General features: G+C 75.0%; 106 protein-coding genes and 1 tRNA gene (2 of these 107 only partly in view). 53 read left to right on the top strand and 54 right to left on the bottom strand.

Translation table 11 applies throughout. The features are described from left to right. The 7 genes from JOF54_RS05260 to JOF54_RS05230 all read left to right on the top strand — a co-directional run. Nucleotides 1-7,876 carry the 3' portion of a malectin domain-containing carbohydrate-binding protein gene (locus JOF54_RS05260; RefSeq protein ID WP_210053641.1) on the top strand. Its footprint begins 7,184 nt before the window's first position, so only the last 7,876 of its 15,060 coding nucleotides appear in the window; the start codon falls outside the window, past its left edge; the stop codon is at nt 7,874-7,876. Between the two features lie 291 nt (nt 7,877-8,167). After that, a complete protein-coding gene (locus JOF54_RS05255) occupies nt 8,168-9,844 on the top strand; it encodes an ABC transporter substrate-binding protein (protein WP_245357976.1) in 1,677 nt (558 codons plus the stop codon). A 66-nt stretch (nt 9,845-9,910) separates the two neighbouring features. Continuing rightward, entirely contained in the window at nt 9,911-10,936 is a 1,026-nt protein-coding gene (locus tag JOF54_RS05250; protein ID WP_210053638.1) for an ABC transporter permease, read from the top strand. A gap of 10 nt (nt 10,937-10,946) precedes the next feature. Beyond that, nucleotides 10,947-11,888 (top strand): ABC transporter permease, encoded by a 942-nt coding sequence (locus tag JOF54_RS05245; RefSeq protein ID WP_307803854.1) that lies wholly within the window; start codon nt 10,947-10,949, stop codon nt 11,886-11,888. Between the two features lies 1 nt (nt 11,889). Further along, nucleotides 11,890-13,035 carry an ABC transporter ATP-binding protein gene (locus JOF54_RS05240; protein ID WP_210053636.1) on the top strand — a complete coding sequence of 382 codons (1,146 nt, stop codon included), beginning with the start codon at nt 11,890-11,892 and terminating at the stop codon, nt 13,033-13,035. Continuing rightward, nucleotides 13,032-14,129, top strand: coding sequence for an ABC transporter ATP-binding protein (locus JOF54_RS05235; RefSeq protein WP_210053634.1), 1,098 nt, complete (start codon nt 13,032-13,034; stop codon nt 14,127-14,129). The genes JOF54_RS05240 and JOF54_RS05235 overlap by 4 nt, the downstream gene beginning before the upstream one ends. A gap of 2 nt (nt 14,130-14,131) precedes the next feature. Beyond that, on the top strand, nt 14,132-14,620 hold the full coding sequence (locus tag JOF54_RS05230; RefSeq protein WP_210053632.1) for a methylated-DNA--[protein]-cysteine S-methyltransferase: 489 nt from the start codon (nt 14,132-14,134) through the stop codon (nt 14,618-14,620). A 52-nt stretch (nt 14,621-14,672) separates the two neighbouring features. Here JOF54_RS05230 and JOF54_RS05225 read toward each other — a convergent pair whose 3' ends face one another. Further along, entirely contained in the window at nt 14,673-16,697 is a 2,025-nt protein-coding gene (locus tag JOF54_RS05225; protein ID WP_210053630.1) for an AAA family ATPase, read from the bottom strand. A 264-nt stretch (nt 16,698-16,961) separates the two neighbouring features. On the opposite strand from JOF54_RS05225, the gene JOF54_RS05220 reads away from it, so the two are divergent. The 7 genes from JOF54_RS05220 (at nt 16,962) to JOF54_RS05195 (ending at nt 20,910) form a co-directional block, all read left to right on the top strand. Beyond that, a complete protein-coding gene (locus tag JOF54_RS05220; RefSeq protein WP_210053628.1) occupies nt 16,962-18,200 on the top strand; it encodes a glutamate-5-semialdehyde dehydrogenase in 1,239 nt (412 codons plus the stop codon). Nucleotides 18,201-18,236: 36 nt separating this feature from the next. Beyond that, nucleotides 18,237-18,371, top strand: coding sequence for a hypothetical protein (locus tag JOF54_RS21390; protein ID WP_281073326.1), 135 nt, complete (start codon nt 18,237-18,239; stop codon nt 18,369-18,371). A 21-nt stretch (nt 18,372-18,392) separates the two neighbouring features. Continuing rightward, on the top strand, nt 18,393-19,037 hold the full coding sequence (nadD, locus tag JOF54_RS05215; protein ID WP_245359046.1) for a nicotinate-nucleotide adenylyltransferase: 645 nt from the start codon (nt 18,393-18,395) through the stop codon (nt 19,035-19,037). 34 nt (nt 19,038-19,071) lie between these two features. Then, nucleotides 19,072-19,440, top strand: coding sequence for a ribosome silencing factor (gene rsfS, locus JOF54_RS05210; protein WP_210053626.1), 369 nt, complete (start codon nt 19,072-19,074; stop codon nt 19,438-19,440). Further along, nucleotides 19,437-20,111, top strand: a complete 675-nt coding sequence (locus JOF54_RS05205) for a histidine phosphatase family protein (protein WP_210053624.1) — start codon at nt 19,437-19,439, stop codon at nt 20,109-20,111. The genes rsfS and JOF54_RS05205 overlap by 4 nt, the downstream gene beginning before the upstream one ends. Before the next feature lie 61 nt (nt 20,112-20,172). Continuing rightward, nucleotides 20,173-20,245, top strand: a tRNA-Ala gene (locus tag JOF54_RS05200). Between the two features lie 338 nt (nt 20,246-20,583). Beyond that, nucleotides 20,584-20,910 (top strand): hypothetical protein, encoded by a 327-nt coding sequence (locus JOF54_RS05195; protein WP_210053623.1) that lies wholly within the window; start codon nt 20,584-20,586, stop codon nt 20,908-20,910. 69 nt (nt 20,911-20,979) lie between these two features. On the opposite strand, the gene JOF54_RS05190 is transcribed toward JOF54_RS05195, so the two are convergent. Then, the gene (locus JOF54_RS05190) at nt 20,980-22,437 is read right to left on the bottom strand and encodes an FG-GAP repeat protein (protein WP_210053621.1); all 1,458 of its coding nucleotides are present in this window, start codon (nt 22,435-22,437) and stop codon (nt 20,980-20,982) included. Between the two features lie 391 nt (nt 22,438-22,828). Here JOF54_RS05190 and JOF54_RS05185 point away from each other — a divergent pair, with 391 nt between their 5' ends. After that, on the top strand, nt 22,829-23,713 hold the full coding sequence (locus JOF54_RS05185; protein WP_210053619.1) for an aldo/keto reductase: 885 nt from the start codon (nt 22,829-22,831) through the stop codon (nt 23,711-23,713). A 133-nt stretch (nt 23,714-23,846) separates the two neighbouring features. Here JOF54_RS05185 and JOF54_RS05180 read toward each other — a convergent pair whose 3' ends face one another. From JOF54_RS05180 to JOF54_RS05170, 3 genes are all read right to left on the bottom strand, one after another. Next, complete coding sequence (locus JOF54_RS05180; protein WP_210053616.1) at nt 23,847-24,050, bottom strand: hypothetical protein; 204 nt, start codon at nt 24,048-24,050, stop codon at nt 23,847-23,849. Continuing rightward, nucleotides 24,040-24,282, bottom strand: a complete 243-nt coding sequence (locus JOF54_RS05175; RefSeq protein ID WP_210053615.1) for a hypothetical protein — start codon at nt 24,280-24,282, stop codon at nt 24,040-24,042. Before JOF54_RS05175 ends, JOF54_RS05180 begins: the two co-directional genes overlap by 11 nt. A gap of 125 nt (nt 24,283-24,407) precedes the next feature. After that, entirely contained in the window at nt 24,408-24,959 is a 552-nt protein-coding gene (locus tag JOF54_RS05170; RefSeq protein ID WP_210053613.1) for a TetR/AcrR family transcriptional regulator, read from the bottom strand. A gap of 82 nt (nt 24,960-25,041) precedes the next feature. Between JOF54_RS05170 and JOF54_RS05165 the strand changes: the two genes are divergently transcribed. Beyond that, nucleotides 25,042-25,812: an SDR family NAD(P)-dependent oxidoreductase gene (locus tag JOF54_RS05165; protein WP_210053611.1), complete on the top strand. Its 771-nt coding sequence runs from the start codon at nt 25,042-25,044 to the stop codon at nt 25,810-25,812. 67 nt (nt 25,813-25,879) lie between these two features. Next, nucleotides 25,880-26,548, top strand: coding sequence for a class I SAM-dependent methyltransferase (locus JOF54_RS05160; RefSeq protein WP_210053609.1), 669 nt, complete (start codon nt 25,880-25,882; stop codon nt 26,546-26,548). 62 nt (nt 26,549-26,610) lie between these two features. Here the strand turns inward: JOF54_RS05160 and JOF54_RS05155 are convergent, their stop codons facing one another. Then, a complete protein-coding gene (locus JOF54_RS05155; RefSeq protein WP_210053607.1) occupies nt 26,611-27,258 on the bottom strand; it encodes a hypothetical protein in 648 nt (215 codons plus the stop codon). Between the two features lie 239 nt (nt 27,259-27,497). Here JOF54_RS05155 and JOF54_RS05150 point away from each other — a divergent pair, with 239 nt between their 5' ends. After that, nucleotides 27,498-28,268 carry a helix-turn-helix domain-containing protein gene (locus tag JOF54_RS05150; RefSeq protein WP_210053605.1) on the top strand — a complete coding sequence of 257 codons (771 nt, stop codon included), beginning with the start codon at nt 27,498-27,500 and terminating at the stop codon, nt 28,266-28,268. On the opposite strand, the gene JOF54_RS05145 is transcribed toward JOF54_RS05150, so the two are convergent. The 4 genes from JOF54_RS05145 to JOF54_RS05130 form a co-directional block, all read right to left on the bottom strand. Further along, nucleotides 28,241-30,061 carry an ABC transporter ATP-binding protein gene (locus JOF54_RS05145; RefSeq protein WP_210053603.1) on the bottom strand — a complete coding sequence of 607 codons (1,821 nt, stop codon included), beginning with the start codon at nt 30,059-30,061 and terminating at the stop codon, nt 28,241-28,243. The genes JOF54_RS05150 and JOF54_RS05145 overlap by 28 nt on opposite strands. Then, nucleotides 30,058-31,659 carry an ABC transporter transmembrane domain-containing protein gene (locus tag JOF54_RS05140; protein ID WP_210053601.1) on the bottom strand — a complete coding sequence of 534 codons (1,602 nt, stop codon included), beginning with the start codon at nt 31,657-31,659 and terminating at the stop codon, nt 30,058-30,060. Before JOF54_RS05140 ends, JOF54_RS05145 begins: the two co-directional genes overlap by 4 nt. Before the next feature lie 184 nt (nt 31,660-31,843). Continuing rightward, entirely contained in the window at nt 31,844-32,305 is a 462-nt protein-coding gene (locus JOF54_RS05135) for a pyridoxamine 5'-phosphate oxidase family protein (protein ID WP_210053599.1), read from the bottom strand. After that, nucleotides 32,293-33,042 carry a cobalamin B12-binding domain-containing protein gene (locus tag JOF54_RS05130; RefSeq protein ID WP_210053597.1) on the bottom strand — a complete coding sequence of 250 codons (750 nt, stop codon included), beginning with the start codon at nt 33,040-33,042 and terminating at the stop codon, nt 32,293-32,295. The genes JOF54_RS05135 and JOF54_RS05130 overlap by 13 nt, the downstream gene beginning before the upstream one ends. Nucleotides 33,043-33,311: 269 nt before the next feature. Between JOF54_RS05130 and JOF54_RS05125 the strand changes: the two genes are divergently transcribed. Beyond that, nucleotides 33,312-33,785 (top strand): MarR family winged helix-turn-helix transcriptional regulator, encoded by a 474-nt coding sequence (locus JOF54_RS05125; RefSeq protein WP_210053595.1) that lies wholly within the window; start codon nt 33,312-33,314, stop codon nt 33,783-33,785. Between the two features lie 19 nt (nt 33,786-33,804). Here JOF54_RS05125 and JOF54_RS05120 read toward each other — a convergent pair whose 3' ends face one another. Then, entirely contained in the window at nt 33,805-34,200 is a 396-nt protein-coding gene (locus tag JOF54_RS05120; protein WP_210053593.1) for a rhodanese-like domain-containing protein, read from the bottom strand. A 94-nt stretch (nt 34,201-34,294) separates the two neighbouring features. Between JOF54_RS05120 and JOF54_RS05115 the strand changes: the two genes are divergently transcribed. From JOF54_RS05115 to JOF54_RS05070, 10 genes are all read left to right on the top strand, one after another. Then, nucleotides 34,295-34,582 (top strand): DUF1330 domain-containing protein, encoded by a 288-nt coding sequence (locus JOF54_RS05115; RefSeq protein ID WP_210053591.1) that lies wholly within the window; start codon nt 34,295-34,297, stop codon nt 34,580-34,582. A 74-nt stretch (nt 34,583-34,656) separates the two neighbouring features. Further along, nucleotides 34,657-35,943, top strand: coding sequence for a multidrug effflux MFS transporter (locus JOF54_RS05110; protein WP_307803848.1), 1,287 nt, complete (start codon nt 34,657-34,659; stop codon nt 35,941-35,943). A 72-nt stretch (nt 35,944-36,015) separates the two neighbouring features. Beyond that, nucleotides 36,016-36,756, top strand: coding sequence for an ANTAR domain-containing protein (locus JOF54_RS05105; protein WP_210053589.1), 741 nt, complete (start codon nt 36,016-36,018; stop codon nt 36,754-36,756). A 453-nt stretch (nt 36,757-37,209) separates the two neighbouring features. Continuing rightward, the gene (locus JOF54_RS05100) at nt 37,210-38,019 is read left to right on the top strand and encodes a GAF and ANTAR domain-containing protein (RefSeq protein ID WP_210053587.1); all 810 of its coding nucleotides are present in this window, start codon (nt 37,210-37,212) and stop codon (nt 38,017-38,019) included. Between the two features lie 90 nt (nt 38,020-38,109). Beyond that, nucleotides 38,110-38,484, top strand: a complete 375-nt coding sequence (locus JOF54_RS05095; protein WP_210053585.1) for an ArsR/SmtB family transcription factor — start codon at nt 38,110-38,112, stop codon at nt 38,482-38,484. Further along, on the top strand, nt 38,481-39,602 hold the full coding sequence (gene arsB, locus JOF54_RS05090; protein WP_307803846.1) for an ACR3 family arsenite efflux transporter: 1,122 nt from the start codon (nt 38,481-38,483) through the stop codon (nt 39,600-39,602). The genes JOF54_RS05095 and arsB overlap by 4 nt, the downstream gene beginning before the upstream one ends. Then, nucleotides 39,599-40,009 (top strand): arsenate reductase ArsC, encoded by a 411-nt coding sequence (locus JOF54_RS05085; protein ID WP_210053583.1) that lies wholly within the window; start codon nt 39,599-39,601, stop codon nt 40,007-40,009. The genes arsB and JOF54_RS05085 overlap by 4 nt, the downstream gene beginning before the upstream one ends. 206 nt (nt 40,010-40,215) lie before the next feature. Then, nucleotides 40,216-40,869 (top strand): TetR/AcrR family transcriptional regulator C-terminal domain-containing protein, encoded by a 654-nt coding sequence (locus tag JOF54_RS05080; protein WP_210053580.1) that lies wholly within the window; start codon nt 40,216-40,218, stop codon nt 40,867-40,869. 126 nt (nt 40,870-40,995) lie between these two features. Next, nucleotides 40,996-42,102, top strand: a complete 1,107-nt coding sequence (locus JOF54_RS05075) for a fatty acid desaturase family protein (RefSeq protein ID WP_307803844.1) — start codon at nt 40,996-40,998, stop codon at nt 42,100-42,102. 52 nt (nt 42,103-42,154) lie between these two features. Then, complete coding sequence (locus JOF54_RS05070; RefSeq protein WP_210053578.1) at nt 42,155-42,643, top strand: RidA family protein; 489 nt, start codon at nt 42,155-42,157, stop codon at nt 42,641-42,643. On the opposite strand, the gene chrA is transcribed toward JOF54_RS05070, so the two are convergent. From chrA to JOF54_RS05050, 4 genes are all read right to left on the bottom strand, one after another. Next, nucleotides 42,578-44,011 (bottom strand): chromate efflux transporter, encoded by a 1,434-nt coding sequence (gene chrA, locus JOF54_RS05065; protein ID WP_210053576.1) that lies wholly within the window; start codon nt 44,009-44,011, stop codon nt 42,578-42,580. The genes JOF54_RS05070 and chrA overlap by 66 nt on opposite strands. Next, nucleotides 44,008-44,442 carry a chromate resistance protein ChrB domain-containing protein gene (locus JOF54_RS05060; RefSeq protein ID WP_210053574.1) on the bottom strand — a complete coding sequence of 145 codons (435 nt, stop codon included), beginning with the start codon at nt 44,440-44,442 and terminating at the stop codon, nt 44,008-44,010. Before JOF54_RS05060 ends, chrA begins: the two co-directional genes overlap by 4 nt. Next, nucleotides 44,439-44,936, bottom strand: a complete 498-nt coding sequence (locus tag JOF54_RS05055; protein WP_210053573.1) for a Chromate resistance protein ChrB — start codon at nt 44,934-44,936, stop codon at nt 44,439-44,441. The genes JOF54_RS05060 and JOF54_RS05055 overlap by 4 nt, the downstream gene beginning before the upstream one ends. Nucleotides 44,937-45,081: 145 nt before the next feature. Further along, nucleotides 45,082-45,378: a Dabb family protein gene (locus JOF54_RS05050; RefSeq protein ID WP_210053571.1), complete on the bottom strand. Its 297-nt coding sequence runs from the start codon at nt 45,376-45,378 to the stop codon at nt 45,082-45,084. A 187-nt stretch (nt 45,379-45,565) separates the two neighbouring features. Here JOF54_RS05050 and JOF54_RS05045 point away from each other — a divergent pair, with 187 nt between their 5' ends. After that, entirely contained in the window at nt 45,566-47,107 is a 1,542-nt protein-coding gene (locus JOF54_RS05045; protein ID WP_210053569.1) for an alkaline phosphatase D family protein, read from the top strand. A 50-nt stretch (nt 47,108-47,157) separates the two neighbouring features. On the opposite strand, the gene JOF54_RS05040 is transcribed toward JOF54_RS05045, so the two are convergent. The 9 genes from JOF54_RS05040 to JOF54_RS05000 form a co-directional block, all read right to left on the bottom strand. Further along, entirely contained in the window at nt 47,158-48,015 is an 858-nt protein-coding gene (locus JOF54_RS05040; RefSeq protein WP_210053566.1) for a class I SAM-dependent methyltransferase, read from the bottom strand. 134 nt (nt 48,016-48,149) lie between these two features. Then, nucleotides 48,150-49,247 carry an alpha/beta fold hydrolase gene (locus JOF54_RS05035; protein ID WP_210053564.1) on the bottom strand — a complete coding sequence of 366 codons (1,098 nt, stop codon included), beginning with the start codon at nt 49,245-49,247 and terminating at the stop codon, nt 48,150-48,152. 82 nt (nt 49,248-49,329) lie between these two features. Further along, on the bottom strand, nt 49,330-50,925 hold the full coding sequence (locus JOF54_RS05030) for a xylulokinase (protein ID WP_210059360.1): 1,596 nt from the start codon (nt 50,923-50,925) through the stop codon (nt 49,330-49,332). Nucleotides 50,926-50,989: 64 nt separating this feature from the next. Then, a complete protein-coding gene (locus JOF54_RS05025) occupies nt 50,990-52,360 on the bottom strand; it encodes an alpha-L-fucosidase (RefSeq protein WP_210053562.1) in 1,371 nt (456 codons plus the stop codon). Between the two features lie 96 nt (nt 52,361-52,456). Continuing rightward, on the bottom strand, nt 52,457-52,996 hold the full coding sequence (locus tag JOF54_RS05020) for a GNAT family N-acetyltransferase (RefSeq protein ID WP_210053561.1): 540 nt from the start codon (nt 52,994-52,996) through the stop codon (nt 52,457-52,459). 39 nt (nt 52,997-53,035) lie between these two features. Further along, nucleotides 53,036-53,479: a helix-turn-helix transcriptional regulator gene (locus tag JOF54_RS21785; RefSeq protein ID WP_210053559.1), complete on the bottom strand. Its 444-nt coding sequence runs from the start codon at nt 53,477-53,479 to the stop codon at nt 53,036-53,038. A 117-nt stretch (nt 53,480-53,596) separates the two neighbouring features. Then, the gene (locus tag JOF54_RS05010) at nt 53,597-54,358 is read right to left on the bottom strand and encodes a vitamin K epoxide reductase family protein (protein WP_210053557.1); all 762 of its coding nucleotides are present in this window, start codon (nt 54,356-54,358) and stop codon (nt 53,597-53,599) included. Continuing rightward, complete coding sequence (locus JOF54_RS05005) at nt 54,351-55,136, bottom strand: DsbA family protein (RefSeq protein ID WP_210053555.1); 786 nt, start codon at nt 55,134-55,136, stop codon at nt 54,351-54,353. The genes JOF54_RS05010 and JOF54_RS05005 overlap by 8 nt, the downstream gene beginning before the upstream one ends. Before the next feature lie 110 nt (nt 55,137-55,246). Then, the gene (locus tag JOF54_RS05000) at nt 55,247-55,888 is read right to left on the bottom strand and encodes a hypothetical protein (RefSeq protein ID WP_210053553.1); all 642 of its coding nucleotides are present in this window, start codon (nt 55,886-55,888) and stop codon (nt 55,247-55,249) included. Between the two features lie 91 nt (nt 55,889-55,979). Here JOF54_RS05000 and JOF54_RS04995 point away from each other — a divergent pair, with 91 nt between their 5' ends. The 4 genes from JOF54_RS04995 (at nt 55,980) to JOF54_RS21780 (ending at nt 59,437) form a co-directional block, all read left to right on the top strand. Continuing rightward, nucleotides 55,980-56,822 (top strand): 50S ribosomal protein L11 methyltransferase, encoded by an 843-nt coding sequence (locus JOF54_RS04995; RefSeq protein WP_210053551.1) that lies wholly within the window; start codon nt 55,980-55,982, stop codon nt 56,820-56,822. A 109-nt stretch (nt 56,823-56,931) separates the two neighbouring features. Then, nucleotides 56,932-57,729, top strand: a complete 798-nt coding sequence (locus JOF54_RS04990; protein ID WP_210053549.1) for a DUF6498-containing protein — start codon at nt 56,932-56,934, stop codon at nt 57,727-57,729. Between the two features lie 65 nt (nt 57,730-57,794). Then, entirely contained in the window at nt 57,795-58,793 is a 999-nt protein-coding gene (locus JOF54_RS04985; RefSeq protein WP_210053548.1) for an SDR family oxidoreductase, read from the top strand. Then, entirely contained in the window at nt 58,790-59,437 is a 648-nt protein-coding gene (locus JOF54_RS21780; RefSeq protein ID WP_210053546.1) for a class I SAM-dependent methyltransferase, read from the top strand. The genes JOF54_RS04985 and JOF54_RS21780 overlap by 4 nt, the downstream gene beginning before the upstream one ends. Before the next feature lie 115 nt (nt 59,438-59,552). Here the strand turns inward: JOF54_RS21780 and JOF54_RS04975 are convergent, their stop codons facing one another. Then, nucleotides 59,553-60,233 (bottom strand): response regulator, encoded by a 681-nt coding sequence (locus JOF54_RS04975; RefSeq protein ID WP_210053544.1) that lies wholly within the window; start codon nt 60,231-60,233, stop codon nt 59,553-59,555. Further along, nucleotides 60,230-62,218 carry a DUF4118 domain-containing protein gene (locus JOF54_RS04970; RefSeq protein WP_210053542.1) on the bottom strand — a complete coding sequence of 663 codons (1,989 nt, stop codon included), beginning with the start codon at nt 62,216-62,218 and terminating at the stop codon, nt 60,230-60,232. The genes JOF54_RS04975 and JOF54_RS04970 overlap by 4 nt, the downstream gene beginning before the upstream one ends. Before the next feature lie 71 nt (nt 62,219-62,289). On the opposite strand from JOF54_RS04970, the gene JOF54_RS04965 reads away from it, so the two are divergent. Next, nucleotides 62,290-63,057, top strand: coding sequence for a putative protein N(5)-glutamine methyltransferase (locus tag JOF54_RS04965; RefSeq protein ID WP_210053541.1), 768 nt, complete (start codon nt 62,290-62,292; stop codon nt 63,055-63,057). A 33-nt stretch (nt 63,058-63,090) separates the two neighbouring features. Here the strand turns inward: JOF54_RS04965 and JOF54_RS04960 are convergent, their stop codons facing one another. Together JOF54_RS04960 and JOF54_RS04955 are read right to left on the bottom strand one after the other, a co-directional pair. After that, complete coding sequence (locus tag JOF54_RS04960) at nt 63,091-64,959, bottom strand: vWA domain-containing protein (RefSeq protein WP_210053537.1); 1,869 nt, start codon at nt 64,957-64,959, stop codon at nt 63,091-63,093. A gap of 62 nt (nt 64,960-65,021) precedes the next feature. Next, nucleotides 65,022-65,429 carry a hypothetical protein gene (locus tag JOF54_RS04955; protein WP_210053535.1) on the bottom strand — a complete coding sequence of 136 codons (408 nt, stop codon included), beginning with the start codon at nt 65,427-65,429 and terminating at the stop codon, nt 65,022-65,024. 218 nt (nt 65,430-65,647) lie between these two features. On the opposite strand from JOF54_RS04955, the gene JOF54_RS04950 reads away from it, so the two are divergent. After that, nucleotides 65,648-67,999 (top strand): esterase-like activity of phytase family protein, encoded by a 2,352-nt coding sequence (locus tag JOF54_RS04950; protein ID WP_210053533.1) that lies wholly within the window; start codon nt 65,648-65,650, stop codon nt 67,997-67,999. Between the two features lie 16 nt (nt 68,000-68,015). Here JOF54_RS04950 and JOF54_RS04945 read toward each other — a convergent pair whose 3' ends face one another. Both JOF54_RS04945 and JOF54_RS04940 read right to left on the bottom strand, forming a co-directional pair. Continuing rightward, entirely contained in the window at nt 68,016-68,417 is a 402-nt protein-coding gene (locus JOF54_RS04945; RefSeq protein ID WP_210053531.1) for a MerR family transcriptional regulator, read from the bottom strand. Continuing rightward, nucleotides 68,404-69,924: a SulP family inorganic anion transporter gene (locus JOF54_RS04940; RefSeq protein WP_210053529.1), complete on the bottom strand. Its 1,521-nt coding sequence runs from the start codon at nt 69,922-69,924 to the stop codon at nt 68,404-68,406. The genes JOF54_RS04945 and JOF54_RS04940 overlap by 14 nt, the downstream gene beginning before the upstream one ends. Before the next feature lie 325 nt (nt 69,925-70,249). Here JOF54_RS04940 and JOF54_RS04935 point away from each other — a divergent pair, with 325 nt between their 5' ends. After that, nucleotides 70,250-71,548 (top strand): cation:proton antiporter, encoded by a 1,299-nt coding sequence (locus JOF54_RS04935; RefSeq protein WP_307804456.1) that lies wholly within the window; start codon nt 70,250-70,252, stop codon nt 71,546-71,548. An 18-nt stretch (nt 71,549-71,566) separates the two neighbouring features. Here JOF54_RS04935 and JOF54_RS04930 read toward each other — a convergent pair whose 3' ends face one another. The 4 genes from JOF54_RS04930 to JOF54_RS04915 form a co-directional block, all read right to left on the bottom strand. Beyond that, nucleotides 71,567-72,994, bottom strand: a complete 1,428-nt coding sequence (locus tag JOF54_RS04930; protein WP_210053524.1) for a glycosyltransferase — start codon at nt 72,992-72,994, stop codon at nt 71,567-71,569. A gap of 64 nt (nt 72,995-73,058) precedes the next feature. Further along, the gene (locus tag JOF54_RS04925; RefSeq protein ID WP_210053522.1) at nt 73,059-73,460 is read right to left on the bottom strand and encodes an HNH endonuclease; all 402 of its coding nucleotides are present in this window, start codon (nt 73,458-73,460) and stop codon (nt 73,059-73,061) included. A 39-nt stretch (nt 73,461-73,499) separates the two neighbouring features. Beyond that, nucleotides 73,500-74,339, bottom strand: a complete 840-nt coding sequence (locus tag JOF54_RS04920; RefSeq protein WP_210053521.1) for a glycosyltransferase family 2 protein — start codon at nt 74,337-74,339, stop codon at nt 73,500-73,502. Nucleotides 74,340-74,343: 4 nt separating this feature from the next. Further along, a complete protein-coding gene (locus tag JOF54_RS04915) occupies nt 74,344-74,859 on the bottom strand; it encodes a MarR family winged helix-turn-helix transcriptional regulator (protein WP_210053519.1) in 516 nt (171 codons plus the stop codon). 173 nt (nt 74,860-75,032) lie between these two features. Between JOF54_RS04915 and purU the strand changes: the two genes are divergently transcribed. Continuing rightward, nucleotides 75,033-75,902 (top strand): formyltetrahydrofolate deformylase, encoded by an 870-nt coding sequence (purU, locus tag JOF54_RS04910; protein ID WP_210053517.1) that lies wholly within the window; start codon nt 75,033-75,035, stop codon nt 75,900-75,902. 2 nt (nt 75,903-75,904) lie between these two features. Here purU and JOF54_RS04905 read toward each other — a convergent pair whose 3' ends face one another. Then, a complete protein-coding gene (locus JOF54_RS04905; protein WP_210053515.1) occupies nt 75,905-76,567 on the bottom strand; it encodes an FMN-dependent NADH-azoreductase in 663 nt (220 codons plus the stop codon). Between the two features lie 99 nt (nt 76,568-76,666). On the opposite strand from JOF54_RS04905, the gene JOF54_RS04900 reads away from it, so the two are divergent. The 5 genes from JOF54_RS04900 (at nt 76,667) to JOF54_RS04880 (ending at nt 81,910) form a co-directional block, all read left to right on the top strand. Then, complete coding sequence (locus tag JOF54_RS04900; RefSeq protein ID WP_210053514.1) at nt 76,667-77,056, top strand: winged helix-turn-helix transcriptional regulator; 390 nt, start codon at nt 76,667-76,669, stop codon at nt 77,054-77,056. 183 nt (nt 77,057-77,239) lie between these two features. Continuing rightward, nucleotides 77,240-78,109, top strand: coding sequence for a C40 family peptidase (locus JOF54_RS04895; RefSeq protein ID WP_210053511.1), 870 nt, complete (start codon nt 77,240-77,242; stop codon nt 78,107-78,109). A 65-nt stretch (nt 78,110-78,174) separates the two neighbouring features. Beyond that, the gene (locus JOF54_RS04890) at nt 78,175-79,278 is read left to right on the top strand and encodes a spore photoproduct lyase family protein (RefSeq protein WP_307803841.1); all 1,104 of its coding nucleotides are present in this window, start codon (nt 78,175-78,177) and stop codon (nt 79,276-79,278) included. Between the two features lie 89 nt (nt 79,279-79,367). Next, on the top strand, nt 79,368-80,318 hold the full coding sequence (locus JOF54_RS04885; RefSeq protein WP_210053509.1) for an SDR family NAD(P)-dependent oxidoreductase: 951 nt from the start codon (nt 79,368-79,370) through the stop codon (nt 80,316-80,318). A gap of 11 nt (nt 80,319-80,329) precedes the next feature. Then, nucleotides 80,330-81,910, top strand: a complete 1,581-nt coding sequence (locus tag JOF54_RS04880) for a phytoene desaturase family protein (protein ID WP_307803840.1) — start codon at nt 80,330-80,332, stop codon at nt 81,908-81,910. Between the two features lie 101 nt (nt 81,911-82,011). Here the strand turns inward: JOF54_RS04880 and JOF54_RS04875 are convergent, their stop codons facing one another. Continuing rightward, nucleotides 82,012-82,452: an SRPBCC family protein gene (locus JOF54_RS04875; protein ID WP_210053506.1), complete on the bottom strand. Its 441-nt coding sequence runs from the start codon at nt 82,450-82,452 to the stop codon at nt 82,012-82,014. A gap of 81 nt (nt 82,453-82,533) precedes the next feature. On the opposite strand from JOF54_RS04875, the gene JOF54_RS04870 reads away from it, so the two are divergent. Next, nucleotides 82,534-82,917, top strand: a complete 384-nt coding sequence (locus JOF54_RS04870; protein WP_210053503.1) for a hypothetical protein — start codon at nt 82,534-82,536, stop codon at nt 82,915-82,917. A gap of 82 nt (nt 82,918-82,999) precedes the next feature. On the opposite strand, the gene JOF54_RS04865 is transcribed toward JOF54_RS04870, so the two are convergent. From JOF54_RS04865 to JOF54_RS04855, 3 genes are all read right to left on the bottom strand, one after another. Then, nucleotides 83,000-83,440, bottom strand: a complete 441-nt coding sequence (locus JOF54_RS04865; RefSeq protein WP_210053501.1) for a DUF779 domain-containing protein — start codon at nt 83,438-83,440, stop codon at nt 83,000-83,002. Then, entirely contained in the window at nt 83,440-84,963 is a 1,524-nt protein-coding gene (gene adh, locus JOF54_RS04860; protein ID WP_210053499.1) for an aldehyde dehydrogenase, read from the bottom strand. Before adh ends, JOF54_RS04865 begins: the two co-directional genes overlap by 1 nt. A gap of 352 nt (nt 84,964-85,315) precedes the next feature. Then, nucleotides 85,316-86,617, bottom strand: a complete 1,302-nt coding sequence (locus JOF54_RS04855) for a GAF domain-containing protein (RefSeq protein ID WP_210053498.1) — start codon at nt 86,615-86,617, stop codon at nt 85,316-85,318. Between the two features lie 225 nt (nt 86,618-86,842). Here JOF54_RS04855 and JOF54_RS04850 point away from each other — a divergent pair, with 225 nt between their 5' ends. Beyond that, nucleotides 86,843-88,558, top strand: coding sequence for a purine-cytosine permease family protein (locus JOF54_RS04850; protein WP_245357970.1), 1,716 nt, complete (start codon nt 86,843-86,845; stop codon nt 88,556-88,558). Between the two features lie 51 nt (nt 88,559-88,609). Here the strand turns inward: JOF54_RS04850 and JOF54_RS04845 are convergent, their stop codons facing one another. Beyond that, nucleotides 88,610-89,590: a peptidoglycan-binding domain-containing protein gene (locus tag JOF54_RS04845; RefSeq protein WP_210053496.1), complete on the bottom strand. Its 981-nt coding sequence runs from the start codon at nt 89,588-89,590 to the stop codon at nt 88,610-88,612. Nucleotides 89,591-89,756: 166 nt separating this feature from the next. On the opposite strand from JOF54_RS04845, the gene JOF54_RS04840 reads away from it, so the two are divergent. Continuing rightward, the gene (locus JOF54_RS04840) at nt 89,757-90,953 is read left to right on the top strand and encodes a PQQ-dependent sugar dehydrogenase (protein WP_210053494.1); all 1,197 of its coding nucleotides are present in this window, start codon (nt 89,757-89,759) and stop codon (nt 90,951-90,953) included. A gap of 263 nt (nt 90,954-91,216) precedes the next feature. On the opposite strand, the gene JOF54_RS04835 is transcribed toward JOF54_RS04840, so the two are convergent. Then, nucleotides 91,217-92,461 carry an ROK family transcriptional regulator gene (locus JOF54_RS04835; RefSeq protein ID WP_210053492.1) on the bottom strand — a complete coding sequence of 415 codons (1,245 nt, stop codon included), beginning with the start codon at nt 92,459-92,461 and terminating at the stop codon, nt 91,217-91,219. A 151-nt stretch (nt 92,462-92,612) separates the two neighbouring features. Between JOF54_RS04835 and JOF54_RS04830 the strand changes: the two genes are divergently transcribed. Further along, nucleotides 92,613-93,908 carry a DUF1479 domain-containing protein gene (locus tag JOF54_RS04830; RefSeq protein ID WP_210053490.1) on the top strand — a complete coding sequence of 432 codons (1,296 nt, stop codon included), beginning with the start codon at nt 92,613-92,615 and terminating at the stop codon, nt 93,906-93,908. Between the two features lie 37 nt (nt 93,909-93,945). On the opposite strand, the gene JOF54_RS04825 is transcribed toward JOF54_RS04830, so the two are convergent. The 3 genes from JOF54_RS04825 to JOF54_RS04815 form a co-directional block, all read right to left on the bottom strand. Then, on the bottom strand, nt 93,946-94,875 hold the full coding sequence (locus JOF54_RS04825; RefSeq protein ID WP_210053488.1) for a ferredoxin family protein: 930 nt from the start codon (nt 94,873-94,875) through the stop codon (nt 93,946-93,948). After that, the gene (locus JOF54_RS04820) at nt 94,872-96,059 is read right to left on the bottom strand and encodes a cupin domain-containing protein (RefSeq protein WP_210053486.1); all 1,188 of its coding nucleotides are present in this window, start codon (nt 96,057-96,059) and stop codon (nt 94,872-94,874) included. Before JOF54_RS04820 ends, JOF54_RS04825 begins: the two co-directional genes overlap by 4 nt. Nucleotides 96,060-96,174: 115 nt before the next feature. After that, nucleotides 96,175-96,663 (bottom strand): BatC protein, encoded by a 489-nt coding sequence (locus JOF54_RS04815; protein WP_210053484.1) that lies wholly within the window; start codon nt 96,661-96,663, stop codon nt 96,175-96,177. 167 nt (nt 96,664-96,830) lie between these two features. Here JOF54_RS04815 and JOF54_RS04810 point away from each other — a divergent pair, with 167 nt between their 5' ends. After that, a complete protein-coding gene (locus JOF54_RS04810) occupies nt 96,831-100,130 on the top strand; it encodes a DEAD/DEAH box helicase (protein WP_307803838.1) in 3,300 nt (1,099 codons plus the stop codon). Nucleotides 100,131-100,407: 277 nt separating this feature from the next. Here JOF54_RS04810 and JOF54_RS04805 read toward each other — a convergent pair whose 3' ends face one another. Together JOF54_RS04805 and JOF54_RS04800 are read right to left on the bottom strand one after the other, a co-directional pair. After that, nucleotides 100,408-101,379: an aldo/keto reductase gene (locus tag JOF54_RS04805; protein ID WP_210053483.1), complete on the bottom strand. Its 972-nt coding sequence runs from the start codon at nt 101,377-101,379 to the stop codon at nt 100,408-100,410. 62 nt (nt 101,380-101,441) lie between these two features. Continuing rightward, on the bottom strand, nt 101,442-102,413 hold the full coding sequence (locus tag JOF54_RS04800; RefSeq protein WP_210053481.1) for an NAD-dependent epimerase/dehydratase family protein: 972 nt from the start codon (nt 102,411-102,413) through the stop codon (nt 101,442-101,444). 515 nt (nt 102,414-102,928) lie between these two features. On the opposite strand from JOF54_RS04800, the gene JOF54_RS04795 reads away from it, so the two are divergent. Continuing rightward, entirely contained in the window at nt 102,929-103,375 is a 447-nt protein-coding gene (locus JOF54_RS04795) for a hypothetical protein (protein ID WP_210053479.1), read from the top strand. A gap of 103 nt (nt 103,376-103,478) precedes the next feature. Here the strand turns inward: JOF54_RS04795 and JOF54_RS04790 are convergent, their stop codons facing one another. The 4 genes from JOF54_RS04790 to JOF54_RS04775 form a co-directional block, all read right to left on the bottom strand. Beyond that, nucleotides 103,479-104,330, bottom strand: a complete 852-nt coding sequence (locus JOF54_RS04790) for a response regulator transcription factor (protein ID WP_210053477.1) — start codon at nt 104,328-104,330, stop codon at nt 103,479-103,481. 106 nt (nt 104,331-104,436) lie between these two features. Beyond that, nucleotides 104,437-105,027 (bottom strand): hypothetical protein, encoded by a 591-nt coding sequence (locus JOF54_RS04785; protein ID WP_210053476.1) that lies wholly within the window; start codon nt 105,025-105,027, stop codon nt 104,437-104,439. After that, nucleotides 105,024-105,602 carry a pyruvoyl-dependent arginine decarboxylase gene (locus JOF54_RS04780; protein ID WP_210053474.1) on the bottom strand — a complete coding sequence of 193 codons (579 nt, stop codon included), beginning with the start codon at nt 105,600-105,602 and terminating at the stop codon, nt 105,024-105,026. The genes JOF54_RS04785 and JOF54_RS04780 overlap by 4 nt, the downstream gene beginning before the upstream one ends. A gap of 89 nt (nt 105,603-105,691) precedes the next feature. Continuing rightward, nucleotides 105,692-107,782, bottom strand: a complete 2,091-nt coding sequence (locus JOF54_RS04775) for a sensor histidine kinase (protein WP_210053473.1) — start codon at nt 107,780-107,782, stop codon at nt 105,692-105,694. A 221-nt stretch (nt 107,783-108,003) separates the two neighbouring features. On the opposite strand from JOF54_RS04775, the gene JOF54_RS04770 reads away from it, so the two are divergent. Continuing rightward, entirely contained in the window at nt 108,004-108,378 is a 375-nt protein-coding gene (locus JOF54_RS04770) for a response regulator (RefSeq protein WP_307803837.1), read from the top strand. Between the two features lie 15 nt (nt 108,379-108,393). Next, nucleotides 108,394-108,759 (top strand): Hpt domain-containing protein, encoded by a 366-nt coding sequence (locus tag JOF54_RS04765; RefSeq protein WP_210053471.1) that lies wholly within the window; start codon nt 108,394-108,396, stop codon nt 108,757-108,759. Here JOF54_RS04765 and JOF54_RS04760 read toward each other — a convergent pair. The 4 genes from JOF54_RS04760 to JOF54_RS04745 form a co-directional block, all read right to left on the bottom strand. Further along, nucleotides 108,741-109,304, bottom strand: coding sequence for a rhomboid family intramembrane serine protease (locus JOF54_RS04760; RefSeq protein ID WP_210059355.1), 564 nt, complete (start codon nt 109,302-109,304; stop codon nt 108,741-108,743). The genes JOF54_RS04765 and JOF54_RS04760 overlap by 19 nt on opposite strands. Before the next feature lie 139 nt (nt 109,305-109,443). Then, nucleotides 109,444-110,223, bottom strand: a complete 780-nt coding sequence (locus JOF54_RS04755) for a VIT1/CCC1 transporter family protein (RefSeq protein ID WP_307803836.1) — start codon at nt 110,221-110,223, stop codon at nt 109,444-109,446. A gap of 109 nt (nt 110,224-110,332) precedes the next feature. Then, nucleotides 110,333-111,307 (bottom strand): aldose epimerase family protein, encoded by a 975-nt coding sequence (locus JOF54_RS04750; protein ID WP_210053469.1) that lies wholly within the window; start codon nt 111,305-111,307, stop codon nt 110,333-110,335. A gap of 14 nt (nt 111,308-111,321) precedes the next feature. After that, nucleotides 111,322-111,960 (bottom strand): hypothetical protein, encoded by a 639-nt coding sequence (locus tag JOF54_RS04745; RefSeq protein WP_210053467.1) that lies wholly within the window; start codon nt 111,958-111,960, stop codon nt 111,322-111,324. 138 nt (nt 111,961-112,098) lie between these two features. On the opposite strand from JOF54_RS04745, the gene JOF54_RS04740 reads away from it, so the two are divergent. Then, nucleotides 112,099-113,148, top strand: a complete 1,050-nt coding sequence (locus JOF54_RS04740; protein WP_210053465.1) for a DUF4192 domain-containing protein — start codon at nt 112,099-112,101, stop codon at nt 113,146-113,148. An 11-nt stretch (nt 113,149-113,159) separates the two neighbouring features. Then, nucleotides 113,160-113,298 carry the beginning of a carbohydrate kinase family protein gene (locus JOF54_RS04735; RefSeq protein ID WP_210053463.1) on the top strand. It continues 803 nt past the right edge of the window, so only the first 139 of its 942 coding nucleotides appear in the window; the start codon lies at nt 113,160-113,162; the stop codon falls past the right edge of the window.

The following is a 113,298-nucleotide window of genomic DNA, read 5'->3' as shown; positions in this document are numbered from 1 at the left end:
CCCGACCGCGGCCGGCCCGCAGGCGGCAGCCCTGGAGCTGACCACCGGCAGCCCGGCGTCGCCGAAGGTGTCGACGGTCCTGCGCGGCCTCGGCACCGACGGACTGGGCGGGGCGGCCGAGCCGTCGCTGCAGTGGATCCTGGACACCCTCCAGATCCCGGTCAACGCCGGTGACCCCGACCCGAGCAACAACACCATGCCCTCGAGCAGCGCCCTGATCGGCGACGAGGTCCGGGTCGAGGCCTTCACCAAGGCCGCGTTCGACCACGTGGTCGAGGTCGAGACCCTCTCGCTCTTCGGCCCCGCCGGCCCCGGCGCCGACGGCAACACCGTGACCATCGGCGCCCACACCGCCGGCAAGCTGTCCGAGCGGACCGCGCTGCTGGAGGGGCCGAACAGCTCCAACCAGCAGGTGCTCCCGGTGGTGCGCGAGATCGGGGAGTACGACCTCGAGACGCCGTTCGGCCTCGACTTCACCTGGCCGGGGCTCAGCAACCGGGTCACCACCAGCGAGGACGCCCTCAACACCTGGGACGCCGCGGCCAACCACAAGGTGCGGGTCTACCCGCTGAAGAACGCCGACGGCTCGCTCGAGCCGAACGCCTACGTCGTGGCGCCGGAGGACGTCGCCCCGCCGTCGGTCGACTACCAGGACGCCGTCGTCATCCTGCGCAACGTCAAGCCCGCGGCGCTCAGCGGCCAGGGCCGCCTGACCACCGACAAGCCCGAGCTGGTCTTCAGCGGTGTCCGCGGCACCAGCTCGACCGAGCAGACGGTCAAGGTCACCAACACCGGCAGCACCCCGCTGGCCATCACCGGTGCGCAGCTGACCGGGACCGACGCGGCCGCCTTCACCCTGACCGGCGGCCCGGTCACCGTGCCGCCGGCGACCACCGTCGAGTACGGCGTCCGGTTCCGGCCGACGTCGGCGAGCTCGCTGGGTGCGCTGTCGGCCGCGGTCCGGTTCACCTCCGACGACGCCAGCCGGCCCACCGTCTCGGTCGGCGTCTTCGGCCTGGCGACGCCGGGTGAGCAGGGGAACAACGAGCCCCCGCTCAAGGCGGTCGTCGACACGCTCGGGTACCCGGTCAACGTCGGCGGGACGGGGCTGATCCTCGGGATCGACCCCCGGCCCATCGGCGACGAGGTGCCGGCCCCGCTGTTCACCAAGCTGGGCACCGGTCCGGTGACCATCAAGCCCGTCGCACGCTACTCGCCCGACGAGCTGCTGCCCTTCGGCTACTACACCGTCGGCACCGGCTCCCCGGAGCTCAAGGGTGTCGGCACGGTGGCCCTGGACAACGAGCAGACCCTCAACCCGGCGGTGACGCCGGACAGCGCGGGCAGCTTCGACCCCGGGACCGAGAACTTCGGCTTCTACGTGGACTCGAAGTCCTTCGGCCGTAAGACGTACACCCAGGACGGGCTGAACACGAACATCCCGCACGGCGTGCGCACCTACCCGGTCAAGGACCGCACCGGCAAGCCCGTCCCCGGCACCTACCTGGTGACCTTCGAGGACGCGCAGAACGGTGACTACCAGGACTACGTCTTCCTGGTGGGCAACGTCCGCCCGGCCGGCGCGGTCACCGGCACCCCGGTGGCGAAGGTCGACTTCACCCCGACGGCCGCGACCGTGGCCGACGGCTACACCGCGGACACGGGTGCGCCCTTCGACGCCACCCGGGGCTTCGGCTGGGTCCGTCCGGGCACCGGCACCCCGCTCGACATGACGGCGCAGACCCGTGAGCGGACCGGCACCCAGGACGTCAAGGTGCGGACCGTGATCCTCATGCAGCCGACCGCCGCCCAGTCGGCGAACGGTCCGGGGGCCTGGGAGCACGTGGTCCCGAACGGCCGCTACACCGTCACCGTCGGCGTCGGCGACACCGCCTTCACCGACTCGGTCCACCAGGTGCAGGTCGAGGGCACGACGGCGGTCGCCTTCACCCCGACCACCGCCTCGCCGGTCCGGACGGCCACGGTCACCGTGGACGTCACCGACGGCGCGCTGACCGTCGACGCCCTCGGCGGCACCAACACCAAGCTGCAGTACGTCGACATCAACGACGCCGCTGTGGTCGCCGACACCACGGCGCCGACCGTGACGGCGGCCGTCACCGGCCTGCAGCAGAGCGCCGGGGTCTACAAGAACGAGGCGAGCATCACCGTCACGGCCACCGACGCCCAGAGCGGCGTGGCCAGCCTCACCTACAGCCTCGACAACGGGCCGTTCGTGCCCTGGACCGCGGCCGTCAAGGTGACCGCCGGCGGGCAGCACACGGTGCGGGCGCGGGCCTCCGACGTCGCCGGCAACGTGGCGACGTCGGCGACCACGACCTTCACGGTCGTGACCGCGGGCTCCAGCACCGCCCAGGTGGTGCTGGAGAACGGCGACGGCGTGCCCTTCGCCGACCGCCTGGTGATGAACCGCATCCAGAACCCGGAGCGGGGAACCACCTGCAAGACGGCGGGCTGCGGCCCGACCGGCCCGTTCATCCCGGCCAACGTGGTGCACGACACGGCCACGCTGGTGGTCCGCAACACCGGCACCGAGGCGCTCAACGTCACCGGGCTGCCCGTCACCGGGCCGTTCCAGCTGGTGAACCCGGCCGTGGCGCCGGCGCTGGTCCCGGTCGGGGGCCAGCTGCAGGTGCCCGTGCGCTTCACCGCCACCAGCGGTGGCGCGGCCAACGGCCTGTGGACCGGCACCCTGACCGTCCAGACCGACGACGCCGACGAGCCCGCCCTGCCCGTGCAGCTGGCCGGCTTCTGGCAGAGCGTGTCCGAGGGCAACCAGGAGCCCGACCTGCGGGAGACCTTCGCCGCCTTCGGCTACACCACGGCGGTCACCGCCGCCGGGGTGCCGCTCAACACCCAGGGCCAGGTCCGGGCCAGCGGTGACGAGGTCCTCAGCCCCTACTGGCTGCGGGCCGACACCACCCGTCCGGTCACCGTCCGCCAGCTCGCCGCGTTCCACACCCAGGGCAACACCGCGACGTTCCGCTGGCACGCCAAGACCTCCGGCTCCGCGACCGGCGTGCTCACCCACGACGGCGTCGAGGGGCAGTCGTTCCTGCCGCACCTGGCGGGCTCGACGGCGGTCGCGCAGGGCGTCTTCAACCCGGCCGGCGCCTTCGGGCTCCAGATCGACGGGGAGTGGAGCGACCCGACGCGCAACAACGCGGCGGTCGACGTGGCCAACGGGTGCCTCGCGCCCTGCGGCCAGCACCTGCGCACCTGGGCGGTCCGCGACCGCTCCGGCACGATCGTGCGGAACACGTGGCTGGTGGCGATGGACTACTCCGGCATCAACTACGACTACCAGGACAACGTCTACCTGGTGACGAACATGAAGCCGGAGACGGCGACGGACCCGGGGGCGCCCGCGTCCCTGCCCGGTGCGGCGTCGCTGCGGCTCGGCTTCGACACCGCGGTGCCCGGCACCCTGGTGGACGGGGACGGCCAGGGCACGGGCTTCCGCTCGACCCAGCCGAACGTGAACGACGGCGTCACCGGCAGCAGCTCCTACGACCCGACGCGGCTCGACCTCGACACCGCGGGCCCGGGGACGCTGGCGGTCACCTCGAGCGGCACCCTCACCAACGGCACCAACGGCTCGAACGACAACACGCTCGTCAACGGCGTGCGGATGCCCTTCGACGCCACCAGCGGCACGTGGACCGTCCGCGGCAAGGTGCTCGGCCCGCTGACGGCGATCAACGCCGGCTTCGAGCAGGAGGGGATCCAGACCGGTCCCGACCAGGACAACTTCGCCAAGATGGTCGTGGTGAACCGGGGCGGCGCGCCGGGCGTGGAGTTCTACGCCGAGCTCGGCGGCGTCGGGCAGAACGCGGTCAACGCGACCGCGGCCCTGCCCGCCGGCGCCACCTCGGTGGAGCTGTTCCTGGTGGGCGACGCCGCGACGGGGACCCTGCGGGGTGCCTACCGGGTGGACGACGGCAGCATCGCGCTGCTGCCGACCACCTGGACGCTGCCGGCGGCGGCGACCGGGCGGTTCTTCTCGACCCAGTCCGAGGCCGGCCTGCTGGTCTCGAACAAGGGTGGTGAGCAGTTCGTCGCCCGCTTCGACTCGTTCGGGGTCGTCGACGGCGACGCCACCACCCCGGCGGCCGAGCGGGACGCGCTGTACCGGCTCGACGTGGCCGGCGCCGGCCGCTACACCGACACCCAGGGTCGCGTCTGGACGCCGGACACCGGGCGCTTCAGCCCGGCCACGGCGGTCGACGAGGGCGCGGCGACCGGTGAGATCGCCGGCACCGAGGACGACGTCCTCTACCGCACCTACCGCGGCAACGTCGGCAACGTGGCGCAGGCCGACCGGGTCCTCCGGTACTCCCTGCCCTCGCGCGGGGTGACCTCGGTCGACCTGCGGCTGCACTTCGCCGAGCGGGCCAGCGGCAACAACGCCGCGGGCCGGCGGGTGTTCGACATCTCGGCGGAGGGCAAGGTCCTGCGCTCCGGGTTCGACGTGTTCGCCGCGGCCGGGGCCCTCAACACGGCCACGGTGCTCACGCTGCCGAACGTCGCCGTCTCCGGCGGCTCGATCGACCTGGCCCTCGCGGCCACGGCCGACTACCCGGCGGTCGCCGCCATCGAGGTGCTCTGCAAGGGCACCTGCCCCGCACCGGACACGACCGCCCCGGCGGCGCCGACCGGTCTCGCGGCGACGGCGACGGGCAGCGGGATCACGCTGGACTGGGCCGACAACGGCGAGGCCGACCTCGCCGGGTACGACGTGCTGCGCTCCACCTCTGCGACCGGGACCTTCACCAAGGTCTCGCCGCTCACGGTGACGGCGTCGGGCTACGTCGACACCGCGGTGCAGCTGGGCTCGACGTACCACTACAAGGTGGTCGCGCTCGACTCCTCCGACAACGTCTCCGCCCCCTCGGAGGCCGCGTCGGCCACCACGCTGACCCCGCAGCCGATCCGGATCAACACCGGTGGCCCCGCCCAGACCGTCGGCGGCGTCACCTGGTCCGGGTGCGCGGCGGTGGGCAGCTGCTCCGGCTGGGTCAGCGGAGGGTTCGCCTACGGCGAGAACGACACCAACACCGGTCTCGCCCCGGGCACCAACAACGCGATCTACCAGACCGAGTGGACGGGCGCGGGCAACCCCGCCTTCCGGTTCGCGGTGCCGGTGCTCAACGGCTCCTACCAGGTGCGCCTGCACTTCGCGGAGCTCAACAAGACGGCGCCGGGCCAGCGGGTCTTCGACGTCCGGCTGGAGAACGCGGCGGCGCTGACCGGGTTCGACCTCTTCGCCCAGGCGGGCGGGGCGAACCGGGCCGTCGTGCGCTCGTTCCCGGCGACGATCACCGACGGCGTCGTGAACCTGGACTTCGTGTCCCGGGTCGAGAACGCCAAGATCTCGGCGATCGAGATCGTGCCGGTCGACACGGCGGCGCCCAGCCAGGTCACCGGCGTCACCGCGTCCGCCTCCCCGGCCGGGGTCAGCCTCGGCTGGGCGGCGCGGACCGAGCCCGACCTGGTCGGCTACCACGTCTACCGGGCCACCTCGGCGACGGGCAGCTACACGAAGCTGACGACCACCCCGCTCACCGCGACGACCTACGTCGACGCGGCGGCGGCCCAGGGTGCAGCCTCGTACTACCAGGTGACCGCGGTGGACGCCTCCGGCAACGAGTCGGCGCGCTCCGCCACGGCGCAGGCCACCCGGCCCGACACCACGCCGCCCGGCGCGGTGACCGGCCTGACGGCGCGGGGGACCGCGACCGGGGTGGACCTGGCCTGGACCGCCCGCACCGAGGGCGACCTCGCCGGGTACCGGGTCTACCGCGCGACCAGCGCGGCCGGTCCGTTCACCGCGGTGGCGGCCGCCCCGCAGACCGGGACGACCTACACCGACACCACGGCGGTGGTCGGCCAGCCGACCTACTACCAGGTGAGCGCGGTCGACCGGTCGGGCAACGAGTCGACCCGGGCCGCCGCCAGCGGCACCCGGACCGACACGACGGCGCCGGCCCAGGTGGCCGGGGTCACCGCCAGCGGTGCTGCCGCCGGGGTCACCGTCGGCTGGACCGCCCGGACCGAGGCCGACCTCGCCGGCTACCACGTGTACCGGGCGACCTCGGCGACGGGCAGCTACACCAGGCTGACCGCCACCGCGGTCACCGCGACCACCTACGTCGACGCGACGGCGCCCTCCGGCGCGGCCTCGTACTACCAGGTGACCGCGGTCGACACCTCGGGCAACGAGTCGGTGCGGTCCGCCACGGCGACCGCGACCCGGCCCGACACGACGGCGCCGGCCCAGGTGACCGGCGTGACCGCCACGGGGTCGACCACCGGCGTCAGCGTCGGCTGGACGGCCCGGACCGAGGCCGACCTGGCCGGGTACTCCGTGTACCGGGCCACCTCGGCGACGGGGACGTACACGAGGCTGACGGCCACCGCGGTGACCGGCACGACCTTCGTGGACACGACCGCCCCGGTGGGCGCGACCTCGTACTACCAGGTCACCGCCACCGACCGGTCCGGCAACGAGTCCGTCCGCTCGGCCACGGCGCAGGCCACCCGGCCGGCGGCGGGCCCGACGACGGTGCGGATCAACACCGGCGGCCCGGCGCAGACGGTGGGCGGGACGACCTGGTCGGCCTGCACCTCCGTGGGCGCCTGCTCCGGCTGGGTGAGCGGCGGCTTCGCCTACAGCGAGGCCGACACGGTCAGCGGTCTCCCGGCGGGCACCAACAACACGGTGTTCCAGTCCGAGTGGACCGGTGGCGCCACGGGCGCCGGCGTCGTGCCGGTCGGGTCGCGGGCCTTCGGGTTCACGGTCCCGGTCGCCAACGGCTCCTACCGGGTGCGGCTGCACTTCGCGGAGCTGAACAAGACGGCGGCGGGCCAGCGGGCGTTCGACGTGCGGCTGGAGGGCACGCAGGTGCTCACCCGGTTCGACGTCTTCGCGGCGGCCGGCGGGATCGACCGGGCGGTCACCCGGCAGTTCTCGACCACCGTCACCGACGGCGCGGTGACCCTGGACTTCATCCGCCAGGTGGAGAACGCGAAGATCTCGGCGATCGAGATCCTGCCGGCCGACACGACCGCCCCGGCGGCCGTGACGGGCCTGACCGCCACGGCGGCCACGACCGGCACCACGCTGCGGTGGACGGCCTCGACGGCGACCGACCTCGCCCGCTACCGCGTCTACCGCGCGGCCTCGGCGACCGGCACCTTCACCGAGCTGACCACCCCGGCGTCGACGGCCACCTCGTTCGTCGACACCACCGCCCCGGCCGGCGTGGCCTCCTTCTACCGCGTCACCGCGGTCGACGACTCCGGCAACCAGTCGGCGGTCTCGGCCACGGTGCAGGCCACCCGGCCGCGTCCGACCATCCGCATCAACGCGGGCGGACCGGCGCAGACGGTGGGCGGGACGACCTGGTCGGCCTGCTCGTCGACCACGGCGTGCTCGGGCTGGGTCACCGGCGGCTTCGCCTACAGCGAGGCCGACACGGTGACCGCCCTCCCGGCGGGCACCAACAACACGGTGTTCCAGTCCGAGTGGACCGGTGGGGCCACCGGGGCGGGCGTCGTGCCCGTCGGCTCGCGGGCCTTCGGGTTCGCGGTGCCGGTGCCCAACGGCTCCTACCGGGTGCGGCTGCACTTCGCGGAGCTGAACAAGACCCGGGCCGGCCAGCGCACCTTCGACGTCCGGCTGGAGGGCACCCAGGTGCTCACCCGGTTCGACGTCTTCGCGGCGGCCGGCGGGATCGACCGGGCGGTCACCCGGGAGTTCACGGCGAACGTCACCGACGGCACGGTCAACCTCGACCTGATCCGCCAGGTGGAGAACGCCAAGATCTCGGCGATCGAGATCATCCCCAGCTGACCCCCGTCAGCCCGCAGGCGCGAGCCCGCCGGACCCGAGCCCCCCTCGGTGCCGGCGGGCTCGTCCGCGTCCCGGCCCCGGATCCGGGACCCGGAGGAACGGACGCCGGAGCCCCCTCTGACGCAACAACCGCTCGTGCAGACGTCCTGTTACCGCCAGGTTGCGCGCCTCGTCGGTGGCCGTCGCACCCCGTCCGCCGTTGTAGGGTCAGACCACTTCCAGTCCGACGCCCCTCCCCGGCACAGCTGACGCTGGTCTCCCGGGGGGGTGGCCGCACCCACGAGGTGGACGTTGACCATCCCCAGCACCTTCAAGAAGACGATGGCGGTGCTCGCCTCCCTGGCCACCGTCACCGCCCTCGCGTCCTGCGCGCAGAGCGAGCGCGACGCCGGCTCCGACACCAGCGCCGACGCGGGCAGCAACGCCACGTTCGTGTTCGCCGCGTCCTCCGACCCGGTCATGCTCGACCCGGCCATGGCCAGCGACGGCGAGACCTTCCGCATCTCCCGGCAGATCTTCGAGGGCCTCGTCGGGGCCAAGCCCGGCACCACCGACGTCGAGCCGCTGCTCGCGACGAAGTGGACCCCCTCGGAGGACGGCAAGACCTACACCTTCGACCTGCGGGAGGGCGTGAAGTTCTCCGACGGCACCGACTTCAACGGCGAGGCCGTCTGCGCCAACTTCGACCGCTGGTACAACTGGACCGGCGTCAACCAGTCCGAGAACATCAGCTACTACTACAACTCGCTGTTCAAGGGCTTCAAGAGCGGCAAGACCGGCGGCATCTACGACAGCTGCGAGGCGCCCAGCGCCACCCAGGCCGTCGTCACGCTGAACAAGCCCTTCGCCGGGTTCGTGCAGGCGATGACCCTGCCCGCGTTCTCGATGCAGAGCCCCGAGGCGCTGACGCAGTACAACGCCGACAAGACCGAGGGCACCGACACCGACCCGCGGTTCTCCGAGTACGCGACGGCGCACCCCACGGGCACCGGCCCCTACCTGTTCGACACCTGGGACCGCGGCCAGCAGGTCACGCTCAAGGCCAACCCCGACTACTGGGGCGAGAAGGCCAAGACGGCGACCGTGATCGTGCGGACGATCAGCGACGCCAAGGCCCGCACCCAGGAGCTGCAGGCCGGCAACATCGACGGCTACGACCTCGTCGGCCCCGCCGACGTGCAGCCGCTGAAGGACGACGGCTTCCAGATCGTCAACCGGCCGGCCTTCAACATCCTGTACCTGGGCATGAACCAGAAGAACAAGGCCCTGCAGGACGTCCGCGTGCGCCAGGCCATCACCTACGCGATCGACCGGGCCGCCGTGGTCAAGTCCTCGCTGCCGGAGGGCTCCGAGCCGGCCATCGAGTTCATCCCGCCGACGGTCGAGGGCTACAACGACCAGGTCGAGGCCTACCCCTACGACCTGGACAAGGCCAAGCAGCTGCTGGCCGATGCCGGGCAGTCCGACCTCGAGCTGAAGTTCGCCTACCCGACCGGGGTCTCCCGGCCCTACATGCCGGCCCCCGAGGACACCTTCGCGGTGATCAAGAGCCAGCTGGAGAAGGCCGGCATCAAGGTCACGCCGGTGGCGGCCAAGTGGAGCCCGGACTACCTCGACATGATCCAGGGCGACGCGGGGGTCGACAAGCACGACATCCACCTGCTCGGCTGGACCGGCGACTACAACGACCCGGACAACTTCCTCGGCGTCTTCTTCGGCCGCAAGTCCTCCGAGTGGGGCTTCGACAACCAGAAGCTGTTCAAGGACCTGGCAGCGGCCCGCGAGCTGCCGACGCGGGAGGAGCAGATCCCGGCGTACTCCGCCATCAACTCCGAGATCGCCGACTACGCCCCGGGCGTCCCGCTGGCCCACCCCGCCCCGTCGCTGGCCTTCGCGCCCGGCGTCCAGGGCTTCGTGGCCAGCCCCGTCCAGGACGAGGTGTGGAACAACGTCACCGTCAGCAAGTGACCGGCGGCCCGCCTCGACCCCGCGCGGGTCGGGGCGGGCCGGCGCGGTGACCGGGGGGTCCGGCCCGTGCTGAGGTTCACGATCCGTCGTCTGCTGCTGCTGGTCCCGGTGCTGTTCGGGCTCAGCGTGCTGCTCTTCGCCTGGGTGCGGGCGCTGCCCGGCGACCCCGCCCGGGCGCTGCTGGCCGAGAAGGCCACCCCGGAGGCCATCGCCGCCGTCAACGCCCAGTACGGCTTCGACAAGCCGCTGGTCACGCAGTACCTGACCTACACGGGCCGGCTGCTGCAGGGCGACTTCGGCAACTCCCCGCGCACCGGCCTGCCGGTGCTGGGCACGTTCTTCGAGCGCTTCCCGGCCACCGTCGAGCTGAGCGTGGCGGCGCTGCTGTTCGCCGTCGTCCTCGGCATCCCGGTCGGCTACCTGGCCGCCACCCGCGCGGGCGGCTGGCTGGACCGCGTCTTCGTGGCCGGCTCGCTGCTGGGCGTGGTGGTGCCGGTGTTCGTGCTGGCCTACCTGCTCAAGATCGTCTTCGCGGTCGGGCTGCCCGGCCCGCTCGGCGTGCTCGCGGTGCTGCCCACGTCAGGCCGCCAGGACCCCCGCATCGACGCCACCCACGTGACGAACTTCTACGTGCTCGACGGCCTGCTGACCCGGGAGTGGGACGCGTCCTGGAACGCCCTCACCCACCTGGTGCTGCCGGGCATCGCGCTGGGCTGCATCCCGCTGGCGATCATCGTCCGGATGACGCGGGCGTCGGTGATCGACGTGCTCAACGAGGACTACGTCCGCACCGCCCGCTCCAAGGGCCTGGCCCGCGGGCTGATCACCCGCCGGCACGTGCTGCGCAACGCCATGCTCCCGGTCACCACGACGATCGGCCTGCAGACCGGGGCGCTGCTGGCCGGGGCGGTGCTGACGGAGTCGGTGTTCGCCTTCAACGGCATCGGCTCGTACCTCTTCGACGCCATCAGCGGGCTGGACTTCGCCGTGCTGCAGGGCTTCATCCTCTTCATCGCCGTCATCTACGCGCTCATCAACCTCGTCGTGGACCTCCTCTACGGCGTCATCGACCCGCGGCTGCGTGCCGCGTGAGGGGGACCCGGTGACCGCGCTCGACACGCTGCAGCCCGAGCGGCCGCAGGCGCTGGCCCAGCTGATGGGCGACGGCGGGGCCGACGACCGCGGCACCAGCCTGTGGCGGGGCGCCTTCCAGCGGCTGCGCCGCAACCCGAGCGCCGTCGTCGGTGCCGTCATCGTGGCCCTGTTCGTCCTGGTGGCGGTGTTCGCCCCGCTGCTCACCCCGTACCGGGCCGCCAGCACCGAGTGGATCGAGCAGGTGACGCCCAGCAGCGTCCCCGGTCGCTCCGCGGAGCACCTGCTGGGGCTGGACCCCTTCGGCTCCGACCTGCTCACCCAGCTGCTCTACGGCGCCCGGGCCTCGCTGGTCATCGGGGTCGTCTCCACCGCCCTCGGGCTGCTGGGCGGGGCGGTGCTCGGCACCCTGGCCGGCGGCCTCGGCGGCTGGGTCGACACCGTCGTCATGCGGGTCGTCGACATCCTGCTGTCCATCCCGTCGCTGCTGCTCGCGGTGAGCATCGCCGCGGTGCTGGGGCAGCGGCCCAGCGCGATCATGATCGCCATCGGCGCCGCGCAGGTGCCGATCTTCGCCCGCCTGCTGCGCGGCTCGATGCTGGCCCAGCGCGGCCAGGACTACGTGCTGGCCTCGGTGTCGCTGGGGCTGAGGAAGCGCACCATCGTCATGAGCCACGTGCTGCCCAACTCCCTCGGCCCGGTCATCGTCCAGGCGACGCTGACGCTGGCCACGGCGATCATCGAGGTCGCCGCCCTGTCCTACCTGGGGCTGGGCGCACCCGATCCGGCCACCGCCGAGTGGGGCCGGATGCTCGTCAAGGCCCAGGACCGGCTGCAGAGCGACCCGCACCTGGCGCTGCTGCCCGGCGTCTGCATCGCGATCACCGCCCTGGGATTCACGCTCTTCGGCGAGGCGCTGCGCGAGGCGCTGGACCCGAAGTCGAGGAGATGAGATGACCACGTCCAGCACGGGCGTCCAGGACCGCACCCTGGTCCGCCGCTCGGCCCGCGGGCCGGTCGACCGCAACGAGGTGCTGCTGCAGGTCGAGGACCTGCGGGTCACCTTCCAGCGCCGCGGCGGCCCGGCCACCCGCGCCGTCGACGGCGTCTCGTTCGCCGTCCGGCCCGGCGAGGTCGTCGGGATCGTGGGGGAGTCCGGCAGCGGCAAGTCCGTCACCTCGATGGCGGTGATGGGACTGCTGCCCACCCGCGGCGTCCAGGTCAGCGGCAAGGCGCTCTACCGCGGCCGCGACCTGCTCACCCTGCCGCCCGCCGAGCTGTCCGACCTGCGCGGCCGCGAGCTGGCGATGGTCTTCCAGGACCCGATGAGCTCGCTCAACCCCGTCGTGCCGGTCGGCACCCAGGTCACCGAGGTGCTGCGGCGGCACCAGGACATCAGCCGGTCCGACGCCCGGGACGAGGCCGAGGACCTGCTCCGGCGCTGCGGCATCCCCGACCCGGGCCGCCGGCTCAAGGAGTACCCGCACCAGCTCTCCGGCGGCATGCGGCAGCGCGCGCTGATCGCCATCGCCCTGGCCTGCAAGCCGGCCCTGCTGATCTGCGACGAGCCGACGACGGCGCTCGACGTCACCATCCAGGCCCAGGTGCTCGAGCTGCTCAAGGAGCTCGTGAACGACCTGGGGACGGCGATGGTGATGATCACCCACGACCTCGGCGTCGTCGCCGGGCTGTGCGACGTCGTCAACGTGATGTACGCCGGCCGGGTCGTGGAGTCCGCGCCGCGGCGGGAGCTGTTCGGGCACCCGCGGCACCGCTACACCGAGGGCCTGCTGAGCTCGATCCCGCGGCTGGACGCGCCTCGCGGCGAGCCGCTGCGGCCGATCCCCGGCACCCCGCGCGACGTGCTGGGCTGGGACCAGGGCTGCGCCTTCGCGCCCCGCTGCCGGCACGCCGCCGACGACTGCGTCGTCCCCGACCTGCCGCTGGAGCCGATGGGCCGGCTGGGCCACCAGGTGCGCTGCGTGCACCCGGCCCCGGAGGACCCGGCGCCCGTGGGGACCGAGCTGTCCGGACCAGCTGGGGCCGGGGCACCGGAGACGTCGGACAGCTCGGCTGCGGACCGGGAGGAGCGACGGTGAACGACCCGCTGCTGCAGGTGTCCGGGCTGAAGGTGCACTTCCCGATCAAGCGCGGGCTGGTCTTCGACCGGACGGTGGGCCACGTCCGCGCCGTCGACGGCGTCGACCTGACGGTCCAGCGCGGCCAGACCTACGGGCTGGTGGGGGAGTCCGGCTGCGGGAAGTCCACGCTCGGCCGGGCGATCCTGCGGCTGGAGGAGCCGACCGAGGGCCAGGTGCTGTTCGACGGGCAGGACCTGCGGGCACTGGGCGCCGAGCCGCTGCGCAAGATGCGCCGCCGGATGCAGATGGTCTTCCAGGACCCGCTGTCCAGCCTCGACCCGCGGGCCTCGGTCGAGAGCCTGCTCACCGAGCCGCTGACCGTGCACGGGCTGTCGGAGGCCGACCGGGAGCAGTTCGGCCGCGACTCCGCCAAGAGCCACGCGGCCAAGGCGTCCTCGATGCTCGACGTCGTCGGCCTGCCCGGCTCGGCGCTGGCCAAGTACCCGCACGAGTTCTCCGGGGGCCAGCGGCAGCGGATCGGCATCGCCCGGGCGATGATCCTCAACCCCGAGCTGGTCATCGCCGACGAGCCCGTCAGCGCCCTCGACGTCTCGGTGCAGGCGCAGGTCATCAACCTGCTGGAGGGCCTGCAGGACCTGCTGGGCCTCACCTACCTGGTGATCGCGCACGACCTGGCCGTCGTCCGGCACATCAGCGACGTCATCGGCGTCATGTACCTCGGCACCGTCGTCGAGCAGGCCGACAGCGACGACCTCTACGCCGAGCCGTTGCACCCGTACACGATCGCGCTGATGTCGGCGATCCCCATCCCCGACCCCGACGTCGAGGACCGGCGCGAGCGCATCCTGCTCCGCGGGGACCTGCCGAGCCCGGCCGACCCGCCCTCGGGCTGCCGGTTCCACACCCGCTGCCCGTTCCGGCAGGCCACCCGGTGCGACACGGAGGTGCCGGCGCTCCGCCCCGTCGAGGGCGCGGCCGGCCGGCTGGTCGCCTGCCACTGGGCCGAGGAGATCCGCAGCGGGGCCGTGCACGTCGCCGACCCGACGCTGCTGGTCGAGCCGGACGTCCCCGCGCCGGCCGCCCGGGCCTGACCGTGCTGTCCGTCGACCGGTACGACTCCCCGGTCGGGGTCCTCGGGGTGCTGGGCGGGCCCGCCGGGCTGCGGGAGCTGGGCTGGGGCTTGGTGACGCGCGGCGCCGCGACCGAGCCGGACGCCTGCGTCCAGCAGGTCGTCGGCCAGCTGCGCGAGTACTTCGCCGGACACCGGCAGCACTTCGACGTGCCCCTGGACCTGCCCCCGCTGGAGCCGGCGACGCGCGCCGTGCTGGCGGCCCTGCAGACGGTCCCGTACGGCACGACCATCACCTACGGCGAGCTCGCGTCCCGCAGCGGCACCGGCCTGCCCGCCCGGGCCATCGGCTCGATCATGGGCGCCAACCCGGTCCCGCTGGTCATCCCGTGCCACCGCGTCGTCGCCGGCGACGGCCTCGGCGGCTACTCCGGCGGCGAGCCCGGCCAGGGCGTGGCCACCAAGCGCTGGCTGCTCGAGCTCGAGGGCGCGCTGCCCCCGACCCTGCTCTGACCGACGGGCGCCGCGAGTCGACCGGGCCGTCGACGTCCGGGCGGTGCCGGCGCTAGAGGTAGAAGCCCTGCAGCTTGGGGTCGTCCGGCGGGGCCTCGGTGGGCAGGTCGGCGGCGACCAGGGTGCGGATGTCCTCGACGGTGGGCTCGACCAGGTCGACGAGGCGCTCGGCCTGGATGGAGACGGCCTCCTCGAAGACGTTGCGGACGAAGCGGCCGTTGCCGAACCCGGGCGGGTGCGGGGCTGGAATCAGCGCGCGGACCCGCTCCTCGACGCCGGGCCCGATCTCGAAGCCGGCCTGGGCGGCCGTCAGCTCGAAGATGGCGTACAGCTCGTCGTCGTCGTAGTCGTCGAAGGTCAGCGTCTTGGGGAACCGCGACGCCAGGCCCGGGTTGGAGGACAGGAAGCGCTGCATCTCCCGCGGGTAGCCGGCGACGATGACGACGACCTCCTCGCGGCGGTCCTCCATCAGCTTGAGCAGCGTCGAGACGGCCTCGACGCCGAAGTCGCGGTGCGAGTCGTGCGGGATCAGGGCGTAGGCCTCGTCGATGAACAGCACGCCGCCGGACGCCTTGTTGAACATCTTGCGGACCTTCGGGGAGGTCTGCCCGATGTACTGGCCGACGAGGTCGACGCGGCTGGCCTCGACCAGGTGCCCGTTGGAGAGCGTCCCCAGCTGGGCGTAGATGCGGGCGAGCAGCCGCGCGACGGTGGTCTTGGCGGTGCCGGGGTTGCCGACGAACACCATGTGCCGGGAGCGGTGCCGGTCGGGCATCCCGGCCTGGGCGCGCAGCTGGTCGGCCTTGGCCTCGGCCACCAGCCGGCGGACCTGCTCCTTGATCGGGGCCAGCCCGACGAGCGCGGCCAGCTCGCCCTGCGGGTCGCCGATCTCGACCTCGGGGACGCCGGTGTCCTCGTCGAGGTCCTCCTCCTCGGCCTCCGACCCCAGCGGTCGCGGGACCCGGGCGACGGGCGCCGGCCGGGCGGGCGGCGGCACGCTGCCGAACGCCTTGACCATCGGGTTGGCCGCCGGCTTGAAGGTGAACAGCTCCTCGACGTCGGTGACGAAGCCGATCGTGTCCGGCGCGGCCGACGGCGTGGGCGGACCGGGCAGCCCGGCCACCACCCGCGAGACCTGCGCGGCCATCGACAGCCAGGCCCGGCACGCGTCGATCTCGCCGGTCAGCAGCGTGCGGGCCAGCCAGCCCCGGTTGGCCTGCAGCCACTCGGCGGAGTCGAAGCCGTGCGATCGGACCTCGAAGGCCTCGCTGATCTCCTCGAAGCGCTGGGAGCCGACGGCGACGGCCAGGCCGGCGGGCAGGGTGTCGACGTTGTCGCAGAGCGCCATCGACGCGACGACCTCGGGCAGCGTCTCGGCCCGGCTGGTGACGCGGCTGAGGTGGTCGTGCGCGGCCTGCAGGCCCTCGTAGGACCAGGACAGGGCGGCGCCCCAGCCGCCGATCTCGGGCAGCACCTCCTGCTCGGCCTCGGTCATCAGCTGGTGGCGCCACATCCGGGCCACCTCGGGGAAGGCGGCGCTGGTGTGGAAGTCGCGGAGCTCGCGGGTGGTCAGGACGCGCTCGTAGATCCCCAGCAGCGCCTCGGCCCGCGGCCGCAGCGGGCCGATCTCGGCCAGGAAGCGCACGCACTCCTGGGACAGCTCCAGCGCCCCGCGCCGGGCGGCCGGGTCGTTGCCCGCGTACTTGTAGAGGAACAGCGGCCACTCGCAGTCGGTCATGTACCAGTTGCGGGCCACCATCGGCTCACGCCGCTGGGTGGGGGAAAGGTACTCGTCGACCAGCTGCTCGGGGAACTGCGCGAACTCCCCGGCGAAGATGGCGACGTAGCCGCCCAGGGACATGGCCAGGTTCTGCAGGAAGGGCGCGACGTCGCGGGTGCTCTCGGGCCAGCTCGTCCAGTTCTGGGTGGCGCCGGCGCGCGGGTCCTCGACGAGCTCGCGGACGCGGCTGCGGGCGTGGTCCCACCAGCCGGCGGGGATGGGCCAGGGCTGGGCGGAGCCGACGACGTCGATGTACTGGCGCCCCGACATCAGCACCGCCAGGTGCTCTGGCAACACCAACCGTGTCAACGTCCCGCTCCTGTCCCCGAAAAACGCCCCCGTCTCCCGACGGCGCCCCCCGCTCCCGGGTAGCACCCATCCTTCCATCCCCGGACCGGCCCGCGGGACAGGATCGGGTCCGGCTGTGGACAGAGCCGGACCGCCGGCTGTGGACCGGGCCGGTGAGCGCCTCCCCGGCCAGCCGCGGCGGGGCGAGCGGGAGGTGTCCGGGCCCTCCGTCGGCCGGGTCCCGGAGGGCCTCGCCGCGCTAGGTTGGGGCCCGTGACCGTGCTCGAGCAGACCACCCGCGCCCGCGCGGCGGCCCTCGCGCTGGCCGGGGCCACGCGGGCCGCGAAGGACGCCGGCCTGCACGCCATGGCCGACGCCCTGAACGAGGCCGGGACGGCCGTCCTCGAGGCCAACGCCGCCGACGTGGCCCGGGCCGAGGCCGCCGGCACCAGCGCCGCGCTCGTCGACCGGCTCCGGCTCACCCCCGACCGCGTCGCCGGGATGGTCGACGGCCTGCGCCAGGTCGCCGCGCTGCCCGACCCGGTCGGCGACGTCGTCCGCGGGTGGACCAACCCGGACGGCGTCCAGGTGCGCCAGCTGCGCGTCCCCTTCGGGGTGGTCGGCATCATCTACGAGGCCCGCCCCAACGTCACCGCCGACGCCGCCGGGCTCTGCCTCAAGTCCGGCAACGCCTCGCTGCTGCGCGGCTCCAGCTCGGCCGCGGAGTCCAACCGCGCCGTCGTCGACGCGCTGCGCGCCGGCCTGGTCGAGGCCGGGCTGCCCGCCGACGCCGTCCAGCTGGTCCCGGGGCCGCGCGCCGTCACCGACGAGCTGATGGCGGCGCGGGGGCAGGTCGACGTCCTCATCCCGCGCGGCGGCGCCGGCCTCATCGAGCACGTCGTGCGGCACGCCCAGGTGCCCGTCATCGAGACCGGGGTCGGCAACTGCCACCTCGTCGTCGACGCGAGCGCCGACCCGGCGATGGCCCTGGAGATCCTGCTCAACGCCAAGGTCCAGCGCCCCTCGGTCTGCAACGCCGTCGAGACGCTGCTGGTGCACGCCGACGCCGCCGCGACCTTCCTGCCGCTCGCCCTGCCGGCGCTGGCCGCGGCCGGGGTCACCGTCCACGGCGACGCGCGGGTGGCCACCTACGGCGACGTGGTGCCGGCGACCGAGGAGGACTGGGGGACCGAGTACCTCTCCCTCGACCTCGCCGCCGCCGTCGTCGACGACCTCGACGCCGCGCTGGCCCACGTCCGCCGCTGGAGCACCGGGCACAGCGAGACGATCGTCACCGGGTCGCAGCGCTCGGCGGCCCGGTTCACCGCCGAGGTCGACGCCGCCGCAGTGCTGGTCAACGCCTCCAGCCGCTTCGTCGACGGCGGCGAGCTGGGCTTCGGCGCCGAGATCGGCATCTCCACCCAGAAGCTGCACGCGCGCGGGCCGATGGGGCTGGCCGAGATGACGTCGACGAAGTACGTCGTCACGGGGTCGGGCCAGACGCGCCGCTGACCACGGGGCACGCCGGCCGACCGGTAGGCTGCGCCCATGACCTTCGGACTCACCCTGATGGAGACCGAGCTGCCGCTCCCGCCCATCGTCTTCGGCCTGATCGCGTTCGGCCTGCTCGTCACCCTGCTGGCGATCACCGTCGTGCTGGGCAACGGGCGTCCGCACAGCTAGGTGAGCTCCTCGCACCCGTCGCTGCCCCGCGCCACCGGGCTCGCCCGCACCCGCGGCGAGGACCCGAACCACCGGCACCGGCTCGGGGTGATGGGTGGCACCTTCGACCCCATCCACCACGGCCACCTGGTCGCCGCCAGCGAGGTGGCCAGCCGTTTCGGCCTGGACGAGGTCGTCTTCGTGCCCACGGGGCAGCCCTGGCAGAAGGCCGACCGCGAGGTGTCCTCGGCCGAGGACCGCTACCTGATGACCGTCATCGCGACGGCGTCCAACCCGCGCTTCACCGTGAGCCGGGTCGACGTCGAGCGGGACGGCCCCACCTACACCGTCGACACCCTGGCCGACCTGCGCGCCGAGCGCGGGGAGGACGTCGACCTCTACTTCATCACCGGTGCCGACGCGCTCACCCAGATCCTCACCTGGCGCAACTCGGACCGGCTGTTCGACCTCGCGCACTTCGTCGGGTGCACCCGGCCCGGGGTCGAGCTCGACACCACCGTCATCGACCAGCTGCCGCGCGACCGCGTCACCGTGATGGAGATCCCGGCCCTGGCCATCTCCTCCACCGCGTGCCGCAAGCGCGTGGCCGAGCAGGAGCCGACGTGGTACCTGGTGCCCGACGGCATCGTGCAGTACATCGCCAAGCGCGGGCTCTACCGCCCGTGAGGACCGATCCCGGTCCACCGACAGGAAGAAGATCGTGACAGCTACCGACCGTGCCCTGGAGCTCACCCGGGCGGCCGCCGAGGCCGCCGTGGACAAGCTCGGCACCGACCTCATCGCCTACGACGTCTCCGACCAGCTCGCCATCACCGACGTGTTCCTCGTCGTGACCGCGACGAACGAGCGCCAGGTCGGCGCCGTCGTCGACGGCGTCGAGGAGGCCCTGCGCGCCCTCGACGCCAAGCCCGTGCGGCGCGAGGGCGACCGCGAGCAGCGCTGGGTGCTGCTGGACTACCTCGACGTCGTGGTGCACGTCCAGCACAGCGACGAGCGCAAGTTCTACGCCCTCGAGCGGCTCTGGAGCGACTGCCCCGTGATCCCGCTCGGGCTCGACGAGCGCCGGTGACCGCCGCCCGCCTCGTCGTCTGGCGGCACGGCCGCACCCCCTGGAACGTCGAGAACCGGTTCCAGGGCCAGGCCGACATCGGGCTCGACGACGTCGGCCGCGGCCAGGCGGCCCGCGCCGCCGTCGCGCTCGCCGCGCTGGAGCCCGCCGTGCTGTGGTCCAGCGACCTCAGCCGCGCCCGCGACACCGCCGGCGAGCTCGCCGACCTCACCGGTCTCCCGGTGACGACCGACCGCCGGCTGCGCGAGATCCACGTCGGCAGCTGGGAGGGCCTGCTGGGCTCCGACGTCGAGCGCGTCGACCCCGAGGCCTCCGCCCGGCTGCGCGCCGGCGAGGACGTCCGCCGCTCGGCGACGGGGGAGAGCCCCCGCGAGGTCGGCGTCCGCGTCGCGGCCGCCCTGCGCGAGCTGGCCGAGGCCGCTCCCGACGGCAGCACCGTCGTCGCGGCCAGCCACGGCCTGGCCGGCCGCGCCGGCGTCGCCGAGCTCGTCGGCCTGCCGCCCGAGCACTGGCGGCTCCTCGGCGGGCTCACCAACTGCGCGTGGGTGAGCGTCGACCGGCACCGCTCGGGCCGCTACTGGCGGATCGAGCAGTACAACGTCACCGCCCCGGACCCGACCGACCCGCTCGAGGAGCGGGCCGATTTCGCGACCAAGGCGACGGCAGGCTAGTATTTCGGGGTCGTCAGGGGCACCGGCCGCAAGGCCCGGAGGCTCCGGGGGACACCCGCGAGGGGCTTTGGCGCAGTTGGTAGCGCGCTTCCATGGCATGGAAGAGGTCAGGGGTTCGAATCCCCTAAGCTCCACCCTCATCACCGCTGGACACAGCGATATCTCCTTCTCCGGGCCCCCTCTGGGCTCACCGGCACCCCGGGTCTCGTCGGGTTCCGGTGGTCGCCTCCCTTGCTAGGGTCACCGCGTGCTCCGGCCCTGGTCACCGCCCTCGACGCTCGTCGTCGGAGTGGCCTTCCTGGTGGCTGGCGGTCTGGGCGGCTGCACGTCACCCGAGGGCCCAGCCGGTGCGCCGGGTGGGGGCGCGCCGCTCCCGACGTCCAGTGCGCGCGGGCCGTGCGACCTGTTCGTCGGTCCCAGCTGTGGCCCGACCCCGACGGCCACGGGTTCTCCCTCACCCGGCAGCCGCGACGTGACGGGTCGGTGGAAGGGCACCTACACCTGTGGTCAGGGCCTGACCGGCTTCGACCTGGACATCTCCGACGAGGGCGGCGGGTCGGTGTCAGCGGTGTTCAGCTTCGGGCCCGTCGCGAGCAACCCCGGGGTCCCGAACGGCAGCTACGCGATGACGGGCCGGCTCGAGCCGCGGTCGCTGACCCTGACCCCGGAGGCCTGGATCGAGAAGCCGTCGGGGTACGTGATGGTCGGGCTGGTGGCCGAGCTGCCGGGTGAGGATCCCGACGTCCTGTCCGGGACCGTGACGAGCCCGGTCTGCACGACGTTCCGCGTCACCCGCTGACACCCGGATCCAGCTCGCCTGACCTCCGCGGCCGGGCTGCGGCCGGGAGGTCAGGTGCACCGGAGGTCCTCAGGGAGCCACGGTGAAGCCGAACCGGTTGCCCACCTGGGTCCCCTTCAGGTAGCTGACCGGTCTGCCGCCGCCGGGGAGCCCGACGAGCACGGCGCCGGTCGAGGCGTCCTCGCCGGGGATGCCGACCGAGGACCGGGTGGCCCCGGTGGCCGGCGAACCGCCCAGCGAGGCGCCCAGCCGGTCACCGGGCTCGACGGTGCCGGGCACGCCCGCGCTGCTCTGCGTCCAGCCCTTGCCGGTGCCGATCGTCTGCACCATCCCGGCATCGCGCACGGTGCCGACGTCCTCCCCGGGGGCGCCCACCAGGTAGACGGTCGAGGAGCCGTACCGCGCGCTGGAGACCGCGGCGCCGAGCTGGTCGCCGGCTTCCACCGACCCGGCCATCCCTGCGGAGTCCTGGTGCACGGTCCGGGCCGCGCCGCTGACCTCCAGGTCGGGGGAGATGCGCGCGACGGTCACGGAGCCGGCGTCGGCGGCCTCGCCGACGTCCTCCCCGGGTGCACCCGCCAGCACGGTCGGCCGCTGACCGGCCGGACCGGGCACGACGTGCACCGACGCCCCGAACCGGTCGCCCTTCTCCGGGGAGCCCGGCACCCCCGCGCTGGCCTGGCTCAGCACCAGGGCGTTGGGGTCGTCAGGGCCGCCGTCCACGAGGTCGACCAGCACGGCGCCGGCCCCGGCCTGACCACGCGTCGGGAAGCCCGGCATGCCCATCGCCACCACGCCGTCGGCCACCGACAGGGACGAGCCCAGAGCGGCTCGCGGGGTGGGCTCGTCGGTCAGGGGCTCGCCGAGCCGGGTGAGCTCCGTCTCGTGGGCGAGGGGGTCGTCCTCGGCGTCGACCCAGAACGACGTCACCTGCCCCGTGTCGGGGAACCCGCCGAGGTCGGTGCCCGGGGCCCCCACGAACAGCCGTGCCGGGCTCGGACCGGTCGTGCCGGCCGGCCGCTGCTCGGCCGCCAGGGCCGCACCGAAACGGGCGCCCGACTGGGCTGTGCCCTGCACGCCCCGGGCCTGGGGTGCGAAGCTCCCGCGCAGCACGAACCGCTGCGCGGCCGCGTCCCAGGCGTACACGTGGACGGCTCCGCTCCGCCGCAGGCCGGCGCGGGTGCTCTCGTCGGGGCTGCCGACGACCAGCTGGCTGCAGAGCTCGTCGTCGCCCGCACCCGCGTACGAGCTCACGGACGTGACCGCCGTACCAAACCCCGGGGCGCCGGTCACCGTGGTGGTGATCGGCTCGCCCTCGTTGCTGAGCCGCACCTGCACCGCGCCGTTGCGACCGGCTCCACCCGGCACCCCCACGGCCACGTCCGGCGTGCCGTCGCGGTCGAAGTCGGAGCTGCTCGTCGAGCACCCGGACGCGGCCGAGGCGGGTGGGGCGGTCCACAGCAGGCTGGTGGCGGCCAACCCCACGGCGGCCACGATCACCCGGTTCGTGCGTCGGACTCTTCGCATGGCTGGTCTCCCTCGGTGTCACGGGTCGGTGGTCCTTCTACGCACCAGGAGGGCGAGAGGTTGCATCCCGGACATCCTCGCGCCGGAATGCGGGGAACTCGTCGACGGGGCAGCACGAGCCGGCGGCCCCGGGGAGGGTGGGCGTGGCCCGCCGTCACCGGGCTCGCGGGGCCGCGCGTTCAGCGGCGAGGACGCGGGAGCGCCCGTCGGGGTGCGGCTCGAGGGAGGTGACGGTCCGCGCGGCCCGGCTCTGGCCGTCGAGGACGGCGAAGGTGTCCCGGGCCAGGCGGCGGATCTCGTCCCGGTCGGTCGACGGGGCGGATCGACTGGATCGGGAACGAGGCGACGACCCGCACCCGGCGGCTCCCAGGAGGGTCCGTAGGGTCGGCTCATGCACACACGCGCACTCGGCAACGACACCGTCGGCCGCGTCGAGGTCGGGGCGGTCGGGCTCGGCCTGATGACGTTCGACCAGACCGGCCACCAGCCCCGCGAGCAGCTGCTCGACACCGTCCGCGCCGCGCTCGACGCCGGCGTCACCCTCTTCGACACCGCCGACGCCTACGGGCCCGGCCAGGAGCTGGGTCCGGACGCCCAGGGCGAGAACGAGAAGCTCATCGCCTCGATCCTCGACGAGCTCGGCGTCCGCGACCGCGTGCTCCTGGCCACGAAGGGCGGTGCCTTCCGCACGGAGGGCGGCGGCTGGGACCACGACGGGCGGCCCGAGCACCTGTACCGGGCGGTCGACGCCAGCCTGTCGCGGCTCGGCGTCGAGCAGATCGCGCTGTGGCAGCATCACCGCCCCGACCCGGAGGTCGACTACGCCGAGACCATCGGCGCGCTGACCGAGATCGCGGCCAGCGGCAAGGTGGCGATGATCGGGCTGTCCAACGCCGACCCCGGCCAGATCCGGGCGGCGCACGAGGCGCTGGGCGACAGCCTGGTCAGCGTGCAGAACCAGTTCAGCCCGAAGTTCCGCAGCAGCCGGCCCGAGATCGACGTCTGCACCGAGCTGGGCCTGGCCTTCCTGCCCTGGAGCCCGCTCGGCGGGCTGTCGGACGCCAAGGAGCTGGCCACCCACCACCCGGCCTTCCAGCAGGTGGCGCAGGCCCGCGGCGTGAGCGCCCAGCAGGTGGCGCTGGCCTGGGAGCTGGCCCAGTCGCCCGTGGTCATCCCGATCCCGGGCGCCAAGCGGCCGCAGTCGATCCTCGACTCCGCCGCGGCCGCTGACCTCGAGCTGACGCCGGAGGAGCTGACCGCGCTCGACCAGGAGTGACCCCGGACGCCCGGGGGGCCTCCGGGTGTCCCGGTCGAGCCCGGGGGGACGAGGGCGGCTCAGCGCGTTCGGAGCCGGCCGGTCGGCGTCCGCGAGCACGCGGTGGGCCCGCTCCGGCGGGAGCTGCCGTCGTTCAGCGCCACCGGTCGTCGGCGACCGGGCTCAGCGCTGTGGAGGGGTACCAGGCGGTGAGCAGCCAGTGCGGTCGGACGACGGCGACCTGGGCCTCCCACCGGCCGTCCTGGCTGCGCCGCCAGTCGAGGACGAGGCCGGGATGCCGCCCGCCGCCGCCGAGGTCGACCCAGACGTGGCGACGTCGCCGGCCCTCAGCCTCCATCGGCGGGTGTGGGGTCGCGGACACCGACGACGCGGTCGCCGCTGACCCACTCCACGAGGAGGGCCGTGCCCTGCGGGCAGGCGGCGACCAGGCAGATCCAGGGAGAGGCGCCGGCGTGGCGGACGGGGGCCGGAGCCCACCCCATGACCACCGCCGGCACCGGGTCACCGAAGCCCGCGGAGCCCTGCACCCAGACGTGCCGGAGGTCCGGCTCCTGCGGCTGGGTGGACACGGTCACACCCTAACCCTCATTCGAACAGGCGTTCGAGTGCTGGGCGTTCTGCTGACCCGTGCCGACCGCTACGGCTGCTCCGGGCTGTCACGGGGATCCCGCGGGCCGGGGAGAGGGTCCCGCCGTCAGTCCCGCCGGGGCGGGCGCAGCCCGTCGAGCACCACGCGCAGGAGGACCCGGCCCGGCGGGCTGTCGGCGGGGACCCCCGCGCTGCGCACGGCGTGCGCCAGCCCGCACACGAGCAGCAGGACCCCGGCGGCGTCGACGTCCGCCCGCAGGTCGCCCCGCTCCCGGGTGCGGGCCATGAGCTCCGCCAGGTCGGTGATCAGGGCGTCGCGCGTCCGGGTCGTCTGCTCCAGCGCCGGTTCGGCGCGCGCCGTCACCCTCTCGAAGAGGGCGTCGTCGGCGAGCAGCCGGAAGTGCGCCGTCAGCACCTGCTCGAGCTGCCCGGGACCGGCGGCGCGGAGGAGGGCGGCGAGCTCGTCGAACCGCTCCGCGACCACGGCCTCCTCCAGCTCGTCCACGCTCGCGAAGTGCCGGTAGACCGTCCCCACCCCCACGTCGGCGGCGCGGGCGACGGCGTTCAGCGCCAGACCCTCTCCGGCGGCCGCTCGTCCGCGGGCCGCCTCGACGATGTGCGCGCGGTTGCGTGCGGCGTCCCTGCGCTGGCCGTCCATCCCCGCACTCTAACCGGATCAGGCATCCGGATCACGCTAGGCTCTTCTCGGATAGATCATCCGCTTCATCGAGAGGACCCGCATGACCCACCCGTCACGTCCCGTCGCCGTCATCACCGGAGCCAGCTCGGGCATCGGCGAGCAGTTCGCCCGCCGCTACGCCCGGGAGGGGTACGACCTCGTGCTCGTCGCCCGGTCGGGCGCCGTCCTGGAGGCCCTCGCGGCCGAGCTGGCCAGGGCGCACCGGGTGGCCGTCGAGGTGCACCCCGCCGACCTCACCCGGGAGGCGGACGTCACCGCCCTGGCTGAGGCGCTGGTGGGCGGGCTGCCGCGGGTCGACCACGTCGTCAACTGCGCCGGCGTCGCGCCGGAGGGCGACCTGCACCGGGCCGAGGAGCAGGCGCTGCGGCAGCTGGTCGACCTCAACGTCACCGCGCTCACCCTGCTGACGCGGGCGGCGGTGGTCCGGATGCGCGCGCAGGGCCACGGGACGATCGTCAACATCGCCAGTGCGGCCGGGTACCAGCCCGTGCCGCACCTCGCGGCCTACGCGGCCTCGAAGTCCTACGTCCGGATGTTCACCGAGGCGCTGTCGGAGGAGAACCGGAGCGCTGGCCTGCGCATCCTCGCCGTCTCCCCGGGGGACACCCTCACGCCGATGAACCCCGGTGCCAGCGGGAGGAAGCGCACGCCGGAGCAGGTCGTCGACACGGCCTGGCGGGGACTGGCGGGCTCGGCGCCCTCCCTCGTCGACGGTCGGGCGAACAGCCTCCTGGCCGCCGCCGCGTCGCGCGTCCTCCCCACGCGCCTCGCGCTGCGGACCGCCGAGCGGATGATGCGTCACAAGGGCTGAGCCGCGCGGCGGGCGCTCGGCGGGGCCGACCGGGGATCCCGCTGGACGGCGCGGCCATGATCGGGGGGTGACCGGCACGCGCGACTACCAGGACTGGCACCGCCGCTACGACGACCCGCGCTCCGGGCTGTCCTGGAGGCTGCGGCGGGTGCGCCGCCACCTGCACGGTGCGCTCGACGAGCGCGCGGGGGACCGCCGGGTGCTCAGCGTCTGCGCCGGGGACGGCCGCGACGTCCTGGGGGTCCTCGCCGAGCGGGCCGACGCCGACCGGGTGTCGGCCGTGCTGCTGGAGCTGCACCCAGAGCTCGCCCAGCGGGCTCGCGACGCGGCGGACGCCGCAGGACTGGCGCACGTCGAGGTCCGTGCCGTCGACGCCGGCACGGTGCAGGCCTACGCGGGGGCGGCGCCGGCCGACGTCGTGGTGCTGGTGGGCATCTTCGGCAACATCGCGGACGCGGACGTCTGGCGGGTGATCGGCGTCGCGCCCCAGCTGTGCCGGCCCGGAGCGGCCGTCCTCTGGTCACGGGGCCGTCGGTTCAGCCGCGAGCTGCCGGGCGTCACGGCCGGCGACCTCAACGACGAGGTGCGCGCCCGCTTCGCCGACGCCGGGTTCGAGGAGCAGGCGTACGAGACGCACGACGGGGGCGGGCGGCCCGCCGTGGGCGTGGTGCGCTACGCCGGGCCCGCGGTCGACCTGCGACCCGCGCCCGCACCGCTGTTCACCTTCGTGCGGTGAGGGGTGCGGCTGCTGGGCCCCCAGGCCGACCGGGTGCCGACCGCCACCGCGAGCCAGCGCGCTCACCAGCCGAGGAGGGCGAGGGCGCCGGTCGCCGCGACCGCCACCGCGCTCGTCCACGAGACGATCGCGACGACCTGCCACAGCAGGACCCAGTGCTTGGGGACCCCCGACCCGACGAAGAACGCGGCGGTCAGCATCGTGGGGAGCGCGAGCGGTGCGAGCAGGCTCGCCCCGGGGACGCCGAAGCGGACCACCCAGCGGTTCAGCCGCGCCCGGCCCTTCGCGCGCCGGGTCGGCTTCGCGCCCGTCCGGTCCTCGTCGCCGGCGGGCTGCTCGAGCACGCCGACCGCCGGTGGGCCAGGGGTGCGGGACACCGCGGCGGACCCGGCGCCGTCGGCCGAGGAGCTCGGCGGAGCGGCGACGACGGAGCTCCCGGCCCGCGACGTCCGGGCTCCCGCGGCGCGACGCGAGACCACCCGGTCGCGGAGACGGGAGCCCAGCAGCACGACGGCGAGGACGCAGGCGATGTTGCCCGTCGCGCCGGCGGCCGCGGCGACGACGGGGTGGAGGCCCGCGAGGATGCCGAAGGCCGCCGCCCCCTCGCCCTCGACGTAGGGGACGGCGCCGGCGAGGGCCACGACCAGCGGTCGGAGGATCTCGGGCACCTGCGCGACGAACTCCTGCAACCACGCGTACGGGTTGTCCATGTCAGCCCTTCCCAGGTTCGGCGGCACGCGTCGGCCGGGTGGCCGTCCGCGGGGACGGGAGACAGTGGAAACCGTGTTCTCGGCACAGGGTCAAGCGACCCTGGTCGGCCCCGACCGACGGTGTTCCCGCGCTGGACCCTGTGGTCGGACCATGGTCTTCACTGGTCGTGACGCCGTCAGCCGGTCGGGACGCCCGAAGCCCGTGGGCGGACCACGGCCCAAGGAGAGGGGAGCGGGCGATGGCCTGGAGCACGCGCGAGGTGGCAGAGCTCGCCGGGACCACGGTGAACGCGGTCCGGCACTACCACCGGGCCGGTCTCCTCGAGGAGCCGGGACGGAGGTCCAACGGCTACAAGGAGTACGGCGCCCGGCACCTCGTGCGGCTGCTGCAGATCCGCCGGCTCCGCGACCTCGGGGTGCCGCTCGCGCAGCTGGAGTCGGTGAGCTCGGCGGGGGAGAGCCCGTCGGCGGCCCTGCTGGCGATCGACGCCGACCTCGCCGCCAGCATCGAGCGGCTGCAGCGGGCCCGCGCCGAGATCCGGGCGATCCTGCACGGGGTCTCCGCCACCGACGTGCCGTCGGGCTTCGAGGACCTCGCCGGCCGGCTGTCCCGCCCGGACCGGTCGCTGGTGCTGGTCTACTCCCAGCTCTACGACGCGTCGGCGATGGCCGACCTGAGGGCGATGGTGGAGGCCGAGCCGGACGACGCGGGGGCCGCGTTCGACGCGCTGCCGCCGGACGCGGACGAGGCCACCCGGCAGCGGCTCTCCGAGACGTTGGCCCCGCAGCTCGCGCAGCACGTCGCCGACCACCCGTGGCTGGTCGACCAGGCCGCGCACCAGCCGCGGGGTCCGCGGGTCACCCAGGAGGCGGTCGTGGCGACCCTCCTCGAGGTCTACAACGAGGCCCAGATCGACGTTCTGGGGCGTGCGGCCGTCCTCGCGGACCTGGCAGCCGGCGGGCCCACCGCGGCCGACCACCCTCAGGACGCGTCGGCGTCGCGCTCCTGACGGCCGACGGACCAGGCCGACCAGAGCCGGTGGTAGGTGCCGCGGAGGGCGAGCAGCTGCTCGTGGGTCCCGCGCTCCACCACCGCGCCGCCGTCCATCACGAGGACGGTGTCGGCGCGGGAGGCCTGGTCGAGCCGGTGCGCCACGACGAGGGCGGACCGGCCGCGGGTCACCTCGTCGGCCGCCGCCTCCAGCGCGCCGGCCCCGGCCGAGCCCGCCTCGGCGGTGGCCTCGTCCATCACGACGACGGCCGGGTCCAGCAGCAGGATGCGGGCTAGCGCCAGCTGCTGCGCGGCGACGGGCTCCAGCTGGAGGCCGCGGGCACCGACCACGGTGTCCAGACCCGACGGCAGCCGGTCGAACCACGCGGCGGCGTGGACGCGGTCCAGCGCGGCGAGGAGCTCGGCGTCGGTGGCCTCGGGCGCGGCCAGCGTCAGGTCCTGGCGCAGGGTCCCGGAGAAGACGTGCACCTCCTGGCTGATGGTGGCGATCCGGGCGATGCGCTCGCGGTCCGAGAGGCGGGACACCGGGTACCCGTCGACGAGCACCTCGCCGGCGTCGGGCACCCGCAGGCCGGCCACCAGCGCGGCCACGGTGGTCTTGCCGGCCCCGGACGCGCCGACGACGGCGACGGTCTCGCCCGGGGCGACGGCGAGGTCGACGTGCCGGACGGCCCAGCCCCCGCCGTAGCTGAAGCTGACGTCGCGCAGCTCGACGTGCCCGCGCGGCGCGTCGGCCCCGCTGTCGGGCACCGGGACCGGCGGGTCGGTGATGACCCCCACCACCCGGGCCAGCGAGGCGTAGCCGGACTGCACGACGTCGAGGACCCGCATGAGCATGTTCAGCGGTCCCCGCATCCGGATGATCATCAGCACCGCGCCGGTCACCGCACCCACCGTGAGCTCGCCGGTGGCCACGAGGTGGTAGCCGACCACGAGGGCCAGGGCGAGCATGAGGAACTCGATCACGAGCATCCAGGTGTTGAGCACCAGCATGGTGGTGCGGGCGCGGATGCCCAGCCGGACGACGCTCCACGACGCGCGCTCGATCTCGGTGTGCATCCGGTCCTCCATCGAGAACGCCCGCACCGTCGCCCGCCCGCGGATGGCCTCGAGCACCCGGCGCGCGCGCTCGGCCATCGCGGCGCGCTCCTCGGCGTAGCGCTGCGGAGCGCGGGCGAGGTAGGTCCGCGCGGCGACGTGGTACACCGGCGCGACGACGACGGGGATGACGAGGAAGCGCCAGTCCAGCGTCGTCAGCGCGACCACCGTGGCGACGACGGAGAACAGCGAGGTCGACAGGGTGGGCAGGGTCTCGGTGACGGCGGCGGAGAGCTCGGCGACGTCGTCGGTGGACCGGCTGACGAGGTCGCCGGTCCCCGCGTCCTCGACCTGGTGCAGGGGGAGCCCGAGGGCGGTCGAGACCATGTCCTGGCGGAGGTTGGCGATCACGCGCTCGGACAGCCGCGACACCAGGTAGAAGCCGCCGGCGCTCATCGCCGCGCCGACGAGGGCGAGCGCCACGAGCTCGGCGCCGATCCGCCCCATCGACCGGGCGGCCGCGCCGTCCGTCACGAGGTCGACGACCTGCCCCATCAGCTGGGGGACCAGCACGGTCGCGTACGCCCCGAGGCCGAGCAGCACCACGGCCAGCAGGAACGACCAGCGCGCCCCGCGGACCAGGAGCACCTGCCGCGCCACCTCGCGCCGCACCTGGCGCAGGGTGGCGAGCGGGAAGCGCGCGCCCGGGCCCGTCCCGGCGCGAGCGGCCGCGCCCGTGGTCGAGCCGCTCACCGGGCGCCCTCCCCGGCCCGCCGGACGTCGCCGTCGAGCAGGTCCGCCAGGCTCCGGTGGTGGTCCGCCACGGCGTGCCAGGCGGGCGCCTCGCTGACCACGAGGGTGGTCCGACCGGCCCGTCGCCGCGCCACCTGCTCGGCGATGTCCTGCTCGGTCACCGAGTCGACCGCGGTGGTCGGGTCCTGCAGGACCAGCACCTCGGGGTCGACGGCGACGGCGCGGGCCAGCGCGACCCGCTGGCGCTGACCGCCCGAGAGCATCCGCCCGCCCTCGCCGACGCGCTTGTCGGGGCCCTCGGGGATGTCGTCGCAGCAGGCGACGGCGAGGGCCCGCTCGGCGACGGCCCGGTCGGGGTGCACGTTGTCGGCGACGCTGCCGTCGAACAGGTCGGCGGCGTGCGGGGCGACCACGACCCGCGTCCGGGGCAGCGCCTCCAGGCGGGAGACCAGGGCGTGGTCCGCCCCCCGGACGACGGTGACCCCGACGGGCAGGGCGTCGACGGTCCGGGCGCTGCGGGCGGCGTCCGGCTCGTCGGTCCGCTCGAAGCCGGCGGCGAGCACCTCTCGGATCCGCTGGCCCGAGGCCTCCGCCGACGCCCAGCGCGACGCGAGGTTGCGGCCCAGCATCGTCATCGGGGTGATGAGGAACTGGGTCAGACCCACGACGGTGATGAGCTGGCCGATGGTGACCCGGCCGTCGAGGGCCAGCACGCCGGCGGCGATGCCGAGGCCGGAGACGAAGAGCGCCCCGGCCGCCTCGGTGGCGCCGTTGAGCCGCGCCTCCGCCGCGTTGGCCGCGACGGTCCTGACGTAGGCGGTCCCCGAGACCGCCTCGTACCGGCCGCGGACGGTCGTGATGGCGCCCAGGCCCTTGAGGATGCGCAGCCCCTGGACCACGTCGACCGCGGTGGCGGCGGCCTGCGCGACGGCCTGCTGCCGCTCGACCGAGCGGACCTGCAGCGGGCGGCCGACCCGCAGCGCCACGAGGACCAGCGCCGGCCCGCCGACCAGCGTGGCGAGGCTGAGCCAGGGGTCGATGGAGTACATGACGGCCGCGCCGTAGGTGATCGAGGCCGCCTCGGCGACCGGCATCACCGTCATCATGACGATCTCGCCGACGCGCGTGGTGTCGGACGAGGCGATCGAGAGCAGGCCGCCGGCGGTGCGCTCCCGGCCCGCGAAGCCCCGCGGGTCCTGGATGCGGTCGGTCACCAGGGTGCGCAGGTCGTGGCTGACCAGCTGCTGGCTGCGGACCAGCATGAAGCGGGCGACCCAGCCGACGCCGACCGCGACGAGGTAGAGCCCCGCCAGCACCAGGACCCAGAACCCCAGCCGGTCCAGCGCCGAGGTGGCGACCGCCTCGTCGACGGCGTGGCCGATGACCACCGGCGTCAGGCCGTTGCACACGAAGGACGCCGCCATGGCGATCGAGGCGACGAAGCTCCACGGACGCTGGGACAGCGCGACCTTCAGCGTCCACGCCCGGGCGTCCGGGGCGGGGATCAGCGACCTCCGGCCGCCGGGTCCGGGCAGCGCGGCGTGGTCGACGACGTCCGTCCGCGCCGGGTCGCGGGGCACGGCGGTGGGGCGGGGCATGGCGGCTCCTGCTCGGGCACGGGGGACGACGTCGCCCCGATGATGCCGCGCGAGCCTGTCGGCCGCCTCGGCGACCACCTGCTGGCGCCGCTCTCCGAGCCCTGCCGCCGGGTCGGGTCGAGGAGGTGGCGCCGAGAACCGGTCGCCGTCGGCGGGCCGGTCGGCTCACCGACCCCCGACCGGCTCAGCAGCCGTCGGCCCCGGGGATGAGCTGGTGGTGGCGGCTCAGCTCGCGGCCGGTCCAGCTGCGGGCGACGAGCTCCAGGTACGGGCTCCCGCCGTCGGCCGACCAGGCGGCGAGCGGGGGGTCGAAGTGCGACGCGTCCACGTCGTCGGCGTCGAGCACGCGGAGCGTCCCCTGCACGACCACGACCCACGACCAGGGCAGACCTTCCTCGTGCTGGTCCACCTCGAAGGTGACGGGGCCGGACGCGGCCGCCAGCTCCTCGAGGCCCGGGGGAGCGCTGAGCACCAGCCGGTCACCGTCGAACCGGTAGTTGACGGGCACGACCGCCAGCCCGTCCGTCGTGGCCGACAGCACGCGTCCGATGCTGTGCCGCCTCAGGAGCGCGAGGCAGCGGTCCTCCGGCAGGCCGTGCTCGGGGGCGGTGGCGTCGGCCCCGGGGTTCCTCCCTAGCGCGGGCACGGGCACAGGTCCGGAGCCGGCCGCGCCGGTGCGGCCTCGCGGTCGGTGCCGGGCCGGGGTACGACCTCGGTCGGGGGCAGCAGCAGGGATGGCCCCGACCGCTGGTGCACGACGGCCCGGGTGATCGCGTCCGCCGCCACCCCCGGGTCGGGGTCGAGGTGGTCGAGCGGGTCGCGGTCGCCCTCCTCCGGTGCGCTGAACCCGGCGCCGTGGGCGAAGGTGCTCACCCCCTGGCTCCGGGCGAGCCGCAGCGCGCCCACCGCGTGGGGACGCGAACGGGGCAGGTGGCACGAGACCACGACGGCTGCGGGCCGGAGCCGTCGGATGGCGGCGAGGAGGTCCGAGGACGGGGTGTTGGCCCCGAGGTCGGTCACCGGGAGACCGCGGTGCCGGAGCAGGAGCTCCAGCGACGCCAGCTCGACGGCGTGGTGCTCGGTCAGCGCGCAGGCGAGCAGCACGGGGGCGGGAACGGTGGGTGGGGGAGCGGCTCGTCGGGCGTGCCGCAGCCAGCGCTGCGCCGCCCCGGTGAACAGCTGCTGGTGGACGGTGGTGAGCTCGGCGGCGGCGACGCAGCGCGCGACCTCGCGCAGCACGGGGACGAGCACCTCGGTCACCGCGGCCTCCGGGCCGGCCTGACGGGAGCACGCGTCGAGGACGGCCTCGACCGCGTGGCCGTCCAGGGCCGAGCACGCCACCAGGGCCCGCTCGGCCGTCGTGCTCAGACCGGTTGCCAGCATCGCGACCACCTCCACCTCGACCCTCGTCCTCGGCCAGGAGGGCTCCGGCCCGGGAGGTCGCGCGCGTCCGACCGGGACGAGGGCTGACGGTCGGGACGTCACGTCCGTCAGCCCTCGTGCCGGCCGGAGTCCGCGCAGGGACCCGAGCAGGCCAAACTCTCCTCTTCGCGCGATCATCGTGTAACGCGATGACTTTGTCGTCAAGTACGAGTGCGCTGCGAGTATCCTGCGGCACCAGACCGGACGACGGAGCAGTGAGGTGAGCACGAGTGGTTCAGGAGCAGGACCGGACGGAAGAGGCGGTCCGCGGGCTGCGCGCGCTGATCCTCGCCGGTGAGCAGTACCGCCAGGTGCTGTCCGAGCACGTCGGGCTGGGGGTGACCGAGACCCAGGCCCTGAGCTACCTGACCGTGCACGGGGACCAGGGTCAGAACGAGCTCGCGGCGGGGCTCGGGCTCAGCAGCGGCGCCTCGACGGGCCTGGTCGACCGGCTCGAGCGGTCGGGGGTCGCCGAGCGCTACCCCCACCCGCACGACCGGCGGCGCACGCTGGTCCGGCTCACGTCCCGCGGGCACGAGGTGATCCGGCTGAGCCACCAGTGGCTGTCCGCCGGTTTCCGCTCGATCGACCCCGTGGACCACCAGGTGCTGGCGGCGAACCTGCGCTCGATCTCCGAGGACCTGTCGACCCGGACGGGAGAGGTCGCCGCCCGGGGTCCGGCCTCCTCCGACGAGCCCGGCTGACACCGGGGTGCCGCCGCGCTCAGCGGCGGACGTCCGCCGACCCCTCGTGCACCGGCAGGCCGGCGGCGAGCCAGGCCTCGACCCCGCCGACGACGTCGGTGGCGCGGTGCAGGCCGATGCCGCGCAGCGAGGCGGCGGCGAGGCTGGAGCTGTAGCCCTGCCGGCAGAGGACCACGACGAGGAGGTCGTGGCCCACCGCCTCCGGGATGCGGCTCTCCGACGCCGGGTCCAGGCGCCACTCCAGCACGGTCCGGTCGATCACCAGGGCACCCGGCAGCTCACCCTGCTCGGCGCGCTGGACGTCGGTGCGCGTGTCGACCAGCAGTGCCCCGGCCTCCGCGGCGTCCCGCGCCTCGACCGGGGTGAGGCGTCGGACCCCCTGCCGCGACGCCGCCAGCGTCTCCTCGATCCCCATGCCGCCAGCATCTCCCGACGCCCGGGCGGCGGTTGCCCGGGCCCGGCCGGACCACCTCGCCCGAGCTGGGGTCCCGGTCCGCCAAGATGGCGGCATGACTGCCTACTGGATCAGCACGTACCGGGAGATCCTCGACCAGGACAAGGTCGACGCCTACGCCCGGCTGGCCCGCCCCGCGCTCGAGGCGGCGGGCGGCACCTTCGTGGCGCGCGGGCTGCCCGAGCAGACCTACGAGGCGGGTGAGGTCACCCGCACGGTGCTCGTCGTGTTCCCGTCCGTCGAGGCCGCCCGGGCCGCGCACGACAGCCCCGCCTACCAGGAGGCGCTGGCCGCCCTCGACGGCGGCGCCCGGCGCGACATGAGGGTCATCGCCGCGCTCTGAGCCCGGGGCACCCCCGCGAGGGGTGCCCTCGCAGGGCCTCGCCCGACCGGGCGGGCGGTCCTAGGGTCGGCGTCGTGGACGACGAGGCCGGGGTCCGGCTCCCCGGGCGCCGGCCCCTGGACGCCCGGCCGGGCGGCCCGACGGCGCGCGACCAGGACCGGGCCCGGCTGACGTCCGCCCTGGTGGCGACGGTGGTGCTGCTCACCGCCATCGCCCCGCTGGCCACCGACCTCTACGTCCCCGCCTTCCCGCGGGTCGCCGCCGAGCTGGGTGGGACGGCGACCCAGGTCCAGCTGACCCTCACGACCTTCTTCGTCGGCATGGCGCTCGGCCAGCTGGTCGGCGGCCCGGTCTCGGACCAGCGGGGACGGCGGCGCCCCCTGCTCGCCGCCCTGCTCGTCACCGCCCTGGCGTCGGCCGCCTGCGCGGTCACCCCGACGATCGCGCTGATGACGGCGGCCCGCCTGGTCCAGGGCTTCGCCGGCGGCTGGGCGATGGTGATCGGCCGCGCCGTCGTCGTGGACCTGGCCACCGGCGCGCAGCTGGTACGGGTGCTGAACGTGATCGCCGGCGTCGGCGGCATCGCGCCGGTCGTCGGGCCGCTCCTCGGCGCCGTCATCCTCCAGCTGTCCGGCTGGCGCGTCTCCTTCTGGGTGGTCGCGGCGCTGGCCCTCGTGATGGCGGCCTGCGTGCTCGCCGCGGTCCCGGAGACCCTGCCGCCCGCCCGCCGGCACAGCGGCGGGCTGCGGGCCTTCGTCCGCGCCGGCCGGGAGGTGCTCCGCAACCGCCGCTACGTCGGCTACCTCGTGGTCAGCGGGGCCGCGATGGCGGCGCTGTTCGCCTACGTCGCCACCTCGGCGTTCGTGCTGCAGTCGATGAACGGCCTGTCGCCGATCGGCTACGCCGTCGACTTCGCCGCCAACGCCGGCGGGATGACGGTCGCGGCGCTCGTCGCCGCCCGGCTGGCCGGTCGGGTCGCGACCCGGGCGGTCGTCCTCGTCGGCCAGCTCGCCGCGCTCGCCTCCGGCGTCGCCCTGCTCGTCGGCGCGCTCTGGTTCGGCACCCCGCTCCCGCTGGTGGTCGTCTGCTTCTTCGTGCTGATGAGCGCCCAGGGCCTCATCGGCGGCAACGCGGGAGCGCTCGCCTCCGCCCAGGTCCCCGAGCACCCCGGGACCGGCTCCGCGCTCCTCGGCTTCGTCCAGTGGGTGGCCGCAGGGACCGTCGCCCCGCTCGCCGGCCTCGGCGGGGACCGGACCGCCGTCCCGCTGGCCGCCCTGGTCATCGCCGGGGCCGCCCTCTCGCTGGTGGGACTGCTCGTGCTCGCCCGCGACCGGACCGGGCTCAGGGCCTGGTCTGGTTGAGCCCCGCGCGACGGGGAACCCAGGCAGGGGAGGGCCGTCGGCCGGCCGGGCCGCGGGACGGGAGGGTGCGCGATGAGCGATCTGTCCAACCGGTACGTGGTGGCGGTGCTGTCGACGTTCCAGGGCGGCCCGGTCGACCCGGGCGTCATGCCCACGGTCCTGTCCAGCGCCGCGGTGGAAGTGCTCGGCGTGGACGGCGCCGGCCTGAGCCTCGTCGACTCGCTGCGCGTCCCGCTGGGCGCGAGCGGGGAGGAGGTGCGGGTGGCGGAGCGGTTGCAGACGACGCTGGGGGAGGGGCCGTGCCTGTCGGCGGTGGAGACGGCGGCCCCTCTGCTCGCCGACACGGCCGCGATGGTGGAGCGGTGGCCGCTCTTCGCCCGGGAGCTGATGGCCCGGACCCCGTTCCGCTCGGTCGTCTCGCTGCCCCTCGCCTGGCCGGACCGGCGGCCGTTCCTGGCCCTGGACCTGTACCTGGAGGACGCCACCCCCGACCCCGCGCTGGTCGACGACCCGGTCCGCGGCGACGTCACGACGGTGGTCAGCACCCTGCTGTCCGGGGCGCAGCTGACGCAGCTGCACGTCGAGGACGCCTACGCGCAGGTGCCGTGGCTGGCCGGTGAGTCGGTGCAGAGCCGGATGAACGTGTGGAGCGCCGTGGGGATGCTGATGGCGGCCAGCCAGCTCAGCCAGCCCGAGGGCCTGGCCGTGCTCCGGGCCCACGCCTTCAGCCAGGGCACCACGCTGGACGACGTCGCGCACCGGCTGACCAGCCACCAGCTGCCCGTCGACGAGGTCCTGCAGGCCGACGGGTGACCGGTGGCTCCGCTCCCGTGGGCCAGGGTCCCGAGGTCTGGTGCACGACGACGGGTGAGACGCCCCGGAACGGGTACCGTGGAGGACAAGGCACCGCCCAGAGAGCGTGGGCGCGTGGTTCAGGTTCGCCGGGTTGAACAGACAGCCTCCGGACTCGCGTGCGGCGTCCACCGCCCGGTCCGGTGCCTTCTCCGAGGTCTCGTCTGGTGGTGGCCGTCGACCGCGGGACCCAGCCCGGTCGTCCGCGACGCATGCGCAGCACACCACGCCACCGGCCCGCCCTGACGTGACGCAGCCGGGCGGTCCCGGGTAATCTGGCGCCCCTGTGGCTGCCTCGACGGGTGGCGAACCGGGGGGCGTCGACGACGGCTGCCGGCCTTGGGTCAAGCAGCGGCTCACGCAGACCCCGCCAGGCTGTCCGGACGGCGGGTCCCGACTGCGTGAGGACCGACCATGACGGAGCCGACCCCCGCTCTCCGCCCCTCCTCGTCCGAGGGCCTCCCCCTGGCCGCCCCGCTGGGCGTCTTCGCCGAGCTCGGGAAGCTGCTGCACCCCACCGGTGACGTCGCCATGACGCAGGTGCTGCAGCGCATCGCCGACCTCGCCGCGACGGTGCTGCCCGAGCTGGCCGACGTCTCGGTCACGCTGATCGAGCGGGGCGAGCCCCGGACCGTCGTCTTCACCGGGCCGCTGGCCCCCTACCTCGACGAGCGGCAGTACGGGCGGAAGTTCGGGCCCTGCCTGGACGCGGCTCTCACCGGCAGCACCATCACCGTCCACACGGCCGACCGCGACGGGGACTACCCCGAGTTCGCCGCGGTCGCCGCCGGGCGCGGGGTCACGCGGGTGCTGGCGGTCGGACTGCCGATCCCGCAGACCACCATCGGCGCCCTCAACCTGTACTCGACGGCCTCGGAGGCCTTCACGCCCGAGTCCGTGCAGCTGGCCGAGACCTTCGCCGGGTACGCCGCCGTCGCCGTCTTCAACGCGGTCATGTACGACGCGGCGGTCGCCGAGTCCCGCAACCTGCACGAGGCCCTCAAGACCCGGGCCGTCATCGAGCAGGCCAAGGGCATCCTCATGGGGCTGCGGCACTGCAGCGCCGAGCAGGCCTTCAGCCTCCTCACCCAGGCCTCCCAGCACCAGAACCGCAAGCTGCACGAGATCGCGACGGAGGTCGTGGAGCACGCGCGCGCCCCGCAGCCCGGGCACGCAGCCGCCGAGGGGCGGCTCGGCGGGACCCTCCGGTCGGAGCGGAACTAGACGCCGTCCCCACCCTGCCGCAGCCGCACCCAGGGGCCGCGCCGGGCCCTCGAGTTGCGCGCTGGCATCGACGGCCATCAACATAGATGCATGTCGATGTCTCTCGTCGCCGCCGACGCCCCCGCCTGCTGCGCGCCGCTGGCGCGCGAGCCGCTCAGCACCGAGCAGGCCGCGCAGGTCGCGCCGCGGCTGAAGGCGCTCGCCGACCCGGTCCGGCTGCGGCTGCTCTCGATCGTGGCCTCGCACGCCGGCGGTGAGGCGTGCGTCTGCGACCTCGTCGACTGCTTCGCGCTGTCCCAGCCGACGATCAGCCACCACCTCAAGGTGCTGCACGACGCGGGCCTGCTGCAGCGCGAGAAGCGCGGCACCTGGGTGTACTACCGCCTCCGCCCCGCCGCGCTGGCCGACCTCGCCGCCCTGATCGCGCCGCCGTCCGACCCGACGGCGACGCGGAGCTGCGGGTGAGCGCCGACACGTCGGCGCTGGTGACGGGGGAGCAGGAGGCCACCGCCCGGCTCTCGACGGTCGACCGGTTCCTGCCCGTGTGGATCCTGGCCGCGATGGCCCTCGGGCTGGTGCTGGGTCGCACGGTCCCCGGCCTGGCCGGCGTCCTGGACGCCGTCGCGGTCGGCTCGGTCTCGCTGCCCATCGCCCTCGGCCTGCTGGTCATGATGTACCCGGTGCTGGCCGGGGTCCGCTACGACGAGACCCACCGCGTGCTGGCCGACCGCCGGCTGCTGGTCACCTCGCTGGTCATCAACTGGGTGCTCGCGCCGGCGTTCATGTTCGCCCTCGCGTGGGTCTTCCTCGCCGACCTGCCGGAGTACCGGACCGGGCTGGTCATCGTCGGCCTCGCCCGCTGCATCGCCATGGTGCTGATCTGGAACGACCTCGCCTGCGGCGACCGGGAAGCCGCCGCCGTCCTGGTCGCGATCAACTCCGTCTTCCAGGTCGTCGCGTTCGGCGCGCTGGGCTGGTTCTACCTGCAGCTGCTGCCGTCGTGGCTCGGCCTGCCCACCACCTCGGCGGAGTTCTCCGTCTGGTCGATCACCGGCAGCGTGCTGGTCTTCCTCGGCATCCCCCTGCTCGCCGGGTTCCTGACCCGCTCGCTCGGTGAGCGCCGACTCGGCCGCGAGGGCTACGAGGCCCGGGTGCTGCCGCGGATCGGCCCCTGGGCGCTGTACGGGCTGCTGTTCACCATCGTCGTGCTGTTCGCCCTGCAGGGTGACCGGATCATCGCCGAGCCGCTGGACGTCGCCCGCGTCGCGCTGCCGCTGCTGGTCTACTTCGCCGTCGTCTTCACCGCCAGCCTGCTGATCGGGCGGGCGCTGGGGATGGGGTACCCGCGCGCCACGACGCTGGCGTTCACCGCGGCCGGCAACAACTTCGAGCTGGCCATCGCCGTGGCCATCGCCACCTTCGGCGTCACCTCCGGCCAGGCCCTGGCCGGGGTCGTCGGCCCGCTGGTCGAGGTGCCCGCCCTCGTCGGGCTCGTCTACCTGAGCCTGTGGGCCCGCGAGCACCTGTTCCCCGAGCCCGCCCCGGCCGCCGAGCCGACCCCCGTCCGAGGAGCCCGTCCGTGAGCGACCGTCCCAGCGTCCTCTTCGTGTGCGTCCACAACGCCGGCCGCTCCCAGATGGCCGCGGCGTTCCTCACCCACCTGTCCCGGGGCCGGGTCGAGGTCCGCTCGGCCGGCTCCGAGCCCGCCGACCGGGTCAACCCGGCCGCCGTCGCCGCGATGGCCGAGGTGGGCATCGACATCACGGCCGAGAAGCCCAAGATCCTCACCGACCAGGCCGTCGTCGACTCCGACGTCGTGGTCACCATGGGGTGCGGCGACACCTGCCCCTTCCACCCGGGCAAACGGTACGAGGACTGGGTCCTCGAGGACCCCGCCGGGAAGGGCGTGGAGTCCGTCCGGCCCATCCGCGACGCGATCCGCCGTCGGGTCGAGAGCCTCGTCGCCGAGCTGATCCCCGAGGCGGGCTGAGGGCCGGTGCACGTCGGGGACCGGCTCCGCCAGCCGGGTCTACGGCGTAGGTCTATGGCCTAGACGTGCCCGGTAGGGTGACGGCTGTCCCTCCGGTGCCCTCGGCCCCGTCGCCTCCCCCAGAAGCTGGTCGTGCCATTCCTGCTCCTCGCGAGTCCTCCGAGCCCGGTCCGAGCGGCGGCCGCACGCCGCTGACCCGGCAGCGGGTGCTGGCCGCGGCGCTGCGGCTGGTGGACGACGAGGGGCTGGACGCGCTGACCCGTCGACGGCTGGGCCAGGAGCTCGGGCGCGACGCGATGGCGCTCTACCGGTACGCCCCGGACCGGGCCGCGCTGCTGGACGGCATCGTCGAGCTGGTGCTCGACGAGCTGGACATCCCCGACGGCGGGCAGGACTGGCAGCTGCAGCTCTCGCGGACGGCCCACGACTTCCGCCGGCTGGGTCTGGCGCACCCGCACGTCGTCAACCTCATCGTCACCCGCCCGCTGTCCACCCCGCTGGGGCTGCGGCCGCTGGGCACGCTGCGACCGCTGGAGAAGCTGCTGCGGGTGCTGACCGACGCGGGGTTCCCCCCGCCCCTCGCCCTGCGCGTCTACCGGCTCTACATCGGCTTCCTCTACGGCCACATGCTCACCGAGCTGCAGGAGCTGGTGACCGACCCCGAGGAGACCACCGACCTGCTGCGCCTGGGCCTGCACCGGCTCCCGCCCCGGGAGTTCCCGCTGGTCCGCGGCCTGGCCAGCGAGCTCGCCGGCTACGACGGCGAGGCCGAGCTGGACCAGGGTCTGGCGGTCCTGTTCACCGGCCTGCGGACCGAGCTGGCGACGGCCCGCGACGACGGGCCGGACGGCGAGGACTGACGTCCGCAGGCGTGTAGACTACGGCGTAGATCTACAGCAGCACGAAGCTGAGCCCGGCTCACCGCGTCCTGCCGGAAGGCCTCGAACCCGACCTTCCCCGTGCACGCGCCTAGAGGGGCTCCTCCCGTGACTCTGCTCGCCACCCCGCCCGTGCCCGAGAGCGCCGCACCGCGCGTCCGCCGTCCCGCGGCCGAGCGCAGCACCAGCGACTTCACCGCCCTGGCCAGGGCCGTGCAGGAGGCGGGCCTGATGCGCCGCCGCTACGGCTACTACTGGACCAAGCTGGTCGGCGCCGCCGTGCTGCTGGCCGCCTGGGCCGTCGGCTTCGTCCTGCTGGGCGACACCTGGTGGCAGCTCGGCAGCGCCGTCGTCCTCTCGGTCCTGCTCACCCAGGCCGCGTTCCTCGGCCACGACGCCGCCCACCGGCAGATCTTCAAGTCCGGGCGCTGGAACGACTGGACGAGCCTCGTCGTGGCCAACCTGTTCGTGGGCCTCAGCTACGGCTGGTGGCAGAGCAAGCACACCCGCCACCACGCGGCCCCCAACGAGGAGGGCGCCGACCCCGACATCGACCTCGCCGTCATCGCGTTCACCCCGGCCCGGGCCCAGCGCCCGCGGCCGCGCGTGCTGCGCTGGCTGGTCGCCCGTCAGGGCTGGTACTTCTTCCCGACCCTGCTCCTCGAGGGCGTCTCCCTGCACGCCGACGGCCTGATCCGGGTGCTCGGCCGCGGGAAGCTCAAGCGTCGCTGGGTCGAGCTGACCCTGCTCGTCCTCCGCCTCGGCGGGCTGCTGACGCTGGTGTTCCTCGTGCTGCCCCCCGGCAAGGGCGTCGCCTTCATGGCCGTGCAGCTGGCGGTCTTCGGCCTCTACATGGGCGGCTCGTTCGCCCCGAACCACATCGGCATGCCCCTGGTGCCGGCCCGGCTGCGCCTGGACTTCCTGCGCCGTCAGGTCCTGATGAGCCGCAACGTCTCCGGCGGCCGGCCGATGGCGGTCCTCATGGGCGGGCTCAACTACCAGGTCGAGCACCACCTGTTCCCCTCCATGGCCCGCCCCCACCTGCGGCACGTGCAGCCGATGGTCGAGGCGCACTGCGCCGCGATGGGCGTCCCGTACACCCAGACGACGCTGTGGCAGTCCTACGGCATCGTCGTGCGCTATCTCAACACCGTCGGGCTCAAGGGGCGCGACCCGTTCCTCTGCCCGCTGGTCGCCGGCCGCCGCGCGCTCTGACGCGTCGCACCACCGGAGGAGCCGGGCGGCCGGTCGGTGGGAGGCTGCGGCCATGACCGCCGCCTCGACCGTCCGCCTGCTCCGCAGCCCCGCGCTGAGCGTCGACCTGCCCTACGCGCACGCCGCCACCACCGACGCCCCCGTCCGGCTGGTCTTCACCGCCGGCGCCTGCCCTCTCGACGAGGAGGGCCGGACCGTCGCGGTCGGCGACCTCCTCGGCCAGGCCGAGCGGGTGCTGGTCAACCTGCGCGCGGCCCTGCGCGCGGGCGGGGCGGAGCTGGAGGACGTGCTGGTGATCACCGCCTACGTGGCCAGCAGCTCCCGGGAGGACCTGGCCGCCGTCTGGCAGGTGGTGCGCCGCCACTTCGGCGCCCACGACGTCCCCGGGACCCTGCTGGGCGTCACCGTCCTCGGCTGGCCCGACCAGCTGGTGGAGGTGGAGGCCGTCGCGGTCGCCCGGACCGGAGCCCCGGCCTCAGACCAGCGTGCCGACCAGGTGGACGACGACCCCGGCCAGCGCGCACACCCCGAGCGTGCGTAGCGCGCTCCAGCGCGCGAGGAACAGCAGCACGAAGGCCAGCACGGTGATGCCCAGCGCGGCCACCTGCAGCGAGCCGATAACGGGGACCTCGAAGCCCAGCGGCCCGGCGTCGACGACCCGGGTGCGGGCGAAGAGGGTGTGCAGGGCGAAGAACAGGGCGAGGTTGGCGATCACGCCGACGACTGCGGCCGTGATGCCGGTCAGCGCCGAGGTGAGGGCCTGGTTGTGGCGCAGCCGCTCGACGTAGGGCGCGCCCAGCAGGATGAACAGGAAGCAGGGCACGAAGGTGACCCACGTCGTCAGCAGCGAGGCGAGGACGGCGGCCACCCACGGGTCCAGCGACCCCGGGTTGCGGTAGGCCCCCAGGAACGCGACGAACTGGACGACCATGATCAGCGGGCCGGGCGTGGTCTCGGCCAGCGCGAGACCGCGCACCATCTCCCCGGGCAGCAGCCAGCCGTAGACCTGGACCGCCTGCTGGGCGACGTGGGCGAGCACGGCGTAGGCGCCGCCGAAGGTGACCAGGGCGGCGCCGGAGAAGAACAGGCCCTGGTCGACGAAGACGCTGGAGCGGCCGAAGAGCACGGCCGCGGCGGCCACCGGGGCCGCCCAGGCGACCAGCCCGACGACGAGGGTGACCAGGGCCCGGCGCCCGGACGGGCGCTGGCTGTGCAGGGCGTCGTCGCTGATCAGCGGCGGGGGACCGTCGTCGCCGGCGGCCGCCTTCGGCCGGGTGAGCCCGGGAAGGCGGCGGCCGAGCAGCCAGCCGAGGACGCCGGCGCCGAGCACGACGGCGGGGAACGGGACGCCGACGACGGTGAGGGCGACGAACGACGCGACGGCCAGCCCGACCAGGACCGGGTGGGTCAGCCCGCGCCTGCTGACCCTGATCACCGCCTGGACGACGATGGCGATGACGGCGGGGGCCAGGCCCAGGAACAGGGCCTGCACCAGCCCGGTGTCGCCGTAGCCGACGTAGAGGCCCGACAGCGCCAGCAGGGCGACCAGGCCGGGCAGGACGAAGAGGGTGCCCGCGACGAGGGCGCCCTTGACGCCGTTCAGCAGCCAGCCGATGTAGGTGGCCAACTGCTGCGCCTCCGGGCCGGGGAGCAGGGTGCAGTAGCTGAGGGCGAAGAGGAAGCGGCGCTGGCCCACCCACCGCTTCTCCTCCACGAGCACGCGCTGCATGACCGCGATCTGGCCGGCGGGCCCGCCGAAGGTCTGCAGCGAGATGGCGAACCACGTCCTGGTCGCCTCCCACAGCGGCAGCACGTCGCCGGTCGCGGTGCTGCCGTCGTCGGCCGGGTGCTCCGGGGTGCCCCACGAGGCGGGCGTGGAGGTGCGGGCGGGGGTCCGGTCGGCGGTCATGCCGGCTCCTCTCCGAGCAGGAGGCTGCGCTGGAAGTACGCGTACAGGCCGTCGAAGACGGGCCCGGTGAGGGCGAGGACCTCGTCGTCGTCGCGGACCAGGGACAGGCCGCGCAGGACGACGTCGAGGCCGGCCGCCTCCGGGGCGTCGTAGCGGTCGTCCTCGAGGTCCGCCTCGTGCACGGCCGCGGCGATCCGCCACAGCACGGGGTCGAGCAGGTCGTGGCGGCGCAGCAGGGTCTCGAAGGTGCAGTCCTGGCCCTGGTGGCCCAGCTCGACGCCCCGGATGTCGAACGGCACGGCGTCCGCGGGCCGCTCGTCGGGGTCGTCGACGAAGACGAAGCGGGCGTCGGGGTCGATGGCGCGCCGGATGAGCCAGGCGGACGCGGCCCGGTCGATGTGCACGCCGGCCCGGGTGACCCAGGTGCTCACGCGCGGCTCCCGGCGGTGCGGGCGCCGTCGGCGACGGCGCGGGCCAGCGCGTCCAGCGCCTGCGTGGCGGCCTCCCGCTCGGGCGGGGGGAAGAAGTCCCTGCGGCGGACGGCCTGCAGCTCGCGGCGGAGCCGCCGCAGCGCCCGGGTCGCCTCCTCGGCGGGTCCGGCCAGGGCCGAGGACGCGGCCTCGGCCAGGCCGCGGTACTCCACGGCCCGTGCGTCGGCCATCGTCCGGGCGACGGCGCGCTCGTCGGCCCCGGCCAGCGCCTGGGCGCGCCAGAGCACGGCCTCGCCGCCCGCGGCCTCGACGTCCCCGGCTACCCACTCCAGCAGCTCGCGGGTGCGGGCGTCCTCGGGCAGCGCGACCAGCCCGTCGCCCAGCTGGGCCACCCCGAGCTGGCGGAGCCGGCGCCACACCGCGATCCTCGGCGTGGAGGGCTCCCGGGGGACGCGGTAGCTGAGCAGCACCCACCACCCTCGCTCTGCAACCATGGTTACATCGTGGGCAACGGGGCCGGCGACGTCAAGACGACGCGGGATGCCTCGTCGCCGAGCCGAGTGCGCGCCGCAGCAGGCTCAGCGGGTTCCCGGACCTGCGGGAGCGCGCACTCGACGGTTCGTCCTCGCGGCGGCCGGCTCAGGAGAGGGGGACGAGGTCCAGCTCCTGGAAGTCGGCGACCTCGGGCTCCCAGGAGCTGGCGACGAAGTCGCGGTGCGCCGGGTGGGCGTCGTAGGCGCGGTAGGCGGTCTCGTCGGCGAAGGTCATCGCGAACTGGAAGCGGTGGAGGCTCTTCGGGCTCACCTGCCGGGAGACCTGGAAGTCCTCGACGCCGGGGACGCCGGTGAGCACCTCCCGCCCGCGGGCCAGGAAGGCCGCCTCCTCGGCCGAGCCCTCGGCGTGCACCAGCGCGAACGACACCGTGTGACGGATCACCGGCACCTCCTCCTCGTCGGGGCGGGGCCCGCGGCGCCCCGGTCCTCGGGACGGCGGCCCGCCGTGCTGGCCGGTAGTCAAGCCCTCCGGGTGGCCGGGGAGCGCGGCGGGGTCCCGTCACCGCGGAGGAGGGCGGATGTCAGCCGGGTGTCGCCCGGCCGTCACCTGCCCGGGTGAGAGTGCCGTCATGACTCGTGTGGATCGTCGGACGTTGCTGCAGGCCGGCCTGGCGGGCGGGGTGGTGAGCGCGCTCGGGTCCGTGCCGGCGTTCGCGCACCGGCCCGGTGCTCGCCCGGCCCTCACCCACGGCGTGCAGAGCGGGGACGCCACCGCCGACGCCGCGACCCTGTGGGCGCGGGCCGACCGGCCCGGCCGGCTCTGGGTGGAGGCCAGCCGCCGGCCCGACTTCCGCGGCGCGCGCCTGGTCCGCGGTCCGGTGGTGACGCCCGCGACCGACCTGACCGGCAAGGTGCGGCTGCGCGACCTGCCCGCCGGCTCCGACGTCCACTACCGGGTGCGCGTGGAGAGCCTCGAGCGGCCGGGGCTGCTGAGCCCGCCCGTGCCCGGCCGGCTCACCACCGCGCCGCGGCGCCGGCAGGACGTGCGGTTCGTCTGGACCGGCGACGTCGTCGGCCAGGGCTGGGGCATCGACCCGGCCTTCGGCGGGCTGCAGATCTTCGAGTCCATGCGCCGCCGGCGCCCGGACTTCCTGCTGCACAGCGGGGATACCGTCTACGCCGACGGCCCGCTGCAGGAGTCGGTGACGCTGCCCGACGGCCGCGTCTACCGGAACCTGGTCACCGAGGCGAAGTTCAAGGTCGCCGAGACGCTGGACGAGTACCGCGGCCAGTACGCCTACAACCTCCTCGACGAGCACTACCGGGCCTTCACCGCCGAGGTCACCCAGGTGAACCAGTGGGACGACCACGAGGTGACGAACAACTGGTACCCGGGCGAGGTCCTCGACGACCCCCGCTACACCGAGCAGCGGGTCGACGTGCTGGCCGCGCGGGCGCACCGGGCCTTCCGCGAGTGGCTGCCCATCCCGTCGGCGGTGGCCGGCCCGCTCTACCGGCGGCTGTCCTACGGGCCCTCGCTCGACGTGTTCGTGCTGGACATGCGCAGCGCCAAGGACGCCAACGGGGCGAACGACGGCCGGGACCGGACGCGCGGCACGCTGGGCGAGGCCCAGCGGCGGTGGCTGGTGCGGGAGCTGAGGAGCAGCCGCGCCACCTGGAAGGTCATCGCGAACGACCTGCCGCTGGGCCTGGTGGTGCCCGACGGCCCCACCGCCCAGGAGGGCGTGGGCCAGGGCGACGACGGGGCCCCGCTGGGCCGCGAGGGCGAGTTCGCCACCGTGCTGCGGCAGGCGCACCGGCACGGCGTGACCGGGATCGTCTTCCTCACCGCGGACGTGCACTACACCGCGGCCCACCACTACGACCCGTCGCGGGCCGCCGTGCAGGACTTCACCCCGTTCTGGGAGTTCGTGTCGGGGCCGGCGCACGCCGGCGCGTTCGGCCCGAACGCCCTGGACGGCACCTTCGGCCCCGAGGCGGTGTTCGTGCACGCCCCGCCGGTGGCCGGCGCCTCGCCGGCCGAGGGCTTCCAGCACTTCGGCGAGGTGAACGTCGACGGCCGCACGGGCGAGCTGCGGGTCGACCTGCGCGACCGGGCGGGCACCTCGCTCTGGAGCACCACCCTGGTCCCCGAGCGCCACCACCGCTGACCGGTGCCGCCGGACCGGCCCGAGCGGCCCGGTCCGGCGGTGCGCCCGCCTCAGACCCGGCGGGCGGTGACGAGGAGGTACTCCCACTCCATCACGCCGTCGTGCAGGGCTCCGTCGGCCAGCGCGGCCAGGGCGGCGTCGAGGGCCTCGGTGCGGTCCGGGTCCCCGGCCAGCGCGCGGTAGACGGCCAGGGTCGGGCCGTAGCGGGCCTTCATGAAGTCGCGGAACTCCGCGCCGTCGGCGAAGCGGTCCACCCGGAGCCTCTGCTGCCGGGCCACCAGGTCGGTCACCCTTTCGCCGAGCAGCGCCCGGACGTGGTCGGCCCGGCCCCACAGCGGCGCCGGCGAGGCCCCGGGCGGAGGCGGCGGCGCGAAGGGCTTCATGGTGGCGAAGAGCTGCCCGATGAAGCCCTCCGGCGTCCAGCTGAGCAGGCCGAGCGTGCCGCCGGGGCGGCAGACCCGGACGAGCTCGTCGGCGGCCTGCTGGTGGTGCGGGGCGAACATCACCCCGATGCAGGACAGCACGACGTCGAAGGCGGCCTCCCCGAAGGGCAGCGCCTCGGCGTCCGCCGTCCGCCAGGTCAGCCGCCCGCCGGCGCCGTCGGGGTCCTCCCCGGCGGCGCGGGCCCGGCCGACCTCGAGCAGCTCGGGCGTCAGGTCGGTGGCGGTCACCACGGCCCCGCGCCGGGCGGCGGGGACGGCCGCGGTCCCGGTCCCGGCGGCGACGTCGAGCACCTGCTGGCCCGGGCGGACGTCGACGGTGTCGACGAGGACCCCGCCCAGCCCGCCCACCACCTGGTCGGCGACGGCGGGGTAGTCGCCGCTGGCCCACAGGGCCGCGTGCCTCGCCTTGAGTGCACGGTCCTCGGGGGTGCTGGTCGGGGGTGCGCTGGTGCTGGTGCTGGTCATGGGGTGCCTCCGCCTCGGTGGTCGATGACCGCACGCTAGGGACACGGGAGCGGTCCCCGCATCGGTGCCGACGCGCAACCGGGTCCCGGGTCGTTGCCGGCGTGGCGGCTGGCGCGCAGTCCCGGCGCGCAGCCTCAGGCGCGGGAGAGCAGCTGGGCGACGGCCGCGGTGCGGGCCGTGCGGCCGTGCAGGCCGAGCTTGGCGTAGGTGTTCTGCAGGTGCCGCTCGACGGTGCGGACCGAGAGCACGAGCGTCCCGGCGATGGTGTCGTTGTCGCGCCCGTCCGCGGCCAGCCGCAGGATGGCGAGCTCCCGCGGGGAGAGCACGTCCGCGACGTCGCCGCCGACGCCGGCGACCGGGACGGGCGCGGCCGGGCGGTCGGGCGCCAGGAACGCGGTGAGCTCGCGGAGCAGGACCGCCCAGGCGGGCTCGTGCTCCAGCACGATGTGGTTGTCGCTCTCCAGGGCGACCAGCCGGGCCCCGCGGATCGCGGCGGCCAGCCGGCGGGCCTGCTCGAAGCCGTTCATCTGGTCGCCGCGGCTGTGTAGCACCAGGGTGGGCAGGTCCAGCCCGGCCAGCCGGCCGCTCGCGTCGGTGACCTGGCGCTGCGCGCGGGCCAGCACCGCCGTCTCGGCGTCGACGGCCATCCGCTGCAGGTCGTCGATCCAGCGCATCTGCTCCTCGCTGCCACCCGGGATCATCAGGCTGGTGAACACCCGGCGGAACTCCGGCGTCGGCCGCGACCAGCCCACCCGGATGAGGGCGGTGAAGGCGGCGTCCAGCTCCAGCTCCTCCCGGGTCGCCCCGACCTTCGCGCCGGCGTAGCTGCCGTAGAAGGCCAGCCGGCTCAGCCGCTCGGGGTGCCGGGCGGCGTACTCGATGGCGACCGGCCCGCCCTGGGCCATGGCCAGCAGGGCGAAGCGCTCCAGCCCGGCGTCGTCGGCGACGGCCTCGAGGTCGGCGACGCGTGCGGCCAGGCCGTGGTCGGTCACGCCCCGGTCGGAGAGCCCGTGCCCGCGCTCGTCGAAGCGCACCACGGTGGCGATCCGGCCGAGCTCGACGAGGTAGTGCCGCCAGACCGGGCTCTGCCAGTCGAACTGGAGGTGGCTGAGCCAGCAGCTGTCCACCAGCAGGGGCGGGCCCGAGCCGTGCACCGCGTAGGCGATGCCCACGCCGTCGGCCGAGCGGGCGAAGCGGATGTCCTGCACCGACTCCGTCCCGGCCGCCTCCATCTGGTGATGGTAGAGCGCCCGGGCGCGTCCGGACAGGGGTCGCCGGGGCCCAGCGCGGCTCCTGCTCGGGCGCGCGGGCCGGTCAGCCGAGCGCGGCGGCCGCCCGCTCCACCGGCAGGGCGGCGACGTAGTGCTCGATGAACTGCGCGAAGCCGGCGACGTCGGCCGGGTCGGGTTCGACGGTCTCCAGCGCGGCACCGGCGAAGACCCGCTCGGCGAGGTAGTCGGCCAGCGTCTGGCCCTCCGCCCGGCCGGCCCGGAACGCGGCCAGCGTTGCCATCCCCCAGGGGCCGCCCTCGGCCGCCACGTCGCCGACGGTGACGGGGGTGTCGATGGCGGCGGCCAGCAGGGCCTGGCCGACGCCCTTGGTCCGGAAGAGCCCGCCGTGAGCGAACATCGCGTCCAGCCGGGCGCCCTCGTCGCGCTGCAGGACGTCCATCCCGAGGCGCAGGGTGGCCAGCGCCGAGTACAGCTGGACGCGCATGAAGGTGGCCAGGTCGAAGGTGCTGCCGGGGGAGCGCAGGAACAGCGGACGGCCCTCGTCCAGCTCGGTGATCGGCTCGCCCGAGAGGTAGTTGAAGGCCATCAGGCCGCCGCCGTCGGGGGCGCCGTCCAGGGCGGTGGTGAGCAGCGTGCCGAACAGCCGCGCGGAGTCCACCTCGACGCCCAGGGCGCCGGCGAACTCCCCGAACAGCCGGACCCAGGAGTTCAGCTCGCTGGCCCCGTTGTTGCAGTGCACCATCGCCACCAGGTCGCCGGCGGGGGTGGTGACGAGGTCGAGCTCGCGGTGCACCCGGCTCAGCGGCTGCTCCAGCACGACCATGGCGAAGATGCTGGTCCCGGCGCTCACGTTGCCGGTGCGGGGGGCGACCGAGTTCGTGGCCACCATGCCGGTGCCGGCGTCGCCCTCCGGCGGGCACATCGGGACGCCGGGCTGCAGCGCGCCGGAGGGGTCGAGCAGCCGGGCGCCCTCCGCCGTCAGCTCCCCGGCCGGGTCGCCGGCCGTCCGGACGACGGGTAGCAGGTCGGCCAGCCGGAGCGTGGCCCCGTGCTCGGCCACCAGGGCGTCGACCTGCGCGAGCATGCCGGCGTCGTAGCCGCCGGTCGCGACGTCGATGGGGAACATGCCGCTGGCGTCGCCGACGCCGAGGACCCGCTCGCCGGTGAGCCGGGCGTGCACGTAGCCGGCGAGCGTCGTGAGGTGGGCGACGTCGGCGACGTGCGGCTCGTCGTCGAGGACGGCCTGCACGAGGTGGGCGACGCTCCAGCGGTGCGGGATGTTGTACCCGAGGAGCTCGCTGAGCCGCTCGGCCGCCGGCCCGGTGCTGGTGTTGCGCCAGGTCCGGAACGGGGTGAGCAGCTCGCCGTCCGCGTCCAGGGCGAGGTAGCCGTGCATCATCGCGGAGACGCCGAGCGCGCCCACGGTGGTCAGCTCGACGCCGTGGCGGCCCCGGACGTCGGCGACCAGCCCGGCGTAGGCCTCCTGCAGCCCGGACCAGACGTCCTCGAGGGCGTAGGTCCAGCGCCGGTCCACGAACTGGTTCTCCCAGTCCGAGCCGCCCACCGCGAGCGGGGCGTGGTCGGGCCCGATCAGCACCGCCTTGATCCGCGTCGACCCCAGCTCGATCCCCAGCGCGGTGCGCCCCTGCGTGATGGCGTCCCGGGCGTCCGTCGTCATGTCGCTCACGGGGTCATCTTGCCCGGTCGCGGCCCGGGTCACCTCCTCCGCGTCCGGAGCGGGCTCAGCGCCGCCGCCAGGGGAGCCGGACGGCCGCCGGTCCGCCGTCCAGGCCGGCGACGTCGACGGCCACCGCGCCGCCGGTCGTGTCGACGACGGCGCGCCCGCTCAGCACCACCGCGGCCGCGGCGTCGGCGGCGTCGCGGTGGAAGGCCAGCGGCGTGCGGCCCGTCCGGTCGACCAGGGCGACGAGGCCGTCCGGGGTGTCCAGCCAGCGCGTCCACGGCTCGTCCTCGCCGCGCGCGACCGCCGGGTCGACCCGGGTGGCCGCGCGGAGGGTCTCCCCGACGACGCCGGTCCAGCGGCCGAGGTCGCGCAGCGAGCGCTGCTGGATGGCCGGGATCTCACCCGCCGCCGTCGGACCCACGTTGAGCAGCAGCCGCCCGCCCCGGGAGACGACGTCGGCCAGCAGGGTCGCGAGCTGGTGGCCGGACAGCACCACGGACTCGTCCTCGACCTGGTTGTAGCCGAAGGAGAGGCCGATCCCGCGGCACTGCTCCCAGTCGGTCCCGGTCTCGACGTCGGTGCCGTGCTCGTACTCGCTCGTCCGGTAGTCGCGGTGCGTCTCGCCCCACCGGTCGTTGACCACGCCGTCGGGGTTGCCGGCGTAGAAGTCGCGGAACAGCTCGTGCAGCGACCAGGCGCCGGTCCGCTTGCCCGCGTCGGGCCAGTCGATGTCGTTCCACAGCACGTCGGGGGCGTAACGGGCCACGAGGTCGCGGACGTGCAGCAGCGCGTAGCAGTTGTACGCGGCGTCGACGGGCCGCAGGCTGCCGACCTCGGCCATGGTGGTGTGCGGCCCGAAGCTGCTGGTGCTCCAGTCCAGGCCGCCCGAGTAGTAGACGCCGAAGCGCATCCCGGCCGACCGGACGGCCGCGGCGAGGTCGCCGACGAGGTCGCGGCGGGGCCCGCGGTGCACCGTGTTGCGGGTGCCGGTGCCCGGGGCGTCCCACAGCGCGATCCCGTCGTGGTGCTTCGTCGTGGGCACGACGTAGGAGGCGCCGGCCTCGGCGAACAGCGCCGCCCAGGCGGCCGGGTCGAAGCGCTCCGCGGTCCAGGCGTCGAGGAAGTCGTCGTAGGGCGCGTCGCCCCAGGTCTCCCGGTGGTGCGCGGCGGCGGGGCTGCCGGGGATGCGGATGGTGTTGGCGTACCACTCGGCGTAGGCGTTGTGGGCGAACCACTCCTGCTCGGGGACGGCCCCCAGCGCGCCGCTGGGCTCGGCCCAGGCGGGCACGGAGTACGCACCCCAGTGGACGAAGATGCCCAGCTTGGCCCGGGGGACCCAAGCGGGCAGGGGCCGGGCCAGGTCGTCCCAGGCCGACGCGTCGTCCTCGGGACGAGCGGGACGGTCGGCGGGGGAGGCGTCGGTGGTCATCGGGGCTCCTGGGGTCGGGACCGGCGGCACCGCGGCGGCCGGGCGCGCCGGTGCAGCCGCGGCGACCCGATCATGGCCCGCCGTCCGGCCGGCCGCTCAGCCGGCCCGGTCGACCTGGCGCCAGCGCTCGCGCGTCAGCCGGTAGAGCCGGAACGGGACCTGGTCGAAGGCCGTCTCGCCGGCGGGCTCGAACCCGAGCCGGGCCACCGCGCGGTCCGGGTTCCGCGTCCGGGGGAGGGCGGTCGTCACGGCGGTGAAGCCGAGGTCGTCGAAGCCGCGGCGCAGGAGGACCCGGGTGACGATGGCGCCGGCGCCCCAGCACTCCGGCCGCAGCACCAGGGCGAGGTCGGGCCCGTGGTCCTCGCGCTGGAACCCGCCCCAGCCGGCGAACGCGCCGTCGAGCAGGATCGCCCAGGGGCCGTAGCCGTCGGCCGCCCAGAGCGCGTCCTTGCCGCGCACCCAGGCGGCGGTCGACCCCGCCGTCACCGCCCCGCGCGCGAGCGGCAGGTGCCGGGCGTTCCGCGGCTCCGCCAGCAGGGCCGTCACGTCGGCGAGCGGGACCGCGGTCAGCCGGACCAGCTCGACGGGCGGGTCGTCGGCGTCGGGCGCGGCGGGCGGCGGGGGTGGAGGGGGCATCGGCGGCACCTCCGGACGGGACGTGGGGACGTCAGGGTCTCAGGACGCCTGACGGGGACGGGTGTCCCGCAGGGTCCGGAGCTCGGCCTTGCTGGCCACCCCCAGGGTGCGGTACAGCGCCGTCAGCTGGGCCTCCAGGGAGCGCTTCGAGACGTAGAGCGACTCCGCGATGGCCTGGTTGGTCCAGCCCTCGAGGACGAGGGTGAGGATCTTCTGCTCCTCGCCGGTGAGGGCCGGCGGGGTGGCCGCCCGCAGGTGCGGGGTCGCGCCGTACCAGGTCATGGCGGCTCGCACCTCGGTGCCGAGCCCGGCGGCGATGACCGGCCAGGTGAGGCCGGCCTCCAGCGCGGACGCCACCGCGCGCCGGCGCTGCTGCTCCAGCTCGTCGGCGGCGGTGCGCTGCCGCACGAGGTGGGCGTAGACGTCGGACTGCTGCGGCGTGAGGGGCTCGGTGAGCGGGTCGCTCGCCAGGTCGGGACGCACGGCTACCTCCGGATCCGCCGCCGCGCCGGTCAGGTGACCGGTCCGACGGGCTGGAGGTGTTTCCCCGCCCGGCGCCGTCGTGGATGCACCGGGCCGCGCGGCCGGCGCCGGCCCGGGCTAGAGGACGACCCCGAACCAGGCCAGCGCGACGTCGCGGGCGAAGCGCAGCGCGACCGCCCCGAGGACGACCAGGTACCAGACCGCGACCACCGAGACGGCGTAGGGCCGCAGCCGGCGGCCCAGCCGGGCGGGCCCCGCCCCCAGGTGGCCCGCGGCCGCCACCTGCAGGGTGACGCCGACGACGGCCGGGATGGTGACCGCCCAGACGAGCAGGCACCACAGGCACAGGGCGCCGATGACGTAGAGGCTCTGGGTCTGCAGCCAGGTGATGAGGGCGGCGGCCAGCAGCACGCCGACCTGCAGGCCCCGCCAGTACCAGCGCGGCAGCGCCGTCCGGCCCAGCAGCAGCGCGCCGGTCAGCAGCAGGACCGGGAAGCCCATCAGGCCCAGCAGCGGGTTGGGGAAGCCGAGCAGCGCCCCGGCCCGCGACGTCATCACCGGCCCGCAGGCGACGAAGGGGCTGAGGTCGCAGGCCAGCGTCGCGCCGGGGTCGGACAGCAGGCGGAAGCGGTCGACGGTGAGCACCAGCGCGGCGACCAGCCCGAGCACCCCGGCGACGACGAGGACCAGCCCGAGCCCGCGGGTGCCCGCGAGCGGGTCGGGGCCGGTCCCGACGTCGAGGTCGTCGTCAGCGGCGTCGTCGTCGAGCTCCGGGTCGAGGTCCGGGTCGTCGAGGTGCAGGTCGGTCACCGCCGGCCCGGGCCGCATCGGGGCGTCGTCGTGCCGGGCGGCGGGGGCCGTCCCGCCGTGCTCAGCCACGGGCCAGCTGGGCGACCCGGTCGCGCAGCTCCTGGCCGCCGACCGTGGGCACCGTCTGCCCGTTCAGCTGCAGCGTGGGGGTGGACTGCACGCCCCGCGCGGCCGCGTCGGCGGTGTTGGTGGCGATCCAGCCGGTGTAGCGCTCCTGGCCGATGCACTGCTGGGCCGCCTCGTCCACCCCCTGGTCGGCTGCCCAGCTGCGCAGCTGGGCGGCCGACCAGCCGTCGGTGGCCGCGCTGTGCTGGGCGTAGAGGGCGGCGTTGACGGCCGGCCAGCGCTCGGGGTCCTCGACCGCGACGCAGGCTGCGGCGCTGCCGGCCGCGGTGCCGTAGTCGGTGACGATCTGGATGTTGTGGTAGCTCACCGAGACGCCCCCACCGGCCACCAGCTGGTCCAGGACGGGCCCGTTCGCGGCCTCGTACTCCTGGCAGTGGGGGCAGGAGTAGTCGACCCAGAGGTCGATCTTCGCCGGGGCGTCGGCCGGACCGACGCGGACGGCCGAGCCGTCGACGGCGAACGGCACGGAGACGCCCCCGACGGTGGTGGTGCTGCTGACGACGGGCGGGCCGCCGGCGCCGTCGGCGGCCGGTCGGCGGCCGACGAGGACGGCGGTGGTGACGATGCCGACCACGAGGACGGCGACGGCGGCGACGACGCCGAGCTGGACGACGAGGCGGCGCCGGCGGGCGGCGGCCGCGGCCAGCCGGGCCTGCTCGCGGGCGGCCTGGCGGCGGTTGCCGGCGGCGGGCCCGGGGGCGCGGCGGGACGTGCGGGACATGGGTTCTCCTGAGTGACGTGGGCTGACCACCGCGCGGCGGCGCGGGGCGCGGCCGTGCGGTGGGACGACGTCGGCCGCCCGGGTCGGGGTGGCGGCGTCGCTGGGGGCGGTCAGGCCAGGAGCGGGGGGCCGCGCGGGACGGCGGTGGTGCCGGGGCGGCGGGCCGCGGCCCGGCGGGGAGCGGGGGTCGCCGGGCGCCGCCGGGAGGCGGTGGACCGGGTGCGCAGCACCGGGACGGCGGCGGCCACCCGGTCGACGGCGCGCCACAGGAACGCCTCGCCGCGGGACAGCAACCACGCGGTGGCCAGCACGGCCGCGGCGTGGGCCGCCCACATCCCGAGCTCGGTGCCGGCGGCCGGCGCCGCACCGGGAGCGGGCGGGCAGCCCGCCGCCGCGTGGTGGACGTGCGGGCCGGTCAGGCAGCCGAGGACCGCGGGCGGCAGCGCGCTGGCGCCGAGGGCGACGTGCAGCCCCAGCTGCTCCACCGCGAGCAGGGCGAGCAGGCCGGCCGGCCGGCAGCGGCGGGCCGTCGCGGTGACCGCGACCAGCCCGACGAGCAGGGCCAGGACGACCAGCACGCCGGCCGACGGGAGCCGCCCGCCACCGGCCAGGTGCGCCGTGCCCGCGAGCAGCAGCGAGGACCCGCCGAGGACGCCGGCACGGACCAGCCGGGCGACGCCGCGCAGCGGGTGCCCCGGTCCGGCGTCGGTGGTCGCGCGACCCGCGGCGCGCGGGTCGGCGGGGCGGGTCACCGCCCCAGTCTAGGGAGGGGTGCCGACACGGACCGGCTCGTCGCGGGCGGGGCTCCGCTCCCGGGCGCGGGTCGGGTGCCATCCTCGTGCCATGTCCGACGAGCACGGGTTCTGGTCCTCGACGGACTTCCCCTACACCTGCCTGCGCGACCGGCGCCGCACCGCCACCCTGGCCGAGGTGGTCGCCGCCACCGTCCGGCCCGGGGACGTCGTGCTCGACGCCGGGGCCGGCACCGGGATCCTCGCCCTCTACGCGGCGCGGGCCGGCGCCGCCCGGGTGCACGCGGTGGAGACCGACCCGGTGCTCTGCCGGCACCTGCGCAGCACCGTCGAGCGCAACGGCTACGCCGACGTCATCGAGGTGGTGGAGGACGACGTGCACACCTTCGCGGCGCCGACGGTGGACGTCGCGCTGGTGGAGCTGGTGGAGACCGCGCTGGTCGACGAGGCGCTCGTCTCGGCCTACAACGCGCTGCTGGCCCTGGGCACCGTCGGCGCAGCCACCCGCTGCCTGCCGAGCGGCTACACGACCTCGGCGCAGCCGGTGGTGACCGACGACCGCTACGACGGCTTCGAGATCGTGGCGCTGCGCCACGACTGGCCCTTCTACGCCGACCAGCCCGACGTCTGGGGCACCTGGGCCTGGGCTCCGGCCGGCCCGGTGACGCCGGTCTGGACCGGGGTCTTCACCGGGGAGCCCGTCGAGCCGCGGGTGGACGTCGTCGTCGCCGTCGACGACCCGAACCCGCGCGTGAACGGCCTCCGGCTGACGGGGGAGATGGTGATGCCCGACGGCCGCGTCTGCGGCGAGTTCGCCTCCCTCAACGGGCCCAAGGTGCTGCCCCTGCCGCCACGACCGGCGGGGGCGGCCGCCGTCCGGCTGGGCTACACGATGGCCGGCGGCCTGGCCGGCCTGGACCTCGCGTGGGTCTGACCCGCCCCGGCGGCGGCAGCGCGGGAGGGAACCGCCGTGCGGCCCGGGCCGTCGGAGCGGGCGGAGCGCGGCCCGCCGGACCCGCCCGCGGACGAGAGCGAGGCACCCCGTGACCGGACCGACCTACCCGCCCACCCCGGCCTACGGCGAGGGCGCCGGCACGCCCCGGCGGGGCAACCCCTTCCAGGGCGGGCGGCCGCTCGCCGGTCCTGGTCCTGGTCCCGGCGCGCCGGGCGCGCCGCGCTCCGGCGTGGCCCTCGCCCTGGCCCTGTCGGTGGCCTGGAACCTGGTGGCCCTGCTCGGCGTCCTGCTGCTCGGCTGGCCGGCCGGCAACGTCCTGCTGCTGTTCTGGGCGGAGAACGCGGTGCTCGGGGTGGCCACGCTGGTGAAGGTGGTGACCGCCCAGGGCACCTCGAACGCCCGGATCACGGTCAACGGCCGGCCCCGGGAGGGCAGCCCGGCGCTCTTCGGCCTGTTCTTCACGTTCCACTACGGCCTGTTCTGCCTCGTGCACCTGGTCTTCACCGGCTTCGTGGCGTTCGCCATCGGGTTCGAGCCCACTTTCCTCCTGCTGGGCCTGCCCGTCGTGCTGCTGGTGCTCCGCTACGCGGTCGAGACCGCGACCACGTGGTTCGGCGACGACGGCCAGCGGCGGACCACCTCGCCCTCGACCGCGATGGCGCAGCCCTACCCGCGGATCATCGTGCTGCAGGTCGCCGTGCTCGGGGCCTTCGCGCTGGTCCTCAGCGGCTTCAGGGGGGAGGCCCCTCCCGCCTGGCTGGGCACGCTCACCGGCTGGCTGCCGCCCGCCTGGCGCACCGACGGCGTCGTCGCGGTGGCCCTGCTGCTCGTCGTCAAGACCGCCGTCGACGTCGTGACCACGCGCCGGGCGCTCCGCCGCCGCTGACCGGCCCGGCGGCGGGCCCGGCGGCCACCGGTCGGCCGCGCGGGGGTGGTCCCTAGGATCGCCGCATGACGTCACCCTCGGTCCTGTTCCTCGGCGGCACGGGCATCATCAGCACCGCCTGCACCACCCGTGCCCTGGCCCAGGGCTGGGAGGTGACCGTGCTCAACCGCGGCACCTCGACGACCCGGCCGGTCCCCGAGGGCGTGCGGACCCTCGTCGGCGACCTCTCCGACCCCGCCTCCTTCCGCAGCGCCGTCGGCGACCGCGCGTTCGACGTCGTCGCCGACTTCCGCGCGTTCACCCCCGAGCACGTGCAGAGCCGGCTCGACGTGCTCGAGGGCCGCACCGGCCAGTACGTCTTCATCAGCTCCGCCTCGGCCTACCAGACCCCGCCCGGGCGGATGCCGGTGCGGGAGTCGACGCCGCTGCACAACCCGTTCTGGCAGTACTCCCGCGACAAGATCGCCTGCGAGGAGCTGCTCACCGCGGCCTACCGCGAGCGGGGGCTCCCGATGACCATCGTGCGTCCGTCGCACACCTACGACCACACGCTGCTGCCCTTCGACGGCGGCTGGACCGTCGTCGACCGGATGCGCCGCGGGGTCCCCGTCGTCGTCCCCGGCGACGGCACCTCCCTGTGGACGCTCACCCACCACACCGACTTCGCGCACGCCTTCGTCGGTCTGCTGGGCCACCCGGCGGCGATCGGCGACAGCTTCCACATCACCTCCGACGAGTGGCTGTCGTGGAACGAGATCTTCCTGACCGTGGCCCGGGTCGCCGGGCTGGACCCCGAGCTGGTGCACGTGCCCTCCGACGTCATCAACGAGGCCGACCCGGAGTGGGGCGACGGGCTGATCGGCGACAAGGCGCACACGATGATCTTCGACAACACCAAGGTGAAGCGGCTGGTGCCCGACTACGTCGCCAAGGTGCCCTTCGTCCAGGGCGCCCGCGAGATCATGGCGTGGTTCGACGCCGACCCGGCCCGCCAGCAGGTCGACGCGGCGATGGACGCGACGATGGACGCCCTCGTCGAGCGCTTCCGGGTCGCCCGGGCGTGACGACCCCCGGCGCACCGTTCCCGGCCTGGTTCTTCGACCGCGACGACCCGAGCCCCGACGACCGGTTCTACCGGCCGACCCGGCTGGTCACCCACATCGACGACGGGGCGGTCGCCGCCGTCGGCGACCTCTACGCCGAGCTGGGGGTCGACGGCTCGGCGGGCGGGCCCCGGCGGGTGCTGGACCGCATGTCGTCCTGGGTCTCGCACCTGCGGACGCCGCCGGCCGAGCTGGTCGTGCTCGGCATGAACGAGACCGAGCTGGCCGCGAACCCGGTCGCGACCGGGCGGGTGGTGCAGGACCTCAACGAGGACCCGGCCCTGCCCTTCGCCGACGCCTCCTTCGACGCGGTGCTGTGCTGCGTGTCGGTCGACTACCTGGTCCGACCGGTGGAGGTGCTGGCCGAGGCGGCCCGGGTGCTGCGGCCGGGCGCCCCGGTGGTGCTGACCTTCTCCAACCGCTGCTTCCCGACCAAGGCGGTGCACGGCTGGCTGGCGACCGACGACGCCGGCCGCTGCGCGCTCGTCGCGGACTACCTGCGCCGGGCCGGCGGCTTCACCGAGCCCGAGGTCAGCCTGCGCACGCCCTCGGCCCGCTCCTACCGGGGCGACCCGCTCTACGCCGTCGTCGCCCGTCGCGCCTGACCCCGCCCCCGGAGCCCGTCGAAGGGCCGCCCGCTCCCTGAGCCTGTCGAAGGGCCTGAGCCGCACCCGCTCCCTGAGCCCGTCGAAGGGGCCCGGGCCCGTCGACGGGCCGCCCTCAGGGCACGAAGCGGTAGCCGACCCCGGGCTCGGTGAGGAAGTGCCGTGGCCGCCCGGGCTCGGCCTCGAGCTTGCGGCGCAGGTTGGCCAGGTAGACGCGGAGGTAGTTGGTCTCCCGGTGGTAGCCGGGACCCCAGACCTCGCGCAGCAGCTCGGTCTGGCGGACCAGCTGGCCCGGCGTGCGGGTGAGCACCTCGACCAGCCGCCACTCCGTCGGGGTGAGGTGCACGGGCTCGCCGGCCCGGGTGGCGCGCTGGTCGGTGAGGTCGAGCCGCAGGTCACCGGTCTCGACCACCCGGGACGGTGTCCCGAGGGCCAGCGGGCTGTGCCGCAGCGCCGTCCGGATCCGGGCCAGCAGCTCCTCCATGCCGAAGGGCTTGGTGACGTAGTCGTCGGCGCCGAGGTCGAGGGCCTCCACCTTGTCGTCGGAGGAGTGCCGCGCCGAGAGCACGAGGACGGGCACGTCGGTGGAGGAGCGGAGCTGGCGCAGCACGCTCACCCCGTCGAGGTCGGGCAGGCCGAGGTCGAGCAGCACGAGGTCCGGCACCCGCTCGGCCACCACCTGCAGGGCCGAGCGGCCGTCGCCGGCGGTCTGCACCTCGTAGCCGCGGGCGCGCAGGTTGATGCTGAGGGTGCGCAGCAGGGCCGGGTCGTCGTCGACGGCCAGCACGAACGTCATGCGGGCCCCACCGCCGTCGGCGGCACCGGGGCGGACGCGTCGGAGGTGGCACCCACCGGGGCCAGGGGGAGGTCGACGACCATCGTCAGGCCGCCGCCGGGGGTGTCGAGGGCGCTCAGCCGCCCGTGCATCGCCTCCGTCAGCCCGCGGGCCACGGCCATGCCCAGGCCCAGGCCGTCGCCCTGCGGCACGTCGCCCAGGCGCTGGAAGGGGGCGAAGAGGGTCTCCTTCGCGTCGGCGGGGACCCCGGGCCCGTGGTCGACGACGCGGAGCTCCACCCGGTCGGCGCCGGCCGGCCACGTCGTGACCTCCACCGGCGTCCCGTCGGGGGTGTGCCGCAGGGCGTTCTCGACGAGGTTGGCGACCACCCGGTCGAGCAGCCCCGGGTCGGCGAGAGCGGGCCGGTCGGGCGCCCCCGGGTCGACCCGCACGCGGTCGGCGCCGGGCAGCGGCTCCAGCGCCCAGGCGACGGCGCTGGCCAGGTCGACCTCGCCCAGCAGCGGGGTGACGGTGCCCATCTGCAGCCGGCTGAGGTCCAGCAGGTTGCCGACGAGGTTCTCCAGCCGGTCGGCGCCGTCCTCGACGGTGGCCAGCAACTCGGCCTCGTCGGCCGCCGACCACCGGACCCCGGGGTCGCGGAGGCTGCTGGCGGCCGCCTTGATGACGGCCAGCGGGCTGCGCAGGTCGTGCGAGACGGCGGCGAGCAGCGCGGTGCGGGTCCGGTTGCCCTCGGTGAGCTCGGCGGCCCGCCGGGACTCCGCGAGGGCGTCGCGGCGCTCGCGGACCACGGCCACGTGCGCCCCGTAGGCCGACAGCAGCCGACGGTCGGCCGCGTCCAGGGCGTGCCCGCGGAAGGCGACGGTGACGTCCGGTGCCACGACCAGCTCGGCGTCGGCCCCGTCCGGGCGGTCCGGGGCGTCGCCGGTGGCGGCCTCGGTCACCCAGCCGTCAGGTGCGCGCCGGAGCACGGCGGCGCCGGTCAGCGCGAACACCTCGCAGATCCGGGCCAGCAGCTGCTCCTGGTCGTCGCCGGTGTGCAGCAGCGTGGAGGACAGGACGGCCAGCGCGTTGGCCTCGGCGCGGGCGCGGGTCGCCTGCTCGGTCCGTCGGGCGGCGCGGTCGACGACGGAGGCGACGGCGGTGCCGGTGAGCAGGAAGACCAGGATCGCCAGCGCGTTCTCGGGCTCGGCGACCGCCAGGGTGCCCGTCGGGGCGACGAACAGCAGGTTCAGCAGCAGCCCCCCGAACAGCGCCCCGACGACGGCCGGCCACAGCCCGCCGACCAGCGCGGTCGCCACGACCAGGGCCATGAAGAGCATCGACTCGGTCGGCAGCCCGTGCAGGTCGGCGGTCAGCCGCAGCAGCAGGGCCAGCAGCGCCGTCCCCGGCAGCGCCATCAGCGCCCCGCCCACGAGCCGGCGTCGGCTGACCCGACCGCGCGGGCGCCGCGGCCCCCCGGCGCCCCGGGCGTAGAGGTGGGTGACCACGTGCACGTCGACGTCCCCCGAGCCGGCGATCACCGCCTCGCTGAGCCCCGGTCGCAGCAGGCTGGCCAGCCGCCCGCGACGGCTGGCGCCGAGCAGCACCTGGGTGGCGCCGACGCCGCGGGCGAAGTCCAGCAGGCCCTCGGCCGCGTCGGCCGCGACCACGGCGTGGAACGTGCCGCCGAGCCCGGTCGTCAGCTCCCGCAGCTCCTCCAACCGGCTGGCCGGCACGGCGCTGGGACCGTCGCGGCGGCTGACGTAGACCGCAAGCCACTCCCCGCCGGTGGCCCGGGAGGCGATGCGGGCCGCCCGGTGCAGCAGGGCGGGGGACTCGGCGGCGCCGGAGACGGCGACGACCACCCGCTCCCCGCCCGCCCACGCGCCCGCGGCGTCGAGCCCTGTGCTGTGCCGGCCGGTGCTGCGCGGGTCAGGGTTGTGCGGGTCGGGGTCGTCGTGCGGGGGAGCCGCACCGAGGTGCACCCGGTGCCGACCGACCGCCATGGCCCCAGTCTGCCCCTTCGGGACGGGTCGGACGCCCACGCGCGGCGCGCGCCGAGCCGTAGCCTGGCGCGGTGGGCGACGCGGAGGACGACCTGGTGGTCCGGCTGCGGGCCGCCGGCTGCGTCTTCGCCGAGGACGAGGCCGCCCTCCTGGTCGCCGCGGCCGAGGGCGCCGGGCGCGAGGCGCTGGTCGCGCGCCGGGTGGCGGGCGAGCCGCTGGAGCAGGTGCTGGGCTGGGTCGCCTTCGCCGGCCTGCGGGTGCCGGTCCGGCCGGGCGTCTTCGTCCCCCGCCGGCGCACCGAGCTGCTCGCTGAGGAGGCGGTCGCCCTGACGCCCCCCGACGGGGTCGTCGTCGAGCTCTGCTGCGGGGCCGGCGCGGTCGCCCTCGCGGTGCTGGCCGCGCGCCCGGGCGTCGAGCTGCACGCCGCCGACCTCGACCCGGCGGCGGTGGCGTGCGCACGGGCGGGCCTGGGGGAGCGGGCGGCCGTGCACCAGGGCGACCTCTTCGACGCCCTGCCCGCCGACCTCGCGGGCCGGGTCGACGTGCTGGTCGCCAACGCGCCCTACGTGCCGACGGCGGCCATCGCCCTGATGCCGCCGGAGGCCCGCGACCACGAGGCGCCGATGGCCCTCGACGGCGGCGACGACGGCCTCGACGTGCTGCGCCGGGTGCTGGTGGGCGCCGCCGGCTGGCTGGCGCCCGGCGGGCACGTGCTCGTGGAGTGCAGCGAGGCCCAGAGCGGGCCGCTGGCCGCCCACGCCACCGCGCAGGGGTTGCGTGCCGACGTCCGCCGGGACGCGGACCGCGAGGCGACCGTGCTGGTGGCGCACCCGGCCTGACCGCGGGCCGCGCCCGGCCGGGACGGCGCGCGCCTAGGACCGGCGCCGGCGACGGCCGAGGGCCAGAGCGGCCAGGACCCCGCCCGCCCCGAGGACCAGCGTGCCCAGGGCGATGCCCAGCACCACCGGCGTCGGCACCCCGTCGTCGTCCTCCTCCTGGGGCGGCGGGACCGCGGCCGGCGTCGAGGCACCGGGTGAGGGCGAGGGGCTGGGCGTCGGGGTGGGCGTCGGCGTGCTCGCCCCCGCGTAGGTGGGCGCGCCCGCGCCGGCGCGGCCGAGCACCTCGACCTGCAGGGTGTAGGGCACGAGGAAGGCGTCGTCGCGGTCCTCGCTCATGTTGAGGACGACGTACTGCGGACCGGGCACGGCGGCGTAGTCGGTCGGGCCGAAGTCGAGCCGGTTGCGGTAGCGCACCGTCGGGGTGGACGCCGCCACCCGGTAGGTCGCGTCGTCGTCGGTCAGGGTGAAGGTGCGCTCGGGCAGTCCGCGGACGGCGAGGTTGGTGTAGCGGCCCCGGCCCGCGCCCAGCAGCTGCAGGTCGAGGGAGTCGCTGACGTCCAGCGCCCGGGCCAGCGCCCCGGTCCGCGGGGCGATGCTGACCTGCACCTGCACGCGCTGCCCCCAGTCGGCCGGCACCGCGAACACCTGGCTCTCGCCGGTGAGGATCGTCGTCCGGTACGTGCCGGGGGCCAGCGTCGGCGCGTCGGACAGGCTGCTGCCCGGGACCGGGGGCTTGACGGCCCTCGTCGCCGTCATCTTCTGCCAGCGGATCGCGCTCTCCCGCTCGGGGAGGTCGTCGGCGTCGGTGACGGGCGGCTCCTCGGCGACCAGGAGCTCGAAGCGGCCCCCGGCCAGGTCCTCACCCGACGTCGCGACCTGGGCCACCAGCTCGTCCGCCTGGTTGCAGTCCGACGCCTCCCTGCGCACCCAGGAGTCGACCTCGCCGCTGACCAGGGGCGACGTCCCGCCCGTCGCGATCGACTGGCCGAGCCCCGCGCTGCACTCCTGGCCCTCGGGGGTCCGCAGCCGGACGACGGCGGTGTTGACGGTGCCGGCGGGCCGGGCGGTGAACCCCACCCGCAGCGTGGACCCGGGGGCGGTCCGCGCGATGCGGTAGTACCGCGGGCGGTCCGACGCGTCGAAGGTGTCGAGGTACTGGCCCGGCCGGACGAGCGGCGCCGTGCCCGGTGAGCGCCCGCCCTCGACCGGCGTCCCCGTCAGCCGGAACGGCCGGAACGCGCGGGTCGCGAGCTTGTCGAGGGACTCCTCGAGGTCGTCGGCGCTGTCGGCGTCGTAGTAGGTGCCGTTGCCCTTGTCGGCCACGCAGCGCAGCTGGTCGCGGACCTTGCCGCTGACGGCCAGCCCGACGACGTCGACCTTGACGTCGACGCCGGCCTCGGTGATCGCGGCCGCGGTCTCGCACGGGTCGGCGTCGCAGGTCTCCTCGCCGTCGGAGACGAGCAGGATCGTGCGCTTGCCGTCCTTCCCGAGGTCGCCCGCCGCCTGCTCCAGGCTGTAGGAGATCGGGGTCTCGCCGTAGGGCTCGTACTGCCGGATCTCGTCCTGCAGGGCGTCCCGGTTGGCGGTGCCGATCGGCACGACGAGCTGGGAGTCGGTGCAGGCGCCCTTGTCGGAGCGGTCGAAGACCGTCGCGCCGTAGACCCGGAGGCCCACCGGGGCGTCGGCCGGCAGCCCGCGGACGACCGAGGCGAGCGCCGCCTTGGCGATCGAGATCTTGGACTTCCCGCCCACCCGGGCCTTCATGGAGCCCGACGAGTCGAGCACCATCACGAGCTTCCCGGCCTCGGCGGCCGCCGCCGGCCGGGGCGCGAGCCAGCTGCCCAGCACCACCAGCAGGGCGCAGCAGAGGGCGAGGACACGACGACCGGGACCCGAGGACACGGGGACACCCTAGGGGCGGCCCGGGTCCGGGAGCGGGTCGTCCCCAGGCCCCGCCGCCCGGCTCAGCCGGCCTGGGGGACGACCACGAGCTGGTGCTCGCGGACGCCGCGGGCCACCAGCCGCAGCGCGATCCGCTTGAAGGCGTCGTCGAGGAACTCCGTGACGGCCTGCGCCGGCAGGGGGAACTCGACCACCGGGATCTCGCCCCGCTCCTGGCCCAGCGCGTCGATGTCGCCGTGGGTCTCGAGCTGCTCGGCGACCCGGTCGACGGCGTAGACGCTCGCGGTCGTCGTGTCCTCCCAGATCGTCAGGTCCACCCCGAGGATCGTGTAGCGGCCCCGGTCGACCCCGGCCAGCTCGTAGAGGCTCGGCCGGTCCAGGACCGCGTCGGCGTCGTCGGCCGCGGCCGTGCCCACGTAGTCGTTCCAGCGGACCTCGGCGGGTCCCAGCACACGTCGCTCAGGCTGCATGCGGTGCAGGCTGGCAGGCCCGGGTGAACGGGCGCTGACGTCCAGGTGAGCGGGCGGGGGAGCGGCGTCCGGGGCCGCGCCGCGGGCCCCGGCGGCCAGAGTTCACCTGCTGCTCGCCTGGCCGTGCCCCGGCGGCCACGCCGGCGCCGTCCGCACTGGGTTCAGTCGGAGCACGAGCCTCTCTGCGAACCCCCCGCAGACTCCGACCAGGAGCACCGATGCGACTGTCCCCGTTGGGCGCCACGACGGCCGCCCTCCTCTCCCTCGGCCTGCTGTGGCCGACGGCGGCCGCCACCGCGGCCCCCCGACCGGTCGAGCGCGAGCAGCGCGCGACCACCACCACGACGCCCGCCCGCGCCGCCGCCGAGCGGCCCCGGACGACCACCACCCCCGTGCTCACCGCCCGCGCCACCCTGTCGGCGGACTTCCTGGCCCCCGGGCCGGCCTCGGGCGCGCAGGCCACCCCGGCCAACGGCCGCACCGGCCCCTTCGACGGCCAGGTCGTGCCCGGCTTCTCCGGCGTCGTGGCCAACGGCGACGGCACCTTCTGGGCGATGCCCGACAACGGCTTCGGCGCCAAGGCCAACTCCGCCGACTTCCTGCTGCGGATGTACCTGGTGGAGCCCGCCTGGGAGACCGCGAAGGGCGGGAAGGGCGCGATCCGCGTGCAGAAGTTCATCTCCCTGCGCGACCCGGACCGCAAGATCGGCTTCCCGATCGTCCACGAGCGCACCCGCTCCCGGCTGCTGACCGGGGCGGACTTCGACATCGAGTCCGTCGTCCGGGTGCCGGACGGCACCTTCTGGGTGGGCGAGGAGTTCGGCCCCTTCCTGCTGCACGTGGACCGGCGCGGTCGGGTGCTCGACGCGCCGGTGCCCTTCCGCGGCGGGAAGTCCCCGGACAACCCGACGCTGGGCTCCGGCGAGGCGGTCGTGCCGCGGAGCCGTGGCTTCGAGGCGATGGCGGGCTCGGCCGACGGCCGCCGGCTCTACCCCGTCGTCGAGGGCGCGCTGACCACCGACCCCGAGAAGCGCCGCCGGGTCATCTCGGAGTTCGACACCCGGAAGAAGCGCTACACGGCGCGGACCTGGGCGTACCAGACCGACACCGACGCGAACGTCGTCGGCGACGCGCACATGACCGGCAAGCACACGATGGTCGTCCTCGAGCGCGACGACTTCCAGGGCGCCGCCGCCGTCACCAAGCGCGTCTACGCGCTGGACCTGCGCAAGAAGGACCGCGACGGCTACCTGGTCAAGACCCTGGTCGTCGACCTGCTCGACATCGCCAACCCGGCCGAGATCGGCGTCGACCGCTCACCGGGCGCCTACGGCGTCGGCCGCACCTTCTCGTTCCCCTTCCAGTCGGTCGAGACCGTCGTCCCGCTGGGCCGTGGCCGCTACCTGCTGGCCAACGACAACAACTTCCCCGGCAACGACGCCCGGTACCCGGGCACGCCCGACGACACGGAGATGATCATGCTGCAGCTGAAGAAGGAGCGCGTCACCGCTCCGTCCACCATGCTGATCGCGCACCGCGGGGCCAGCGGCTACCGCCCCGAGCACACCCTGGCGTCCTACGAGCTGGCCATCGCCCAGGGCGCCGACTACATCGAGCCCGACGTCGTCGCCACCAAGGACGGCCAGCTGGTCGCCCGGCACGAGAACGAGATCGGCGGCACCACCGACGTCTCGGTGCACCCCGAGTTCGCCGGCCGGCGCACCACCAAGGTGATCGACGGCCGCCGCATCACCGGCTGGTTCACCGAGGACTTCACCCTCGGCGAGCTGCGCACCCTGCGGGCGGTCGAGCGGCTGCCGCAGGTCCGGGGCGCCAACACCCGCTTCGACGGGCTCTACCAGGTCCCGACGCTGGACGAGGTGATCGACCTGGCCCGGCACTCCCGGACCGCGGACGGCCGCCGGATCGGCGTCTACCCCGAGACCAAGCATCCCACCTACTTCGCCGACCTCGGGCTGGCGCTGGAGGACCGTCTGGTCGACGTGCTGGAGCAGAACGGCTACGCCGGCGCCGACGACCCGGTGGTCATCCAGAGCTTCGAGACCGCCAACCTGCAGCGGCTCTCCCGCCGCACCGACCTGCCGCTGGTGCAGCTCGTCGACTGCGCGGGCGCCCCGTTCGACCTGGTGAGCTCCGGCGACCCGCGCACCTACGCCGACCTGGTGACGCCGGAGGGCCTGGCCGAGATCAGCGGCTACGCCGACGCCGTCGGCCTCTGCAAGGACGTGATGATCCCGCGCGACGCCCAGAACCGGCTCGGGGAGCCCACCGACGTCATCCGCGACGCGCACCGCGTCGGGCTCAGCGTCACCGGCTGGACGTTCCGGCTGGAGAACCAGTACCTGCCGGCCGACTACCGGCTGGGCTCCGACCTCACGGCGCCGGGTGACCTGCGGCGCGAGATCGAGACCTACCTCGAGGCCGGGATGGACGCCTTCTTCACCGACAACCCCGACGTCGGCGACCTGGCCCGGCGCCGGCACGCCGCCGTCAGCCCCGCCGCCCGCCCGGGTGTCGAGCGGGTGCAGGCGGTCAGCGCCGCCCGCTGACCCGCCGGCCGGCCGCTCAGCCGCGGCCGGCCAGCAGGTCGCGGAACTCCTCGGCCCAGCCGAGCTGGCGGGCCAGCGTCGCGCAGCTCTCCTCGGCCCGGGCGTGGCAGTCGGCGACGAACGCCGCGGCGGCGCGGGTGTCCTCCTCCGAGGCGCCCGCGCCGTCGAGCACGTCCAGGGAGGCCAGCAGCCGGCCCATCTCCTCCAGCGTGAAGCCCAGCGGCTTCATCCGCCGGATCGTGCGCAGCCGGTCGACGTCGTCGGCGGTGTAGAGCCGGTAGCCGCCCGCGCTGCGCACCGACGGGGGGACCAGGCCCACCTCGTCCCAGTGCCGCAGCGTCCGGATCGAGAGCCCGAGGTCCTCGGCCACCCGGCCGATCTGCTGCGGGGCGCCGGCCCCGGCGTCAGCCCCCGGCACCGAGCTGCCCGCTCAGCTTGCTGTGCCAGACCCGGCTTGGCTCGTTGAGCCCGACGATCTGCACGTCCTTGCCGCGCTGGCGGTACTTCGTCTCGATGGCGTCCAGGGCGGCGACGGTGGAGGAGTCGTAGATCTGCGACCCGGACAGGTCGATGACCACGTGCTGCGGGTCGCCGGCGTAGTCGAACTGCTGCACCAGGTCGTTGCTGGAGGCGAAGAACAGCGCCCCCCGGACGGCGTAGACGCGGGTGTCCTCGTCGGGGTGCGCGACGTCGACGACCTCGGTGAAGTGGGCGACGCGGCGGGTGAAGAAGACCATCGCCACCAGCACGCCGACGACGACGCCGTAGGCCAGGTTGTGCGTCGCGACGGTGACGGCGACGGTCGCGACCATGATCGCGGTGGCGCTGAGCGGCATCCGGCGCAACGTCGAGGGCCTCACGCTGTGCCAGTCGAAGGTGCCGACCGACACCATGATCATCACCGCGACCAGGGCGGCCATCGGGATGACGGCGACGACGTCGCCCAGCGCGACCACCAGCACCAGCAGGAAGACCCCGGCCAGGAAGGTGGAGATCCGCGTCCGGGCCCCGGAGACCTTGACGTTGATCATGGTCTGGCCGATCATCGCGCAGCCGCCCATCCCGCCGAACAGGCCGGTGACGACGTTGGCGACGCCCTGCCCCCAGGTCTCGCGGCTCTTCGAGCTGCGGGAGTCGGTGATCTCGTCGACCAGCTTGGCCGTCATCAGCGACTCGAGGATGCCGACGAGGGCGACGGCCAGCGCGTAGGGGGCGATGATCCGCAGCGTCTCCAGGGTCAGCGGGACGTCGGGGCGGAACAGCGTCGGGAGGCTGTCGGGCAGCGCGCCCTGGTCGCCGACGGTCGGCACGGCCAGGCCGAAGGCGAGCGCGGCGGCGGTGAGCAGCACGATGGCGACCAGCGGGGCCGGCACGACGGTGGTCAGCCGGGGCAGCAGGACGATCACCGCGACCCCGACGGCGACCATCGGGTAGACCAGCCAGGGCACGCCCAGCAGGTAGGGGACCTGCGAGCTGAAGATGAGGATCGCCAGCGCGTTGACGAAGCCGACCATGACGCTGCGCGGCACGAACCGCATCAGCTTGGCCACGCCCAGCAGGCTGAGGACGATCTGCAGCACGCCCGCGGCGAGCACGGTGACGACGAGGTAGTCCAGGCCGTGGTCGCGCACCAGCGGGGCGATGACGAGGGCCACCGCACCCGTCGCGGCGCTGATCATGGCGGGCCGGCCGCCGACGACGGCGATGGTCACCGCCATGGTGAAGGACGCGAACAGCCCGACGCGGGGGTCGACGCCGGCGATGATCGAGAACGAGATGGCCTCGGGGATCAGCGCCAGCGCGACGACGAGCCCGGCCAGCACCTCGGTGCGCAGCCGGCGCGGGGAGCGCAGGGCCTGCCGCACCGTCGGGTTGTCGGGGGCGTGGACGGCGGCGGGCGCCGGGGCGGACGGCGGTGACGTCATGGGGGTCCGTTCGGGTGGTCGGGCGAGCAGGGCGTGCGGCGGCCGCGGGCGCGACGGGCGGAGTGGGTCAGGGGTGCGGGCGGGGCTCGCGACGGCGGCGCGACGCTGCACCGGCGGCCCGGGCGACGGCTGGCCGCGGCCGGGAACCTCAACCCTACCGCGACGTGAGGGTTGCTCCCACCGGCCCCGCCGGCCCGGCCCGTGCGCGGGTGGGGAGCGCCTAGACTTCTGCGGTCCGGCGCCGGGCGGCTCGGCGACCCGCGGTCACGACCAGCCCGCGACTGACGACCCGGTCGGGTCGCGGACCCCGTCCCAGGAGCACGCCATCAGCGTCGACAACCCCGGTCTGCTCTTCGCCGCGCTCGGCCTGGCCGCCTTCGCAGCCGCCCTGCTGCCGCGGCTGCTCGGCCGCGTCCCCGTCTCCATGCCCATGGTCTTCCTCGGGCTGGGCGCCCTGGTCTTCTGGCTGGTGCCCGAGCTCCCGACGCCGGACCCGCTGGCGCACCCCGCGGTCACCACCCACCTCACCGAGGTCTGCGTGCTGGTGTCGCTGATGGGCGCCGGGCTGGCCCTGGACCGCCCGCTCAGCTGGAAGGGCTGGCGCAGCCCGCGCCGGCTGATCGGGCTGACGATGGTGGGCTGCATCGCCGTCGTCACCCTCGTGGGCAGCGCCTGGCTGGGCCTGGGGCTCGCGGCCGCGCTGCTGCTGGCCGCCGTCGTCGCCCCCACCGACCCGGTGCTGGCCAGCGAGGTGCAGGTCGCCGAGCCGGCCGAGGAGCCGGACGCCCCCGTCGAGGACGAGGCGCGGTTCGCGCTCACCTCCGAGGCCGGCCTCAACGACGGGCTGGCCTTCCCCTTCACCTACGCCGCCGTGGCCATCAGCACCGCGGGCCTCGGCTGGGCGTCGTTCGGGCACTGGCTCGCCGTCGACCTCCTCTGGCGGCTCGCGGCCGGGGTGGTCGTCGGGCTGGTGGCCGGCTGGCTGCTGGGCAAGCTGTTCTTCAACGCGCCGCTGCAGCCGCTGCGGCTGGCCGACCACGCCGAGGGCTTCGTCGCGCTGGCCGCGACCTTCCTGACCTACGGGCTCGCCGAGCTGGTGCACGGCTACGGCTTCGTCGCCGTCTTCGTGTGCGCCTGCGCGATCCGGGCCGCCGAGCGCAGCCACGGGTTCCACAAGGTGCTGCACTCCTGGGTGGAGCAGCTGGAGCGGCTGCTCACCGTGCTGGTCCTCGTGCTGCTCGGCGGGGCGCTCACCCGCGGCCTGCTCGACGCCCTGCAGCCGCGCGACGTGCTGCTCGTCGTCGCGTTCCTGCTGCTGATCCGGCCGGGCCTGGGCTGGCTGGGGATGCTCGGCACCGGCACGGGCCCCCGCGAGCGCGCCGTCATCGCCTTCTTCGGGGTGCGCGGCATCGGCTCGCTGTTCTACATCTCCTGGGCCCTCGAGCACGGCGACTTCGCCCAGCCCGAGCGGCTGTGGGCCGTGGTGGCGCTGACCGTGGCCGCGTCGGTGCTGCTGCACGGGCTGACGGCCACGCCGGCCATGATGCTGCTGGACCGGGAGCGGCGGCGGGCGGCCGTGCGCCGGCACGGGGACGCGTCGCTGGCGCCCGAGACGGCGGTCTGAGCCCGCTGCCGACCGGACTCAGCCGGCGGCGCGGTAGCCGGCGGTCGCGCCGACCTCGTCCAGCCGGACGTGGCCGTCGCCGTCGGTGAGCCGGGTGAGGGTGTCGACGACGGTGCTCACCGGGTCGCCCAGCCCCGCGATCTCGCGCTGCAGCCGGCCGGCCTCGCGCCGGTGGGCGGGGGAGCGCAGCACCCGGCGGACGGCCCGGCGCACCCGGGCGGCCCCCGGCGAGCCGGTGCGCAGGTTCAGCCCGGCGCCGGACCAGGCGACCCGGGCGGCGACCTCGGGCTTGTCCTCGCTGCTGCCGGCGACGACGAGCGGCACGCCGTAGGCCAGCGCCTGCTGCACCCCGCCGAAGCCGCCGTTGGTCACCATCACCGAGGTGCGCGGCAGCAGCTGGTCGTAGGGCAGGAATGACGCCACCCGCACGTTGGCGGGCAGCGGGCCGCCGTGCTGCTCGACCAGCTGCTCGACCGGCCGACCCCCGGTGGAGGCCACCACGAGCACGTCCTCGCGGGCCAGCCCGCGCAGCGTCGGCACCATCAGCCGGCCGAGGTCGCCGTTGGCCATCGTCCCCTGGGTGACGTGCACGACGGGCCGTCGGCCGTCGAGGTCGCCCCACCAGGAGGGCAGCCCGCTGGTCCGGTCCGCCGCGCGGGCCGGCCCGTCCGGGCGGTGCCCGGGGACGGGCGGGCCGTCGGCCGGCACGCCGGGGGCGACGGGCAGCTGCAGCGGCCCGACCAGGCGGACCGTGGCCGGCATGGACCGGCGCGGGTACTCGATGCCGGGGGTCGCCAGCTGGAAGGTCAGGTCGAAGCGGGTGGCCTGGTCGAAGTAGTTGCCCTCCGGACCCGGCGCGCCGGCCTCGTGCAGCGCCGCCCGCAGGCCGTCCTGGACCGGGCGCAGCGGTCCCCGGTGCAGGATCGTCGAGATCACCCAGTTGCGGCCGAGCCCGTGCACCGAGCGGTCGGGCTGCAGGCCCGCGCCGAAGGGGGCGCAGTCGGCGCTGCTGACGGCGAGCGGGGTCACCGAGACGCCCACCACCGGCAGCCGGCGCGCGGCCGGGACGCTGAGCAGGGGGAGCGCGCCCAGGAAGGCGGCCTCGCAGACCACGGCGTCGTACCGGTCCGCGTCGAGGGCGGCCCGCAGGGCGCGGTGCTGGGCGGGCAGCGGGCGCACGAACAGCCCGAGGATGTCGTGCCGGCCGGCGGCCACCCCGCGCAGCTCCTGACGGCCGGGGAGCCAGGCGTCGAGCTCGGCGTCGTCGTAGTCGACCTCGGCGGGCAGCGGCCGGAACCCGAGTCCGCTGCCGGAGACCGTGCCCTCGTACTTCCGGCCGGTCAGGACGGTCACCCGGTGACCCCGCTCGACGAGCCCGCGGCCGATCGCCACCATGGGCGTCACGTGCCCGTAGATGGGCGTCGCCGGCAGCAGGAAGTGGGACATGGGAACGCCCTCAACCTAGCGCACGGTCCCGCAGCAGCCCGGGCGGTCGGGCGGCCCGGCCCGATCAGCCGTCGGCGCGCCGCAGCCGGCGCAGCTGGGTGGCCAGGTGCGGTCGGGCTCGCCGCTGCCCGCCGCGCTCGCCGATCGCGCCGTCGAGGGCCTCCAGCACCCGGCGCACCCGGGCGGCGTCGGGGGACCAGCCCCGGCGTCCGCACTCCTCCAGCCAGTCGGCGGCGCCGCGGTGGCCCCGCTCGCCGTTGCAGCGCCGGCAGGCCGCCACCTCGTTCTCCAGCCAGGACGGCCCGCCCTTCACCTTGGGCACGAGGTGGTCGGTGGTGGGCAGCACCCGCGGGCCGAACGCGCGGCCGCACCACGTGCAGGTGGCGCCGTCGCGCGCCAGCACGGTCGCCAGCCGCTCGGCCCGACCGGGCTGGCCGGACGGCCGCGCGCCGTCCGGCGCGCTCACGGGTGACGGCTCACGGACGGGGGCTCACGGGTGGGGTGGTCAGCGCTCCCCGGACCGGCGCCGCGACAGGACCAGGCCCGCGGTGACCGCGACGGCCACCGCGACCCGCCAGCGCCGCCGCAGCCGGCGGCTCGTCGCGGCCTGCTGCTCGCGGATGACCGGGGCCACGTGCATGACGCGGTCGGGGCGCAGCCGGTTGAGGGCGAGGTTGAGCGCGTAGTGGTAGCCGTAGGAGACGACGAGGGTGTGCAGCAGGCCCTGGTCCATCCGGCGCGAGGAGGTGAGCACCGGGTTGCCGCCGTCCCAGACCACCCGGCCCCGACGGCGGAGCCGGCGCAGCAGGTCGACCTCGTCGCCGCCCTGGGTGAGCCGGGTGTCGTAGCCCGGGAACCCCTCGCGGCGGAAGGCGATGTTGGTGGCGGTCACGTAGAGCACCCGGCCGGTCAGGGCGTGCACGGCGCTGATGACGGCGAACCAGCCGGTGGGGAAGATCCGCGCCCACCACGGCGGGTCCAGGTAGCGGCACGGGCCGGCCACCGCGACCACGTCGTCGTCGTCGAAGTGCCCGGCCAGCCGGGCCAGCCAGCCGTCGGGGTGGACCGTGTCGGCGTCGGTGGAGACGACGACCGCCCCGCGCGCCTCCTCGGTGCCGCGCTGGCGGGCGGCGCAGACGCCGGGCGTCTCCTCGCGCACCACCCGGGCGCCGTGGCGGGCCGCGACCGCGGCGGTGCCGTCGGTGCTGGCGTTGTCGACGACGACCACCTCGAAGCCGCCGGGGACGTGCTGGCGGGCCAGCGAGGCCAGGGTGGCCGGGAGGTAGGCCTCCTCGTCGAACGCCGGGACGACGACGGAGAGGCGGACGGGCTCCGCGGCGCTCACGCGGTCAGACCGGCGGCGGGGTGGGCCAGCTGCTGTTGCCCGGGTCGACGCGGGTCAGGATGGCGTCGGTGGCCTCGCGGAGCCGGCGCAGCTGGGTGGCGGTGAGGGCGTCGAAGACCATCGCGCGGACCGCGCTCACGTGCCCGGGCGCCGAGGCGACGACCTTGTCGAAGCCCTCCTGGGTCAGCGTGGCCCGGGTGAAGCGGCCGTCGTCGGGGTCGGGCTCGCGGTGCAGGAAGCCCCGGTTCTCCAGCCGCTTCGCCACGTGCGACAGCCGTGACAGCGAGGCGTTGCTCAGCGCGGCCAGCTGGCTCATCCGCAGGGTCCGGGTCTCCTGCTCGCTGAGCATGGCCATCACGAGGTACTCGAAGTAGTTGAGGTCCGCGTCCCGCTCCAGCTGCGCGTCCAGCGCCGAGGGCAGCTTGACGATGGTGCGGGACAGGCTCAGCCAGGCGGCGCGCTCCTCCGCGTCGAGCCACCGCGTGCTCGGCTCGGCGGCGGGCTGGTCAGGGGGAGCCATGCCGGTCAGTCTAGGCAGCGGGGACCCGCGCCGTGCGCCCGGTGCACGGCTGGCCGGCAGCCGTCGGGCGCGTCGGCGGTCCGTCGTCGTTCCCGGGCCCGACGGCGGCCCCGTTGTACGCTGCGGCTCCCGTCCGCTCGCCCGTGGACGGCTGCCGACCCTGGAGCCCCGCCATGCCACCCCGCCCGTCCGGCCCGCAGTACGTCCTCACGCTCTCCTGCGCCGACGGGCCCGGCCTGGTGCACGCCGTCGCAGGGTTCCTGGTGCACCACGGCGCCAACATCCTGTCCAGCCAGCAGTACGGCGACCGCGAGACCGGCCGGTTCTTCATGCGCGTGCAGTTCGACTTCGTCGGCGCCGTGCCCCCGCTCGCCGAGCTGGAGCAGGGCTTCGCCGGCGTCGCGGCCGAGCGCGGGATGACGTTCACGCTGGCCGACGCGGCCACCCCGATGCGGACGCTCATCCTGGTCAGCAAGTTCGGCCACTGCCTGAACGACCTGCTCTACCGGCACCGGATGGGCACCCTCAACATCGCGATCCCGCTGGTGGTCTCCAACCACCCGGACTTCGCCGACCTCGTCACCTCGGCCGGCATCCCCTACGTGCACCTGCCGGTCACCCCGGACACCAAGGCCGAGGCCGAGGCCGAGATGCTGCGGCTGGTCGCCGAGCACGACGTCGAGCTGGTGGTGCTGGCCCGCTACATGCAGGTGCTGACCGCGCCGACCAGCCACGCGCTGGCCGGCCGGGCGATCAACATCCACCACTCGTTCCTGCCCAGCTTCAAGGGCGCCAAGCCCTACCACCAGGCCCACGACCGCGGCACCAAGCTCATCGGGGCCACCGCGCACTACGTGAACGACGACCTCGACGAGGGCCCGATCATCGAGCAGGACGTCGTGCGGGTCGACCACCAGATGTCCCCCGAGGACTTCGTGGCGGCCGGCCGCGACGTCGAGACCCAGGTGCTCTCCCGCGCCGTCCGCTGGCACAGCGAGCACCGGGTCATGCTCAACGACACCCGGACCGTCGTCTTCCGCTGAGGTCAGGCGGCGGCGCGCTCCGTGCGGCTCGCCGCCAGCGTCCGGCCGTGCGCGCGGGCGTCGGCCTCGGCCTGCTGGCGCAGGTCGCGGGCCAGGTCGGCGAACTGGTCCAGCGCCGGGTTGACCCCGACGAGGGTGAACTCGCTCTCGACCACCGAGACGTCCAGCTTCCAGACGTCGGCGAGGATGCGGCGCATCCAGCCGGTGGCGTGGTCCCAGCCCTCGCGCGGGGTGCCGGCCGCGTAGCTGCCGCCGCGGACGGTGACCAGGACGGCGGGCTTGCCGGCGGTCGCGGGCTCGGTGCCGGCCGCCATCCGCGGGTCGGCGATGACGAGGTCGGCCCAGGTCTTGAAGTGCTGGGAGACCCCGAAGTTGTAGAGCGGGACGGCGAAGACCAGGGCGTCGGCGGCGACGAGCTCGTCCACGGCCTGCGCGGCCAGGGCGACCGCGCTGCGCTGGGCCTCGGTGCGCTCGTCCTCGGGCACGTAGGCGGCGCCGACGGCGTCGGCCCAGGCGGTGGCGGGCACCGGGTCGGTGCCCAGGTGGCGGCGGACGACGTCGTCGTCGGGGTGGGCCGAGAGCCACTCGTGCTCGACCAGGTCGGCGATCTCGCGGCTGTGGGATCCCTCGACGCGGATGCTGGCGTCGAGACGGAAGAGGGTCATGGGTTCTCCATCAGAAGTCGGGGGCTGATAGCACTTCGCTACCAACTAGGAAAAAACTAGCACATCGCCCGGGACGCGGCGCGCCGGTAGCATCGACCCATGAGCCAGCTCGCCGAGGACGCCCTGCCGTCGGCCGGCGACGCCCCCGCCGACCCGCGCGTGCACGCGTGCACCGCGGACCTGCGGCGGGCCTTCGACTTCCTCGGCAAGCGCTGGAACGGCGTCATCCTGGCCACCCTCGACGGGGGCCCGACCGGCTTCGCCGACCTGCGGCGCGCCGTCGGCACGATCACCGACTCGGTGCTGTCGGACCGGCTGGCCGAGCTGGTCGCCGCCGGGCTGGTGGAGCGGACCGTGACCGACACACGGCCCCCCGGGGTCAGCTACGCGCTCACCGACGCCGGCCGCGACCTGACGCCGATCCTGCACGCCCTGGGCAGCTGGGCCGCCGACGCGCTGCCCGCTGCACGCTGCACCCCGACCTGCTGACCCGGTCCGGGTCGCGGAGCGGTCTCGGTCTGCGCACCGTTCGGTCGCAGGACGGCGTGTCGCCTTGCGCCCGGACCCTTGGGGCCTTTCGTCCCTGGTGACCCGCGGAGCGCCGCCCCTAGCGTGGTCGGTGTTCGGGGGGAACCGGTCACCGCGCGGCGGTGCGACAGCGAGGAGCTCCCCATGACCCGACCCCTTCTCCGCCGCCTGGCCGCCGTCGCGGCCACCGCCGGGGTGCTGGCCGGCGGCCTGCTGGGCGCCGCGCCGGCCGAGGCCGCCGTGGTCACCGGCACCGCCACCGCGAAGACCGCGATCCGCGGCTCGGCAGCCACGAAGGGCGCCGTCGTCGGCACCCTCGAGCGCGGCCAGCGGATCCCGACGACGAAGGCCGCGAGCCACGGCTGGGTGCAGGTGCGCTTCCGCGACAAGACCGCCTACGTCGCCTCGGCCGCGCTCACCACCCGCACGACGAAGCTGCCCGCGGCGCCGCGGGCGCTGGGCAAGGGCACCCGGATCGCCACCGCCCGGCTCGCCGTCCGCGACCGCGCGGCCGGCTCCGGCGCGCTGGTGGCGCGGATCGCCGAAGGGGCGTCGGTGAAGCTCACCGGCACCGTGACGAAGGGCTACGCCCAGACCACCGTCAGCGGGAAGGAGCGCTGGGTCTCGACCCGCTACCTCGCGGCCCCGCCCGCGAAGCCCGCCGACGCGGGGGCGCGTGCGGTGGCCTTCGCGAAGTCGCAGCTGGGCAAGCCCTACCAGTACGGGGCGACGGGGCCGAAGGCCTACGACTGCTCCGGCCTCACGCTGAGCGCCTGGAAGGCGGCCGGGGTCACCGTCCCGCGCACCTCCCAGCAGCAGTTCGGCACCGGGAAGAAGATCGCGGAGGCCGACCTGCGGCCGGGCGACCTCGTCTTCTTCTACGGCAAGCAGCCCGCCCACGTGGCGATCTACGTGGGCGACGGCCAGGTCATCCACGCCCCGCGCGCGGGCAAGGACGTCGAGTACAGCAAGATCGCCTACATGCCCTTCAGCGGCGCCCGCCGGCCCGGCTGAGCCGTCAGCCCCCGCCCGGCAGCCGGGCCCGGTGAGATGTCGGTGGTGGCTGGTTGACTGACGGGGTGAGCGTGCCCCTGCCCCTGGAGGAGCGACCGGCCCGGCGACCGGCCGGGCCGCTGCTGGACGTCCGCCGGATCTACGCCGAGCCCGCGGCGCTCGAGCTGCCCCGGGGGCAGCAGGTCGTGCAGCGCTGGCCGGACGCCGAGATCACCGAGGTGGCCAGCCACTGGCAGATCCCCGAGCTGCACGGCGACCAGACCAACGTCGCCCGCTGGGTGCGGATCAAGACGGAGGCCCTGGTGCTGGGGGTCAAGAAGTCCCTCAGCGCCCGGCCCAACGGGCGCTCGGCCGACTTCATCGCCCCGTCCACCGCCAACGGCTGCGCGATGGCGTGCGCCTACTGCTACGTCCCGCGGCGCAAGGGCTGGAGCAACCCGGTGACGACGTTCGCCAACATCGAGCAGATCACCCGCTACCTCGACCGGCACATCACCCGCCAGGGCACCAAGACGACGCCGAACCAGTGCGACCCGCAGGCCTGGCTCTACGACATCGGCGAGAACAGCGACTGCTCCGTCGACGCCACCATCAGCGACAACGTCGCCGACCTCGTGGCGCTGTTCCGCCGGCGGCCCACCGCCAAGGCCAGCTTCGCCACCAAGTACGTCAACCGGGACCTGCTCGACCTCGACCCGCGCGGCCGGACACGCGTCCGCTTCTCCCTGATGCCCGAGACGATGGCCAGGCTCGTCGACATCCGCACCTCCCCGGTGGCCGAGCGGATCGCGGCCGTCGACGACTTCGTCGCCGCCGGCTACGAGGTGCACCTCAACTTCTCCCCGGTCGTCGTGGTCGACGACTGGCTGGAGCAGTGGACCGAGCTGTTCGCGCAGGTCCGCGACGGGGTGGGGGAGACGGCACGGCGCCAGCTGGGCGCCGAGATCATCTTCCTGACCCACAACGAGCAGCTGCACGAGGTCAACCTGGGCTGGCACCCGAAGGCCGAGGAGGTGCTCTGGCGCCCCGACCTGCAGGAGACCAAGCGCTCGGAGAACGGCGCGCTGAACGTCCGGTACCGCAGCGGGGCCAAGCGCGGGTACCTCGACCAGCTGCAGGAGGCGCTGGCCCGCACGCTGCCGGAGTGCACGGTGCGGTACGCCTTCTGAGAGCGCCCCGCATCCGGCAGGCCCGGGGCGGGGAACAGCGAGGGGACGACGAGGCGGGGGGACACCCCGCCGCTGAGGAGGGAGCGCCCGTGGGCGAGCAGGACGCACGTGTGGTGGTGGTGACCGGCGCTTCGAGCGGCATCGGGCTGGCGAGCGCCCTGGCCGCCGCGGAGCGGGGGGACCACGTCGTCCTGCTGGCCCGCGGCGCCGAGGCGTTGGAGGACGCCGCGCAGCAGTGCCGGACGGCCGGCGCGGCGTCGGCCCTCGCCCTGCCCACCGACGTCGCCGACGACGCCGCCGTCCGGGCGGCGTTCGCGGAGGTCGCCGCCCAGCTCGGGCCCGTCGACGCCGTCGTGCACTCCGCCGGGCTGGTCGCCTATGGCCGGCTCGAGGAGGTGCCCGTCGAGATCTTCGACCGCGTGGTGGCGACGAACCTGCTGGGCTCGGTGAACATCGCCCGGGCCGTGCTGCCGCAGATGCGCGAGCGCAACGCCGGCACGCTGGTGCTCATCGGCTCCCTGATCGGGTACCTGGCGCCGCCGTACATGTCCGCCTACGCCGTCAGCAAGTGGGGCGTGCGGGGGCTGGCACGGCTGCTGCAGGTCGAGAACGTCGACCGCGACGGCGTGCACGTCTGCCACCTGTCCCCGGGCGGGGTCGACACCCCCATCTACCTGCAGGCGGCCAACTACCTGGGCTGGGTCGGCCGTCCGCCGCCCCCCGTCGTCAGCCCCGAGCGGGTGGCCCGGGCGGCGCTGCGGCTGCTCGACCACCCCCGCCCGCGGATCCAGGTGGGGCCCGCGAACTGGCTGACGATGGCGGGCTTCACGCTGGCGCCCGCGGTGTTCGACCGGATCGTCACCCCGCTGTTCGTCGTCGGCGCCACTGACGTCCGCCGGGCGGCCGTCGACGTGCCGGGCAACGTGCTGGCGTCGGTGCCGGAGGGGAACAGGCTGCACGGCGGCCAGGGCAGTCCCGTAGCGTCGATCGCAGCCGGGCTGCGGGCCCGGCTGGGCCGCCGCCGGCGGCCGCGAGCATGAGGAGGACGGCTGTGGCGCGATCGGGGACCAGGGACGCCGTCGTCATCGGGGCCGGGCCCAACGGCCTGGTGGCCGCCAACCTGCTGGTGGACGCCGGCTGGGACGTGCTCGTGCTCGAGACCCAGCCCGAGGTGGGCGGCGCCGTGCGCAGCGACACCGACGTCGCCGACGGCTACGTGCACGACGCCTTCAGCGCCTTCTACCCGCTGTCGGCGGCCTCGCCCGTCATCCCGAGCCTGCACCTGGAGGACCACGGCCTGCGCTGGGTGCACGCGCCCGCCGTGCTCGGCAACCCGCTGCCCGACGGCTCCTGGGCGATGCTGCACCGCGACCTGGAGAAGACCGTCGCCGGGCTCGAGCAGCACCACCCCGGTGACGGCGAGGCCTGGCGGAAGCTGGTCGAGGACTGGGAGACCATCGGACCCTCGCTGGTGCAGGCGCTGCTCACGCCGTTCCCGCCGGTCAGGGGCGGGCTGGCCACGCTCGCCCGGCTGCCCCGCGTCGGCGGCCTCGACTACGTCCGCACGCTGCTGGAGCCGGCGTCGACGATGGGCGGCAAGCGCTTCGCCGCGGAGGCGGGTCAGCTGCTGATCGCCGGCAACGCGCTGCACGCCGACATCCCCATGGACGCCTCCGGCTCGGGCCTGCTCGGCCTGCTGCTGGCCATGAGCGGGCAGACCGTCGGCTTCCCGGTGCCCGAGGGCGGCTCCGGCCGGCTCACCCGGGCCATGGCCGACCGGTTGGTGGCCAAGGGCGGCCGGATCCGCACCAGCACCCGCGCTGCTCGCGTGCTGGTCGAGCACCGCCAGGTCCAGGGCGTCGTCACCGCCGACGGCGAGCGGATCGGCGCCCGGGCCGTCGTCGCCGACGTCGCGGCCACCGCCCTCTACGGCGACCTCGTCGACTGGTCCGAGCTGCCCGCCCGGGTCCGCCGCGGGATGGAGCGCTACGAGCACGACCCCGGCACCATCAAGGTCGACTGGGCGCTGTCCGGCCCGGTGCCCTGGGCCAGCCCGCCGCCCGCCGCCCCGGGGACGGTGCACGTCATCGACTCGATGGACCAGCTGAGCCGCACCCAGACCCAGATCACCAGCCACAGCGTGCCGTCCGAGCCGTTCCTGCTGGTCGGGCAGATGACGACGTCGGACCCGACGCGCTCGCCCGCCGGCACCGAGGCGCTGTGGGCCTACACCCACGTGCCGCAGGTGACGCACCGCGACGCCGGCCCCGACGGGATCACCGGGCGCTGGGACCGCGACGAGTGCGAGCGGATGGCCGACCGGATGCAGGCGCGGATCGAGAAGTACGCGCCCGACTTCGCGTCCCGGGTCGTGGCCCGGCGGGTGATGGGGCCGCACGAGCTGCAGGCCCGCGACGAGAACCTCGTCCGCGGGGCGCTGGGCGGCGGCACGGCGAACTTCCACCAGCAGGTGATCTTCCGGCCCATCGCCGGCCTCGGCCGGGCCGACACCCCGGTCCGGGGGCTCTTCCTCGGCTCGGCCTCGGCCCACCCCGGCGGCGGTGTGCACGGCGCCCCGGGCGCCAACGCGGCCCGCGCGGTCGTCGCCGCCGCGCGGCTCGGCCGCCTCTGAGCGTGGCCGGGAGCCGGTCGCGACCTCCGCTGCCTGAGCTCGTCGAAGGCCCGTCGACAGGCTCACGGCGCGGAGTCCCAGGCTCAGGGTGCGGCGGGCGCTCAGCCGGCGGCGCGGCCCTCGGCGAGGTAGCGCAGCCGGCGCAGGGTCTCGATGTTGCGGACGTGGATCAGCGGCTGGCGCACGGGGGAGGGCACCAGACGGCCGGGGCCCTCGATGGCGTCCTCGTCGATGCTGAGGTGGCAGCCGCTCGGGGTGGGCGTGACCTCGAGCACGACGCGGGCCGAGCCCATGGGCCAGCCGCGGGCCTTCAGCACCATCCGCCGGGGCGGGTCGTACTCCAGGACGGAGGTCGTGTCGTCGATGAGCGCCGGCCAGACGCCGAACGAGTGGTGGATCCGGGCGCCCTCGGCGGGCCACGCGGGCTCGACGTCGCGGATGCGTGAGGCGCCGACGACCCAGCTGGGGTAGAGCCAGCCGTCGCCCAGGACGGCGAAGACGGCCTCGGGCGAGCAGGACGCGCTGAGGGTGGTGGTGGCCATGCGCCAGTCTCGCACCGGGGCCCGGACGCCGTCCGGCCGACCGGTCCGCACCCGCCCGGAGCCGTCTGCTACACAGGCGCGATGACCGCCCGTTCGCTGCCCGCGGGCACAGCGGCCCTCCTGGGCTGGCCGAGCGTCCTGCTGGGGGTGGTGCCGCTGGTGGCCCCGGGTGCCGTCGCCCGCTGGGCGGGGCTGCCGGACCGGCCGTCCGTGCGGTCGCTGCTGCGGCTGGTGGGGGTGCGCGAGCTGGTCGTCGCCGTGGTCTTCCTGCACCGCCCGACGTCACGCCGGCTCTGGGCGTTCGTCGGCCAGGACGCCGTCGACCTGCCCCTCTGCCTGGCCTGGCTGCACGCGGGTGCCGGCGCCCGGACGGCGGGGGAGGAGCGGCGCACACGCCGGCTCTGCGGGCTCTACCTCGCGATGGCGGTCGTCGACGTCGGCGCGGCGCTGCGGCACGACCGGTGACCCGCCGGGGTGGAGATCCCGTCGGTGCTGGCGGTCGACGTGCGCGACCACCAGCACCGACAGGCCCTGGGGGAGGGGTCGGTCAGCGTGCGGGCCGGGGGAGCTGCGCTCCCACGGCGGCGCCGTCCTGGACGTCCAGGTCGGCCATCTCCTCCTCGCTCAGCAACCGCGACCGGATGAGGAAGCGGAAGCCGGTCGGGCCCTCGAGCGAGAAGCCCGCCCCGCGGCCGGGCACCAGGTCGATGGTCAGGTGCGTGTGCCGCCAGTAGGCGAACTGCTCCTTGCTCATCCACACGGGCACCGGCTCGGGGGTCCCGGCGTCGAGCTCGCCGAGGAACTGGTCGGAGTCGCCGGTGATGAAGTCCCCCTGCGGGAAGCACATCGGCGACGACCCGTCGCAGCAGCCACCGGACTGGTGGAACATCAGCGGGCCGTTCTCCTCGGCGAGGCTGCGGATCATCTCCGCCGCTGCCGGGGTGACGGCGACCCGCGCCGCCCGGTCCGCTGGCTGCTGCTCGGCCATCAGAAGAAGCCCTGCTTGTTCGGGTTGTAGGAGACGAGCATGTTCTTCGTCTGCTGGTAGTGGTCCAGCATCATCAGGTGGTTCTCGCGCCCGATGCCCGAGGACTTGTAGCCGCCGAACGCCGCGTGGGCGGGGTAGTGGTGGTAGCAGTTGGTCCACACCCGGCCGGCCTGGATGTCGCGGCCCGCCCGGTAGGCGGTGTTGGTGTCGCGCGACCACACGCCGGCGCCCAGCCCGTAGAGGGTGTCGTTGGCGATGTCGATCGCGTCGGCGTAGTCGTCGAACCCGGTGACGGAGACGACGGGGCCGAAGATCTCCTCCTGGAACACCCGCATCTTGTTGTGGCCCTGGAAGATCGTCGGCGCCATGTAGTAGCCGCCGGACAGGTCGCCGCCGAGGTCGACGCGCTCGCCGCCGGTGATGATCCGGGCGCCCTCCTCCGAGCCGATCTGGATGTAGGACAGGATCTTCTCGAGCTGGTCGTTGCTGGCCTGCGCGCCCACCATGGTGTCGGTGTCCAGCGGGTTGCCCTGGACCATCGCCTTGACCCGGTCGGTCGCGGCCGGCAGGAACTGGTCGAGGATCGAGTTCTGGATCAGCGCCCGGCTGGGGCAGGTGCAGACCTCGCCCTGGTTCAGCGCGAACATCGCGAAGCCCTCGAGCGCCTTGTCGTAGAAGGCGTCCTCGCTGCGGGCCACGTCCTCGAAGAAGACGTTCGGGCTCTTGCCGCCCAGCTCCAGCGTCACCGGGATGAGGTTCTGGCTGGCGTACTGCATGATCAGCCGGCCGGTCGTGGTCTCGCCGGTGAAGGCGATCTTGCGGATGCGCTTGGACGACGCCAGCGGCTTGCCCGCCTCGGTGCCGAAGCCGTTGACGACGTTCAGCACGCCCGGGGGCAGCAGGTCGGCGATCAGCTCCATCCAGAGCATGATCGACGCCGGCGTCTGCTCGGCGGGCTTGAGGACGACGGCGTTGCCGGCGGCCAGGGCCGGGGCCAGCTTCCACGTCGCCATGAGGATGGGGAAGTTCCACGGGATGATCTGCCCGACCACGCCCAGCGGCTCGTGGAAGTGGTAGGCGACGGTGTCCTCGTCCAGCTGGGAGAGGTTGCCCTCCTGGGCCCGGATGGCGCCGGCGAAGTAGCGGAAGTGGTCCACGGCCAGCGGCAGGTCGGCGGCCAGCGTCTCGCGGACGGGCTTGCCGTTGTCCCAGGTCTCGCCGACGGCGAGCATCTCCAGGTTCTGCTCCATCCGGTCGGCGATCTTGTTGAGGACCACCGCGCGCTCGGCGACCGACGTCTTCCCCCAGGCAGGGGCGGCGGCGTGCGCGGCGTCCAGCGCCAGCTCGATGTCCTCGGCGGTCCCGCGGGCGACCTCGCAGAAGGTCTTGCCGGTCACCGGCGAGGGGTTCTCGAAGTACTGGCCCTTGACCGGGGGCACCCACTCCCCGCCGATCCAGTTCTCGTAGCGCGCCTTGTAGGAGACGACGCTGCCGTCGGTTCCGGGCTGTGCGTAGATCGTCATCGGTGACTTCCTTGTCGGGCCAACGGGGTGGCGGTGGAGACGAGGGCGCACGCGGTGGTCCGTCGGTGGGCGGAGCGGTGTGCGCCTGCGGCGACCCTAGGCCCGGCGGGGTTGCAGCAACGTTGTGAGAGGCGGGGGCGGGGCTGTGTTGTCTGTCCTCGCTCCGCTCGGACGCGCTCTGCGCTCTGATCCGCCCGTGTCGTCGTCGCCGGGGCCGACGAAGAACGTGTCGACCCCGGCTCCTCCTCCATCGGGCGGCGCGCAGAACGGCGGGGGCGGGGCTCCTGCTCGGGTGACTGTGCGGTGAGGGTCGTCGCGGGTGGGCCGCGGCGGGTTCCGGGCACAGTCGGGGCTAACCCAGCGTCTCGTCCAGGTGGGCGACGTGGGCAGCGACCTGGGCGTAGCGGGGGGAGCGGGGCGGGAGGGCGGCCAGGGCGGCGGACCAGATGGCGTAGTCGGAGCGGCCGTGGGCGGTGTCGGCGAAGGAGAGGAGGGCGTCCGGGTCGCCCTGGGCCAGCAGGGCCGAGCGGAGCAGCATGTGCAGCTGGTCGCGGAGCTCGGCCACGGCCGGGGCGCCGGAGGCGGGCAGCAGGGGGCCGGGGTAGTCGGCCACGGCCTGGCGGACGCGGCCGGCGGCCAGGTGCTCGCGGACAGCGGTGACGTCGGAGGTGAGCGCGCCGTCCAGCCGGTAGGGGCGCGAGGCCAGCCGCAGCGGGCCCAGCAGGGTGCGCAGCCGGGACAGCTCGGCCCGGACGGTGACCAGCGAGAGCTCCTCCTCGCTCAGCGCCACCGCCAGCTCCGCCGCGCTCAGCCCGCCGGGGCTCTCCGCCAGCAGCAGCAGGATCTCGCTGTGCCGCAGGCTCAGCGTCGTCGCCGTGTCGTCGTGCACCAGCCGGGCGCCGCGCTGGCCGAGCACCCGCAGGGCGGCGGGCTGGCGCTCGGGCGGGCTCCAGCCCGGCTCCAGCACCCGCCGTGGACGCCGGGGCGCCAGCCGCTCCAGCGCCAGCTCGGCCTCGACGGCGGCCACCGTGGCGCGGACCAGCGTCAGCGTCTGCGGCGTCACCACCTCGGGTCCGCCGGTGAGGTCGAGGACGCCGAGGATGGCGCCGGTGTCCGGCTCGTGGATCGGCGCGGCCGAGCAGCTCCACTCCGCGGCCGAGCGGGTGAGGTGCTCGGCGCCGAGGATCTGCACCGGCGCCCCGAGGGCCAGGGCGGTGCCGGGGGCGTTGGTGCCCGCGGCGGTCTCGCTCCAGTCCGCGCCGGGCATGAAGTGCACGCGCTCGGCCTTGCTCAGCACGGCGCGCGCGCCCTCGACCCAGAGCAGCTGGCCGGCCGCGTCGCTGACGGCGACGAGCAGCCCGGCGTCGGAGGCGGACTCCAGCAGCAGCCGGCGGATGACGGGCATCGCCGCGGCCAGCGGGTGGCCGGCCCGGAGGTCGGCCAGGCCGTCGTCGACCAGCCGGATGGGCGGGGCGGGCAGCTCGGGGTCGACCCCGTGCCCGACGCTGCGCCGCCAGGACTCCACCACCAGGGGCCGCAGCCCGCGGTCGACGTGCCCCGTGCTCAGGAAGTCGTCGTGCGCCGTCCGCAGGTAGCGCGACAGCCACCGCGGATCCGAGCCCGGCGGCAGTGCCAGGCCGCTGGAGGGCTCCATGGCGGCCACTGTAGCCGCGCCCGCCCCCCGGCGGACCCGATCGGGCGCACCGGCCCGCGCCCCGGCCGCCGTCGGTCGGGTCGTGCTCTTAACCGCGTCGGAACCGGTGCGTAACGCCTGGTCAGCATGCTGAGGACGACCTGAGACCCGGCCAGCGGCGGCCAGCCGAGCCCGTCTGCTCCTGGCCCCGCCCGACCGGTGTCCCCCCTCGTCCCAGGAGCCCCCATGACCTCAGACATCAAGCCGGAGAGCGAGGTGACGACGGCCCCGCCGGTCGCCGCCGCCGTCGCGCCACCGCTCGACGCGAGCGCTGCCACCCGCGAGACGCTGGAGGACTACACCCTCCGCTTCGCCCCCCGGCACTACCGGCGCTGGTCGACCGGGGTCGTCGCCATCTCGGCCCTCGGCGGGATCGCCTACCTGGCCGACTTCGCCATCGGCGCGAACATCGGCATCTCCTACGGCACCACCAACGCCCTGTGGGGGATCGCGGTCTTCGCCGTCGTCATCTTCCTGACGGGGTTCCCGGTGGCCTACTACGCCGCGCGCTACAACCTCGACCTGGACCTCATCACCCGGGGCAGCGGGTTCGGCTACTACGGCTCCGTGGTCAGCAACGTCATCTTCGCGACGTTCACCTTCATCTTCTTCGCCCTCGAGGGCTCGATCATGGCCCAGGGCCTGGAGCTCGGTCTCGGCGTGCCGCTGTGGGCGGGGTACGCCGTCTCCACCGTCATCATCTTCCCGCTGGTGGTCTACGGCATGAAGGTGCTCACCAAGCTGCAGCTGTGGACGACGCCGCTGTGGCTGGTGCTCATGGTGGTGCCGTTCGTCTACCTCGTCGTCGCGCACCCGGAGTCGGTCACCTCGTTCTTCGCCTACCAGGGCGAGAACGGCCAGGGGGAGCCGAACCTCGGCTCGGTGATGCTGGCCGCCGGCGTCTGCCTGTCCCTGATCGCCCAGATCGCCGAGCAGATCGACTACCTGCGGTTCATGCCCGCCCGCACCCCGGAGAACTCCCGCCGCTGGTGGCGGGCGATGATCCTGGCCGGCCCGGGCTGGGTGATCTTCGGCGCGGTCAAGCAGGTCATCGGGCTGTTCCTCGCCGTCTACATCATCGCCAACGTGGCCGACGGCGCGGCCGTGGCCAACCAGCCGGTGCACCAGTTCCTGGAGATCTACCGCGACATCATGCCGGCGCCGGTCGCGCTCGGCCTCGCCGTCGTCCTGGTGGTCATCAGCCAGGTCAAGATCAACGTCACCAACGCCTACTCGGGCTCGCTGGCCTGGACCAACTCCTTCACCCGGATCACCAAGCGCTACCCGGGCCGGCTGGTCTTCCTCGGCTTCAACCTGCTCATCGCGCTGGTGCTGATGGAGGCGAACATGTTCGGCTTCCTCAACACCATCCTCGGGTTCTACGCCAACTGCGGGATGGCCTGGATCGTCACCGTCGCCTCCGACATCACCTTCAACAAGTACCTGCTGAAGCTCAGCCCGCTGCAGCCGGAGTTCCGCCGCGGGATGCTCTACGACGTCAACCCCGTGGGCTTCGGCTCGATGCTGGTGGCGGCCGGTGTCTCCATCCTCGTGTTCTTCGGCGGCCTGGGGGAGGGCGTGCAGCCGTACTCGCCGCTGGTCGCCATCGGCCTGGCGCTCGTCCTGCCGCCGGTGCTCGCGCTGGCGACCCGGGGGCGCTACTACCTGCGCCGGGCCGACCCGGCCGACCCGCTCCGCTCCGACGACGGGCTGGACCTGCCGGTGCTCGACGAGCACGGCAACCCGTCCGACGTCCTGCTCACCTGCCACGTCTGCCGGCAGGACTACGAGCGGCCCGACATGGCCGCCTGCCAGACCCACGACGCGGCGGTGTGCTCGCTGTGCCTGAGCACCGACAAGGTCGCCGACCACGTGCTCCCCGCCCAGCCCGCGGTGCGGTAGCCGACGGCGCCGGGCGTCCCGGGTCGGCGGACCCGGGACGCCCCGCCGTGCTCAGGAGGCCTTCGGCGCGTGCGCCTTCAGCAGGGCCCGCCAGGTGGCGGTGTTGACGTTGCCGCTGGCCCCGAGGTCGTGCGCGGTCTGGAACTTCTTCACCGCCGTCTTGGTGGCGCTGCCGTAGGTGCCCGTGGTGGTGACGCCGAGCGCCTTCTGCACGGCCTTGACGACGGGGCCGCGGGCCCCGGGGCGGACGCGCATGCCCGAGTACGTGGTCAGGGCCTTCAGCGTGGCCGAGGCGCCCTTCGGCGGGGTGACCCGGGGGTACTTCGGGCACGGCGTGCTGCGCGGCCCGGCGTAGGGCAGGGCCCAGTTCAGGTCCTTCGCCCGGCAGGGGCCGTAGTCGGGTGCGGCGACCTGGCCGGTCCACCCCGAGGTCCGGCCCATGGCGCCGGCCCAGGACAGCGACAGGTGGACGTGGTCGCGGTGGCAGGTGCTGTCCCAGCTCTTCTCCGGGTGGTCGGCGCAGCTCGAGTAGGGCCGCCAGCCGCGCTCGGCGGAGTAGGCGCCCCAGATCTTGCCGTCCCAGATGACGTACATGACGCCGAACCGGCGCGCGTTCGCGAAGGTGGTGCCCGAGGCGTCGGTCGCGGTGAGCCAGCTGATCACCGCCTTCGCCTGCGCGGCCTGCTTCTTGTCCCGGACCGAGTTCATCCAGTCCACCGCGCGGCCGTCGTAGTGCTCGCTGGTCGGCAGCGCGTCGACGCCGCAGGTCCGGCTGATCCCGTAGCTGGTCCCCGGGTAGGTCGCCGTGAGCAGCTTCCCGAGGGCGACGGTGCCGGGCTTGGCCGTCGGGTCGCACGAGTTCGCCGGCACGTACCCGGGGAGCGCCTCGGCGGCGACCGGTACCGACGCGGGCACCACGGGTCGCGGGGTGGCGGCCAGGGCGGGCGTGGTGCCGGCGACGCCGGCGGCCAGGGCCAGGGCGGTGAGGACGGCGGCGGCCGCGCGGGCGGGCCGGCGGAGCAGGGAGGTCATCGCGGGGTCTCCAAGAGGGGACGAGCGGCCCGTTCCGGCCGCGGATCAACCCCGAGGTCACCACCGTAGGCAGTGGTCCCGACGCCCCACCAGGGCCGGAGGTCCCAGACCTCGGTCCCCGCCGCCCAGCCGCCGCGCCCTTGCCCGGGCCCGGCACGATGGGGTCGTGGTGACCCGGCGCGCGCTCCTGCTCGGCTCGACCGCCGCGGCCCTGGGGGCGGTGGCGGGCTGCAGCGCCCCCGCAGCCCCCGGCGCGGCCCCGGTCCCGGCCTCGGGCGGCCCGGCGTCGGGTGCGTCGTCGAGTCCCGGGTCGCCGTCCCACTCGGCGGCCCCGACCTCGCCCCGCCGGCCGACGCCCCGCCCGAGCCCCGAGCCCGCGGTCCCCACCCACCCCACCCCGGAGCTGGCCGACGTCGTGGCGGAGGGCCTCGACGTCCCCTGGGGGCTCGCCTTCCTGGCCTCCGGCGACGCCCTGGTGGGGGAGCGCGGGACGGCGAAGCTCCTCCGGGTCAGCCCGGGGGGCCGCACCCGGACCCTCGGGGAGGTGCGCGGCGTCGTCCCGCCGCGCGGGATCGGCGAGGGCGGCCTGCTGGGGCTGGCCCTGGCCCCCGGCGACGAGGACACCCTGTTCGCCTACATCACCACCGCCGACGACGACCGGGTGGTGCGGATGAGCCTGGCCGGCGGCCGGGTCGGACGGCCGCGCGTCGTGCTGGCCGGCATCCCCACCAGCACCCACCACCACGGCGGGCGGCTGCTGTTCGACCGCGCCGGCCGGCTGCTGGTGTCCACCGGCGACGCCGAGCGGCCGGGGCTCGGCCAGGACCGGTCGGCGCTGTCCGGGAAGATCCTCCGGCTGCGGCCCGACGGCCGGGCGGCGGCCGGCAACCCCTTCGGCGACCGCACGTGGTCCTACGGCCACCGCAACGTCGAGGGCCTGGCCCTCGACGACGCCGGGCGGCTGTGGGCGACGGAGTTCGGGGACAAGGAGGCCGACGAGCTCAACGTGATCCGGCCCGGGCGCAACTACGGCTGGCCCCGGGTCGAGGGCCGCTCCGACGTCCGGGGCCTCACCTCGCCGGCCGCCACCTGGTCGCCGACCAGCGCCTGCTCGCCGGCGGGCCTGGCGGTGGCGGGCTCGACGGCGTTCGTGGGTGCCCTGCAGGGCCGCTGCCTGTTCGCGGTGCCGCTGGACGGGACCGGCGCCGGGAAGCCGGAGGCGTGGTTCGCCGGGGACCACGGGCGGCTGCGGACGGTGGCGCTCGCGCCGGACCGGACGCTCTGGGTGACCACCAGCAACACCGACGGCCGGGTGGAGCCGGGCCGTGACGACGACAGGATCCTGCGCTTCCGGCTCACCTGAGGAGCGGCGGCGGAGCCGGGCATCGGTGCGGGGCGGGCGCCGCACGGACGGGGCGCCCCGGTCGGCCGGAGCCGTGGACGTGTGGGGGAGCGTCGAGAAGATGCTCGGGGGTTCATCTCCTCGACGCTCACGACGACCGTACCGATCCGGCCCCCGAGCCGCAGCCGCCGACCGTGTCAGGTTTAGGACATGTCCTATAGAGGACATCGCCGATCATGCCTCTGTCGCCCTCCCGGCGACCGTCCTACGCTACGAGCGTTGGATCACTGGGACGTGAGGACAATCGGGGGATCGGACACCGTGCCAGTCGGGAGGGCGGGTCGTGCGGCGGAGACGTCGGACGGCCCGCTCTTCTGCTCCCCGGTCTCCGCCGACGGCGCGCGGAGCCCCTCCTGCAGCCGGCGGACGGCCGCGACCCGGGCGCCGGCCAGCGGCGCCGCGTCACCCAGGGCCGACCTGCGCAGCTCCGTCGGCACCACGGCCAGCGCGTCCAGCTCAACCCGGACGGCGGCGTCGAAGCCCGGCGCCAGCCCCCAGGGCCCCCCGAGGACGACGGCCCGCGGGTTCAGCAGGGCGGTCACCGAGGCGAGGGCGCCGGCGACGGCGCGCGCCAGCCGGGTGGCGAGCCCGTCGTCGTCCGGTGCGCCGGCCAGCGCGGCCAGGATGCGGTCGACGTCCAGCGCCGAGGAGCCGGGGACGAGCAGGCCCTCCGCGGCGAGCCCGGCCAGCAGCCGCGTGCTCCGGCCGTCGGGACCGGTCGTCAGCACGTGGGCCAGCTCGCCGGCCAGCCCGCCCGCCCCGTGCCGGACGACGCCCCCGCCCACCGAGGCCGCGCCGATGCCCGGCCCCAGGTAGACGAAGAAGAACTCCTCGAGGTCGCGGGCCGCGCCCTCGTGGTGCTCGGCCAGCGCGGCCCAGTTGACGTCGTTGTCCACCTGCGGCGTGACGTCGACGAGGGGGGCGAGCAGCTCCACGGGTGCGAGCTCGCCGAGGACGAAGGGGGAGTCGGGCAGGGCGACCAGTCGCCCGGTGGCCTGGTCGACCGGCCCGGCCACGCTGACGGCGATGCTGCCGACGGGTCCGCCCGGCCCGGCCAGGGCGTCGCGGACGGCACTGGTGAGCACCGGGGCGAGCTGCTCGGCGTCGGTCGGCACCTGGACCGCGCGCTCCACGTGGCCCACCGGCTCGCCGGTGACGTCGTAGCGCTCGACGCGGACCCCGTCCGGCCCCACCGACACCGCCAGGGCCGACGCCGCGGCCCGTCGCACCCGGACGTAGGTGCCGCTGGGTCCGCGCCGGCCGGTCTGCTGCCCGGCCTCCTCCAGCAGCCCGCCCTCGACCAGCCGTCGGACGCTCTCGGAGATCGTCGGCTTCGAGATCCCGGTGCGGGCCGCGATCTCGGCGCGGGTGAGGGCCGAGCCGTCCAGCAGCCGGCCCAGCACGTGCTGGTCGGTCAGCTCGCGGAGCAGCGCCAGCCGGGGCAGCTGCCGTCCCTGCTCGCCCGCCATGCCCGTTCCACCCCTCGCGTCCGTGCTGCTGCTCGTCGCCCCGACTCTAGTGGTGAGGACTCCTTGCGGAAGGACGTGGCCCGGCGGTACGGTGGCACCACGACTCCGATAAGGAGTCTTTACCAAACCACCCGCACCTGGAGGTTCGACGATGAGCACCGACACCCCGACCGGCCTGCCGCACTGGGAGACGATCCCCGACGACATCCCCGCGGCGACGCGGGAGATCAAGCGCGCGCTGCGCGCCCGCATCGAGGCGTCGGGGCGCAGCGTCGCCGACGTCTTCGCCGAGGTGGAGGAGGGCGTCCGCGCCGAGGTCGCCGACATCGTGGCCACCCGGGCCCGGGGCGAGCAGGTGTGGCCCGAGATCGCCTACGCCGACATCGAGGCGGGCACCGTCAGCGAGGCCCAGCTCGCGCAGCTGGCGCGGCGCGGGTGCGTCGTGGTCCGCGGTCACTTCCCGCGCGAGCAGGCCGAGGCCTGGGACCGCGCGGCGGTCGACTACGTCGACGGCAACCAGTTCTTCGAGCACTACACCGGCCCGGCCGACGACTTCTTCGGCACCCTGGCGATGTCCAAGCCCGAGATCTACCCGATCTACTGGTCGCGCTCGCAGATGGAGGCGCGCCAGTCGCCGCGGATGGCCACCGTCCAGTCCTTCCTCAACGCGCGCTGGACGCACGAGTCCGAGGGCCGGGTCTGGTTCGACCCCGACGTCGACACCATGTACCCCGACCGGATCCGCCGACGCCCGCCGGGCACCGACTCGGGCGGGCTGGGCACGCACCTGGACCCCGGCACCCTCGACCTGTGGATGTCGGAGGGCTACCAGCGCCACTTCCGCCACCTCTTCTCCGGCGACGTCGCGGCCTACGACCCCTGGGACGCCGCCTACCGGACCGACGCCGTGCAGTACCCGGGCTCGACGATGTGCTCGGCCTTCCGCACCTTCCAGGGCTGGACGGCCCTCAGCGAGATGGACCACGACCAGGGCGTGCTGCACACGGTGCCGATCCCGGGCGCGATGGCCTACCTCATGCTCCGCCCGCTGCTGGACGACGTCCCCGAGGACGACATGTGCGGCGTCCAGCCCAACCGGACCTTCCCGGTCGACGAGAGGTGGCACCCGCTGCTGCTGGAGGGCCTGGCCGGGATCCCCGACGTCGCCCCCGGCGACTCGGTCTGGTGGCACTGCGACATGATCCACGCGGTCGCCCCGGTGACCGACCAGAAGGGCTGGGGCAACGTCATGTACATCCCGGCCGCGCCGCGGTGCACCAAGAACGAGACCTACGTCGCCGGTGTCCGGGAGGCGTTCCTCGAGGGCCGGAGCCCGGGTGACTTCCCCGTCGAGGACTACGAGGCCGGCTGGCCCGACCGGTTCGGCGTCGAGGACCTCAACGCGATCGGCCGCCGCGGCCTGGGGCTGGAGCCCGCGCCGGTCTGAGCGACGACGGCGGGTGGGGCGGGACGGGTGGTGCGGATCAGCCGAGCCGCTCCACCCGGTACTCGGTCGCGACGCCGTCGCGGGCCGCCCGGCAGGTGAGCCGGGTCGGCGGGCGGCGCTCCGCGACCACCTCGGCCCGGACCGCGTCCGGGAGGCCGGCGACCCGCATCTCGACGATCGTGCGGGCACCGGCGGTCCCGGTGGCCGGCACGCTGCGGGCGTCCGTGACCACGACCGCCCCGGCCGCGAGCGGCCCGTAGGCCTCGTGCGCCGCGACGACGGCGGCCTGCTGCACGGGCGGGTAGCGCGACATGCCGCGCAGGTGCGCGGTCTCCACCCGGCCGGCCAGGTGCGCGGCCACGGTGGCGACGGCGGTCGTCGGGGCCAGCCCGCCGTAGTAGAAGCCGTCGGGCAGCACGACGACGTTCGGGGCGAAGCGGTCGCCGCCGACGTGGCTGCACTCCCAGACCAGCCCGGGGTGGGCCCGGTCCAGGGCGGCCGCCACCGGTCGGCCGCGGACGGCGCAGCAGGTGTCGTGCACCCCGTGGGCGCAGACCAGCAGGACGGGGGCCGACGGCCCGGTGAGCACCGGGTCGGGGTCGGGCGCCCCCAGCGCGGCGACGGCGTCGACCAGGTCGGCGTCGGTGCGCCAGCGGCCCTCGACGGTGCCCAGGCCGGGTCCGCTCAGCAGCCAGGTGCGACGCTCCGGTGCCGGTCGGCGGCCGGGCCGGCGGACCAGCAGGATGCGCGTCGCGCTCCGGGCGGCGGCGGCGCCCAGGGGGACCAGGACCGCCGGGTCCACCCCCGAGCCGGGGACGGCGTCGACCGCCCACGGCCCGGGGTGCTCCAGCAGCAGCCATCGGGCGGCGGGCGGGGCGGTGCCGACGCCCGCGTCGCCGCGCAGCTCGGCGGCGTCGGCGCAGCGCGGCGGGCCGCCGGCCCGGCCCGGAGCGGGGGCCAGGCTCACCCGGCGACGACCAGCCCGGCGAGCACCAGCCGTCGGGCCAGGTCCTCCCCGAGCGCGGCGGTGGTGGCGCTGCCGGCCTCCAGCAGCTGACCGACGGCGGCCAGCTCGGCCTCGACCAGCGGCAGGTCGGCGGCCCGGCTCCGCAGCACCGCTCCGGCGCCGCGAGGCACCAGCCGGGCGGCCAGGTGGCCCCGCAGCGCCAGCACCGTGCCGGGCTCCAGCTCCTGCGCGGTCCGCAGCTGGCGGAGCGGGCCGACGGGTGCGGCGCGCTGCGTGCCGCGGGCGCCGGCGTCGAGCACCTCCGACAGCCGCCCGCGGTCGGCGGCGCCGAGAGCGGCGACGAGGGCGTCCCGGACGACGTCGACGTCGCCGGCGAGGTCCTCCGGCCGTCCCAGGTCGACGCCGAGGGCCAGCGACCCGCGCACGACGGGGTCCGCGGCCACGGTCCGCAGCGCCTGCTGCAGCAGCTGCTCGGCGAGGGCGTAGCGGGTCCAGCTGTGCACGCCGATGGTCAGGTGGGTGCTGACCCCGCCCAGGGCGGTCGCCGCGTGCAGGTAGCCCCGCGGCAGGTACAGGCAGTCACCCGGCTTGAGGACCGCCTCGAGGAGCGGCTCCTCGGCCGCCCGGGCGGCGACGGCGGCCTTGCGGTCGCTCCAGGGCTGGTCGCGCAGCGGCGACTCCAGGACGGGCGCGTGGATCTGCCAGCGCTTCTCGCCCTCGATCTGCAGCACGAACACGTCGTGCACGTCGTAGTGGTTGCTGAAGCCCTGGTTCTGGGGCGGGGTGACGTAGGCGTTGGCCTGCACCGGGTGACCCAGCTCGGCGGCCAGCTGCTGGCACAGCGCGATGATCGGCGGCCAGACGCGGTGCAGCGCCTGGAGGACCATCGTCGAGCCGTCGGCGAAGAGGCTGACGAGCTTGTCGTCGCTGACCTGGTCGGCGATGCCGGCGCCGACGCCGCCCGGGGCGGTGAAGGTCTTGTCGGCCAGCGTGGAGCCGTTCTTGGCGACCCGCAGGAAGGGGGTCCGCAGCCCGCGCTCGGAGACGAGCTCGTCGACGGCGTCGGAGCTCAGCAGGTCGCTGAAGTCCTGGGGCAGGTCGCCGGCGGGGGACAGCAGGGCGCTGCGGCCCCAGTGCTCGCGGGCGAAGGTCTCGGGGTCGACGGCGACGAGGCGGGGGAGCACAGCACGCCCGGCGCGGACGCCGGGCGTGCTGCCTGCTCCACCCGACCCGGCCGCGACCGCACCGGTGGTGGGGTCCTCGGCTGAGGGGGTGGTGGGGTTCAAGGCTGACCAGCGCTCAGTGCGCGCCGCCGTCGGCGCCGCCGTCGGAGACACCGGGGGTGCCGTCGGCGCCGCCGTCGGCCGGGCCCTCGGCGCCGCCGTCCGCGCCGCCGTCGGAGACACCGGGGGTGCCGTCCGCGCCACCGTCAGCGGGGCCCTCGGCGCCGCCGTCCGCGCCGCCGTCGGAGACACCGGGGGTGCCGTCCGCGCCGCCGTCGGCCGGACCCTCGGCCCCGCCGTCAGCACCGCCGTCAGCACCGCCGTCGGAGACACCGGGGGTGCCGTCCGCGCCGCCGTCGGCCGGACCCTCGGCGCCGCCGTCGGCCCCGCCGTCCTGCACGCCCGGGGTGCCCTCGGCGCCGCCGTCGGCGGGACCCTCCGAGCCGCTGTCGGCGCCGCCGTCGGCCCCGCCGTCCTGGATGCCCGTGATGCCGTCAGCGCCGCCGTCGGCCGGTCCCTCGAGGTCCGCCGCGCCCAGGCTCGGACCCTGCGTCGATTCGCTCATCGATCCTCCGTCTCGTTCCCCCCGCCGGGGTGCGGGTGGGGTCTGGCGCACCGTTGCCGGGCGCACCGGCACCACTGTGGCACCCGGCCCCGCACGCACCACGCCGGGGGGTGCTGCGGATTCCGCGCGCGGGCGGGCTGTCGGAGGTGCCGACTACGCTCGCGGTCGTGCCTGACCCGAGTGACGTGCCCGCCTGGGACGCGCTGCTGGGCAACGAGGCGATCACCGCGATGGTCGGCAGCGACGCGTTCGCCCGCGCTCTGGTCTACGCCCGCTCCGGCCGGGTGCACGACGTCCGGCTGGACGAGGACGCGATGACCGTGTCCGGGCGGGTCCGCGGCAGCTACCGCGACGACTACGAGGTGACGGTCCACCTCAACCCGTCCCGCTCGGGGGCGACGACGGTCTACCGCGGCCAGTGCACCTGCCCGGTGGTGCTGGACTGCAAGCACGCCGCGGCCGTGCTCGTGGTCGCCCGGACCAGCACCGCCCTGCGGCACCAGGTCGACCGCCCCGAGTGGGAGGTGGCCCTCGAACGGCTGCTGGCCGCGCCCGACCCCGAGCCTCTGGAGACCGCCGCCCCGCTCGCGCTGGAGTTCGAGGTCGAGCGGATCCCCGCCTACCGCGGGTACGCCGGCCGCCAGGACCTGCGGATGCGCCCGGTCCGGCAGGGCCGCAGCGGCGGCTGGGTCAGGAGCGGCATCTCCTGGGAGGACCTCGACTTCGTCGCGCGCTCCTACCGGGCCGAGCACCGCGAGCTGCTGCTGCAGTTCCGGGCCGCAGCCGGCGCCGGGGCGCGCTACGCCCTGCCGCGGACGCCCTGGCTGTCGCTCGGCACCGTCACCAGCGCCTTCTGGGCGCTGCTGGACCAGGCGGCCGCCGCGGGGCTGGACCTGCTGATGGCCAAGCCGCTCACCGGACCGGTCCGCACGACCGAGCGCGCCAGCGTCACCCTCGACGTGCGCCGGGCCGGGGCCGCGGGCCTGCTCGTGGGTCCGCGGGTGGTGCTCGGCGGCCGCCGCCTGGACCTGCCGTCGGTCGGCGTGCTGGGCGAGCCCGCGCACGGGATCTTCGCCGTCTCGGCCGACGCCGAGGGCGCCGAGCGCCTCGTGGTCTCCCGCCTGGAGCAGCTGCTCAGCCGCGAGCTCCGGCAGCTGGTCGTGGACGCGAAGCCGCTGCTGGTGCCGGCCCGGGACGAGGAGCGGTTCCTCGGGGAGTTCGCGCCGCAGCTGCGGCACAAGGTGGGCCTCGGCTCGGCCGACGCCTCCGTGGCCCTGCCCGAGCGCGTCCTGCCGGTGCTGGCCCTGCGGGTCGGCTTCGGCTCCGGGCACCGCGTCCGGCTGGACTGGTCGGTGCGCTACGGCACCGGCGAGGGCGTCCGGGAGCACGCCCTGGACGAGCCCGCCGGCCGGCCCGGGCTGCGGGACCCGGCCGCCGAGGCCGCGCTGGTCGAGGCGCTGCCGCTGCCCTACGACGAGCTGCCGGTGCTCGCCGCGCCGCACGCCGCCCCGCCCCGGCCGGCCCCGCACGTCGAGCTGCCCGAGGCGGCCGCGCTGGTCTTCGTCGACCGGGTGCTGCCCGCCCTGGAGCAGGCCGGCGTCGCCGTCGAGCTGGTGGGGGAGGTGGTCGCCTACCGGCGCAGCGACGCCGAGCCCGCCGTCGCCGTCTCCGCCCGGGAGCGCGACGGCAGCACCGACTGGTTCGACCTGCACATCGAGGTGAGCATCGAGGGCGAGGCGGTGCCGTTCGAGCAGCTCTTCGCCGCGCTCACCCGCGGGGACGAGTACCTGGTCCTGGAGACCGGGGTCTACTTCGCCCTCGACCGCCCCGAGCTGCAGCGGCTGCGCGAGCTCATCGAGGAGTCGAAGGCCCTCGTGGAGGACGCGCCCGACGACGAGCCGGGGCTGGCGATCAGCCGGGAGCAGGCGAGCCTGTGGCAGGACCTCGTCGGGCTCGGCTCGGTGCTCGACGCCTCGACCCGCTGGACCGCCGCCGTCCGCGGCCTGGCCGGGACCAGCGAGGTGCCGGCGGTCGAGGACCCGGCGGGCCTGCGCGCCGAGCTGCGGCCCTACCAGCGGGAGGGCTACCGCTGGCTCGCGCACCTGGAGGCCTCGGGCCTGGGCGGCGTGCTCGCCGACGACATGGGGCTGGGGAAGACGCTGCAGGTGCTCGCCCTGGTGGCGCACGCTCGCGAGCGGGCGCCGGGCCCGCCGTTCCTCGTCGTGGCCCCCACCAGCGTGGTGACGAACTGGGCCCGCGAGGCCGCGACCTTCACCCCCGACCTGCGGGTGGTGGTGGTCGGGGAGTCCGAGGCCAAGCGGACGCGGGGGCGCGGCGGGGCGGAGCGCTCGCTCGCCGCCCTGGTGGCCGGCGCCGACGTCGTCGTCACCTCCTACGCGCTGCTGCGGATCGACGAGGAGGTGTGGGCGGCCCAGGACTGGGCCGGGCTGATTCTCGACGAGGCCCAGTTCGTCAAGAACCACCGGTCCAAGACCTACCTGAGCGCCCGCCGGGTGGCCGTCCCCTTCACCGTCGCCGTCACCGGGACGCCGCTGGAGAACGACCTGATGGACCTGTGGTCGCTGCTGTCGCTGAGCGCCCCGGGGCTGTTCCCCGATCCCGACCGGTTCAGCTCCTACTACCGGCGGCCGATCGAGCGGGCGGGGGACCAGGACAAGCTGGCCCAGCTGCGGCGCCGGATCCGACCGCTGGTGCTTCGCCGCACCAAGGAGAGCGTGGCGCCCGAGCTGCCGCCCAAGCAGGAGCAGGTCGTCGAGGTCGTCCTGCAGCCGAAGCACCTGCGGATCTACCAGACCCACCTGCAGCGGGAGCGGCAGAAGGTGCTGGGCCTGCTCGAGGACGTGGAGGCCAACCGCTTCACGATCCTGGGCTCGCTCACCCGGCTGCGCCAGCTGAGCCTCGACGCCGCCCTGGTCGACCCCGAGCACGCGAACGTCCCCTCGGCCAAGACCGAGCTGCTGGTGTCCGACCTCGAGCAGCTGGTCGCCGAGGGCCACCGGGCGCTGGTCTTCAGCCAGTTCACCAGCTTCCTCGCCCGGGTGCGCGAGCGGCTGGACGCGGCCGGGCTGCCCCACGCCTACCTCGACGGGCGCACCCGGGACCGGGACGCGGTGGTGCAGAGCTTCCGCGACGGGTCGGCGCCCGTGTTCCTCATCAGCCTCAAGGCCGGTGGTTTCGGGCTCAACCTCACCGAGGCCGACTACTGCTTCCTGCTGGACCCCTGGTGGAACCCGGCGGCGGAGGCGCAGGCCGTCGACCGCACGCACCGGATCGGCCAGGACAAGACGGTGATGGTCTACCGGATGGTCGCCCAGGACACGATCGAGCAGAAGGTGATGGAGCTGAAGGCCCGCAAGGGCGAGCTGTTCAGCTCGGTGCTGGGGGAGGACGCCCTCGCCAGCAGCCGGCTGACGGCCGACGACATCCGCGCCCTCGTCACCGGCTGAGCCCCCGGCGTCCACCCGATGTCCACTATCGGCTATGTCCGGAACAGGACACAGGACTCGACAACGACGCCTGCCGAGGACCTAAAATCGATTTAGTCGCCGACGGGGTCCGTCCCCCGGCGACCCGTCGCCGCTCGGGCGCGCGTCCGGAGTTCGCCCCTGGGGGAGGGAACACGGACGCCGCCCGGCGCCGCGGCACAGAGCTCGGGAGCACGTGTGCCTCCCACCCCCGGGACGGGGGCGGGAGGCACAGGTGTCTCCGGGCCGGGTCGGCCGACTACCAGGCGTAGTCCTCGGGGGCGGTCTTGTGCCCAGGGAAGATCTCGTCCAGCCGGCTGAGCGCCGCCTCGTCCAGGCGGATGTCGACCGCGCGCAGGGCGCCGTCGAACTGCTCGGGGGTGCGCGGGCCGATGATCGGCGCCGTCACCGCACGCTGGTGCAGCAGCCAGGCCAGCGCGAGGTCGCCCGGCTGGTGGCCCAGCTGCTCGGCGAAGTCCTCGTACGCCGTGAGCTGGTCGCGGTGCTCCTCGAGGCTCTGCGCGGAGCGGCCCTCGAGCCGGCGCTTGCCCTCCTCGGTCTTCTTCACCACGCCGCCCAGCAGGCCGCCCTGCAGCGGGGACCAGGGGATGATGCCCAGGCCGTAGTGCTCCGCGGCGGGGATCACCTCGAGCTCGATGTCGCGGACCAGCAGGTTGTAGAGCGACTGCTCGCTGACCAGGCCGACGCTGTGGCGCTCCGCCGCGGCCGCCTGGGCCTGGGCGATGTGCCAGCCGGCGAAGTTGCTGCTGCCGGCGTAGAGGATCTTGCCCTGGGCGATCGCGACGTCGACCGCCTGCCAGATCTCGTCCCAGGGGGTGTTCCGGTCGATGTGGTGGAACTGGTAGACGTCGACGTAGTCGGTCTGCAGCCGCTTGAGGCTGGCGTCGAGGGCGCGGCGGATGTTGAGGGCGGACAGCTTGCCCTCGTTGGGCCAGGTGCCCATGTCGCCGTAGACCTTGGTGGCGAGCACGGTCTTCTCGCGCCGCCCGCCGCCCTGGGCGAACCAGCGGCCGATGATCTCCTCGGTCCAGCCGCGGTGGCCCTCGCCGCCGTAGCCGTTCGCGGTGTCGAAGAAGTTGACGCCCTGGGTGTGGGCGGTGTCCATGATGCCGTGCGCGACGTCCTCGTCGGTCTGGGGACCGAAGTTCATGGTGCCGAGGCAGAGGCGCGAGACGCTGAGGCCGGTGCGGCCGAGGTGGGTGTACTCCATGCCCCCACACTGACATCTTTGTTGCGCAGCGTGAGGAGGGGGTGGGCCCACCACCTCCGTCCTCAGCCTTCCGGCGGCGCCCCGAGGTGGCGCAGGTCGCCGTGCCGGCGCAGCCAGTCCACGCCCTCGCGGACCGCGACGTCGGGCTCGCCCGGCGTGTAGCCGAGCAGCTGCCGGGCCTTGTCGGGCGAGGCGTACTGGCTCCGCCACAGGTGGTCCCAGCTCTGGTCGGCGAACGGCGCCGGGGTGGCGGCCCGGTACTCCTCCCAGCCGACGACCCGGGTGACAGGCTCCCGCCCGAACCACCCGGCGGCGACCTCGAGCAGGCCGCGCACGGTCATGGCCCGCGCGGCGGTGGCGTGCAGGACCTGGCCGGCGGCGGCGTCGCGCTGCTCGAGCGCCAGCTGGAAGGCCGCGGCGACGTCGTCGGCGTGCACGTGGTGCAGCAGCTCGGCGCCGGTGCCCGGCACCAGCACCTCCTCCCCGCGCGCCAGCCGCTCCCAGACGCCGGCGTCGAGGTTGCCCAGCGGGGTGATCGGCGCCCAGCCGGGGCCGCTGATGTGCCCCGGGTGCAGCGAGGTGGTGACCAGCCCGCCGGCGGCGGTCTCCTGCGCCAGCAGCGTGGCGATCGCGTCCTTGGCCACGCCGTAGTCGCCGACGGGGTGGCGCGGGTCGTCCTCGGTGAGGGGGACCCGCGTGCTCGGCCCGTGCATCCAGATGGAGCCGCAGTGCAGGAGGTGGCCGGTCCGGCCGCGGAGGCCCTCGACCAGCGCCTGCGCCGAGGCGGGGGTGAAGCAGATGAGGTCGACGACGGCGTCCGCGCCGAGGTCGGCCACCCGGGCGGCGAAGGTGCCGGCGGCGTCCTCGGCCTCGCGGTCCACCGCCACGGGGACGACCTCGGCCCAGGCCGGGTCGTCGACGTAGGGCCGCGACGACCCCCGGCTGAGGTTGAGCACCTCGTGCCCCGCCCGGACCAGCCGGGGGAGGAGGGAGGAGCCGATGTGGCCGGAGCCGCCGATCACCGCAACGCGCATGACCGCCAGTCCACCACGGACCGCGCTGGCGAGCACCAGGTGGTCGTGACAAGGTGATCTTGAGGTGATCCTGAGGATTACCTGCCGCAATACCGAGAGGGGCCAGAGAGGCTCCGAGCAGACTCCTCCATGTCGGGACGGGGGGTCCCGACCGAGGGCCTCGGGTCCTGTGCACACATGAGAGGACTGCAGATGAACACCATGGCAGGCCGGCTGGTCGAGCGCTGTGGTGCCCACGCAGTCCGGTCCGGGCCGACCGCCCACGTCCGGGGGGACGCGAGCGGCGGCAACGGGACGACCGTGCACGGGGCCGAGCAGAGGTGGTCGCCAGCACGGCCCGGTTCGGGGGAGCCAGGGTCCGCGCTGCTGCGGCCTCCAGGGAGGAGTCCGGTCCAGCCGCTGGACTCCCCTCTGGCCACCGGTCCGTCCGCGAGGACGCACCGGGCACGAGGCCGCGGTCCGGTCGGGGGGACCGGCCGCGGCCCGGGCACCAGGTCTGCTCGGGGGAGCGCCTGATGCCGGGGAGGGAGGCCGGGGGAGCCTCCGGTCTCTCGCACGGGGACCGGGCCGTCCAGCCGGACGGCCCGCAGGACCGGTCGGCCCCGGCGCAGCACGCGCCGCGGCCGGCCGGCCCCACGCGCGAGTGGCAGATGACGCCGCAGGAGCAGGACATGATGGCCTGCTTCCGGCAGGACTACCTGGACCTGCTCGACGGCCGGGTGGCCACGATCGAGCGCCTGGTCGCCCAGCACGAGGTGGAGCCGGCGCACGTCGCGCTGCTCAGCCTGGAGTCCAGCAGCGCCATGGTCGGGGCGGCCGAGCTGGCCGCCGTCGTCCGGGAGCTGCGGGGCGTGTTGGACGGGGCTGGCGCCGACGAGCTGGAGGCGCTGACGGCCCGGCTGGCCGTCGAGGCCGCCGCGGTCGCCCGTCGGCTGGGGGAGCCGGCCGAGCGGGCCGGCTGAGCACCGCTCACGACGCCTGAGCACGACGTCGCACGGCCCGGGTCCACCAGGACCCGGGCCGTTCGTCGTGCTCACAGGTGCGCCGCCGGTCGGGCGGCGAGGGTCAGCGCCGCGCGGTCGAGCGGCGGGCGTCGGCGAGCCGGTAGCCCACCCCGCGCACCGTCTCGATGAACCGCGGGGCGCCGACGGGGTCGTTGAGCTTGCGCCGCAGGTTGGCCATGTGCACCTCGACCGCCCGCTTGTCGGAGTCGGACACGTAGCCGGTCGTGGCGTAGTCCCCGCGCAGCTCCAGGGCGAGGGCGTCCTTGCTGATCACCCGGCGGGCGCCCTGCATGATCGCCAGCAGCAGGTCGAACTCGCTGCGGGTGAGCTCGACGGGGGAGCCGTCGACGTCGCAGAGCCACATCTCCTCGTTGATCCGCAGGCCGTTGTGCGCCAGCCAGCCGGCCTCGTCGTCGTCCTCGGCCGCCGCCGCGGGGGCCGAGGACGCGGCCGCCGGGGCCGGCGTCGCCGCGGGAGCCGGGCCGCCCGACTCGGTGAGGCCGGGCAGGTGGTAGCGGCGCAGCATGGCCTCGATCCGCGCGCGCAGCTCGCGCGGGCGGAACGGCTTGGTGAGGTAGTCGTCGGCCCCGGCGTCGAGGCCCATCAAGGTGTCGATCTCCTCGTCGCGGGCCGACAGCATGATGATGTAGGTGCTGCTGAAGGCGCGGATCTGGCGGGCGACCTCGAAGCCGTCGATGCCCGGCAGGCTGATGTCGAGGGTGGTGACGATCGGCTGGTGGGTCCGCACCGCGTCGATGCCCTCGGCCCCGGTCCCGCTCGCGTGGCAGGTGAAGCCCGCCTGGGTGAGGATCGCGCTCAGCAGGTTGCGGATGTCCGCGTCGTCCTCGATCACGACCGCCACCCGCCCCGACGCCTGCGTCGGCGCGGCGGAGGGGGACGACCCGGTGGACATGCTCATACGGTACCGACCGTTCTGGAGGTGGGCACGTCGTCGCGGCGGGCGCTGCCGGGGGGACCGGACGACGTGGGGCCTGGACCGGCCCCGGGGTTGGGGGTGCTCACGTGAAGTCCAGCGTGTAGTAGTACTGCCCGTCGGCGCGCTCGGGGACGGCGCCCGTGACGCGCTCGAAGGCGTCGGCCAGCCGCTGGCCCAGCGGCAGGGTGTCGACGTTGTAGGCGCACATGTCGTAGCCGCAGACGGCGCGGTCGGCCAGCGGGTCCCGGATGCCGATCTCGACCATCTGGTCCAGGAAGCGGGCGTGCCGCTGACTGGGGTGGGCGAGCACGAAGCCGAAGTACCAGACGGCGTCGCGGGCCCAGTGCTCGGGGTATCGGGCCTCGAAGTACTGGGGGCTGATCCACGGCACGGTCTCCAGGCGCCGCGTCATGGTGCACATCCCCACCGGTCGGCCCTCGTCGTCCCAGGCGACGTACTTCATGACGGCGTCGTCGACCATCTGGGCGGCGAACTCGGACTCGGTGAGCACCTGGCGGGCCATCGCCTGGGTCCGCAGCGGACCGAAGGCGGCCTCGTAGAGCTCGTAGAAGGCCAGCGTCATCTCGGGCTCGACGTGGTACTCCCGCGTGAAGCGCCACTGGCCGTGCTGGCCGAGGTCCTCCGCGTCGTAGACGCGCGCCAGGCCCTTCACCGCGCACCGCCGGGCACCGGGGCGGGGTCCCAGCCGGCCGTCTGGTAGCTGGCCACCACCAGGGCCGCGGCCGGGGCGCCCGTGCAGGTGGCCGAGGCCACCAGGCGCCCGCCCTCGACGTAGTCCTGCTCGCGGTTCTCCATCATCGCGCCGAGGGTCGCCCCGAGGTGGGCGTGCAGGTCGGCCTCGGTGGTGCTGCTGTGCTCGACGAACAGCCCGGCCCCCGAGCCGTCGGTCTGCAGCGCCCAGGCCATACCGGCCCAGGCCTCGGCGCCCGGGGTCGTGGCGTAGGAGGCGGCGTAGACGCAGTAGAGGAGGTCGCCGTGGCGGCCCTTGAGCTGCTCGGCGGGCGGGACCACGTCGACGGTGGCCCCGAGGGGGATGACCGAGCTCAGCGGGAGCAGGTTGAAGTTCTGCAGGCCGGCGGCGACCAGGGCCGCGTCGAAGGCCGCGAGCCGGGTCGGACCCTCGGCGCGGCTGCGGCTCATCCGGATCCGCAGCCCGGTCAGCGCGGACGGCGCGGACCGGTGGTCGGGGGCGGTCTCGGTCGAGACGGGGGCCTGCGGTGACGGCACGGTGTCCTCCTGGAGGTGGGGGCGGTTCGCCGGTCGCGACGGTGCGGGACGACGGGGGCGGTCGACGGGAGCGGGGACGGGCGGGACGGTCAGCGGGCGGTGCCGGCCGGGGCGGGGACGGCGCGGCGGTCGCGGACGGGTGGCACCCGGTCCGCGGGCGCCGTCACGGGTTCCACGGCCAGCGGCACGGGCAGGGTGAAGCGGAACGCGGCACCCCCGTCGGGGTTGTTGCGGGCCCAGATCCGCCCGCCCAGTCGCTCGACGATGCTGCGGCTGATGGCCAGGCCCAGGCCCGACCCGCCCTTCTCGCGCGCGTCGGAGGAGTCGACCTGCTGGAACCGCGCGAACACCGCGTCCAGCTTGTCCTCGGGGATGCCCCGCCCGGAGTCGGAGACCTCGAACTCCACGAAGCTGCCGCGACGGACGCACTGCACGGTGACCTCCTGGCCGGGGCTGGAGAACTTGATCGCGTTCCCCAGCAGGTTGAGCAGGGTCTGGACCACGCGGTCCTCGTCGGCCCGCACCACGCCCTCGGCGTGGATCACCCGCAGCGAGACGTCGGCCTCCGTCGCGAGGACGCCCGCCTGCTCCACCGCGGTGCGCAGCAGGTCGGTGGCGGACAGGTCGGAGAGCTCCATGGGCAGGGCCCCGGCCTCCATCCGCTCCAGGTCCAGGATCTCGTTGATCAGCCGCGTCAGCCGCTCGCTGGAGACCAGGGCGATGTCGACCATCCGGCCGGCCGCCGGGGTGAGGGGTCCCAGCGCGCCGCCGGCCAGCAGCCCGAGCGAGCCGCGGATCGCGGTGAGCGGGGTCCGGAGCTCGTGGCTGACCATCGAGACGAACTCGTTCTTGAGCCGGTCGACCTCCCGGCGCTGGGTGACGTCGCGGAAGACCACGACCGCGCCCAGGGTGGCGCCGTCGTCGGTCAGCGGGGTGGCGGTCACCTCGACGGGGATCTCCAGCCCGTCCGCCCGGAGGTAGCTGTCCTCCTCGGCGTTGGTGGCGATGCCGTCGCGGATCGCCTCGGCGATGTAGCAGCTCTCCGACGGGTAGGCCTGCCCGGTCGGCGCGGGGGCGTGGAAGGTGGCGTGGGCGTCGTGCCCGATGAGCTCCAGGGCCTCGTAGCCGAGGGCCTCGGCGGCCGCCGGGTTGACGAAGGTGACGAGCCCGAACCGGTCGACCCCGTAGATGCCGTCGCCGACGGAGTTCACCAGGAGGTCGCTCTGCCGGGTCACCTGGCGCAGGGAGCGCGTGCGCTCGACGACGCGCTGCTCCAGCGTGCGGCGCAGCTGCTCGTTGTCGAGGACCAGCAGGAACTGCCGGCCGAGCACGGCCAGCAGCACGACGGTCCACAGCACGGCGGTGACGAGGTTGACGCTGTCGTTCTCGACCCCGACGAGGCTGAGCAGGGCGGCCAGCAGGAAGACGCTGAAGACGGTGGCGGTGCCCACGACCGGCGAGCTCTCCACCTCGCCGTCCGGCTGCCCGGGGGCCGGGGTGGTGGCGTTGGCCACCGACCAGGCGATCAGGGCGTAGCCGGCCACCCAGCCGAGGTCGACGGGGGTGCCCAGCTCGAAGAACCCGGTGTTCACCAGCCGCAGCGCGTAGAGGAGGTCGGAGACGGCGTAGAGGGAGAACCCGATGGCCAGGGCCCCCAGCACGGAGCGGTCCCCGCGCGCGGTCCGCATGAACAGGAGGGCACCCAGGGTGGCGACGACGATGTCGAAGACGGGGGCGGCGAGGTTGGCGACGGCGACGGTGGGGTCCATGGTCGCCACCTGGGACCAGATGCGGATCGAGACCACGGCCAGGATGGAGCCGCCGATGACCACGCCGTCGAGCAGCATCCGCGCGAGGTCGGTGCCGCGGCGGCGGGCGAGGGGGAAGGTGGTGACGCCGGCGACGGCGAGCACCAGGGTGGCCAGCAGGGTGATGTCGCTGGCCGAGACCGTCTCACGGTCGCGCTGGGCCCCGTTGATCATCAGCCCGAGGTTGCCGAGCGCTGCGCTCAGGCAGGCGAGCGACCACAGGTTGTACGCACGCCGTCGGAGGCCGGTGCTCCGCACCGCCCGGAAGCGGCACGAGATGCACGCCGTGAGACCCACCCCGACGAGCGCGCTCCCGCTGAGCAGGGTGCGGACCTCCGCCGGGAGGTCGCTCGACAGCAGCACGGCCAGCACGAGGACCAGCAGTCCCGTGGTCGCGCTGAACAGACCGAATCGCCAAGCCCCCGAACCTTGGAGACGCCCATGGCTCTCCATGGACGGTGACGCTACCACCCGTGCGCCGTTACGATGATCGACACACGAAGGCCCCCGTGGACGTGCGCCGGGGCCCGGACGGGCCGGAGAATGGGGTGGTCGTCGATGGGTACGGGCGCGACGTCAGGACGGGGCCGGCCGTGAGCAGCCACCGGGTGCTCGTCGTCGACGACGACGACATGCTGCGCGAGGTCGCCAAGGTCTCGCTGGAGATGGTCGGCGGGTGGCAGGTGCTGACCGCGGGCTCGGGGGCCGAGGCCTGCGCCGTCGCCCTGCGGGACCAGCCGGACGCGCTGCTGCTGGACGTGATGATGCCCGGGATGGACGGCCCGAGCACCGTGGTCGCCCTGCGCGAGGACCCCGCCACCCGCGACATCCCGATCGTCTTCCTCACCGCCAAGGTGGGCGGTGAGGGCCACCAGCTCTGGGAGCACCTCGAGGTGTCTGGTGTAATACCGAAGCCCTTCGACCCGATGACCCTGCCGGCCGAGGTGGCGCGGCTGCTCGGGTGGTGAGACGGAGGACGAAGCGTGGTGCCCGTGCGGCCGGTCGAGGATCCTGACGACGCCCTGGGGGCCGTCATGGCCGTCCTCGCCGCGTCCGCGCGCGAGGCCAACCTCGCCCGGACCGCCGTGATCGAGGAGGCCCTGACCGCCCTCGCCGCCGGTCAGCTGGACACCGCCCGCCGCGAGGCCGCGAAGTCGGCGGCGCACCAGGTGGTCGGCTCGGCGGGGACGTTCGGACGCCACCGCGCCTCCGAGCTGGCCGCCGGCCTCGAGCAGTGGTTCCGCGAGGAGGCCCCGGCCCCGGCGGACGCCGACCGGCTGGCCCGGGCCCGCGCGCAGGTCGTGGCGCTGCGGGCCGACCTGGCCGGGGGTCACCAGGACGAGGTCTGACCCACCCGGGAGCCGGTCACCGGCACCGGCCGGCGGCGGTGCAGCAGCCAGGCGGCGAGGACGCCGCCGACCGCCCCGCCCAGGTGGGCCTGCCAGCTGATCCCGGCCGCCCCGGGCAGCACGCCCCAGATCAGCCCCCCGTAGACCAGCAGCACGGCCAGGCCCACGAGCACCTGCGCCGGCCGGCGGGACCAGACGCCCCGGGCGATGAGGTAGGTGAGCCAGCCGAAGATCAGACCGCTCGCGCCGAGGACGATCGTGTCGGCGGGCGTGAGGGCCCAGGCGAACAGGCCCGAGGAGACGATGCTGGCCAGCGACGACAGCAGCCAGCGGGCGACGCCGCTCAGCAGGATGAGGAACCCGAGGACGCCGAAGGGCACGCTGTTGCTCGCCAGGTGCTGGAACCCGGCGTGCAGGAAGGGGGCGGTGACGATCTCCGGCAGCCCGTCGAGCTCGCGGGCCTCGATCCCGTAGGCGTCGAGGGCGCCGCCGCTCAGGGTGTCCACGACCTCGAGCAGCCAGAGCCCGGCCAGCAGGGTCGCCATGACGAGCGCCGCCTGGGCGGGACGGACGGTCTCCTGCTTCATCGGTGCTCCTCGGCGCCGGGCCCACCGGGCGGCGGGGTCGGACCTCCAGGGTGCCCCGGCCGGTCAAGGCCGGCGCGACGGCGCCGGCCCGGAGGGATCAGCCCAGGACGGTCGTCCCCAGCAGCCGGCCGATGGCGAAGGTGGCCGCCAGGGCGACCGCACCGCCGACGACGACGCGCAGGGTGGGGCGCAGCAGCGGGCTGCCGCCCAGCCGGGCGCCGGCCGCCCCGGTCAGGGCCAGGGCGACCAGCACGGCGACCACCGTGCCCGCGACCCGTGAGCCCTGGGGCAGCAGGAGGACGGCGAGCATCGGCAGCAGGGCGCCGGCCACGAAGGCGGCCGCCGAGGCGCCCGCCGCGTGCCAGGGGCTGACGAGGTCGTCGCGGTCGATGTTGAGCTCGGCCTCCAGGTGCGCGCCCAGCGCGTCCTGGGCGGTGAGCTCCTCGGCGACGGCGCGGGCGGTGGCGGCGCTGAGGCCGCGGGCCTCGTACAGCGCGGTCAGCTCGTCGAGCTCGGCCTCCGGCATCGCGGCCAGCTCGGCCTCCTCCTTGGCGATGAGGGCGCGCTCGCTGTCGCGCTGGCTGCTGACCGACACGTACTCCCCGAGCGCCATCGAGACGGCGCCCCCCACCAGCGCGGCCGAGGCGGCGGTCAGCACGGGGGCCAGGGCCGGGGTGGCGCCGGCGACGCCCACGGCGACCGCGGCGACCGAGACGATGCCGTCGTTGGCGCCCAGCACGGCCGCGCGCAGACCGTTCAGGCGGTTGGCGAGGCCGGACGCGTGCGGCTCGGCGGCGTGGGTCGGCTCGGCGGAGGCCGGGAGGGTGCGGGTGGGGTCCGCCTCGGCGGTCGGGGTGGGCGGGGTCAGCGGTGGCACACCCCCAGTCAAGCCCGGTGACCGCGTGCGCGCCACGAAGGTTCGGCTGCCCTCGCCCGCCCGGCCGGGGCTCCCGCCGGGTCCGGCACGCGGCCGGTCGAGGGCGGGCTCAGACCGCGGGCACGGGGTGCACGCGCAGCCGCAGCCGGCTGGTGCGCTCCTCGTCCGCCTGGACCCAGACGGTGGTGGCGGAGGCCCGCCGGACCTCGTGCAGGCCGTGGGCCGGCCACCCCGTCCCGGGGGCCAGCGCGAGGAAGTACCCGCGGGAGTACCAGGGGAACCCGTGCCGCCCGCCGGCCTCCATCGAGTACCAGAGGTAGGGCCAGTCCTCGTCCCAGGTGAGGTCCAGCCCGACCGTCCGGTCGGGGCTGCGGACGGTCACCGACGGCGTGTCGAAGTCGGCCAGGTAGGCCAGCCGGGTCTCGTCGGCCTCGGGCCCGGGGAGCCGGGAGAGGTTGACGACGCTGCGCTGGCCGTGCGAGCGCGGCCAGGGCATGAGGTCGTCGTAGCTGGTGCTGGTGCTGAAGCGCGGGTCGGGGTGGACGGTGCTGGCCGAGGTCGTGACGCTGCTCCCCGGCCCCACGAGGTCGCCGCCCAGGGCCAGCTGGGAGCCCCACATCAGCTCGACCTGCTCGCCGCCGACGTTGTGCACCGTCTCGTCGAGGACGACCTCGTCGCCGTCGAGGGTGAAGGTCTTGCGCAGGGTGAAGGGGGAGCGCACCAGCCGCCCCGTCAGCACCAGGCTGTCGCCCTCGACCTGCCAGTCCAGCCACGTCAGCCGGGCCTCGCCGCTGTGGCCCCACTCGACGCCGCCGACCACGGCGGTGTCGCCGCCGTTGGGGAACAGCGTCTGCCAGCCGCCCGGGTAGGTGTCGACCATCTGGGCCTCGGAGCTGCCCGGCAGCGACCAGGCGCCGCGGCGGCGGAGCCCCCAGGGCGTGCTCCACAGGAGGGAGGCGCCGTCGGGGAGCCGGCGGAGGCCGGTGACGGTCCCGCCGAGGGCCGGCACCACGTCCAGGCTGACGGCGCCGTTGCTGAGCCGGAGCACCTCCCAGTCGCGGACGTCGAGCTGTTCGATCTGCACCCGCGCAGCCTAGGTCAGCCAGTGATCCGCAGCGCCGCCACGGAGCCCGCGTCGTCGCTGAGCACCAGCGTGACCGGCTGCCGGGCGACGTCGAACAGCACCTCGCCGCGCACCTGCTCGCCCCGGCCGAGGCGGCCGTACCCGAGGTCACCGGCGCCCCCGCCCGCCGTGGAGGGCTCGACCAGCCGCCCGGTCGCGTCGAAGAGCTGGAACGAGTCGGGGCCGTGGTCGACCGTGCCGGTCGTGCAGGTCAGCTCGACGGTGAGCCGCAGCCGGTCGGGGCTGCCCGGCTCCCAGCTGGTCTCGAGCACCGCGAGCCGGCCCGTGCCGCGGGCACCGGTGAACAGGATGGCGTCCCGCTCGGCGGTCGAGGGGCTGGCGGCCGGCCGGGTCGTCGCCGGGGCCGGCGGGGGGACCCGGGTGTCGGCCCGCCAGGCGGCGACCGTGCCGAGCGCCGTCACCACGGCGACCACGAGGACGACGGCGGCGGTCACCACGGCCGGGCGGCGGGAGGGTCGGTACGGCGCCGCGGGGCGCGGGGGCGCGGCGGGCGGGGGCGGACCCGGGGGGATCGGCGGGGCGGGCTGGACGAAGTCCGGCGTGCCGCCGGAGCTGCGACCCAGCCCCTCGCCGCCGTCCGGCCGCTCGCTCATCGGGCCACGGTAGCGCGGGCGGCCGGGTGCGGAGGTCCGGCCGCGCGGCGTCGTCCACAGGGGCGGGCCGCCCCGGGTCGTCGTCCCCAGGCCGGCCGGCCGCCGCACCTCCGGGAGCGGCGTCCGGAGGGTCCCGGCATGACCGTCAGCCGTCGCCAGCCGCCCGCCGAGCAGCACCCCTCCGACCCCGGTCCGACGACCGACCCGCACCGGCTGCGGGTGCGACGACCGGCGGACTTCCTGGCCGTCATCCCCTACCTGCTGGGCTTCCACCCGGCCGAGTCGCTGGTCGTCGTCCTCTCCCGGCGGGGCCGGGTGCTGCTGACCGCCCGGATCGACCTGCCCCCGCCCGGGGAGGAGACGGCGGTGGCTGCGCAGGTGCGGCAGCTCAGGACCCAGCACGAGGTCGACGAGCTGGTGCTGGTCGGCTACGGCGACGACGGCCCCGGCACCCGCCGGGTGCTCGAGCGGGTGCGCGTCGCACTGGGCGGCGAGGTGGGCGTGCGCGAGGTGGTGCTGGTCAGCGGGGCGCGGTGGTGGTCGCTCAGCTGCCGCACCGGCTGCTGCCCGCCCGAGGGGTCCGTCTTCGACCCGGACGCCCACCCGCTGGCCGCGGAGGCGGTGTACCGCGGCCTGGTCGCGGGGCGCAGCCGGTCCGACCTCGAGGCCCTGGTCGCCGGGCCGGCGGCCGACGCCGTGCCGAGGCTGCGGGGGCTGGTCGCCCTGGCCCGCCAGCAGGTCGGCGGGCTGGGCCGGCCGGCGGCGGCGCAGGCGCTGGCCGACGGGGTGCGGGCCGGACTGGTCCCGCCGGGCCCCGACGAGACCGCGGCCGCGCGGCTGGCGGTGCTGGCCCTCGACCTCGCGGTCCGCGACGTCGGCTGGGCGATGGTCAGCCGGTCCACGGCGGAGCAGCACCAGCGGCTCTGGGCGCAGGTGGTGGCGGCCGTCCCGCCGGAGGTGGCGTCGGCGCCGCTCGGGCTGCTGGGCGCCGAGGCGTGGGTCGGCGGGAACGGGGCGCTGCTCAACTGCTGCGTCGAGCGGTTGGAGCGCGACGACCCCGGCTACACCCTGGGCCACCTGCTCGCCGACCTGAGCGAGCGGGCGCTGCCGCCCAGCCTGTGGGACGAGCTGGTGGGCGGCCTGCGCGCCGAGGTCGGCGCGGTGACGGGCGTGCGGGGGCTCCACTAGGTTGGCTCGGTATGACGCGCTTCGTGGTGTGCGGGGAGACCCTCATCGACCTGGTCCAGGACCGGCAGAGCTCCGACGACAGCTTCCGCTCCACCTGGCTGGCGCTGTCCGCGGGCGGCCCGATGAACTCCGCCGTCGCGCTCGGCCAGC

It is taken from the genome of Microlunatus capsulatus (assembly GCF_017876495.1).
GTDB classification, from domain to species: Bacteria; Actinomycetota; Actinomycetes; order Propionibacteriales; family Propionibacteriaceae; genus Microlunatus; species Microlunatus capsulatus.
Note: the sequence above shows the minus strand (reverse complement) of the source record. Positions and strands in the feature narration are given on the sequence as shown.

Excerpts from the sequence above, each read along its gene's own strand:
- JOF54_RS05240 (WP_210053636.1), top strand. The coding sequence starts at position 11,890 with ATGACCACGTCCAGCACGGGCGTCCAGGACCGCACCCTGGTCCGCCGC.
- JOF54_RS21390 (WP_281073326.1), top strand. The coding sequence starts at position 18,237 with ATGACCTTCGGACTCACCCTGATGGAGACCGAGCTGCCGCTCCCGCCC.
- JOF54_RS05190 (WP_210053621.1), bottom strand. The coding sequence starts at position 22,437 with ATGCGAAGAGTCCGACGCACGAACCGGGTGATCGTGGCCGCCGTGGGG.
- JOF54_RS05185 (WP_210053619.1), top strand. The coding sequence starts at position 22,829 with ATGCACACACGCGCACTCGGCAACGACACCGTCGGCCGCGTCGAGGTC.
- JOF54_RS05180 (WP_210053616.1), bottom strand. The coding sequence starts at position 24,050 with ATGGAGGCTGAGGGCCGGCGACGTCGCCACGTCTGGGTCGACCTCGGC.
- JOF54_RS05170 (WP_210053613.1), bottom strand. The coding sequence starts at position 24,959 with ATGGACGGCCAGCGCAGGGACGCCGCACGCAACCGCGCGCACATCGTC.
- JOF54_RS05165 (WP_210053611.1), top strand. The coding sequence starts at position 25,042 with ATGACCCACCCGTCACGTCCCGTCGCCGTCATCACCGGAGCCAGCTCG.
- JOF54_RS05155 (WP_210053607.1), bottom strand. The coding sequence starts at position 27,258 with ATGGACAACCCGTACGCGTGGTTGCAGGAGTTCGTCGCGCAGGTGCCC.
- JOF54_RS05150 (WP_210053605.1), top strand. The coding sequence starts at position 27,498 with ATGGCCTGGAGCACGCGCGAGGTGGCAGAGCTCGCCGGGACCACGGTG.
- JOF54_RS05140 (WP_210053601.1), bottom strand. The coding sequence starts at position 31,659 with ATGCCCCGCCCCACCGCCGTGCCCCGCGACCCGGCGCGGACGGACGTC.
- JOF54_RS05130 (WP_210053597.1), bottom strand. The coding sequence starts at position 33,042 with ATGCTGGCAACCGGTCTGAGCACGACGGCCGAGCGGGCCCTGGTGGCG.
- JOF54_RS05120 (WP_210053593.1), bottom strand. The coding sequence starts at position 34,200 with ATGGGGATCGAGGAGACGCTGGCGGCGTCGCGGCAGGGGGTCCGACGC.
- JOF54_RS05115 (WP_210053591.1), top strand. The coding sequence starts at position 34,295 with ATGACTGCCTACTGGATCAGCACGTACCGGGAGATCCTCGACCAGGAC.
- JOF54_RS05105 (WP_210053589.1), top strand. The coding sequence starts at position 36,016 with ATGAGCGATCTGTCCAACCGGTACGTGGTGGCGGTGCTGTCGACGTTC.
- JOF54_RS05100 (WP_210053587.1), top strand. The coding sequence starts at position 37,210 with ATGACGGAGCCGACCCCCGCTCTCCGCCCCTCCTCGTCCGAGGGCCTC.
- JOF54_RS05095 (WP_210053585.1), top strand. The coding sequence starts at position 38,110 with ATGTCGATGTCTCTCGTCGCCGCCGACGCCCCCGCCTGCTGCGCGCCG.
- JOF54_RS05070 (WP_210053578.1), top strand. The coding sequence starts at position 42,155 with ATGACCGCCGCCTCGACCGTCCGCCTGCTCCGCAGCCCCGCGCTGAGC.
- chrA (WP_210053576.1), bottom strand. The coding sequence starts at position 44,011 with ATGACCGCCGACCGGACCCCCGCCCGCACCTCCACGCCCGCCTCGTGG.
- JOF54_RS05055 (WP_210053573.1), bottom strand. The coding sequence starts at position 44,936 with ATGGTTGCAGAGCGAGGGTGGTGGGTGCTGCTCAGCTACCGCGTCCCC.
- JOF54_RS05045 (WP_210053569.1), top strand. The coding sequence starts at position 45,566 with ATGACTCGTGTGGATCGTCGGACGTTGCTGCAGGCCGGCCTGGCGGGC.
- JOF54_RS05040 (WP_210053566.1), bottom strand. The coding sequence starts at position 48,015 with ATGACCAGCACCAGCACCAGCGCACCCCCGACCAGCACCCCCGAGGAC.
- JOF54_RS05035 (WP_210053564.1), bottom strand. The coding sequence starts at position 49,247 with ATGGAGGCGGCCGGGACGGAGTCGGTGCAGGACATCCGCTTCGCCCGC.
- JOF54_RS05030 (WP_210059360.1), bottom strand. The coding sequence starts at position 50,925 with ATGACGACGGACGCCCGGGACGCCATCACGCAGGGGCGCACCGCGCTG.
- JOF54_RS05025 (WP_210053562.1), bottom strand. The coding sequence starts at position 52,360 with ATGACCACCGACGCCTCCCCCGCCGACCGTCCCGCTCGTCCCGAGGAC.
- JOF54_RS05020 (WP_210053561.1), bottom strand. The coding sequence starts at position 52,996 with ATGCCCCCTCCACCCCCGCCGCCCGCCGCGCCCGACGCCGACGACCCG.
- JOF54_RS05005 (WP_210053555.1), bottom strand. The coding sequence starts at position 55,136 with ATGTCCCGCACGTCCCGCCGCGCCCCCGGGCCCGCCGCCGGCAACCGC.
- JOF54_RS04995 (WP_210053551.1), top strand. The coding sequence starts at position 55,980 with ATGTCCGACGAGCACGGGTTCTGGTCCTCGACGGACTTCCCCTACACC.
- JOF54_RS04985 (WP_210053548.1), top strand. The coding sequence starts at position 57,795 with ATGACGTCACCCTCGGTCCTGTTCCTCGGCGGCACGGGCATCATCAGC.
- JOF54_RS04975 (WP_210053544.1), bottom strand. The coding sequence starts at position 60,233 with ATGACGTTCGTGCTGGCCGTCGACGACGACCCGGCCCTGCTGCGCACC.
- JOF54_RS04970 (WP_210053542.1), bottom strand. The coding sequence starts at position 62,218 with ATGGCGGTCGGTCGGCACCGGGTGCACCTCGGTGCGGCTCCCCCGCAC.
- JOF54_RS04955 (WP_210053535.1), bottom strand. The coding sequence starts at position 65,429 with ATGCAGCCTGAGCGACGTGTGCTGGGACCCGCCGAGGTCCGCTGGAAC.
- JOF54_RS04950 (WP_210053533.1), top strand. The coding sequence starts at position 65,648 with ATGCGACTGTCCCCGTTGGGCGCCACGACGGCCGCCCTCCTCTCCCTC.
- JOF54_RS04940 (WP_210053529.1), bottom strand. The coding sequence starts at position 69,924 with ATGACGTCACCGCCGTCCGCCCCGGCGCCCGCCGCCGTCCACGCCCCC.
- JOF54_RS04930 (WP_210053524.1), bottom strand. The coding sequence starts at position 72,994 with ATGTCCCACTTCCTGCTGCCGGCGACGCCCATCTACGGGCACGTGACG.
- JOF54_RS04915 (WP_210053519.1), bottom strand. The coding sequence starts at position 74,859 with ATGGCTCCCCCTGACCAGCCCGCCGCCGAGCCGAGCACGCGGTGGCTC.
- purU (WP_210053517.1), top strand. The coding sequence starts at position 75,033 with ATGCCACCCCGCCCGTCCGGCCCGCAGTACGTCCTCACGCTCTCCTGC.
- JOF54_RS04905 (WP_210053515.1), bottom strand. The coding sequence starts at position 76,567 with ATGACCCTCTTCCGTCTCGACGCCAGCATCCGCGTCGAGGGATCCCAC.
- JOF54_RS04900 (WP_210053514.1), top strand. The coding sequence starts at position 76,667 with ATGAGCCAGCTCGCCGAGGACGCCCTGCCGTCGGCCGGCGACGCCCCC.
- JOF54_RS04895 (WP_210053511.1), top strand. The coding sequence starts at position 77,240 with ATGACCCGACCCCTTCTCCGCCGCCTGGCCGCCGTCGCGGCCACCGCC.
- JOF54_RS04875 (WP_210053506.1), bottom strand. The coding sequence starts at position 82,452 with ATGGCCACCACCACCCTCAGCGCGTCCTGCTCGCCCGAGGCCGTCTTC.
- JOF54_RS04870 (WP_210053503.1), top strand. The coding sequence starts at position 82,534 with ATGACCGCCCGTTCGCTGCCCGCGGGCACAGCGGCCCTCCTGGGCTGG.
- JOF54_RS04865 (WP_210053501.1), bottom strand. The coding sequence starts at position 83,440 with ATGGCCGAGCAGCAGCCAGCGGACCGGGCGGCGCGGGTCGCCGTCACC.
- adh (WP_210053499.1), bottom strand. The coding sequence starts at position 84,963 with ATGACGATCTACGCACAGCCCGGAACCGACGGCAGCGTCGTCTCCTAC.
- JOF54_RS04855 (WP_210053498.1), bottom strand. The coding sequence starts at position 86,617 with ATGGAGCCCTCCAGCGGCCTGGCACTGCCGCCGGGCTCGGATCCGCGG.
- JOF54_RS04850 (WP_245357970.1), top strand. The coding sequence starts at position 86,843 with ATGACCTCAGACATCAAGCCGGAGAGCGAGGTGACGACGGCCCCGCCG.
- JOF54_RS04845 (WP_210053496.1), bottom strand. The coding sequence starts at position 89,590 with ATGACCTCCCTGCTCCGCCGGCCCGCCCGCGCGGCCGCCGCCGTCCTC.
- JOF54_RS04835 (WP_210053492.1), bottom strand. The coding sequence starts at position 92,461 with ATGGCGGGCGAGCAGGGACGGCAGCTGCCCCGGCTGGCGCTGCTCCGC.
- JOF54_RS04830 (WP_210053490.1), top strand. The coding sequence starts at position 92,613 with ATGAGCACCGACACCCCGACCGGCCTGCCGCACTGGGAGACGATCCCC.
- JOF54_RS04815 (WP_210053484.1), bottom strand. The coding sequence starts at position 96,663 with ATGAGCGAATCGACGCAGGGTCCGAGCCTGGGCGCGGCGGACCTCGAG.
- JOF54_RS04805 (WP_210053483.1), bottom strand. The coding sequence starts at position 101,379 with ATGGAGTACACCCACCTCGGCCGCACCGGCCTCAGCGTCTCGCGCCTC.
- JOF54_RS04800 (WP_210053481.1), bottom strand. The coding sequence starts at position 102,413 with ATGCGCGTTGCGGTGATCGGCGGCTCCGGCCACATCGGCTCCTCCCTC.
- JOF54_RS04795 (WP_210053479.1), top strand. The coding sequence starts at position 102,929 with ATGCCGGGGAGGGAGGCCGGGGGAGCCTCCGGTCTCTCGCACGGGGAC.
- JOF54_RS04790 (WP_210053477.1), bottom strand. The coding sequence starts at position 104,330 with ATGTCCACCGGGTCGTCCCCCTCCGCCGCGCCGACGCAGGCGTCGGGG.
- JOF54_RS04760 (WP_210059355.1), bottom strand. The coding sequence starts at position 109,304 with ATGGCGACCCTGCTGGCCGGGCTCTGGCTGCTCGAGGTCGTGGACACC.
- JOF54_RS04745 (WP_210053467.1), bottom strand. The coding sequence starts at position 111,960 with ATGAGCGAGCGGCCGGACGGCGGCGAGGGGCTGGGTCGCAGCTCCGGC.
- JOF54_RS04740 (WP_210053465.1), top strand. The coding sequence starts at position 112,099 with ATGACCGTCAGCCGTCGCCAGCCGCCCGCCGAGCAGCACCCCTCCGAC.